Below are 113113 nucleotides of genomic sequence, written 5' to 3'. Positions count from 1 at the left end.
TGACCTGGACCGCCTGCTGCAAGAAGAAACCGGCCTGCCGGTGGTGGTCGCCGATGATCCCCTGACCTGCGTCGTGCGCGGTTGCGGCGAGGCGCTGGAACACCTTGAGAAACTGGGCGCGATCTTCATCAACGACTAATCCTGCCCGCCAGCCCGGAGCCCCGCTTTTCCACGGCTCCGGCCGCTGCGGGGGCGGCGGGCGCGGGCGCCCGGGCTGAGATTCATGCAACGACAAGGGACTCCCCCCCTATTCAGGCGCGGTCCACCCGCGGAGGTGCGGCTGGTCGTCCTGGTCGCCTTGGCGTTGGCCCTGATCATCATGGATTCGCAATGGCGCATGCTCGAACCGGCACGCCGTGCGGTGTCCGTGGCGCTATACCCCTTCCAGCGCGCCGTCATGGCGCCGCGCGACCTGGTGCAACAGGTCAATGAATGGGTCAACGCGGCCAACCTCATCCGTAGCGAAAACGAAGCGCTGCAACGCCAGCGCATCGAACTGGCCCAGGTGGCCACCCACGCGGCGCAGCTGGCCGCCGAAAACGCGCAATTGCGCCGCCTGCTGGGCGTGACCGACACCGTGGCCCAGTCGGCCGTGGTCGTGGAAGTGCTGTACGAACCCACCAATGCGTTCAACCAGCGGCTGGTCTTCAACAAGGGCAGCAAGGCCGGCCTGGCGCCGGGCATGCCCGTCATCGACGAAGGCGGCGTGGTCGGCCAGATCGTGCGCGTCACCCCCATGACGGCCGAAGCCGCCCTGGTCACCGACGAACAGGTTTCCATCCCCGTGCAACTGCTGCGCAATGGCCTGCGGCTGATTGCATTCGGCGGGAACTCTCCGGGCAAGATGGATGTCCGTTACCTGGCTGCCAATGCCGACATCAAGGAAGGCGATACTATCGTCACCAGTGGCGTCGGCGGCCTGTTTCCCGCCGGCCTGCCGGTGGCCAAGGTAACCTCGGTCGAACGCGACACCGCTTCCGGCTTCGCGCGCGCCGTCTGCGAACCGCTGGCCCACCCTGAACGCTATCGCCACTTCCTGGTCCTGCAGGTGGATGTGGAACGTGCCGAGTCCAACCGTCAGGAGGTCGATTCCGGTGGATCGGACTAATCAATCATCAGGGCAACCCCGGCGCCGCCTGGGTACGCCCAGCAATGTGCAGCCCGAGCGCCTGTCCGGGCCGGCCCACGGCGTGTTCGTCTGGGGCACCATCATTTTGGTCTGGCTGGTGTCGCTGCTGCCGTGGCGGTTGTGGCAGGGCGCGCCCGACGTCCTGATCCTGATCATCGCCTTCTGGTGCGTGCACGAACCGCGCCGCGTGGGTCTGTTCACCGCCTTCTGCTTCGGCCTGCTGATGGACGTGCACGACGCCGGGCTGCTGGGCGAACACGCGCTGTCCTACACCCTGGTCGCCTATGGCGCCGTGGTGCTGCATCGGCGCCTGCAACGCTTCGACCTCTGGAGCCAGGCCATGCACATGCTGCCTGTGTTCCTGATCGCGCGCTTCGTCACCCAGATCATCCATGCCTGGCTGGCCGGCAAGTGGCCGGGCTGGGACTGGGGCATCAGCGTCGCGATCACCGCCGCCCTGTGGCCGCTGGCGGGCTGGGTTCTGCACTTGCCGCAGCGCGGTGCCGACGACGCCGAATCTTCCTCCGCCTGACGGCGGCGCCGCTTCATGTTCGAATTCAAGAAAACCGGCCAGCAGCAGAAGCAGCGTTTCCGCCTGCGCGCCTGGGTGGGCGGCGTGTTCGCGCTGGCCTGCTTCGGTGTGTTGGTGGGCCGGTTCTGGTACCTGCAGGTCGACCGCTACGAAGGCCTGTCCGAGCGCGCCGACCGCAACCGCATCGCGGTGGTGCCGATCCCGCCGCGCCGCGGCGAAATCCTCGACCGCAACGGCGAAGTGCTGGCGCGCAACTACCGCACCTACACACTTGAAGTGGTGCCCGCCCAGGCCGGCAACATGACCGCGCTGTTCGAGCGGCTGACGCAGGTCGTCTACATCAGCCCGGCCGACCAGCGCCGCTTCAAGCGCCGCGCGGCTGAATCCAGCCGCTACGCCAGCCTGCAGCTGCGCAACAACCTGAACGAAACCGAGGCCGCCTGGTTCGCCGCGCATGCCTTCCAGTTCCCGGGGGTCGAGCTGCGCGCCCGCTGGGTCCGCGAATACCCGCAAGGCGTGTCGGCCGCCCACGTGGTGGGCTACATCGGCCGCATCGCCGAAGGCGACAACGAAGAACTCGAACGCGCAGGTCTCCTGGGCAATTACCGTGGCACCGATGTCATTGGTAAGAAAGGTATCGAAAAAACCTGGGAAGAAGCCCTGCACGGCCGCACCGGCCTGGAAGAAGTCGAAGTCACCGCCGGCGGGCGCCCCATGCGCACGCTGCGCCGCATTGACCCCGTGCCCGGCTCAGACATCATGCTGTCCATCGACCTGGGCCTGCAGAAGGTGGCCGAAGAGGCCTTCGAGGGCCAGCGTGGCGCGCTGGTCGCGATCGACCCGGACACCGGCGAAGTGCTGGCCTTCGTGTCGCAGCCGTCGTTCGACCCCAACCTGTTCGTCGACGGCATCGACGTGGACAACTGGCGCATGCTGAACGAATCGCCGGACCACCCGCTGATCAATCGCCCGCTTTACGGCACCTATCCCATCGGTTCGACCTACAAGCCCTTCGTGGGCCTGGCCGCGCTCGAACTGGGCAAGCGTCGCGCCACCGACCGCATCTCCGACCCGGGCTACTACGAATTCGGCGGCCAGAAATTCCGCAATGCCGGCGGCGCGGCCTACGGCATGACCGACATGCACAAGGCGATCGTGGTGTCCTCCGACACCTACTTCTATTCGCTGGGCCCCGAAATCGGCGTGAACGCGCTGCACGATTTCACCAAGCAGTTCGGCTTCGGCCAGATCACCGGCATCGACCTCGAAGGCGAGAAGCGCGGCGTGCTGCCGTCCACCGACTGGAAACGTTCCGCCTACAAGGACAAGGACCGCCAGCGCTGGTACGCCGGCGAAACCATTTCGGTGGCCGTGGGCCAGGGCTACAACGCCTTCACGCTGCTGCAGCTGGCCCAGGGCACGTCCACGCTGGCCAACAACGGCCTGTACCGTCGGCCGCACCTGGTGCACGCGGTACGCGACCCGCGCACCGGCGTGGCCAAGCCCACCGAGTCCGCGCCCGACTACCGCATCCCGCTCAAGCAGGCCAACGTCGATGTCATCAAGAACGCGATGGCCGACGTGGTCCGTGCCGGCACGGCCCGCCGCGCCTTCGCCAACGCGCCGTACCAGGCCGCCGGCAAGACCGGCACCGCCCAGGTGTTCAGCCTGCGCGGCGGCCACTACCGCGCCAGCGCCATCGACGAACGCCTGCGCGACCACGCCTTGTTCATGGGCTTCGCGCCGCTCGAACACCCGCGCATCGCCGTCTCGCTGATCGTCGAGAACGCTGGCTGGGGCGCCAGCGTGGCCGCCCCGGTCGCCCGCAAGGTGTTCGATTACTGGCTGGCCAAGGATCGGCAGGACAAGATCGTGCGGCCGGACCGCAACGCGCCGTTGGCCACCGTTGAAACCATTACTTCCGACGTGGTGCGCCGACCATGAAGCGTCTCGGCCTGATCCTGTTGCGCGTCTTCACGGCTTTCGACTGGCCGCTGCTGGCCATCCTGATGATGTTCGCCGCGCTGGGCCTGACCGTCATGCATTCGGCGGTGGGCGGCACCGATTGGCGCTTCGCCGAACAGTCGCGCAACTTCATCATCGCGTTCTTTGCCATGTGGATCATGGCGCTGATCCCGCCCAAATGGCTGATGAAGCTGGCGCTGCCGTTCTATGTGGTGGGCGTGGTGCTGCTGCTGGGCGTGGAATTCTTCGGCGAGACCAGCAAGGGCGCGACGCGCTGGCTGAACCTGGGCGTGACCCGCATCCAGCCCTCTGAAATGATGAAGATCGCCGTGCCCATGATGCTGGCCTGGTACTTCCAGCGGCACGAGGGCGCCGTGCGCATCCGCGACTTCCTGGCCGCCGCCGCCATGCTGGCCGCGCCGTTCGGCCTGATCGTGCTGCAACCCGACCTGGGCACCGCGCTGCTGGTGTTCGGCGCCGGCTTCTTCGTCATCTACTTCGCCGGCCTGTCATTCAAGCTGCTGGTCCCGGTGATGCTGGCCGGCATCATCGGCATCGGCACGCTGGTCTACTACGAAGACCAGCTCTGCGAACCCGACGTCAACTGGGTCGTGCTGCACGACTACCAGAAGCACCGCGTCTGCACGCTGCTCAATCCCAGCTCCGACCCGCTGGGCAAGGGCTTCCACACGATCCAGTCGATGATCGCGGTGGGCTCGGGCGGCGTGTACGGCAAGGGCTACATGAAGGGCACGCAGACGCACCTGGACTTCATCCCCGAACGCACGACCGACTTCATCTTCGCGGTCTACGCCGAGGAATTCGGCCTGTATGGCGGCATCGCAATTTTGGTGCTGTACGGCCTGATGATGGCCCGCGGCCTGACGATCGCCTCCCGCGCCTCGTCCCAATTCGGCCGCCTGCTATCCGGCGCGCTGACGATGATGCTATTCATCTACGTGTTCGTGAACGTCGGCATGGTGACAGGCATCCTGCCCGTGGTGGGCGTGCCACTCCCCTTCATGAGCTACGGTGGCACAGCCCTATTCACCATGGGCATCGCATTCGGGATCATGATGAGTATTAGTCGGCATAGGTCGGTTAAGACTTAAAGGCGTTGTCTTCGTAGGTCGCCGAGGGCGAGGGGCTTCGTGGTGGCGGGCGCCCACGATTGCGGTCCGGAGCCTTCGCTCCGGACTTGCCTAGGCGGCCCCCCCCTTCGTCATCTTCGTCCAGGCCTTCGGCCTTCCCTCTCAAGAAACTCCCGTCAAGCTGCTGATTTGTTTGGGGTTTTTTCACGGAGTCTCGGGAAGTGGCGTGAGGCTATAGCCCATCGCCTGGGCGCGCTTGGTCAAGTGATGCATGACGCGCTGCTTGTAGCGTTCCTCGTAATACAGCTCTCCCTGGTCGACATATTCGGTGCCTTTGGTGAGCATGGCGTAGATCAGACGAGCCAACTTGTGGGCCGCAGCGGTGATGGCGCGAGGCTTGTCCAGGCGTGCGCACAGCCGTCGGTAATAGGCACCCAAGGCCGACTGGCTTGTTCGCAACGCAGCGGCGGCCAGGCGCAGGGCTTGGGCGGCGCGGTTTGGCGAGCGCTTGGTGGCGCTGCTCAGGACCTTGCCCCCGGAGATCCGTGTCCCCGGGCACAACCCGAGCCAAGAGGCGAAGTGCTTGGATGTGGGGAAGCGGGTCATATCAGGCCCGACCTCGGCCAGGACTTTGAAGGCGGTCATTTCATCGACCCCATTGATGCGGGTCAGGTCCACGCCGCACAGGGCGAACAGGTGCGTGCGCAGGTCGAAGGCCATGGCCTTCTTGGGCCAGCGACGCTGGGACTTGCCTGGGTCGCCGTCATGGCGCTGTAGCTTATGCAGCTCAGTCTGGATGAGCTGATCGCACTCATCGAGCTGGCTCTGATACGCGTCGTACAGGGCAAGTGCCTGGCGTAGCGCAAACAGGTGCTCATGGCGCCAGGTCCCTTGCAGGGCTGCGGCGATATCGTCTTCGCTGGCCTTGACCTGGCGCTTTTTAAGGCGGGCCAGGACGTGGGGATCACGCTCGCCGGCCACGATGGCGCGGATGATGGCCTGGCCGGTGACCCCGACGACGTCCGAGAGCACTTGGGTCAACTGGATGTTCATCTGCGTGAGCGCCTTCTGCATGTGCTGCACGTGGCGCACCTGTGAGGCCAGCAGCATCTGGCGTTGGCGCGAGAACTCGCGCAAGACGCAGATCTGGTCCGAAGGCCGGAAGGCGCTGGCCAGCAGGCCGTAGCTCATGAGCTGTTGCAACCACTGGCAGTCCAGGACGTCGGACTTGCGGCCGCAGACGTTCTTGACGTGCCGGGCGTTGACCAGATAGACAGTAAAGCCCTGGCTGTCGAGCAACTCGTACAAGGGGATCCAGTAGACGCCGGTGGACTCCATGGCGACCGCGGTAATGCCGCAGTCCTTGAGCCACTGCGCCAGGCGATAGAGATCGGCAGTAAAGCTCTTGAACTCACGAACGGGCTGCTCATCGCGGTCGGCAGGCACGGCGACAAAGTGACTGGCCGAGCCGATGTCGATGCCTGCGGCATCGGGGTGGGCCAGGGTTAAGGGTGCAACAGACTTGCGCAGGGACATGGCTTGCTCCATGATCACAAACGGAATGCCGCCAGGCATGGGTACGTCGTTGTACTCACTCTCTCAAACGGGATGTACGCGCTATGCGTGTGCTCACCAATGTCGGTGACGTCACCCGGGGCCATGCTTCAGAACGGGCGTGCGCTAACACGCACCACTGGAAGGTCGGTCTTTACTTGGCGGCATTCCACCTTGCCACAGCCGATGCCACGGAGAAAGTTTCTTCGTCACGGGTGTCGTGCATGACGACTATTGGGCTTCAGATTCCCTCGGGCGCATCGAGGTTGCCCGCCACCACGAAGCCCCTCGCCCTCGGCTACGAGTGTGCAGAAATGGCATGCCGCTAGAGCGGGGTGGGGCGGTGGGGTTTGCGTCGCTCGCCCCAGGCCGGCCGCGCGGGCGGCCTTTTGGGGCTTTCGCATTGCGGTGCGTCGTGACGGTGTTCGCTGCGCGCTGATGGTGGTGGTGCTCGATGCTGCTTGCGCGTCAGGCGCATAGCCCGCAGTGCTACGACGCAAGACGGCGTGTAAGCCCCAAAAGGCCGCCCGCGCGGCCGGCCTGGGGCGAGCCCCGCAAGATCTCTCTCTTCCCCCCGCCGCTGGCAAAAACGCCAAGCACACTGACCGTCCCGGCATCCGGCAAATTGCAACTGCTGTGAGCCTGTTGCGTTGGGGGCTTGGGAGGGCGGGGCGTGTAGATGCGCCCGAGGGAATCCGTAGGAGTCGCCGAAGGCGAGGACGAGGATGACGAAGGGGCAGTCCGGAGCGAAGGCTCCGGACCGCAATCGTAGCCCCGCCCTCCCAAGCCCCCAACGCAACAGGCGGCTCAAGAACCCCTGAGCCGCCTGTACACAACAACCACAAAACAAAAAACCTACGGCAACGCATCCCCCACACCCAGATCCGACGCCAGCGTCTTCAACCCGTCCCAGATGCGGGAGTCGAATTCCAGGGAGTCTGCGTTCAGGGCGCGGTTGCGGGCTTCGTATTCGCCGGGGTATTGGACGCCGTCCACGCCTGGTTGCGGCGGGCAGGCGTGCAGGTAGTCGATGAACGCGCCCACTTCCATCGAGCGCCAGTCCGTATTGAAGTCCACCTGCGGGTCCAGCAGCAGCGCGAACATATTGTTCGTCGCCACCCCGTTGCGCGGATGTTCCGGCTGGATCGTGCCGCCGCCCGACAGCACGCCGGCCAGCAGTTCCGCTACCAGGCCCATCGCGTAACCCTTGTGGCCGCCGAACGGCAGCAGTGCACCCGGCGGGTCCGCGAACAGCGCGTTCGGGTCCGTCGTCGGGTTGCCCTGGGCGTCGATCAGCGATCCCGGCGGGGCTTGCTCGCCCTTGGCGGCCAGCACCCGGGCCTTGTTCACCGCGATCGAACTTGTCGCCATGTCCACGATGAACGGCGGCCGGCCGCCAGGCAGCGGGCCGGCGAAGCACAGCGGATTCGTCGTCAGGCAGGCGCGGGCGCCGCCGAACGGCGCGACTGTGGGGGCGCGGTTGATCACGTTGGTGAAGGCCAGCAGGATCAGGCCCTTGGCCGCCACCATCTCGCCATAGTGGCCCATGCGGCCCAGGTGGTGGCTGCGGCGCAGCGTCAGGATGCACTGGCCGTGTTCCTGCGTGCGTTCGATCGCCTTTTCGATCACGACCTTGCCCACGTGCTGGCCCAGGCCGTTGTGGCCGTCGTACGCCAGCATCGCGCCGCGGTCGTTCAGCAGCTCGGGGCGGCCGTCGGCTTGCGCCAGGCCGTCGCCCAGCACGCGCCGGTAGTTCGTCAGGATCGACAGGCCGTGGCTGGTGTAGCCGACCCGGTCGGACTCCACCAGATGCTCGGCCACGTCGCGGGCGATGTCTTCCGGCACGCCTTGCGCGACCAGCACGCGGCGTCCGAATTCATTGGCTTGGGCGATAGAGATTTTCATGATGCGGCCTCCTTACAGCCAGCCCAACCAGCGCCAGTAGGTCATGCCCATCAGGATCATCAGCGCGTAGCCGATGAGGGTGACCAGGATGCCCACCTTGGCGAACTGCTTGGCATTGAAGGTTTCCGTGCCCAGGCACACCATGTTTTGCGGGGCGTTGATCGGCAGGATGAAGCCGTAGCTCACCACGAAGCCCAGCAGCATGGTCATGCCCAGCCGGCTGAAGTCGCCCGGCAGAGTGGCCAGCACCGAGATCAGGATCGGCAGCATGGCCGAGGTCAGCGCCGTGGCGCTGGCGAAACCCAGGTGGATGATGATCAGGAACGCGGCCAGGATCGCGAAGATCGCCAGCGGTCCCAGGTGATCCAGGCCCGTGTGTTGCACGACCTGGTTACCCAGCCATTGGCCGGCCTGCGTGGTCAGCAACGCGGTGCCCAGACTGATGCCCACGCCGAACACGATCACCGTGCCCCATGGGATACGCGATTGCACGTCTTTCCAGGTCATCACGCCAAAGCGCGGCAGCATCAGCAGCACCAGGCCGAAATAGGTGGTCGACGTCGTGTCGAAGCTGTGCAGCTTGCCTTCGGTGGACCAGAACAGCAGCAGCATCACCGACACCGCCATCAGGCGCTTTTGCGCGCCGGTCATGGGGCCCAGTTCAAGCAGCGATTTTTCGACGGCTTCCTTGCCCCCCGCGATGCTGTCGCTTTCCGGCGGCAGCAGCTTGAGCACAATGATGATCAGCACGGCCGACATGATCAGCGACCACGGTGCGCCGGCGATCAGCCAGTCCGACCAGGCCACGCGCTGGCCCAGCATCTTTTCCATGAAGCCGACCGTCAGCAGGTTCTGTGCGGCGGCGGTCTGGATGCCGACGTTCCAGATGCTGGTGGCCTGCGCCACGATGATCATGATGCCGGCGGCGATGTTCGAGCGCTTGTCCACGCCGAATGCGGCGATGACACCCATCATGATGGGCACCACGGCGGCGCTGCGGGCGGTGGCGCTGGGCACCACCAGGCTCAGCACGATCGTCACCGCGATACATCCGATCAGGATGCGGCGCGTGCTCGTGCCGACCTTGGACAAGGTCACCAGCGCGATGCGCCGGTCCAGCCCGGTGAACGTCATGGCCGCGGCGATGAACAGCGCGCCGGTGACCAGCGCCAGCGCCGAGTTGGCAAAGCCCGTCAGCGCCATGCTGATGGCGGCGGACGTGCCGTACAGCACGCCGGGGTCTTTGATTGTCGGAGCCGTACCCAGCAGGAAGGCCATCAGCGTCGTGATCATGATCGCGCTGGCTTCGTAGGACACGGCTTCGGTAATCCAGACCACCACCGCGAATGCCAGGATGGCCAACATGCGGTGGCCGGCAACCGGCAGGTCGGCCGGCAAGGGCAGCATCAGCACGCCGATCATCACGATGAAACCGGCGATGAGTCCGATTGGGATTTTTGCTTTCTTTGGGGCTTGCGAGGCAGGGACAGCGGCTGGCGCAGTCATATCCATCTCCGGTTGAGGTCAAACTGACGGCACGTCGCAACCAGGCCAGGGGCGTGATCAAAGCGAAGTGCCGACGCTACAGAATGATCGTGACGGCATTAAGGAAAACCCGTATTGATATGGGTCAATCCGGTGGAGATTCGTGCTTGTGGAAAACCCATCCCGCGCATTATGCTCGTCGCCCCGCGGTGGTCGCAACCGTGTAATTGTTGCGTAAATGCGAACAGCTGCCTCGGGCGGGGGCGATAACGAACGTCTAATTCGTTCGTGTTATGAAATGAATGGAATCAGCCCAATGCCAGGCGCAACTGTTCGTCCAGGTGCAGCGTGGGGGCAACGCGCCAGCCGCTCTGGGCGTAGCGCAGCCAGCGGCCCAGCACCAGATGCGTCAGCAGGCTCGCGTGCGCGGCGACGTTGGCTTCGGGCGGCAGGCCGCCATCGGTGACCGCGATGCGCAGCGATTGCTTCAGCGATGCTTCGATGCGATCGTTGATGTGGTTGATGCGTTCCTGCAGGCGATTGTCTTCGGTGACCAGCGCGTCGCCGGTCAGCACCCGCGTCATGCCCTTGTTGCGTTCCGAGAACGTCAGCAGCATCGACACGGTTTTGTGGGCTTGCGACAGGCCATAGGGCTCGGCGGTCGCGATCTGGTTCACCAGCGTGAAAATGCTGGTTTCGATGAATTCGATCAACCCTTCGAACATCTGCGCCTTGCTGGCGAAGTGTCGGTACAGCGCGGCTTCAGAGACCTGTAGCCTGGCAGCCAGCGCGGCGGTGGTGATGCGCGACGCGTGCGGCTGCTCCAGCATCTCGGCCAGGGTCTGCAGAATCTGGGTCTTGCGCTCGCCGGGTTTGCTCGCCATGGACGGGTCTGGTCTTACGCAGGCTGACGGTGGATGAAAAGAGGGCGCCGGGCGCTATCCCCGCAAGGGACGCCGGCGCAACAGCAAATCACTGACGGAGTTTACCCGCAAGTCGACGTAGGCCGGCCGCTGCGAACGGCCGCGCGTGAACGGCGTGCCGGGGTGGAAAACGTGCACCGTGCGCAGCCCCGCCTGACGGGCGCCGCGCAGGTTGGCCAGCGTGTCTTCCACCAGCACGGCCTGGCGCGCCGGCACGCCTTCGCGCGCCAGCACGTAGCGCAGCAGCGCGGGCGAGGGTTTGGGGCGGAACTCGCCGTGCAGCCGCATGTGCTCGATCGCCCACAGACTGTCGAACTGGCGCAGGATGCCCAGCCGCCGCAACACCGCACGGGCGTAATGAAGCGGCGCGTTGGTCAGCAGCACCTTGCGTCCGGGCAGTTGGCGCAGCTTGTAGGCCAGCGCTTTTTCGGCGCGCACCAGTGGATTGACGTCGAAGTCGTGGCTGCGATGCAGGAAGTCGTGGGGGTCCACGCCGTGGTGGCGCACCATGCCGATCATGGTGGCCCCGTAGCGTTTCCAGTATTGCTTGCGCACCTGGTTGGCCGTGTCGACATCGACGCCCAACGCCTCGACCACCGCCATGGTCATGCCATGGTCGATGCGCGGGAAGATCGCGTGCGAGGTGTCGTGGAGCGTGTTGTCCAGATCGAACAACCACAGGCGCCCGGGGGCGCCTGTGGCCATGCGGCGCGAGCGGCGCTGGCGCACCGCCGGCCGCAGCAGGGTGCGCTGCGCTCGCATCAATGCGAGCTGATCATCGTGCCAACGCCTTGGTCGGTCAGGATTTCCAGCAGCAGGCAGTGCGGCACGCGGCCGTCGACGATGTGCACCGAGTTGACGCCGTTCTTGGCGGCGTCCAGCGCGGACGAGATCTTGGGCAGCATGCCGCCCGAGATCGTGCCGTCGGCGAACAGTTCGTCGATGGTCTGGGCCGACAGGCTGCGCAAGAGCTTGCCCGCCTTGTCGAGCACGCCCGGGGTGTTGGTCAGCATCAGCAGCTTTTCGGCGCCCAGCACTTCAGCCATCTTGCCGGCGACGACGTCGGCGTTGATGTTGTAGGCCGTGCCGTCTTCACCGTAACCGATGGGCGAGATGACGGGGATGAACTGGTCGTCCTGCAAGGCCTTGACCACCGCCGGCTCGACCAGGGTGATGTCGCCCACGAAGCCGATGTCGATCGGTTCGGAGGGGTTTTCCTTGTTGGCCATCAGCTTTTTCTGCGCCTGGATCAGGCCGCCGTCCTTGCCGGTCAGGCCCACGGCCTTGCCGCCGACCTCGTTGATCATCATGACGATGTCCTGCTGGACCTGGCCGCCCAGCACCCACTCGACCACTTCCATGGTTTCGGCGTCGGTGACGCGCATGCCCTGGATGAAGGTGCCTTGCTTGCCGATGCGGCGCAGCGCGTCGTCGATCTGCGGACCGCCGCCGTGCACCACCACCGGATTCAGACCCACCAGCTTGAGCAGCACCACGTCATGCGCAAAACTGCGCTGCAATCGCTCTTCCGTCATGGCGTTGCCGCCGTACTTGACCACGATGGTTTTGCCGTGGAATCGTCGGATGTAAGGCAGCGCTTCGGAAAGCACCGCGGCTTTGACAGCAGGAGACGAGACGGCAGCAGGGTCGGGGGTGTCGGTCATGGCAGCTAAGTCGGCAATAAGTAGAGTATGAAAGTTAGAGGTTGGAAGCCCGCGCGCCGCTGACGGCGCGATGGCGTTGCCCCCCGAGGGGGCGTGGGGTCCCGCAGTAAAAAATGCCTGCACAGGAACGCGTCGGGGACGCGGTAGCGCAAGCATACGACGGATTGTAGACCCCACAGGTTTCTTATGCTTTAAACCCATGTTTATATGCCCGACAAATAACCGGCATTCGGGTAAATTGGGGGCGTTTTCACAACGGAGCGCCCCTCACAAGGGGGCATCTCCCCACCGGCTGGGCATATGCCCCCAATTTCTACCTATAAAAGAGGCAACTCATGCGTTTGAACTTCGTCCGCTCTGCCCTGGTGGCGTCGGCCCTCCTGGTGTCGGTCACCGCCGCCCACGCTGAAAAGATCGTCGTGGGAGCCACCCAGGTCCCGCACGCCGAGATCCTGGAAGTGGTCAAGCCCCAGCTCGCCAAGGAAGGCGTGGATCTGGACATCAAGGTCTTCAGCGACTACGTGCAGCCCAACCTGCAACTGGTGGACAAGCAGCTGGACGCGAACTTCTTCCAGCACAAGCCCTACCTGGACAGCTTCAACAAGGACCGCAAGGCCACGCTGGTGCCCGTGGCCCTGGTGCACGTCGAGCCCTTCGGCGGTTACTCCAAGAAGATCAAGAGCCTGGCCGAGCTGAAGGACGGCGCCACCGTCGCCATCCCGAACGATCCGTCCAACGCCGGCCGCGCGCTGGTGTTGCTGCAAAAGCAGGGCGTCATCAAGCTGAAGGACCCGTCCAACATCCTGGCGACCGCCGCCGATGTGGTCGAGAACCCCAAGAAGCTGAAGTTCCGCGAACTCGAAGCCGCCATGCTGCCGCGCTCGCTCGATGACGTCGACCTGGCCCTGATCAACACCAATTACGCGCTGGAAGCCGGCCTGGTGCCGACCAAGGACGCGCTGTTCATCGAAGGCGCCGATTCGCCCTACGCCAACGTCCTGGTGACGCGCTCGGACAACAAGGACGCGCCCGGCATCAAGAAGCTGGTCAACGCGCTGCACTCGGCCGAAGTGAAGAAATTCATCCAGGACAAGTACAAGGGCGCCGTGGTCCCGGCGTTCTGATACGACGCGAGGACAGACCCTGTTGCGCAAACCGCCCGCCTGTCGGGCGGTTTTCTTTTGAGGCTCAGGCAATGCGCCATGGCCGCTGGGCGGGGAGCGGCTGCCAGCTACGCACGGACGAAAAAAAACCGCCCGGTGGCCGAGCGGCTGCGATGGGAGCCGGGTTCAGCCGGCCGCCAGGGCCTTTTCGACAGTGGCGTGGAATTCGGCTACGTCGTATTCGCCCAGATAACGCTTGATGACGCGTCCCTGTTTGTCGATCAGGAATGCCGTGGGCGTCAGGCGGATATCGCCGAAGGCGCGAGCGATGTCGCCCTTGCTGTCCAGCGCCACCGGGAACGGCAGCTTGCGGCTTTCGGCGAAGTTCAAGACAAAATTGGGCGGGTCGTAGTTCATGGCGACCGCGATGGCCTCGTAGCCCTTGCCGGCGTACTCGTTATAGGCCGAGATGGTTTCCGGCATCTGCTTGACACAGGTGACGCAGCTGGTGGCCCAGAACTTCACCAGCACCACCTTGCCGCGCAGGTCCTGCATGGAGAAGGTCTTGCCTTCCAGGGTGGTGAAAGTGACGTCCGGCGCGGTCTGCGCAGGGCGCACGGCGAACCAGGCGCCAATGCCGACCGCCACGAGGACGGCCAGGGCTACGATGGCTTTTTTCATTTGATGGGCATGGCTTCAACGGCGCTGCCACCGCTGGGGGCAGGGGCGGCGCTGCTGCTGCCGGCTGCGCCCGAGCTGTTCTCGATGGGGGCCTTGGTTTCAGGGGAATTCGACTTGCTGCTGTTCGACAGGCGAATGGCTTCTTCGCGGCTGATGGTTTCGAACAGTTTTACCACCTTTGCGACGCCGCCGACATCGGCCGCGGCATTGGCGGCGTAATCGCCTTCGGCCTGGGTCAGCTTGCCCATCAGGTACACGACGCTGTGGTCGGTGGTCAGGGCGATGGTGCCGGACGGCACGTACTTGGTGTTGATCAGGGTGGTCTTGACCTTGGAGGTCAGCCAGGTGTCGTTCGAGCGCACGCCGAACGAGGCGATCGGGCCGACGTTGAGCTGGTTGACCACCTGCTTGACGTTTTCGACGCCCTGGGCGATGGCGGTGGCTTGCGACTTGGCTTCTTCGGTGGGCACGTCGCCGGTCAGCAACAGGTGGCCGCCGTAGGCCATGGCGTTGACGCGGGCCGTGTCGCCCAGCTTCTGCGAGATCTGGCTCTGGGCCTTGAAGGCCATGTTCTGGTCTTCGAGCTGGATGCCCGAGGTACGCCGGTCGGTCACGACCACCGCGGTGGTGGCGGCGGCACCGCCCACGATCAGGGGTGCGCAAGCCGACAGCGACAGGGCGGCGCCGGACAGGGCAGCGGCCAGCAGCAGGGGGCGGGCGGCGGTTCGGACGTCAGGAATCATTCGGTGTCTCCAAGCAGAAGAGCGTCTATGCCGTCGCAAAGCGCGTGCAGCAGCAGTATATGGACTTCCTGGATGCGCATCGTGCGATCGCTGGGAACACATAGATGGACGTCCATCGGCGTAATGAGTTCCCCCATGACGCCGCCGCCCTTGCCGGTCAGGGCCAGCACATGCATCTCCCGGCTGGCCGCGGCTTCCATGGCCCGGACCACGTTGGGCGAATTGCCGCTGGTGGAAATGGCCACGAGCACGTCGCCGGCCTGGCCGAAGGCATTCACCTGGCGCTCGAAGACTTCGTCGAAACCGTAGTCGTTGCCCACCGCGGTCAGGATGGAGGTATCGGTATTCAGGGCGATGCCGGCCAGGGGCAGGCGTTCGCGTTCGAAGCGGCCCACCAGTTCGGCGATGAAATGCTGGGCGTCAGCCGCCGAGCCGCCATTGCCGCACGCCAGAATCTTGCCGTTGTTGGCCAAGGCGCCGAATAGCACGTCCACCGCCACTGCCAGCGGTTCGGCCAGGACGTTCATACTTTGTTCGCACGCAGCCATGGCGTCGCGAAAGTGCGACGTCATACGAGAGGTCATATCCATGGGCGCGATTATCTCACGCGCCAGCCGAAATCAGCCCAGCTCGAACGCCGCGCGCAGCCATTGAACCTGGCCGCCGTCGAAGAGCACGGCATCGAAGCGGGCGGCCGGCACCGCGCCCTGCCAATGGCGCCTGGCCAGTTCCGGCAGCCAATGGGCCGCGGCGCGCGCCAGCCGCCCCTGCTTGGCGCGGTCGATGCTGGCCGCGGCACCGCCGAAGGCGTCGGCCCGCCGCGACCGCACCTCGACAAACACCAGGATGTCGCCATCACGCATGGCCAGGTCGATTTCTCCCGCACGACACGCCAGGTTGCGGGCCAGCAGTACCAGGCCGCCGGCCTGCAGCAGGCGCAGGGCCGCGTCTTCGTGGCCGTCGCCGGTGCGTTGGCGGGGTGAGCGGCGGGCCGGCGGCCGGTCGGATGGATCGGGCCGCCGCGCGGCGCGGCGACGTCGCTTGTCGGCGCGCCGGCGGGCGGCCAGGGCCAGTTCGAAGGCAAGGGTGTCATCCATCAGGCGGGTTCCGGAAGCGGGCGGCGATGGCGGCTACACTGGCATGGTTTTCCGTGTAAGCAGGCAGCAATGAATCAAAATGTCTCACCCCCGGTGGCCGGCGATGCCTGGACCCGCGTCGCTGAACGCGTGGCAGGCCAGCATTGGCCTGCGCAGGCGCTGTATGTGGTGGCCACACCGATCGGCAATCTGGGCGACCTGGGGCTGCGCGCCTGGCACGCGCTGCAACGCGCCGACGTGATCGCGGCCGAAGACACCCGCGCCAGCCGCACGTTGCTGGACGCCTGGGGGGTGACCACTCCCTTGATGGCCGCCCATCGCCACAATGAAGCCGCGGCCGCGCAGGCCATCTGCGAACGCCTGGCCCAGGGGCAGCGCGTGGCGCTGGTCTCCGATGCCGGTGCGCCCGCCGTCAGCGATCCCGGCGCCCGCGTGGTGCGCGCGGTGCGCGAGGCCGGTTTCACCGTGGTGCCGGTGCCGGGCCCCAGCGCCGTGATCACGGCCTTGATGGGCAGCGGGGTCACCACCGATGAAAACCCTGCCTATGCCTTTGCCGGCTTCCCGCCGTCCAAGGCCGTCGCCCGCCAGCGTTGGCTGCGCAACTGGTGTGCGCTGCCCGCGCCGGTCGTGATGTTCGAATCGCCGCATCGCCTGGCGGCCACGCTGGCCGACCTGCTCGAAGTCTGTGGCCCGGACCGCCACCTGACCGTGGCGCGCGAGCTGACCAAGCGCTTCGAGGAAATCGCCACCTTCACGCTGGGCGAGGCCGCGGCCTGGCTGGCGGCGGACTCGCACCGCGAACAAGGCGAGTTCGTCCTGATCGCGCACGCCCGGCCCGGCCAAGAGGCCGACGACGAAGCCGACCCGCGCACCGACGCGCTGCTGGATGCCTTGCTGGAAACGCTGTCCTTGCGCGATGCGTCCAAAGTGGCGGCCAAGGTCACCGGGCTGCCGCGGGACGTTCTGTACAACCGGGCCCTGGCCCGCAAGAATTCGTAAGACATGGTTTACACAGCTGTCGCTCCCAAGCGTTCCGGCCAACCCGACGAACGCATCGTCTACCGTGATATCCCCACCCCGCTGGGCGAAATGCGCCTGGTCGCCAGTTCCAAGGGCCTGCGCGGCGCCTGGTTCACGGACCAGACGCTGCTGCCCTCGGCCGAAGGCTGGACCCGCGCGGACGCCGATCCCATCCTGGAACAGGCGCGCCGTGAGCTGGACGAGTGGTTTGCCGGCCAACGCCGCGACTTCGACGTGGCGCTGGATCCGGTCGGCACGTCCTTCCAGCACGAAGTCTGGCGCGCGTTGTGCGCCCTGGATTTCGGCCAGCTTGCCAGCTACGGCGAGCTGGCGCGCATCGTGGGCCGCCCCAAGGGCGCGCAGGCCATCGGCGGCGCGGTGGGGCGCAATCCCATCATCATCATCATTCCGTGCCACCGCGTGATCGGCGCCGATACCTCGCTCACGGGCTTTGGCGGCGGTTTGCCGCGCAAGCAGGCGTTGCTGGAACACGAGGGCAGCCGTTATCGCAGCCGCAACCCGCGCGCACGCCGGGTGTGCGATGGCCAGGTCGAACTGCCGTTCGAACCGCCGGCCTTCGACTGGCCGCGGGCGCAGTAGGCCCGCGATGGCAAACGGGCTTATTGCGACGCGATGCTCGGCGTGATGCCGATGCGATCAGACACAAGCTGCACGGCATTCATGGCGCTCTGGCGATCGGGGTAGGGTCCGATCTTGACGCGGTACAGGTTGTTGGATTGCTCGACGCTGGCGGGCGGTGCGCCCGCGGTGCCCAACTGCGTATTGATGCGGCTGACCAGCGATTGCGCATTGGCCGGCTGGCTGAAAGCCCCCACTTGCAGGTAGACGCTGCCGATGCCCCCCGCAACCGGCTGGCGCACGGGCGCGCTGCCCGGTGCGGGCGCAGGTTGCTGCACCAGCGGTTGGGGCTCCAGCGAGGTCGGCGCTGCGGCCACGGGCGTGGCGACCGGCGTGGCGCCAATGGCCGACGCGGGCGTTGCGGCGGGGGCGCCTGATGAGGCCAGTCGGCGGATCTCGTCCTGCGGAATGCTCTCGACCACGACCTGGCCGCTGCCCGGCCCGATGATGCCCAGCTTGTAGGCCGCCACGTATGACAGATCCATGATGCGATCGCTGTGGAAGGGCCCCCGGTCATTGACCCGCACGATGATCGTCTTGCCGTTGACCAGGCTGGTGACGCGCGCGTAGCTGGGAATCGGCAGCGTGGTGTGCGCGGCCGTCATGGCGTACATGTCGTAGGGTTCACCGATCGACGTCGAGTTGCCGTGGAATTTCTTGCCGTACCAGGACGCGATGCCTTGCCGCTTGTAGGGCTGGCCGGTCGTGTCGGGCACGTAGCGCTGGCCGAACACCACATAGGGCCGGTTGGCGCCGCTGGCGTAGGGTTCGATGCGCGGCACCGCGTCCGGCACCTGGTCCAGGTTGGACGGCGGGTTGGCGTCCGGGCCGTCGTCCTTGTAGTACCCGCCGCCTTTCTTGCGGCCTCCGGTGGAAGAGCAGCCGGCCACGGCAATGGCCAGCAACAACATCATCAGGAAGGTCAGCGGGCGGTGCAGGGTCATGCGGACTCGTCGGGCAGTTGGGTGCGATGGCGCACCAGCAGCGGGTCATGGTCGGCAAAGCGCTTGGCGAGCTGTTCGACCACATAGACCGAACGGTGCTGCCCGCCGGTGCAGCCGATGGCCACCGTGAGGTAATTGCGGGTGTCTTGCGTGTATTGCGGCAACCAGCGATTCAGGAAACCGGCGATGTCGTCGATCATCTGTCCCACCTGGTCGTAGCCGGCCAGCCAGGTCGCGACGGGCTCGTCGCGGCCGGTCAGCGGGCGCAGGTTGCGGTCGTAGTAGGGATTGGGCAGGCAGCGCACGTCGAAAACGAGGTCTGCGTCGCGCGGCACGCCGCGCTTGTAGGCGAACGATTCGAAGGTCAGCACCAGCGGGGCGCGATCCGCCTGGATCAGGTCGCGGATCCAGGCGCGCAATTGGCCCGGCGTGAGTTCCGACGTGTCGATGACGTGTTCCTGCTCGCGCAGCGGCGCCAGCAGCTCGCGTTCCAGGGCGATGCAGTCGGTCAGCGACGGGGCGGTGCCGCCGCGTTGCAGACGATCGGTCAGGGGATGGCGGCGGCGCGATTCGGAATAGCGCTGCACCAGGGTGTCGGTGCTGGCATCCAGGAAGACCACGCGCAGGCTGGTGCCCATGGCGCGCAGCGCGGTGACCACATCGGGCAGTTCGGCCAGTTCGCCGGGGGAGCGCACGTCAATGGCGACGGCCACGCGTTCCAGGCCGTCGTCACGGGCGTTGGCGATGAATTCGGTCAGGAACCGGACGGGCAGGTTGTCGACGCAGGTATAGCTGGCGTCCTCGAGCATGCGCAGGGCGACGGATTTGCCTGAGCCTGAGATGCCGGTTACGAGGACGACTTTCAACATGGACATGATTGTGGCACGCTTTTCCGGGACGATGCCGGCGGGTTGGCATCTGATATGGCCGTAAACTGCAAATCTGCGCCTGTACCGATCAGTACGCCCTGACGTAAGCTCGGGCATCCGCACAAGAGAGAGATTCACCTACGTGCCCCGCCGTCATGCGCCTTGGGGGGTTGGAATTCGACTTTTGTTAACTGGTCCTAGATGTTAGCCCTCATTTCCTTTTGTAGTGTTTCACTGCCGCGGTTTTGGGCCAAATGTCGTCTGTTGGCCGCCACGCTGATCGCGTTTGCAGCGGCGCCCGCGATGGCGCAGGACACGCCGCAGGTCTTGCAGCCGGGCACCATGGAGGCCCGTGTGGCGGCCTGTACGGCCTGTCATGGCGTGCAGGGCCGTGCGGGCGCCGACGGCTACTACCCCCGCCTGGCGGGCAAGCCGCAGGAATACCTGTATCACCAGCTGTTGAATTTCCGCGACGACCGGCGTCAGTACCGGCCCATGTCGCACCTGCTGGCGGGCCTGCCGGACGCCTACCTGCATGACATGGCGGCGTACTTCGCCGCGCAGCACGCGCCGTATCCGCCGCCCGTGCGTGCCGAGGTCTCCAGTGCCACGCTCGAGGCAGGGCGCACCCTGGCACTGACGGGTGACGCTACCCGCGGGCTGCCGGCCTGTGCGGCCTGCCATGGGGCGGCCCTGGGCGGCCTGCTGCCTGCCGTGCCCGGCCTGCTGGGATTGCCGCGCGACTACATCGGTTCGCAGATCGGCAGCTGGAAGAATGGTCTGCGCCGCGCCGTCGCGCCCGACTGCATGGCCGACATTGCCAACAAGCTCACGCCAGAAGACATCGGCGCGCTGGCGGCATGGCTGTCGTCGCAGCCGGTGCCTGACACCTATGGCCCCGAGCCCGCCGGCTCCTTGCGTCTGCCCGCCGAGTGCGGCAGCCAGGCGCAACGGTAACGGGGGCGAACGATGACGCTGATGAAAAAAATCCTGGGGTTCCTGCTGGCGCTGGCCGTGATCGGCGTGGGCGCCGTGTATTGGCTGGGCACGCGCGATGATGCCAGTACTGGCCCCACCGCCGCGCCATCCGATCCGCAGCAGCGGATCGAGCGCGGTCGCTACCTGGCGCTGGCCGGCAATTGCATGGCCTGCCATACCGCGCGGGGCGGGCAGGCCTATGCGGGCGGCACCCCCATTCCCACGCCGTTCGGCACGATCTACGGCCCCAACATCACGCCGGACGAAAAGACCGGCATCGGCGCCTGGAGCGCCGACGACTTCTGGCAGGCCCTGCACAACGGCAAGTCGCGCGATGGCACTTTGCTGTACCCGGCCTTTCCGTACACGGAGTACACCCGAATCAGCCGGGCCGACGCTGATTCGCTGTATGCGTTCTTGCGCACCGTGACGCCGGTCAGCCAGCCCAGCCGGCCGCCCGAACTGGATTTTCCCTACGACCAGCGCGTGTTGCTGGCAGCCTGGCGAACGCTGTATTTCAAACCCGGCGTGCAGGAAGCGGATCCCGGCCAATCGGCCCAATGGAATCGCGGCCGCTACCTGGTCGAAGGCCTGGGCCATTGCGCCGCCTGTCACGCGCCGCGCAACAGCCTGGGCGCGACCCGCGCGGCTGACGGTCTGACCGGCGGCGTCATCCCGGGATTGGAGTGGTATGCGCCGCCCTTGACCAACGACCCGCGGGCCGGCCTGGGGCGCTGGTCGGCCCAGGATATTGCCGACCTGCTGCAAACCGGTATGGCAGCGCACTCCAGCGCCAGCGGCCCGATGGCCGAAGTGGTGCTGGGCAGCACGCAGCACCTGACGGGCGAGGACGCGCTGGCGATGGGCGTGTATCTCAAGTCATTGCCCGATACGCCGGCTTCGACCGACCGGCCCACCGCCGCCGTATCGCCGGCCGCGATGGAGCTGGGTGGCAAGATCTATCGCCAGCAGTGTGTGCAGTGCCACCAGGCGGCAGGCGAGGGCAGCCCGGGCGCGTGGCCCGCGTTGGCCGGCAACCCCACCGTAACCGCGCCATCGCCCCTCAATGCCATCCGCATGGTGCTGGACGGCGGCTTTGCGCCGGCCACCGCGACCAATCCGCGGCCGCATGGCATGCCGCCCTACGGCCAATTGCTCAACGACAACGATGTCGCCATGCTGGTGTCCTACATCCGCAACAGCTGGGGCAATGAAGCGGGCGGGGTGACGCCGCTGGAGGTCAAGCGCGCCCGCGCTGCCTCGACCCGCAACTGATCAGCGGCGCCGCGCGGCCTGGCTGCAGGCTGCGCGCGCCATCTCGCCCAATACGCGGATGGCATCGGCCTGGCCTTCGTCCCACAGATGGCCGTAGTTCAGGCGCAGCGCATTGCCGAACTGGCCGCTGGCCGAGAAGATCGGGCCCGGCGCCACGCTGATGCCGCGCGCCAATGCTTGCCGATGCAGGGCCAGCGCATCCACCGCGGCCGGCATTTCCAACCATAGGAAGAAGCCGCCTTGTGGCCGCGTCACGCGGGTGCCTGCGGGAAATTCACGGGCAATCGCATTGGCCATCAAGTCCTGCTGGGTCTGCAAGGTTTCCCGCAGCCGTCGCAGGTGGCGGTCGTAACCGCCTTGCTCCAGGTATTCGGCAATGGCGCCTTGCGCGGGGCTGGATGCCGATAGCGTCGATGACAGCTTCAAGCGCTGCACGCGCTGCGTGTAGCGCCCCGCGCTGGCCCAGCCGATGCGGTAGCCCGGCGCCAGGCATTTCGAAAACGACGAGCAGTGCAGCACCAGGCCCTGCGTGTCGAAGGCCTTGGCGGGCACGGGGCGCGTCGCGCCAAAGTAGAGCTCGCCGTAGACGTCGTCCTCGATCAGCGCAACGTCATGGCGCGTCAGCAGCTCGACCAGTTGGCGCTTCTTTTCCTCGGGCATCAGGCTGCCCAGCGGATTCTGGAACTGCGTCATCAACCAGCAGGCCTTGGGTGCATGACGCTGGATGGCGGCTTCTATCGCGCCCAGGTCCACGCCAGTGCGCGGGTGGGTCGGCACTTCCAGGGCTTTCAACCCCAGGCGTTCCAGGGCCTGCAAGGCGCCGTAGAAGGTCGGCGCCTCGACGATGACGGTGTCGCCAGGCTGCGTGACCGCTTGCAGGCAAAGATTCAATGCTTCGAGCGCGCCGTTGGTGATCACGATGTCGCTGGCCGGCACATTGATGCCCGCGATCAGGTAGCGCAGCGCGATCTGCCTGCGCAGGCCGGGATTGCCGGGCGACAGGTCTTCTATCGTGGCCAGCGGGTCCTGGCGTTTCAGATGCGTGGCCATGGCTTGCGCCAGCCGTGGCAAGGGAAACAGCAGCGGCGACGGAAACGCCGAGCCCAGCGGCGTGACCTCGCGATTGCGCACCGAATCCAGGATGTCGAAGATGCGTTCGCTGATTGCGAGTTCGGTGGATTCGCCATCGGGGCAGGACGTGTCCGGCTCGGGCGGCAGGCTGTCGCTGCGCGTATTGACGTAGTAGCCGGAGCGGGGGCGCGCCCGGACCAGGCCGCGCGCTTCGAGCAGGTAATAGGCCTGGAACACCGTCGACGGGCTGACGCCGCGGCTGGCGCAGGCATCGCGCACCGATGGCAGCTTGTCGCCTACGCGCAATACGCCATCGCGGATCGACTGGGCGATGTCGTTGGCGAGTTTTTCGTACAGGCTCACGAGCCGCGGGGCGACGCGCCGTTACTTGCTGCTTTGCAGGATCGCCATGGCCTGGCGTTCCATGAACTCGCCCAGGGTGTCGATGCCGCGCAGCTTCAGGATGGTATTGCGCACGGCGGCTTCGACCAGCACCGCCAGGTTGCGGCCCGCCGCCACTTGCAGCATGACCTTGCGCACCGGCAGGCCCAGCATGTCCTGGGTGATGTCCTGCAGTGGCAGGCGCTCGAACTTGTCCTGTGCCGTGGCGCGCACCAGGTGCACGATCAGCTTCAGGCGCATTTTGCGGCGCACCGAGGTCTCGCCGAAGATGGTGCGGATGTCGAGCAGGCCCAGGCCGCGCACTTCCAGCAGGTTCTGCAGCAGTTGCGGACAGTGGCCTTCGATCATGTTGGGCGCGGTGCGCGAGAATTCCACCGCATCATCGGCCACCAGGCCGTGGCCGCGCGAAATCAGTTCCAGCGCCAGTTCGCTCTTGCCCAGGCCCGATTCACCGGTGATCAGCACGCCCAGGCCCAGCACGTCCAGGAATACGCCGTGCACCGTGGTGGTGGGCGCCAGCTTCTTGCCCAGGTAGATGCGCAAGAGGTCGATCAGTTGCGCGGCCGCGACCGGCGTGGACAGCAGCGGCACCTGATGCTGGTCGCATTGGTCCACCAGGTCTTGGGGCGGCGTCAGGCCGTCGGCCAGCAGGATGGCCGGCACGCCGCCGATCAGCAGCTCGTCCATGTGGTGCATGCGGCGGCGCAGGTCGAAGCGGGTGTAGTACGCCAGTTCTTCCTGGCCGAACACCTGGATGCGCGACGGGTGGATCAGGTTCAAGTGCCCCACCAGGTCCGCGGCTGCCATGCCGTCGTCGGGAATTGCGCGGTCTGCGGCCCCTTGTCCGGAAATCCAGTTGAAGGGGATTTTGTCGGCGTTGTCGTCGACGAGTTCCTGCACCGTAAGCATGGCAGCGTTTCCGCGAGGGGTCAGAGTTGGCCGGTGGTAAGCATCTTGTGGACGATGGCCGGATCGGCCTCCGTGGCCAGGGCTTCACGCAATGCCTTGTTCGACATCAGTTGCGCCAGTTCAGCCAGGATATCCAGGTGTTGTTGCGTGGCGGTTTCCGGCACCAGCAGGCAGAGCAGCATCGAGACGGGTTGGCCATCGGGGGCGTCGAACGTGATGGGTTGCGCCAGGCGGATGAACGCGGCCAGCGCCTGCTCCAGGCCCTTTACGCGGCCATGGGGCACTGCCACGCCTTGGCCCAGGGCGGTCGAACCCAGGCGCTCACGTGCGAACAGACTGTCGAACACGAGCGCGCGTGCCAAGCCATGGTTGTTTTCAAAGAGAAGGCCAGCCTGTTCGAACGCGCGCTTCTTGCTCGTGGCGAGCATATCGAGGACGACGTTGCCGGCGGGAAGGATGCGCGACAAATGATTCATCGGACCATTATAGGGTTATATGACGCACTGCAAAAAATGCCGGACCAGGGTGCCTTGCGCGGCGGGCTTCGAGTGGCCCGGCTCGGCGCTTGCCAGGGCGGATGGGCCCCGGGGCGAGAGCGACAGCATAGACCGATCGCGGCGCGTTGTGGGCATTCTCGTGCACGAGGGTGTCGTTCGGGTGCCGGAGCAAGGCGATGTCGCGCGTCAGGGATGGGCGATGCGGAGTCGTCGACACACGTCGAGAATCGGGGACAAAAGATGGGGGCCAAGCGGGGAGGGGGACAGCGGGAGGGGAGTTTGCCGATGCCCCGGCTGGACGATTCGTCTAGCGGGACACCGGGACTTAGGCAGGATTCAAGAATCGCTGTTTAGCTTGGTTCTTACGTCGAGCGGATCATGAAGCGCGTTACTGCTGGGGTGGCGAGAGGCTCGCCGCTTGCCGCTTCACGGACTCGGCCGTGTGACTTCGTACCTTGTCCTTGTGCTTGATGACCTGACGGTCGACTTTGTCAGCAAGAAGGTCTATGGCCGCGTAGAGATTTTCATCGGTTGCTTCACAATGAATATCCTTGCCGCTAAGACGCATGGTGATTTCGGCTCTGTGCCGCAGGGGCTCTACTGAGAGCATGACCTGGGTATCGATGACGTGATCGAAATGCCGCAGCACTCGCGCCAATTTGTTCATGACATATTCCCGGATGGCCGGGGTGACGTCGAGGTGACGACCGCAGATGCTCAGGTTCATAGTGTGCTCTCCTTCTAAAAGAGGAAAAAATGGTGCGCAAAATGCGCGGTGGGGTCGTTAGGCGTTCTCCTTGTTTGAGAGGGTTCGTTTGGTACTAGTGTATAGACTCGGGCCGATAAAACAAGCTGACCTAGCGCAAGTTCATGGCATTTTTATGGCTGAGTCTCAGGGGGAGCTCCCAGGGGCCGGGATGGGCCTCTAGGGGCTTTCCCCAAGGCCTGTTACATGCGGAAGTGCTCGCCCAGGTAGACACGCCGCACGGCCGGATCGCCGACGATTTCGTCGGGGTGGCCGTCGGTCAGGACCTTGCCTTCGCTGATGATGTAGGCGCGGTCGCAGATGCCTAGCGTTTCGCGCACGTTGTGGTCGGTGATCAGCACGCCGATGCCGCGGCCCTTCAAGAAGCGCACGATGCGCTGGATTTCGATCACCGCGATGGGATCCACGCCGGCAAAGGGTTCGTCCAGCAGGATGAAGCGCGGGCTGGTGGCCAGCGCACGCGCGATTTCCACGCGGCGCCGTTCGCCGCCCGACAGCGAGATGGCGGCGTTGCTGCGGATATGGCCGATCTGCAGCTCTTCGAGCAGCAGTTCCATCTGCTCGTTGATCTTGGGCGTGGACAGCGGACGACCATCAGGCCCCAATTGCAATTCAAGCACCGCACGGATGTTCTGCTCGACCGTCAGGCGCCGGAACACCGAGGCGTCCTGGGGCAGGTAGGACAGCCCCATGCGGGCCCGCTTGTGGATCGGCATGGCGGTGATGACCGAGCCGTCGATCTCGATGCGGCCGGCGTCGGCCGGCACCAGGCCCACGATCATGTAGAAGCTGGTGGTCTTGCCGGCGCCGTTGGGGCCGAGCAAGCCGACCACTTCGCCGCTGACGACGGACAGGGACACGTCCTGCACCACGGTGCGGCCGTTGTAGGTCTTGCGCAAGCCGGTTGCGCGCAGGCTGCCCTGCTTGACGCCCGAAGGGGCGGAGGTCACAGGGGTCTGCACAGAGGGTTGGTTCATCGTGGCTGCGTATGGTGGGGCATGGGAGGCGCTTTAACGCCCTTTCTTCGATTCTTGCTGCTTGCGGCATTCCGCCACGGCGGCATCGGACTTGGCGCGCGGTTCGGCCACCGAGCGGACCCGTCCGCCCGCGGCGGCCGAATTCGGGCCGCCCTGGGCTTCGTAGGTGCCGCTCTTTTCGTTGTAGCGTACCCGTTCCCCGCGGATGGTGTCGAAAGGTTTGCCACAGACGTAACGCACGACCACGGCCTGGCCGATCAGGTCGAAGGTGCTCTTGGTGCCGTCGTATTCGGCGCGCAGGCCCTTGCCTTCGATCAGTTCGAAGGTTTCGGGGCGTTCCTGGCGGATGGTGACGACCTTGCCCTTGTTGGCCGTTGCGGTGCCGTACTGGTTGCCCGCGGCGTCTTCGCGCATTTCCAGCACGTCGGAGGTCAGCGTCATCAGGCCGCGCGTCATGTTGACGTTGCCGGTGAAGACGCTCTGCTTCTTGACGTCGTCGTAGTGCAGGGTGTCCGACAGGATCGTGGTGGTGGGTTCCTCGGCGGGCGCGGCCTTGGCCGCGCCGGCGGCCGGCTTGGGGTCGGCCGCGAGCGCCGGCGCAACCGCCGATGCCATCAGCAGCACCGCGCCCAGCAGGCGCGTGGTGGGGGCAATGCGAATCCGAAGGTCGGTCATGGTTTCTTCTGGTCAGAGGTGTTGGCAGGGATCTCGGTCTGGCGGCGCGACTTGTTTTCCGTGCCGGCGATTTCCACGTCGGTGGAGGCCGATACCTGCAGTTGGCGTGTCTTGTTGTTGTAGTGCATGCCCTTGCCGTTCATGCGCGAGCGTCCCTTGATGACCTCGGCCGGCAGGTCGGTGTAGACCACGTCGTCGTCGGGCAGCAGGATGAGCTGCTGGCTGCGCACGTCCAGCACGTCGTTGTTGGGATCAGGCTGGCGGTGCACGTGGGCGTCGCCATTCATGACGATGCGCTTGCCGCCCTGTTCCATGACGGCGGTCTTGGACACGCCCACGGTGATGGGGTTGGCTTCGCGTTGGCCGATGGCGCGCGGCTGGGTGATGTGATACGAATCGTCGTCCGGGAAATGCTCGGCGTATTCGCCTTCCAGGCGATTGATCGGACGGCCGGTGGGGTCGGTACGCAGCATCACGAAATTGCGCGACCAGGCGTCCATTTCGTGCGTGACGCGGCGCGGCGGATCCGTCTGGATGGCGCGCTGCGCGTAGTCGGCCGCCCAGTACGTGCTGGCGACGAGCACCAGCAGCAGGAACAGCGCGATCAGGGAAGGAAAACGATCTTTCATCAGGTCTGCCGGTGAGGGCGTGGTTAAGGACGCTTACTGGATGGCGCCCGGGCCGAGCAGGCCCGGCGAGGCCAGGAAGCCGCCCAGGCGGCCTTGCGAGGCCAGCAGCAGGTCGCAGCATTCGCGCACCGCCCCGCTGCCGCCGGGCTGGGTGGCGATCCAGTGGGCTGCCTGGCTGACGTAGCCCGGCGCGTTCGGCACGCTGGCGGCAAAGCCCGCGCGTTGCATGGCCGGCAGGTCGATGATGTCATCGCCCATGTAGCCGGTCTGGTTCAGTTGGACCGCGCTGCGCTGCGCAAGTTCGGCCAGCGCGGCGCCTTTGTCGCGCACGCCTTGCATGACCTCGGAAATGCCGAGTTCGGCCGCGCGGCGCGCCACGATGGGGCCGGAACGGCCGGTCATCAGGGCGATCTGCAGGCCGCCTTCCATCAGCAGACGCAGCCCATGGCCGTCCAGCACGTGGAAACGCTTGAGGGCTTCGCCGGTTTCACCGTAGTACAGGCTGCCATCGGTCAGCACGCCATCCACGTCGAAAACCATCAGGCGCACGGCGGCGGCGCGTTCGCGCACGGCCGGGGTGATACGGGCCAGGACCAGCGCTTCGGCCGGGTGGGTGATCGAAGGGGGAAGGGTCATAGTCATACCACTTTGGCGGCCATCAGGTCGTGCATATGCAGGGCGCCGAGCAGGGCGCCGTGGGCGTCCAGCACCAGCATGTGATTGAGTCGCTGGTCGTCCATCTGGCGGGCGGCCTCGACGGCCAGCGCGTCCGGATTGACGCTGCGGGGGGAGCGGGTCATGCCTTCGTCGACCGTCAGGCTGCGGATGTCGCCGTAGCGTGCGATCAGGCGGCGCAGGTCGCCATCGGTGAAGATGCCCAGCGGGCGGTGCCGGGCGTCGGTGACCACGGTCATGCCCATGCCCTTGGCGGACATGACCTCGAGGGCCTGCGACACCGGCGTGCCCGCCGCCACGATGGGCAGGGCGTCGCCCTGGCGCATGACGTCGCGCACGTGGGTCAGCAGGCGGCGGCCCAGCGCGCCGCCGGGGTGCGAGCGGGCGAAATCCTGCGGGCCAAAGCCGCGGGCCTCCAGGCAGGCCACGGCCAGGGCGTCGCCCAGGGCCAGGGCCGCAGTGGTGCTGGCGGTGGGGGCCAGGTTCAGCGGGCAGGCTTCCTGCGCCACGCTGGCGTCCAGATGGACGTCGGCCAGGCGGGCCAGCTCGGATTGCGGGTTGCCGGTGATGGCGACCAGACCCGCGCCCATGCGGCGCGCCACCGGCAGGATGGTCAGCAGTTCCTGGCCGGAGCCGGAATAAGAAATGGCGATCAGCACGTCGTCGCGGGTGATCATGCCCAGGTCGCCATGCACGGCCTCGGCGGCATGCACGAAGAAGGCAGGCGTACCCGTGGAGGCCAGGGTCGCGGCGATCTTGCGGGCGACATGGCCGGTCTTGCCGATGCCGCTGACGACCACGCGGCCGCGGCAGGCCAGCAGCATGGCGACCACCTGCGCGAAACTGTCGTCCAGGCGGGCGGCCAGGTCGAGGATGCCCTGGCTTTCGATTTGCAGCGTCCTGCGCGCAGATGCCAGCGCGGTGTCGGACGATGTAGTGGGATGGTCGGTCATCAGGGGATTTTAATATCAGGTTGCGGGTTTGCCCCGGGCAGGGGGGTATGGCATCCTGGCGGCTCTTTTATCCGGCTATCAATCTTTCCTTTCCAGGCCCGCTCCATGTCCAGCATTCCCAGCCCCGTCCTTGGCACGCCCCTGTCCCCCTTGGCCACCCGAGTCATGCTGCTCGGATCGGGCGAATTGGGCAAAGAGGTCATCATCGCCCTGCAAAGGCTGGGCGTGGAAGTCATTGCGGTGGACCGGTATGCGGACGCGCCAGGCCACCAGGTGGCGCACCGCGCCCATGTGGTGTCGATGACGGACCCGGAAGCCCTGAAACGGGTCATCCAGCAAGAGCAGCCGCACGTTATTGTCCCCGAAATCGAGGCCATTGCCACCAGTTTGCTGGTGGAACTGGAATCGGCGGGCGTGGCCCGGGTCACCCCGACCGCCCGGGCGGCCCAGCTGACCATGAACCGCGAAGGCATCCGCCGCCTGGCGGCCGAGACCCTGGGCCTGCCGACCTCGCCCTACCGTTTCGTGGATACCGAGGACGAACTGCGCCAGGCCATCGACGGCGGCATCGGCTATCCGTGCGTCATCAAGCCGGTCATGTCCTCGTCGGGCAAGGGCCAGTCGGTCATCAAGAGCGTGGACGACGTCGCGACCGCCTGGCGCTATGCCCAGGAAGGCGGCCGGGTGGGCGGGGGCCGTGCCATCGTCGAAGGCTTCATCCGCTTCGACTACGAAATCACCCTGCTGACCGTGCGCGCCCGTGGCGCGGACGGCCAGGTCGAGACCCGCTACTGCGAGCCCATCGGCCACAAGCAGGTCGACGGCGACTACGTCGAAAGCTGGCAGCCGCACCCGATGTCGCCCGCCGCGCTGGCGCGTTCGCGCGAGATCGCGCTGGCCGTCACGTCCGAACTGGGCGGCCTGGGCATTTTCGGCGTCGAGCTGTTCGTGGCCGGCGACCAGGTCTGGTTCTCGGAAGTCAGCCCGCGGCCGCACGACACCGGCATGGTCACCATGATCACCCAGGCCCAGAACGAATTCGAGCTGCACGCCCGCGCCCTGCTGGGGCTGCCGGTGGACACCTCGCTGCGCCAGCCCGGCGCCAGCAGCGTCATCTACGGCGGCGTCGATGCGCAGGCCGTGACGTTCCTCAACGTGGCGCAGGCGCTGGCCGAGCCGGGTACCGACATCCGCCTGTTCGGCAAGCCGGAGTCCTTCGTCAAGCGGCGCATGGGCGTGGGCCTGGCCGTGGCCGAGGACGTCGCCGCCGCGCGTGCCAAGGCCAAGCGCGTGTCGGCTGCCGTGACCGTCAAGGCCAGCTGACCGTTCCCTGGCCGGGCGCCGCAATGGCGCCCGGCAGTGCCTTATCTCGCCACCCGCCTGACCGGCCGGTGGCTTTTTTTCGTCGCGAGATTGCAACAAGCAGGCTCTACCTTGCAGGGCGGAACGCCAGATTTGCCTGCGCTTGCGGCAATACCCCTGAGACCAGTGTGGTTTGCGCTTTCGCACAGTTTGTTCGATAATTTCAGGAATTTCTGAAAACGGCGTAACTAGTTATATCCGACCATTCAGGTCGGGATTCGGCGCCGTGGTTGCTGACTGGCCGGGACTGCTCATGGTGCTTACCCCTCAAAACGAACGTTTCGTCCTGCATTTCGGCGAAATGGGCAGCCGTTGGGGCGTGAACCGCACCGTCGGCCAGATCTACGCCTTGCTGTTCCTGTCGCCCGAGCCCCTGCACGCCGACGACATTGCCGAAACGCTGGGCTTTTCGCGTTCCAACGTCAGCCTGGGCCTCAAAGAGTTGCAGTCCTGGCGCCTGGTCAAGCTGGTGCACCAGGTGGGCGACCGCCGCGACTACTTCGAGACCCCCAAGGATGTCTGGGAGATCTTCCGCATCCTCATGGAAGAAAAGCGCAAGCGCGAAATCGATCCCACCCTGACCCTGCTGCGCGACACCCTGCTCGAGCCCCCGTCGGGGCCCAACGAAGCCTATGCGCAGCAGCGCATGACCGAAATGCTGGAGCTCATCGAACTGTCCACCGGATGGTTCGATGAGGTTCAACGCCTGCCGCCCGAGACGCTGCAGAACCTGATGAAGCTGGGTTCTAAGGTGCAGAAAGTACTTGGATTCGCCGGCAAATTGCGGGGCAAGAGCTGATTTCGATCCGCCCCGATTTTTTCAGGAAACCTCTATGAAGTTGTATACATCGCCCGTATCATGGCGCGAGAGACGGCCTGGGAACCACGCCGGTTGCTGTGGCTACTCACCTGCCTGGGAGCGCCCCAATGATTGATCTCGACGTAGTGAACCTGTCGCGATTCCAGTTTGCCGCGACCGCGCTTTACCACTTCCTTTTCGTCCCTCTCACGCTTGGCCTGTCGTTCATCCTGGCCATCATGGAAAGCGTGTACGTCATGACTGGCCGCCCCATCTGGAAGCGGATGACCATGTTCTGGGGCACGCTGTTCGGCATCAACTTCGCGCTGGGCGTGGCCACGGGCGTGGTCATGGAGTTCCAGTTCGGCATGAACTGGTCTTACTACAGCCACTACGTGGGCGATATCTTCGGTGCGCCGCTGGCGCTCGAAGGGTTGATGGCCTTCTTCCTGGAAGCCACCTTCGTCGGCCTGTTCTTCTTCGGCTGGAACCGCATGTCCAAGGTCAGCCACCTGGTGGTGACCTGGCTGGTGGCGTTCGGTACCAACTTCTCGGCGCTGTGGATCCTGATCGCCAACGGCTGGATGCAGAACCCGGTCGGGTCCGTGTTCAATCCGGACACGATGCGCATGGAAATGACCGACTTCGCCGCGGTGATCTTCAACCCGGTGGCCCAGGCCAAGTTCGTGCACACGGTCAGCGCGGGCTACGTGGCCGGCGCCATGTTCGTCATGTCGATCAGCGCCTGGTACCTGCTCAAGGGCCGTCACACCGACCTGGCCAAGCGCTCGATGGCGGTGGCGGCCAGTTTCGGCCTGGCGTCCGCGCTGTCGGTGGTCGTGCTGGGCGACGAAAGTGGCTATCTCACGACCGAACACCAGAAGATGAAGATCGCGGCCATGGAGTCCATGTGGCACACCGAGCCTGCGCCGGCATCCTTCAACCTGATCGCGATCCCCAACCAGGCCGAGCGCAAGAACGACTTCGCCATCGAGATCCCGTACGTCATGGGCATCATCGGCACGCGTTCGCTCACGACGCCGCTGCTGGGTATCGACGACCTGATCCTGCGTGCCGAAAACCGCATCCGCGACGGCATGGTGGCGTACGACGCCCTGCAGAAGATCCGCGCCAATCCCAAGGATACCGATGCGCGCATGGTGTTCGACCGCACCTGGCCGGACCTGGGCTACGCGCTGCTGGTCAAGCGGCACCAGCCCGACATGAGCAAGGTCACCGAAGACGACATCAAGAAGGCGGCCATCGACACCGTGCCGAACGTGGCGCCGCTGTTCTGGGCGTTCCGCATCATGGTGGCCGTGGGCATGTACCTGATCCTGTTCTTCGGCGTGGCGTTCTGGCTGGCCTCGCGCGGTCGGCTCGACAGCCGGCGTGGCCTGCTGAAGGTGGCGCTGTGGAGCCTGCCGCTGCCGTGGGTGGCGATCGAAAGCGGCTGGTTCGTGGCCGAATACGGCCGCCAACCCTGGGTGATCGAAGGCGTGCTGCCGACGTACTACGCGGCATCGGGCCTGACCATCGCCGACCTGGCCATCAGCCTGGCGATCTTCCTGGTGTTGTACACGGTGCTGCTCATCATCGGCGTGAAGGTGATGCTGCACGCGATCAAGGCCGGACCGAAATCCGACGCGCCTGCGCCCGCCGGCGCCGCCGCCGATCCTGTCCGCGCCGCCGTGCGCGCTTAAGGGGAGAGAAGCAATGGATACCCTTATTCCTTTCGACTACGCCACCTTGCGGGTGGTCTGGTGGGCCCTGCTGGGTGCGCTGTTGATCGGCTTTGCCGTCATGGATGGTTTTGACCTGGGCGTGGCGGCGCTGCTGCCCGTCGTGGCCAAGACCGACGCCGAGCGCCGGGTCGTCATCAACGTTGTCGGCCCCGTCTGGGAAGGCAACCAGGTGTGGCTGATCACCGCCGGCGGTGCCATTTTCGCCGCCTGGCCCTTGCTGTACGCCGCGTCGTTCTCGGGCTTCTACCTGGCGATGATGCTGGCGCTGATCGCGCTGATCCTGCGTCCGGTGGGCTTCAAGTACCGCAGCAAGATGGAAGGTACCCGCTGGCGCAATACCTGGGACGGCGTGCTGTGCTTTTCTGGCGTCGTGGCTTCGCTGGTGTTCGGCGTGGCGGTCGGCAACATCATCCTGGGCGTGCCCTTCACGTTCGACGGCAACGCGCTGCGCATGGTCTACCAGGGCCATTTCTACCAGCTGTTCACGCCGTTTGCGCTGTTGTGCGGCGTGCTGAGCGTGGTGATGCTGGCCATGCACGGCGCCGTGCTGCTGGCATGGCGTACCGAAGACCCGATCTCGTCGCGGGCCCGCAACTGGGGCCGTCTGGGTGCGCTGCTGACGCTGGCGCTGTTCATCGCGGGCGGCTTCTGGGTGGCCGGCGGCATTGGCGGCCATGCCATCACCAGCGCGGTCGACATGCAAGGTCCGTCGGACCCGATGCTCAAGACGGTAGCCGTGCAGACGGGCGCCTGGATGGCCAACTACGCCACCTGGCCGCTGATGTGGATCGCGCCCATCCTGGGCGTGGCCGGCGCGGTGCTGGTGCTGCTGTTCCTGACGCTGCGCGCCAACGTGCTGTCGTTCCTGGCGTCGTCGGTGTCGATTGCGGGTGTCATCCTGACCGTGGGCTTTTCGCTGTTCCCGTTCCTGATGCCGTCGTCGACCAACCCCAAGGCCGGCCTGACGGTCTGGGACGCATCGTCCAGCCACATGACGCTGTGGATCATGGTGATCGCCGTTGTCATCTTCCTGCCGATCGTGACGCTCTACACCGCCTGGGTGTACCGCGTCATGCGCGGCAAGGTGACCCATGCATCCGTGGGCGACACGCCCAACTCATACTGACAAGGAGCCTGCCCCATGTGGTATTTCTCGTGGATACTCGGCCTGGGATTGGCGTGTGCGTTCGCCATTCTCAACGCAATGTGGTTCGAGCTGCGCGAAGGTCACTCGCATGACCCGCGCGCCAGCCGTGAAGACGAGTGAGCGGCGGCGCTAGCAGCCTCGAGCACGACCCTTCGGCAAGCCTGCGCAAGCCGCCGCGCGAGCAATCGCGCTGGCTGATGTCCCTGGCCCGGGCGGCCCGGTTTCCGCTGCTGTTGGCGGGAGCCGCGCCGCTGGTGTCGGGCGTGTTGCTGGTGGTGCAGGCCTGGCTGCTGGCCAATGTGCTCGATGCGGCCATTACCCGGCAGGTGCCGCGCCAGGAACTGCTCTTCGGCATCCTGGCCATTGCGGTCCTGATGGGCGTGCGCGCCTGCATCACCTGGCTGGGCGAGCGCGCGGGGGCCGATGCTTCCGAACGCATCAAGCGCCACGTGCGCCAGGCCTTGTTCACCCGCTTGCTGGACAAAGGCCCCGACTGGAGCCGCAGAAAGGCCTCGGGCGAAATCGCCAGCGCGCTCGTCGACCAGGTCGAGGCCCTGGACGGATTCTTCGCCAAATACCTGCCGGCCATGGCCGCGGCCGCACTGCTGCCCGTGGCTTTTGCCGTGGTGCTCTTGCCCGTGGACGTGGTGGCAGGCCTGGTGCTGCTGATCACGGCCCCCTTGATTCCGCTGTTCATGGCCCTGGTGGGGTGGGGGGCGCAGGGTGCCAGCCGCCGGCACCTGCGGGCGTTTGCGCGCCTGTCGGGTTTTTTCGCCGACCGGTTGCGCGGCCTGTCCACCTTGAAGCTCTACGGCCGCGCCGAAGCCGAGGCGGCCTCGGTCGCCGCGGCCAGCGACGCGCTGCGCCAGCGCACGATGTCGGTGCTGCGCATCGCCTTCCTGTCGTCCGCGGTGCTGGAATTCTTCGCCGCGCTGGGTGTGGCGGGCGTGGCCGTCTATATCGGCCTGACCTACCTGGGCTTCCTGGACGTGCGCTGGTCGCCGCTGACGCTGCAGGCCGGGCTGTTCTGCCTGCTGATGGCGCCGGAGGTCTATGCGCCGCTGCGCCAGTTCGCGGCCCATTACCATGATCGCGCCGCGGCGCTGGCCGCGGTGACGCAGATCGCCACGCTCTTTGACGGGTTGCCGCAAGACGACGCGGTCAAGGCCGAACACGCGGCTGCCGCGCTTGTGGCATCCGGCGGCGCCCCATTGATGGTGGCCGGCTTGTCCGTGGCCGCGCCCGGCCGGCCGCAACGGGTGCTAGCGAATGCGGATCTGTCGCTCAACGCAGGTGAGCACGTGGCGCTGATGGGCGAAAGCGGCATCGGCAAGTCGACGCTGATCGAAGCCATTGCCCGCCTGCGGCCCTGTACCGGCGACGTGCGGATCGACGGCACGACCCTGGCCGAATGGCGCGAAGCCGACCTGCGCGCGCGCGTGGCGCTGATCGGCCAGAAGCCGCAGTTGCTGGCAGGGTCCATCGCCGACAACATCCGGCTGGGTCGTCCGGCCGCGTCCGACGCCGAGGTGCTCGAGGCCGCCCGCCGAGCCTGTGTGCTGGAATTCGCGGACAGTCTGCCGCAAGGCCTGGCGACGCCGCTGGGCAGCCGGGGGCACGGTCTGTCGGGCGGCCAGGCGCAACGCGTGGCGCTGGCGCGGCTGTTCCTGCGCGACCCGGGCCTGATCCTGCTGGACGAGCCCACGGCTCATCTGGACGAGGCGACGCAAGCGCGCGTGCTCGATGAAATCCTGGCGTTCGCCGCTGGCCGCACATTGCTGCTGGCCACGCATTCTCCCGCCGTCGCGGGGCGGTTCGCGCGCGTGCTGCGCATTGCCGACGCGAAAGTGAAAGACGCATGAAGAACCTGTTGTTGCTCCTGCCCTTGTATGTACGCCGCAAGAGCGGGCTGCTGCTTGCCTTGTTCTGTGCCCTGGCGACCGTAGCCGCCGGCGTGGGGCTGCTGGGCGTGTCGGGCTGGTTCCTGACCGGCGCGGCGCTGGCCGGCGCTGGCGGCGCATTCAACCTGTTCGCGCCCTCCGCGCTGGTGCGCGGGCTGTCATTCCTGCGCATCGTGTCGCGCTATGCGGATCGGGTGGTGGGGCATTCGGCCACGCTGCGCCTTCTGGCAGACCTGCGCGGAACGGTATTCAACGCCTTGATCCGGCTGACGCCGCGCCAACTGGCCCGTTACCGCAGCGGTGACCTGGTGGCCCGCATGACGGGTGACGTCGATGCGCTCGATACGGTGTTCCTGTTCGTGCTGGCGCCGTTGGCCACGGCCATCCTGGCCGGCGCGATCCTGACCGCAGTGCTGGGCTACTGGGTGCCGGCGGCGGCGCTGACGTTCGCGCTGGCCCTGCTGACGGCCTGCCTGCTGGTGCCGCTGTGGCTGGTGCGCGCGGCCCGCAAGCCCGGTGCGGCTGCGCAGGAAAGCGCGGCAGGGCTGCGCGCGGCCACGCTGGATGCGGTGGATGGTCACGCCGACATGGTTGCATTGCACGCGCAGGCCCAGACCTGCACGCATTTCGAACGGCTGTGCGCCGCCAGCGCGAAGGCGCGCGCCAGCCAGGCGCGGGTGGCGGCGCGCGGTCAGTGGTTCCTGCAGATCGCGGCCGGGCTGTCGGTGCTGGCGTTGTTGTGGTTCGGCCTGGATACGTATGCCGCGGGCAGGATCGAGGGGCCGCTGCTGGTCGGTTTGCTGCTGGCGGTCATCGGTATCTTCGAAGTCGCCGGCCCCATCATGCGTGGCGCCTCGCGCATGGGATCGGCGCTGTCGGCCGCCGCGCGCATCCGTGACGTGACGCAGCGCGAGCCGGACATGGCGGACCCGGCTGTGCCCCACCCGCTGCCGCTGCGCGGCGCGCTGGAACTGGAAGGCGTCGATTTTTCCTATCCGGCTCGCACGCATGGTCAACCCGTACCCGTGCTGCGTGATCTGCGCCTGGCGGTGGCGCCCGGCGAACGCGTGGCGATCGTGGGCGAGAGCGGCGCGGGAAAATCCACGCTGCTGAACCTGTTGTTGCGCCTGGAAGATCCTCAGCGGGGCCAGGTGCGTTTTGCCGGCGTGGACGCGCGGGCGTGCGCCCAGGCGGATTGGCATCGACGCATCGCGCTGCTGTCGCAGGACGCGCCGGTATTCCTGGGCACGCTGCGCACCAACCTGCTGATCGGCGATCCCCAGGCGGACGACGCGGCGTTGTGGCGCGCACTCGATGCCGCGCGCCTCGGCGAGTTCGTGCGCGGCCTGCCCGACGGCCTGGACACCTGGGCGGGCGAAACCGGCTCGCAGCTGTCGGCGGGCCAGGCGCGGCGCCTGTGCCTGGCCCGTGCGCTGCTGTCACCGGCCGCGGTCATTGTGCTGGACGAACCGACGGCGGGACTGGACGCGGCCGTCGAGGCGCAATTCCTGACTGACCTGGGCCAGGCGGTGCAGGGACGCACCGTGGTGCTGGCGACGCATGCGGCCCTGCCGCCCGGCGCCGTCGACCGCCGCTATGCGTTACGCGACGGGCGGCTTCATGAATTGTCATCCCTGGCGGCAATCCTGGCTTAAGCGCGGTGGCAAGGTTATAGTTCGCCTTGCTTCAATTCTTCAGGGCCGTCTTACCATGCAGACCGACAACGCCGAGTACATCCGGCGCACTATCCGCAGCGTTCCAGACTGGCCCCAACCTGGTGTCATTTTTCGCGACATCACGCCCGTGCTGCAGGATCCTCGCGCATTCCGGGTGCTGATCGATCTCTTCGTCTACCGTTACATGCGCCAGCGCCTGGATCTGGTCGCGGGTGTGGATGCGCGCGGCTTCATCATCGGCAGCGTGCTGGCCTATGAACTGAACCTGGGTTTCGTGCCGGTACGCAAGAAGGGCAAGCTGCCTTACCGCACGGTGGCCGAGGAATACTCACTGGAATACGGCAATGCGTCGGTCGAGATGCACACCGATTCGGTGCGCACCGGCCAACGCGTCCTGCTGGTCGACGACCTGATCGCCACGGGGGGCACCATGCTGGCGGCCATCAAGCTGCTGCAGCGCCTGGGCGCCAACGTGGTCGAGGCCGCCGCCATCATCGACTTGCCTGACCTGGGTGGATCTGCCAAGGTCGCGGCGACCGGCACGCCGCTCTACACCGTCTGTAAGTACGACAGCCAGACGGCGTAGTTCATTCGGCACGTCCGGGGCGTCAGTGCTCAGCCGTCCGACAGCCGCGGCTGGATGAAGTCCAGGAACGCCTTGGTCTTGGCCGGCAGCATGCGCGACGGCAGCAAGGCAAACAAGGGCAGGGGGGTCAGGCTCCATTCGGGCAGCACCCGCACCAGGCCTGCCTGGTTGATCGCCCGTTCCATCGCTTCGAACACCAACAGCGGCGTGATGCCCAGGCCTTGCCCGGCCAATCGCCCCAGCATGCCGACGTTGTTGGCCGACAGTCGGCCGGACACCTGCACGCGTTCGACCTTCTCGCCCGAATGCAGCATCCAGAAGGATGACTCGTCACGCATGGTGGGGCGCAGGCATTCGTGGTGGGTGAGGTCGGCGGGTACCCGCGGTTCGCCGTGGCGGGCCAGGTAGTCGGGCGAGGCGTACAGCTGGTGGGCCATCAACACGATCTTGCGCGAGATCAGGCTGGAATCGGGCTGCTGGCCAAAGCGCAGGATCAGGTCGAACGGGTTGCTGATCGGATCGATCGGCCGCATGCTCAAGTCGAAATCGCACTCGATGTCGGGATGCTGTTCGCGAAACTCTCGGATCACCGCAGGCAGGAATAGCTGCGCCAGGCTGGTCGGCAGTGAAATGCGCAGGCGGCCCTTGGGCTGTACCGCCATGTCCAGCAACTGGTCGTGTGCGATGCGGGCTTCTTCGACGATGTGGCGGCAGCGCTCGAAATAGATGGCGCCCGCCTCGGTCAGGTCGATTTTGCGGGTGCTGCGGTTGAGCAGGCGCATTCCGACGCTGCGTTCCAGCTCGCTGACACGGCGTGACAGCGTAGAGGTCGGAATATTCAAGGCCTCGGCGGCATGGCTGAAGTTCTTGCGCTTGGCGACTTCGACAAACAACGCGATGTCGTTAAGCTGGATATCCATGAGGCCCTCGAAAGTCAAAATTCCATTTCTGGCAGGTTTGTATCATAAATGGAATTATTATCCCGGCAGTGGAAATGTCTATTTAGCCACGCTGAATGCGCCTTGCGCAGCGGGGCAAGTTCATTTTTCGTTACCTGGCTGGCATCTTGCTGAATGCCGACGCGCCTCGACCCGAACCGCTGCCTCGGGGCAATTGCGCAATTGATGAGCAGGATGCGTCGGATACAGCGTGCAATTGTCCCATCAGTGCAAATATGTTCACCAAAATAAGGGTTTTTACTGAGGCCTAATAACCAGATACTTCATCCCAGCAATCAAATTGTCATATCGCAGCAGCCGTCCCGGCCGCCGACGGTATGCAAGGTTTAGGATGGAGTCATCACAATGAAAGCCCTAGCTACCGCACTCATGGTTACCGCAACGCTGGTGGGCATGTCCGCCGCCCACGCCGACGGCAAGACCCGCGAACAGGTCCAGCAGGAACTGCAGGCCGCCAAGGCCGCAGGCCAGGTCACGTCCGGCGAACTGGATTACCCGCCCGCCACGGTGCAGCGCACCAGCCTGTCGCGCGAACAAGTCCAGCAGGAACTGCAAAGCGCCAAGGTTGCCGGCCAGGTCACCAGCGCCGAGCTGGATTACCCGCCTCGCGCCGCCGCGCCGGAATCGGTGGGCAAGACCCGCGAACAAGTCCGCGACGAACTGGCCCGCGCCAAGGCCAGCGGCGAATACACCTTTGGCGAACTCGACTATCCGCCCAAGGGCCGTTGAGTCGACGCTGCCGAGGCAGATCGGATAGAACCCCTGGCGTGACCAGGGGTTTTTTGTCCCGGCAGTGCAGGACGATACGGCGCAGGATGTCGCGTTTATGCCGCAAAAACTGTGCGGCCGGCGCAACAAGTGATGTCGTGGCACGCGCCGCCATGCGCGCGTCCGACACGGTGGGCGCCTCAATTGCGAGTAAGAATTCACATTTGATATCAAGGCGTTATCGCGGATTCTCGGCAGCCTTGTGGCGCTGTGCGGCGGGCATTATCCCACCCATGGAAAGTTGTTCGTCGAAATCCGGGTTACTTCAAATTGTTCCAAGATCGAAACTAGATTCAGTGCACAGGCCGCTCGCTTTTTCGTAGCGGCCCGCCACCCCGGCGGCTTTCGCCGTGCGGTGGCGGATTGCCTTTTATCTTGCCATTTTGGGGACTTTTATGAAGAAGACGCTATTGGCCGTCGCGTTGCTGGCCGGCTCTGCCGGTGCTGCGCAAGCCGCCGACTCCGTGACGCTGTACGGCTTGATCGACGCCGGTGTCGGCTACGAGCAGGTGAAGTTCGACGGCGCCAAGCAAAGCCGTTTTGGTGGCACGCAGGGCGTGAGCAGCGGCTCGCGTTTCGGCCTGCGCGGCTCGGAAGACCTGGGCGACGGCTTGCGCGCCGTGTTCAACCTGGAAGCCGGTTTTGGCCCGATGAATGGCCAATCGCTGCAGAATGGCCGCCTGTGGGGCCGCCAAGCCACCGTGGGCCTGGACAGCGACAGCTGGGGCCGCCTGGAATTCGGCCGCCAGACCAACCTGGCCTCGAAGTACTTCGGTTCGATCGACCCGTTCTCGATCAGCTACAACACCGCCAACCTGGGTACCACGTTCGGCAGCGCCAACACGATGCGCCTGGACAACATGGTCCTGTACCAAACCCCCAGCATGGGCGGTTTCAAGGCCGGTGTGGGCTACTCGTTCAGCGCCGACGACAGCGTCAATGATTCGAAGCAGACCGGCTTTGCCACGGGCAACAACAACCGTGTCATCACCGCAGGCGTGCAATACCTGAATGGCCCGCTGAACCTGGCGGCCGCGTATGACCGTTTCGATCCGTCCAACGATCGCGCTGGCGGCCAGTCGAATGCCCGCATCCAGGAATACATCATCGGCGGTTCGTACGACTTTGAAGTGGTGAAGCTGGCTGCCGCCTTTGGCCAGACCCGCGACGGCTGGTTCATCGGTCAGAACATGGGCACCACGCCGGACGGCATGCAGAAGCTGGGTTCGTTCAAGCTGGCTGATGGTTTCCGCGCCAACTCGTACATGATCGGCGCTACCGTGCCGCTGGGTCGCCACGCGGTGTTCGGTTCGTGGCAGCGCGCCACGGCCAGCAACGACAAGCTGACCGGCGACGATGCGACGTTCAACGTCTACAGCCTGGGCTACACCTACGACTTCACCAAGCGCACCAACCTGTACGCGTACGCCTCGTATGGCGACAACTACGCGTTCCAGAAGGATGCGCGCGACACCGCCTTCGCGGTGGGTGTGCGTCACCGGTTCTAAGCCAAAGCCGGTCCGGCTGCACCTTGCTGAATGCGCGGCACATCTCCGTGAGCCGCCGAGTGACAGCGAGCCCCCCCTTCAGGTTGCAGCCGGGCGGGTCTTGAGCAAAGAAGGGAAGGGCCTCCATCGGGAGGCCCTCTCGTTTTCCCTGTGCGAAAAAGGCGCTACAGGAACAGTTTGTAGGCCGGGTTGTCGGTCTCGTTCCAGTGCGGATAGCCCAGTTCGGCTACGAAGTGGCGGAACTGTTTCTTGTCGGCCGCCGGCACCTGGATGCCGATCAGGATGCGGCCATAGTCGGCACCCTGGTTGCGGTAGTGGAACAGGCTGATGTTCCAGTCGGGATTCATCGCGTTCAGGAAACGCATCAGCGCGCCCGGGCGTTCCGGGAATTCGAAGCGGTACAGAAGCTCGTCGCGCGCCTGCGCCGAACGGCCGCCGACCATGTGGCGCAAGTGCGTCTTGGCCATTTCGTCATGCGTCAGGTCCAGCGTGTCGAAACCGTGGCGGCGAAAGTGGCTGGCGATCTTGTCGGGTTCGGCCGGCGACGAGACTTGCAGGCCGACGAACACATGGGCGCGGTCGGAATCGGAAATGCGGTAGTTGAATTCGGTCACGCTGCGCTCGCCCACCAGTTCGCAGAAGCGGCGGAAGCTGCCGCGCTGCTCGGGCATGGTGACGGCGAAGACGGCTTCGCGCATCTCGCCGACCTCGGCGCGCTCGGCCACGAAGCGCAGGCGGTCGAAGTTCATGTTGGCGCCGCAGGCGATGGCGACCAGGGTCTTGCCCTTCAGGTTGTGCTCGGCGGCGTACTGCTTGGCGCCGGCCACGGCCATGGCGCCGGCCGGTTCCAGCACGCTGCGGGTGTCCTGGAATACGTCCTTGATGGCGGCGCAGATCGAATCGGTGTCCACCACCACGAAATCGTCGACGTACTTGCGCGTGAGCTTGAAGGTTTCGGCGCCGACCATCTTGACTGCCGTGCCGTCGGAAAACAGCCCCACGTCGTTCAACTGTACCCGGCGGCCGGCGCGCACGCTGCGCAGCATGGCGTCGGAGTCTTCGGTCTGCACGCCGATGATCTTGATCTCAGGGCGCAGCTGCTTGATGTACGCCGCCACGCCCGCGATCAGGCCACCGCCGCCGATAGCCACGAAGATGGCGTCGATGGGACCGGGGTGCTGGCGCAGGATTTCCATGCCCACCGTGCCCTGGCCGGCGATCACGTCGGGATCGTCGAAGGGGTGCACGAAGGTCAGTTTTTCTTTCTTTTCCAGCACTTGCGCATGGGCGTAGGCGTCGGAAAAGCTCTCGCCGGCCAGCACCACTTCGCCGCCCAGGCGTCGCACCGCGTCGACCTTGACCTGCGGGCTGGTGGTGGGCATGACGATGACGGCGCGGCATCCCAGGCGGGTGGCGGCCAGCGCCACGCCCTGTGCATGGTTGCCGGCCGAGGCCGCGATGACGCCGCGGTTGCGCGCCGCGGGCGTCAGGTTGGCCATCTTGTTGTAGGCCCCGCGCAGCTTGAAGCTGAAGACCGCCTGGGTATCTTCGCGCTTGAGCAGAATCGTGTTCGACATACGCTGCGACAGCAGCGGCGCGGCTTCGAGCGGCGATTCGACCGCGACGTCGTAGACCTTCGAGGTCAGGATGCGTTTCAGGTAATCAGTGGACATGGACTGCGCTTGGGGTAGGGGCCAGAAAGGAGGGCCGCGAGGGCGTGGGGCTGATTATTGCAGGGAAAGCCGGGCCGGCCCGCGATTTCGCGGCGGATCGCCACGCATCGGACACGCTTGGCAGGCCGGCCAGGGCCGCGCCGCGGCTACACTCATAGCCCTATGGAAGAAAGCCTTCTCTTTGCCGTTCACTGGCTGCTGGACCTGTTGGCCTTGCCCTCGGTGGGCCTGTCCGCCATTTTTGCCGTCTCGTTGATCTCGGCCACCTTGCTGCCGCTGGGGTCCGAACCGGCGGTGTTCGGCTACATCAAGCTGTCGCCGGACATGTTCTGGGCGGCGATCCTGGTGGCGACGGTGGGCAACACCATCGGCGGGGCGATCAGCTACGCGATGGGGTTAGGGGCTGAAAAGGCGGTCCACCGCTGGAAGGACAAGCATCCGTCTGGAAAGGACCCCCACCCGAATGCCACCGCAGATGGCCGCATGCGTGGCCGCTGGAACGAACGGGCCCACGCCTGGATCCACCGCATGGGGCCGCCGGCTTTGCTGCTGTCGTGGCTGCCGGTGGTGGGCGATCCGCTGTGCGCCGTGGCCGGCTGGCTGCGGCTGCCGTTCTGGCCGTGCGTGGCCTTCATGGCGATCGGCAAGTTCCTGCGCTACCTGGCCATGACCGCCAGCCTGTTGTGGCTGTTTCCGGGGCAGGTCTAGGGCTGACGGCCTCCTTAATTGGGGACGTATTTTGTCCGAATATTCCTGTTTTCGAGCGCTTCCCTGGGGGTATTCGGGGGCAGTTCCGGCCAATGGCATAAAATAATTTTTTAAGGGCCCCCTCTTGCCGCCATGAACGCCCCACTCGCTAGCCACATCTTGAACGGGGCGATGCCGCCCGCCGCTCCCGCGCGACTGCGCGAAATTCCCTACAACTACACGTCGTTTTCCGATCGCGAGATCGTCGGCCGGCTGCTGGGCGAAGACGCCTGGAGCCTCCTGGGCGACCTGCGCGGCGAACGCCGCACGGGGCGTTCCGCGCGGATGCTGTACGAGGTGCTGGGCGACATCTGGGTGGTACGCCGCAATCCGTACCTGCAGGACGACCTGCTCGACAACCCCAAGCGCCGCAAGCAGCTGATCGATGCGCTGCACCACCGGCTGGGCGAAATCGACCGCCGCCGCGAACCCGGTGCACCCGCCGAAGCCGGCCACGACCCGCACCGCGACGAAAAGGTCGTGGGCCTGTTGGCCCGGGCGCGTTCGGCCATTGCCGCGTTCGAAGGGGAATTCGACCAGACCGCCATGTTGCGCAAGCAGGCGCAAAAGGTGCTGGGCCGCATCACGGCGCGCGACAACATCAAGTTCGACGGCCTGTCGCGCGTGTCGCACGTCACCGACGCCACCGACTGGCGGGTCGAGTACCCGTTCGTGGTGCTGACGCCGGACACCGAAGACGAGATCGCCGCGCTGGTGACGGCCTGTATCGAATTGGGCCTGACCATCGTGCCGCGCGGCGGTGGCACCGGCTATACCGGCGGTGCGATTCCGCTGACCTGGAAGTCGGCAGTCATCAATACCGAGAAATTCGACAAGCTGGGCAAGGTCGAGTCCTGTATCTTGCCCGGGCTGACCGAACCCGTGGCGGTCATCCACGCCGGCGCCGGCGTGGTCACCAAGCGCGTGTCCGAAGCCGCCGAGGCGGCCGGCTTCGTGTTCGCCGTGGACCCGACCTCGGCCGAAGCCTCGTGCGTGGGCGGCAACATCGCCATGAACGCCGGCGGCAAGAAGGCCGTGCTGTGGGGCACCGCGCTGGACAACCTGGCCTGGTGGCGCATGGTCGACCCGGACGGCAACTGGCTGGAAGTCACGCGCCTGGCGCACAACATGGGCAAGATCCACGACGTGGACGTGGCCCGCTTCGAACTCAAGTGGTTCGACGGCCGCGGCAAGCCTGGCGAGCGCCTGCTCAAGACCGAGACCCTGGACATCGCGGGCCGCGTGTTCCGCAAAGAAGGCCTGGGCAAGGACGTCACCGACAAGTTCCTGGCCGGCCTGCCGGGCATCCAGAAAGAAGGCTGCGATGGGCTGATCACGTCGGCGCGCTGGGTGCTGCACCGCATGCCCAAGCACACCCGCACCGTCTGCATGGAATTCTTCGGCCAGGCGCGCGACGCCATCCCGTCGATCGTCGAGGTCAAGGGCTACCTGGACGGCGAAGGCCGCGCCCGCGGCGCCATCCTGGCCGGCCTGGAACACCTGGACGAACGCTATCTGCGCGCGGTGGGCTACGCCACCAAGAGCAAGCGCGGCTCGCTGCCCAAGATGGTCCTGATCGGCGACATCGTCGGTGACGACGAAGATGCCGTGGCGGCCGCCGCCAGCGAAGTGGTGCGCCTGGCCAACACGCGCCATGGCGAAGGTTTCGTGGCGGTCAGCGCCGAGGCCCGCAAGAAATTCTGGCTCGATCGTTCGCGCACCGCCGCCATCGCCCGCCACACCAACGCCTTCAAGATCAACGAAGACGTCGTGATTCCGCTGCCCCGCATGGGCGAGTACACGGATCACATCGAACGCATCAACATCGAACTGTCGACCCGCAACAAGCTGCGGCTGCTCGACGCGCTGGACGACTACCTCTGTACGCCGCTGCCGGTGGGCAAGGCGGAAGACGCGTCCGACGATGACGAAACCCGTGCCCAGGTGCTGGCCGAGCGCACCCGCCAGGCCATCGACCTGCTGGCCGCGGCGCGCCAGCGCTGGCAGTGGCTGCTGGACAACCTGGACCTGCCGCTGGCGCAAGCCATGCCGCAACTGGACGGCCTGGGCCTGTCGCCCCTGGCCGCCACGCTGGCCGAGCGCCTGACGACCCAGCCGCAGGCGCGCGTCTTCGACGTGGTGCAAGACCGCACGATCCGCGTGTCCTGGAAGACCGAGGTGCTGGCCGGCCTGCAGGCCGCGTTCTCGGGCGCGGCGCGCAAGCCCATCCTGGACGAACTGATCGCCATCCACGGCCGGGTGCTCAAGAGCCGCGTGTTCGTGGCGCTGCACATGCACGCGGGCGACGGCAACGTGCACACCAACATCCCGGTCAACTCCGACGACTACGGCATGCTGCAAGAGGCCCACCAGGCCGTCGAGCGCATCATGCAGATCGCGCGCGACCTGGACGGCGTGATCTCGGGCGAACACGGCATCGGCCTGACCAAGTACGAATTCCTGACCGAAGCCGAACTGAAGCCGTTCCAGGACTACAAGCGCCGCGTCGACCCCAACGGCCACTTCAACGCCGGCAAGCTGATGCCGGGCGCCGACCTGCGCCATGCCTGGACGCCCAGCTTCAACCTGATGGGCCACGAGTCGCTGATCATGCAGCAAAGCGACATCGGCGCCATCTCGGATTCCATCAAGGACTGCCTGCGCTGCGGCAAGTGCAAGCCGGTGTGCGCGACCCACGTGCCGCGCGCCAACCTGCTGTATTCGCCTCGCAACAAGATCCTGGCGACTTCGCTGCTGGTCGAAGCCTTCCTTTACGAAGAGCAGACCCGCCGCGGCGTCAGCCTGAAGCACTGGGAAGAATTCGAAGACGTGGCCGACCACTGCACGGTCTGCCACAAGTGCTACAACCCCTGTCCGGTCGACATCGACTTCGGCGACGTGTCGATGAACATGCGCGCCGTGCTGCGCCGCATGGGCCGCAAGTCGTTCAACCCGGGCACGGCCAGCGCCATGTTCTTCCTGAACGCCAAGGACCCGGCCACCATCAACGCCACGCGCAAAGCCATGGTGGGGGTGGGGTACAAGGTGCAGCGCGCCGCGCATGACCTGCTGTCGGGCCTGGTCAAGAAGCAGACGGCCGCGCCGCCCGCCACCGTGGGCAAGCCGCCGCTGCGCGAGCAGGTGGTGCACTTCGTCAACAAGAAGATGCCGGGCGGGCTGCCCAAGCAGGCCGCGCGCAAGCTGCTGGACATCGAAGACGCCAACTACGTGCCGATCATCCGCGACCCCAAGGCCACGACGGCCGATACGGAAGCGGTGTTCTATTTCCCGGGTTGCGGGTCCGAGCGCCTGTTCTCGCAGGTGGGCCTGGCAACGCAGGCCATGCTGTGGCATGCCGGCGTGCAGACCGTGCTGCCGCCGGGCTACCTGTGCTGCGGCTATCCGCAGCGCGGCAACGGCATGACCGACAAGGCCGAGCAGATCATCACCGACAACCGGGTGCTGTTCCACCGGGTTGCCAACACGCTGAACTACCTGGACATCAAGACGGTGGTGGTCAGCTGCGGCACCTGCTATGACCAGCTCTCGGGTTACGAGTTCGACAAGATCTTCCCGGGCTGCCGCCTGATCGACATCCACGAGTACCTGCTCGAAAAGGGCATCAAGCTTGAAGGGGCCAAGGGCGTGCGCTACATGTACCACGACCCCTGCCACACGCCCATGAAGCTGCAGGACCCGATGAAGACCGTGCGGTCGCTGGTGGGCGACGGCGCGGTCAAGAGCGACCGCTGCTGCGGCGAATCGGGCACGCTGGCGGTCAGCCGGCCCGACATCTCCACGCAGGTGCGCTTTCGCAAGCAGGAAGAGCTCTTGAAGGGCGATGCCGCGCTGCGCAGCGACGGCTTCACCGGCGACATCAAGGTCCTGACTTCGTGCCCGTCGTGCCTGCAAGGCCTGTCGCGCTATGAAGGCGACACCGGCATGGACGCCGACTACATCGTGGTCGAAATGGCGCGCCACATCCTGGGCGAAGGCTGGATGGAAGACTACGTGCGCCGCGCCAATGCGGGCGGCATCGAGCGCGTGCTGGTGTAGTGACTGGGTGTCGCCTGGCCATCGGCCGGGCGGCCCGCCTGCAAGATCGCCTGGCTTATCCGCCAGGCGTTTTTTTTGGCCGGATCAAAGACTGACACTCGCCGCCAACGGCGGCGTCGGACAGGGGGGTGGGACGGGCTGGCTTGTGCTGATATTTTATAACAAATAATATCGAGTCTCAGTTGTATTAAAGAGATTGCATCGCCTCCCATGTCTTTTCCTTCCAGAGTCCAGATTTTGGTCGCCATCGTGGCGGCCATCGCCAGTCAGTCCGTTCAGGCGGCCCTGCAACCCATCGCCGAGGCGCCCCTGGCAGGCGAAACCGAGTTCCATTGCCGCTTCGACAAGGACAACAGCAGCGAGTGCGTCAGCACCTACCGCTACACCATCCTGACGCTGGCGGGGCGCGAGCTGGTGTCCCGCATCGACCGCAGCTATGCAGAAAGCGACAGCCTGAAGGTGGAGCGCGCGGAACTGATCCAGCCCGGCCAGAAGCCCGTGCCCTTGACGGCGGCGCAGATCGACACGCGCATGGCGCCCAATCCCGACAAGGGGTTCCTGCGGCAGAAGCAAACCTCGCTGGCGTTTCCCAATCTGCGGGTCGGCAGCACCATCGTCTACACGCTGCGTGAGCGCTTTGCCGGCGTGCCGTCGGCCACGCAGTTCCACTACCTGTTGGACCTGTCGCCGCGGGCGGTGCGCCAGGACCGCTTCCGGGCCGAATTCAGCGCTGACCGGCCCATGGCCTGGCGCGCCCAGGGCATGGATGCTTACCGCTTCGTGGTTGCGCCAGACGGCAAGCGGATCACGGTCGAATTGGCGGCGGCGCCCCGTTACTACGCGTACGTCGACGAGTCGGACAAGGGCTATCTGCGCCGCTATCCGCGCCTGGAGATCGGCAGTTCCACGGAATTGCAGGATTACTTCGGCCCGCTCGCGGCGCGCTACAACAGCATCCTGGCGGCCCAGTTGCCCGCCGAGGCGGCGCAGGCCGTCGCGGCGCAACAGGGCAAGCCGCCCCGGGAAGCCGTGGCCGGCTTGATGCGCCACATCAACGAACACTACCGCTATCTGGGCGACTGGCGCGCCAGCGAGCGTGGCCACATTCCGTTTGCGCTGGATGAGATCGAGCACCGCGGCTACGGCGACTGCAAGGACCTGGCGGTGTTGCTGGCCGCCATGTTGCGCGCCGCAGGCATCGAGGCCGAGCCCGCGCTGGTGGCGCGCGGCACGGTCGCACCCGACGTGTTGCTGCCGGGGCTGTCGGCGCCCAATCACGCCATCGTGCGGGCCCGCGTGCAAGGCGAGACCTGGTGGCTGGACCCGACCAATCCTGTGTTCATTCCTGGTTTCTCCATGCCGGATATCCAGCAGCGCTGGGCTTTCGTCATGGATGCCAAGGGGCAGGTGCGGCGCGAGGACATCGCACTGGAAAGCCCGGTGAGCGGTGTCGCGGTCACCCGCCACGAGCGTTTCGGCCAGGCCGGGCAAGCCGAGGTCCGCGCCTCGGTGGACGTGCGCGCCATGGTCGCCGCCGAGATCAGCGTGGGCGACCGCGAGGGCGGCGCGACGGCCATGGACCAGGCGCTGTGCCGCAGCTTCGCCGCCGAGAATCGTGATTGCGTGCTGCAACGCGCCGCCAGCGGCTTCGTGGTGCCGGCCGTCTACCGCATCGATGCGACGCTGGTGGATCTGCGGGCGCTGGAGCGCGTGGGCAAGGAGTACGTGCGATCGCCGGCAGGCCTTGCCGACGATTGGGAATTCTTTGCCCGCTATCGCCAAGCCGGTCAACTGGCCGACATCTACCTGGGTACGCCGGAAACCTCGTCCTATGACGTGACGCTGGCCGGCGCGAAGCTGGAGGCACCGGCACTGCATTGCCAGGTGCGTTCGCCCTGGATAGACGTGGACCTGGACGGCGCGCCCGCGGCGTCAGGCTACCAGTATCGCTACCGCAGCGTGCGCAAGGTCAGCTGGTTCGGCCACGACGAGATCAACTCAGACGCGTTCGGCCAGGCGATCGAGCAGGGCAGGCAATGCGTGGAGCGCCTGCGCATGGCGGTGACGTTGCCAGGCGCCTGAGAGGCGTCCGCTGAGACGCGCGGCTGCGGCAAGCCGTCACGGACTGCCGAGGCGGTCCGGCGTTCGCCAAAGCACAAACGCGGCCCGAGGGCCGCGTTTGTGCAGGGTCAGGCATCGCGTATCAGGCGCCGCCTATTCCAGCTTGATGTTCGCCTTCTTGATCACCTCTGCCCAGGTGGTGCGTTCCTGTTCGGCGTAGGCCTTGAAGTCCTTGGCCGACAGCGGCATGGGGATCACACCCATGTCCAGCATCTTCTGCGACACGGCAGGCGACTTGAGCGCGGCGTCGAGTTCAGCCGACAGCTTCTTGACCACGGGTTCGGGCAGGCCGCCGGGGGCGACCAGGCCTTGCCAGGCGTAGGCAGTGAAGTCAGGCACGCCTTGTTCGGCCATGGTGGGGGCGTCGGGCAGCACGGCGACGCGCTCGGGCGTGGCCGAGGCCAGCACGCGCAGCTTGCCGGCCTTGACGTTGGGCAGGCCGGCGGCCAGGTCGATGAACATCACGTCCACCTGTCCACCCAGCAGGTCCTGGATGGCCGGCGCGGCGCCCTTGTAGGGCACGTGCAGCAGGTTGGCGCCCGTGCGCTGCTTGAACAGTTCCAGCGCCAGATGGTGCGGCGAGCCCGCACCGGCCGACGCGGCGGTCAGCTTGCCCGGCTCTTTCCTGGCGGCCTGGATCACGTCGTCCACCGTCTTGTAGGGCGAATTGACGTTCACGGCCAGGAGCAGCGGGAACTTGGCGATGCCGCCGATATAGGTGAACTTGGACGGATCGTAGGACAGCTTGGCGTACAGCGACGGATTGAACGCCAGGGTGCCCGAGTCGGCCGTGCCGATCACGTAGCCGGTGGGTTCGGCCTGCGAGATGGCGGTGGCGCCGATGATGGTGGCGGCGCCGGGGCGGTTTTCGACCACGATGGTCTGGCCCAGCGGCTTTTCGATGCCGCTGGCGACGGTGCGCGCGACCACGTCGGCACCGCCGCCGGCCGGGTAGGGCACGATCCAGCGGATGGGCTGGGTGGGCCAGGATTGGGCGGCGGCCGCGGTGGCGGCCAGCGACAGGGCGGCAAGCGCCAAAAGGCGCCGTGCGTGTTTGTGCATGGGGTGTCTCCTCGTTTTTTGCGACGTCATTATGCCCCGCGCCCGGGGCAATATGCGTCTGTTTCGAGGCCCGGAATCAGCGGCTTATTGCGGATCGGGGTAGCTGCGGACACCAAAAATGGCGGTACCGATGCGGACCTCGGTGGAACCTTCTTCGATCGCCAGCTCGAAATCGCCGCTCATGCCCATCGACAGGCGGTCCAGCGACACGCCGGCGATGGCTTCCTGGCGCAACTGGTCGCGCAGTTCGCGCAGGGCACGGAAGCAGGCGCGCACCTGGGCCGGATCGGGTGAGTTGACCGCCATGGTCATCAGGCCCTGCACGCGCAGGGTGGGGAATTCGGTTGCGATGCGGCGCAGGAAGTCGGGCACGTCGGCGGGGTCCATGCCGAACTTGCTGGGTTCGGATGAGGTCTTGACCTGCACCAGCACGTCCAGGGTCCGGCCCTCATTGAGCAGGCGGCGGTGCAGGGCCTCGGCCAGATCCACGCGGTCCAGCGATTGCAGCTCGGTGGCGTCGCGGGCCGCGTCCTTGGCCTTGTTGGTCTGCAAGTGACCGATCAGCACCCACTGCACGCCCTGGCCCGCCAGCGCGGCGGCCTTCTGGCGCAGTTCCTGCGTCTTGTTTTCGCCGAAACGGGTCAGGCCCAGCGCCATGGCCTCGCGCACGGCGTCCACCTCGAACGTCTTGCTGACCGGCAGCAGCGTCACGCTGTCCGGCGCTCGGCCGGCGCGTTCGCAGGCCTGCGCAATGCGTTGCTGGATTCGGGCAAGGCGCCCGGCCATGGTGTCTACGACGGTCATGCGGTTCTCTTTGGGTCGGAATGTCCCATAGTGTAGGACCTGGGCAGCCGGTTTCACCACACTCGGTCAAATGGGACCGTATCTTCGTTGACCCTGTTTGATCGGCAGGCTTAGAATTTGTAGATATTTGTTTAGATTTCAATGTTTTAACCCCCGGCGCGGTCCCCAGGGCAGCGCGGTCCATCCCTTTTCCTCGTTCCCTCCGCCATGTCCAGTGTCGCGCCCGACTACGCTTTCGCCACGCCTTTCCTGAATCCCCCCGCTTCCCCGATCCGCTCGCTCATGCCTTACGCGATGCGTCCCGGCACCATTTCGCTGGCGGGCGGCTATCCCGCCCAGGAACTGTTCGACGTGGACGGCCTGTCGATCGCCTCCACCCAGGTCATGGCGCGCCTGGGCGCATGCCTGCAGTATTCCAACATCGATGGCCAGGCCAGCCTGCGCAACGAGCTGGCTCGCCTGTCGGCGGTGCGCGGCCTGCACTGCAACCCGGATACCGAACTGGCCGTCACCGGCGGCTCGCAGCAGGCCATGGCGCTGTTGACCCGCGTGATGTTGCAGCCCGGCGACCACGCCATCATCGAATCGCCCGCCTTCCCCAATTCCGTGCAGGCGCTGCGCTATACCGGCGCCACGGTGCACACCGTGCCGTCGGGTCCGGACGGCGTCGATATCGAGGCGCTCGACGAACTGGCCGCGCGCATCAAGCCCAAGATGGTCTGCGTCGTGGCGTCGTTCTCGAACCCGTGCGGCGCCACCATTTCGCGCCAGCGCCGCCTGCGCTTGCTGGAACTGGCCGTCAAGCACCGCTTCCTGATCGTCGAAGACGATCCCTACAGCGAACTGCGCTTTGCCGGCGAAGCCGTGCCGCCCATCATGGCACTGGCCGAAGGCGAAGCCCGTCACTGGGCCGTGTACCTGGCCAGCATGTCCAAGACCATGGCGCCGGCCCTGCGCATCGGCTGGCTGGTGGCTCCGCCCGAAATCCGTCGCCGTTGCGTCGGCGCCAAGGCTGCCGACGACATGGCCTCGTCCGCCTGGATCCAGGAAGTCGTGGCCCGGTATCTGGCCAATGGCCGCTACGAAGAACATGTACCCCGCATCCGCGCGGCCTATGGCTTGCGTTGCGACGCCATGGCCGATGCGCTGGCGCGTGAATTGAACGGCCGCATCGTCTTTCGCAAGCCAGAAGGCGGCATGTTCTTCTGGGCCCGCCTGACCGGCGAGGTCGATGCCACGCGCCTGTTGCCCTATGCGATCGAGCACGAAGTGGTCTACGTGCCCGGCAAGGCTTTCTATGCCGATGCGGCGCAGGCCGACATGCACGCCATGCGCATGTCCTTCGCCACTATGAACGAAAGCCAGATCGCGCTGGGCATGCAGCGCCTGAGCCGGGCGCTGGACGCCTGCGAGGCCAACCAGCCCGTGTCGATTTCGCTGGCGGCCTGATATACCTAAATAAGCGCTTGTTATTTGGCGCGGGCGCTTCATGTCTATAAGCTTCACGCCTTGGCGCGCTTGCGCGCCCCGCTACAACAGGGCGCTGGCGCGTCCGGGTACTACAGGAATCCAGGTCATGAATATTGCTAAAGGGTTGGTGGGCGCGGCGCTGCTGTTCGCAGCGGCACAGGGTGCACAGGCGGCGACGCTGGATGTGGTGCGCCAGCGCGGGGCGGTTGCCTGCGGCACCACCACGGGTTTTGCGGGTTTTTCCGCGCCCGACGCGCAAGGCAAGTGGCAAGGACTTGATGTGGACCTGTGCCGGGCCATCGCGGCGGCCGTGTTCGGCGATGCCGACAAGATCAAGGTAGTGCCGCTCAATTCGCAGCAGCGCTTCACCGCGCTGCAGTCCGGCGAAGTCGACGTCCTGACACGCAACACCACCGTGACGCAGCAGCGTGACACCGCGCTGGGCATCATCCATGCCGGCATCAACTTCTACGACGGCCAGGGTTTCCTGGTGCCCAAGTCGCTGGGCGTCAAGAGCGCCAAGGAAATCAACGGCGCCACGATCTGCCTGCAAACCGGCACGTCCAACGAAAACACGCTGGCCGACTGGGCGCGCGCCAACAACGTGACGTACAAGCCGGTCGTGATCGAGACCTTCAACGAAGTGGTCAACGCGTTCGCCGCGGGTCGTTGCGACGTGTTCTCGACCGACGCCTCGGGCCTGGCGTCCATCCGCATTTCCAAGCTGCAGAACCCCGACGACTACGTCGTGCTGCCCGAGATCATCTCCAAAGAGCCGCTGGGCCCGTTCGTGCGCCAGGGCGACGACGCCTGGCTGAACATCGTGCGCTGGTCGCTGTCGGCCATGATCGAAGCCGAGGAATACGGCGTCACGTCCAAGAACGTCGACGAACAGACCAAGAGCGCCAACCCCAACATCAAGCGCATCCTGGGCGTCACGCCCGGTGGCGGCGCCAACCTGGGGCTGGACGAAAAGTGGGCCTACAACATCGTCAAGCAAGTGGGCAACTACGGCGAAAGCTTCGAGCGCAACGTCGGCCAGGGCAGCCCGCTCAAGATCAAGCGCGGCCTGAATGCGCAATGGACGCAGGGTGGCCTGATGTACGCGCTGCCGATCCGCTGATCAACGGCTAATAGATCCCGTAGGGCACCTCGACCGCCAAGGGCTTGCCGCCCTGGGCGGGTCGCAGGGCGTAGGTGTGCACCATGCCGTCTCCGCTGGCGAGCGGCTCTTCCTTGCGCGCCACGGTGTAACGCTTGCCGTCGAACTGCAGCGTGTGTGGCGCGACCGCCTGGGCCTGGGCGGGCAGCAGCAGGCCGCCCAGCGCATCGGCCATTTCAGAAAATTCGTAGTCGACCAGCGCGCCTTCCGCGCGCAGCAGCTGCACGCGGGGTCGATACGGCGCGGCGTCCAGACTCCAGCCGTTCACCAGATCCGTGATCCACGGGCCCGGGATGCCATAGGTGCTGTCCAGCTCGGCCTCGCTGATCTCCGGTCCGACCACCGCGAGGCAACACACGGTCTTGCCGGCCGTGTAATCGTAGGCGGCCCACTTGCTGCCCGCGGCGACCACGTCAGGCAGCATGGAATAACGGTACTGCTGATCGAGCTGGGCGTCGGACACCTTGCGCCAGGCGCCGACGACGGGCGGCTGCGCCGCAGTCGATGCCGGCGCGGGTGCCTGCTCGGGCTGCTGTGCCTGGCTGGCCAGGGTCGTCACGATGCCCGCGATCAGGGCGGCGGTCTTGAGCGGTAAGCGGATCATTGCCTGTCTTGGGTCGATTGATGGGATTCGATGGCGTTGGGTGAAGCGGGGGAGTTACCAGGCATGCTACCCCGGCAGCTTGCCTGGCTTGCGCGCCGCGCGTTCGGCCAGTCGCTGCGCCATGTCTTGCTGGCGCTGCATCAGGTCGGCGATCTGCTCGGCGTAGAGATCGGTAAAGTCACCGTCCAGGGGCTGCGGATCGGTCAAGTCATCGATCACCACGACGGTTCCTGCCTGATCCAGGCCCCAGATCCGGCCGCCATCGCCCACGATTTTCAGCAGGGGCAGGATGCCGGGCAGACCGGCCTCGGCCAGCTGGCGCTGCTGCGCCGAGATGCTGGCCCAGTCGGGCAAGTCCGGGGTGTCGATGCCCAATAGCACCAGGCCGCGCCAGAACGTCCAGGCGGGGCCGACCTCGAACGCCTTCGCATGCGGCCAGACAGCTTCGCGCGCCATCACGCACAAGCCGTTGGTGCGCTGACAGAAGGCGGCAAACGCTGCCGGCAGCGGAAAGCCGACCGCGGCTTCAAGCGCCCCGATCGCTTCTGCGTCGGGGGCGGGCGCGGCGACGACCTCGAAGAACTCGGTGTCCACGGGCTCCAGGATTTCCCACATGCGTTGGTGAAACTGTTCGGCGGTCAGGGTCATGCAAGTTTCCTTGATCGATTTACAACGCCAATAGCGCCTTGGCGGCTTTGGCGGCGGCGGACGTGCCAGTAAAGCTCGCCAGCCAGCCGCGCAGGTCCGCGGCCTGGACGGGGTGCGCGTGGCGCAGCGACTCATCCAGCAGCACGGTAAGCAAGGAGCCGATACCGCGCGTCTTGGGGTCCAGGCGCGGCAACAGACCGCCCAGCATGGCGATGACGGCGGCGGGCGCCAGTGTCGCCGCGTCCGTGAAGGACGCTGCCCAGCGGGTCAGGACGATCGCGGGCACGCAGGCGGCGTAGGCCTGCGCGGCAGCGGTTGCGTCCAAGCGGTGCGGAATCGCAGCGGCAAACGCTTCCACGGCTTGCGCGCGCACCTCGGCCTGCTTGGCCGCCATGCCCAGGGCAAGCAGTTGGACGGTTTCCGCGTGCCACGCGCCCGGATGCCCGGCAAGAACGCGCAGCACGGCGGCCGCGCGATGCTCGGCTTCGTCGCCCGCTGCCGTGTTCATGATCGCCATGCTGGCCGCGGCCAGCGGCAAGGTCGACGCGGGGTTGGCCAGACCGAGTTCGGCGCAGACCAGCGCATGGGCGTCGCCCCAGTCGTTGTATTGCAGCGGACCCGACGGAATCAGCGCTGGCTGCGTGGCGCAAGGCGTTTCGTCGGGCGCGGCATGGATGACGGGGCTCCACCACACCCATTGCGGCGAGCCGTCGGCCTTCAAGGTGCTCGATCCGCGGCTGCACCATTCGATCTGCACGGTGTCGGTGATCTGCGGCCACGCGCCGCCGGTAGCCTCGACCGCCCGGGCCCGATGCTCGGGATGTACGCGCAGCAAGGCCTGGGTGAGATCCACCGGCATCGGCGGGCCACTTTCCCGGCCCGCCTCGAATCGGGCCAGCAGGGCATCGGCATCGACCCAGCCTTGCGTGTCGGTAGGCGTGGCGAGCAACGGGCGGCGCGGCGTCTTGCCCTGCACGATCGCGGCGACCTCGCGAAGGCGGGTGATGAAGCTGGGCAGCAGGGTGGATTGCTCGGCGCTCGGCAGCGCCTGGGGTTTGCCCTCGCGTTCCTGCACCCATTCGCCGTTGACCAGGCTGGTGCTGGTTTGCTGCCAATACTGCCGTGGCAGGAACGGGGCTTCAGGTTCGTGCGCCGCCAGCAGCAGCGCCGCCGCGTAGTGCTGTCTTTCGCGCTCGGCCAGGCGGCGTGCCCGCTTGGCCAGGGGCGCGACCGTGGCAGCCACTTGCCCGGACGTCGCCAGCCATGCCAGCGCCAGCTCGAATTCCAGGGCGTCGGCGGGCGCTTCCAGCAGTGCGGCATAGCGTTCCTGGGCGTCGTCGTCCGTCCAGGGGCGCAGCGGTTCGGGTGGCGGCAAGTGGGATGGCATGCCCGATACACCCTGCGCATTGGCGTCTGGCGCAAGACCGTCCCCCGCGTTGTCATCGACCTCGGCGGCGCTGGCGTGCGGCAGCAGGACGGCCACCGCCGGCGCCAGGGCGTCGCGCTGCTGTTGCGCCAGATCCACCCGGCCCATCTTCACCAGCGCCTTCACCGCCGCCCGTTGCACGTCGGCATGCGGATGCCCCAGACCCAGGGCCAGCGCCTGCGCCAGGGCCTGCGAATCGCCCCGTGCCTGTGCGCCCAGTGCTTCCAGAATGCGCAGCACCGACAGCGCCGCGGCCTTCGGCCCCGAGAATGCGCCGCCGCAAGCGTCCACGAAAGGCGTGGCGTCGAGCAGGCCATGCTTGTGCAGCGTCTCGAACTGCTTCACGGCCAGCGACACGGTGGCCGTGATCGACGAGCCCAGGCACCGCCGCAGCAACTGCTGGTCGGCCGCCACCTCGTCGGGCGTGGGGGCCAGCGTCGCATACAGGCGCGAGTACCAGCCGGCGCGATAGGCGGAGAAATCCCGGTTCAGCGCCTGCAGGCAGCTGCGCAGTACACGGCCCCGGTCCAGCGTGCCTTCATTGGTCAGCAGCACGACCGTGTTGTGCCAGTTCAATTCCTCGCGCGAGAACTTGTCGATGTTCGCCAGCGAGATCTCGCCGCCGCCTTCCACTTCGAAGATCCGCCAGAACACCTCGTCGCGCAGCGCGTGGTCGTGGCGCAGCATGAAGAGGCGCACTTCCTGTTCGTGCCGCCCGCCCAGCCCGGCGACCATGGCCAGCACGTAGTCATCCGTATGGTCGACCTGTAGCCCGTTGAAACGCTCGTTCAGGCGGATCGGCACGAAGTTCGGGCGCTGGGACCAGCGCTGCGTCATTTCGCGCAGCCGCTTGGGCGACGCGTCCACCGCGCGCATATCGTCCGACTGCACCTGAAGCAGGGCGTCATACAGGGTGCGCAGGGTCGCGCCATCCTGGATCAGCCGCGCCGTATCGCGGTAGTAGTCCCAGAGATTTGCGTAGTTAGTCATGCGAGTGGTTATCTCTCGTGAGTCCGCTGCGCGGCGGCAGCGGCGGTTTCGGCCAAAGGCGTCACACGCGGTACGACGGCTTCCAGGCTGCGCAAGGTCACCGCCAGCACCGACGCGCCCTTGCGTCGCGCCGCCAGCGCGGCAGACAGCGCCACCGGCATGCCATAGTCATTGGACAGGCGTGCGGCCAGTTCGATGAGCTTGACGGCCTGGGCCAGCGGCTTGCCCTCGGCATCGAACAGCTGCGGCAGCAGCGCCGCCAGCGTCTGCAGCACGCGGCCGCCGGAGAGGGCGCTGATAGATGCGGCGTCGGCCAGCGTCTGCGCGAGTCGTCCGGCCAGGACGAAGCCCTGCGCCAGGTGCGCCGCGATCTGCGCGGCAAACGGCGCGGGGGCGAGCAGGCCAACGTCGGCCAGCCGCGCGATCGCCTCGGCGGCCTGGGCGCGTTGCTCGGCCATCTTCGCCGATGCCGCCAGCGCCAAGGCCGAGTACACGGGCGCACCAGGCACCTGCCGGGACGCGCCCAGCGCCGTCAGCAATGGTGCAAGGCCGCGCACGTTGATCACCTGCACCGCCGCGCACAGCATCGGATGGAAATGCGCGGCCAATGTGTCAGGGTTGGACCGCAGCAGCCAGGCCGTCCATTGCACGACCTGGTCGTAGCCGTCCTGCTGCCGAGCCTCCTGGACGCGGAAGGTGAATTCGGCCGGTACGTCGGCGACATCCAGGGCCGGCGAGGCGGGCGTGTTGGTCACTGCGGCGGTGTCCGTCGGTATCCAGAACGGCTTGGGGCCCTCTCCCAATACTTCCAGATCACGCGAGAAAGTACCTTCTCCCGGCGCGGCAACCATTCGTTGCCAGGCGAAGCGATGCGCCGGCACGGGCGCCGGGGCTACGAAGGGTTCACCCCGCGCCCGACTCGACCGCAGGTCGTGGAAGGCCCCCGCCAGCAGGGCCAGCGGCGAATGCGTCGGCAGGTATTGGTAGCCCGAGCGCGAGGTCCAGGTTTCGTTGACCCTCCAATCTCCGGTCTCGACGTCGTAGCCGCTGCTGGTGAAGGTGTTTTCCTGCAACACCACGCCCACGGGGTCCGGCTTGCCTGCGCTGGCCACGACATACCGGGCATAGCCCTGGAAACTGACCTCGTCCCGGCCCAGCAGCGCGGCGGCCAGAAGGCGTCGCGGCGAGGCATTGTGTTCATCCCACACTGACGCGATGATTTCGGCGGCGCGATGTTGCAGCGCCTCGGGCAGCGCAATCTGCGGACGGTCGGCCAGGTAGTCGAAGATGCGGGGTAACTCGGCGCCGTGTCCGACGCCCTCGAACTGCGCCCCGATCAAGGCGTGCAGTGCCTCGTCGTCGCTGATGTCGGGCGCAGGCTCGGGAAGGTCCGGCAGCGACGTGCTGCGTGGTGCCGGTATCGTGATTGTGCGGCTGACGTCGTCCTCTTTCGTGCAGGCCTCGCCATTCGCATCGGCAGGCCGCATCTCGTCTGTCGCAACCATGAGCTTGCGCGCCAGCGGCGCCAGGTCCAACGGCATGCCTTCCAGCGCTTCGCCGACGATCTGCGAGATGCGATCGCTTTGCCCGGCATCCGTCTTGAGCGCGGCAAGCAGCGCGAGCTGGGCCTTGACCAGCTTCTTCTCCGTACGGGTCAGGACGGCGGGCGCGGCCTCGATCATCGCGTCCACATCCAGTTGTGCGGCGGCGCGCTTGAGCATGTCCTGGGCCAGGCCGACCGCCGTGCTGGGCGCCGTGGCGAGCACCGAGAAATACGTGTGTTGCCTGGCCGCGACTTCGTGCGCGGTCGGATCGGCCAATCGATGCACGCGCAAGTACCAGGCAATGACTTTCGCGGAGAAGTCTCGCAGCAAGGCTTCCAGTGACTCGGCCAGCAGGCGTTCCCGGAATGCCGGGCTGGCCTGGCAAAGCGCCAGGATGGCGGCGTCCCATGCGGGGCCGGTACGTTCGATGAGCGGGTAATCGGCGCCCATTCCGTCGACTCGGAACAAGGCCCAGAACTCGCGTTCGACCCAATCGGGGTGCGCCTGCAGATGCGCGGCCATGCGCTTGCCGTGGTCTTCGTCCAGTTGCCCGTCCGCGCCGATGGCGCTGACCTGTCGCACGAAACACCGGAGATAGGCCATGGACGGGGGCGTGGCGTCATCCAGCCGAACCAGCGCGTTGCACACCGGCCAGACCAGGTCCTCGCCCCACCAGTGCGGCTCGGCCAACAGTTCGATCAATGCAGCGCGCCACGGCGCGTCCCGTTCGCTCGCCGCGGCGATGACGGCTGGCGTCATCGCGGCATGGCGGGGGGCATAGTCGCGCTTGCGCGTCATATCTGCCGGCGCCAGGGTCTCGGCCACGAGCTTGGGCTTGCCCAGCGCGGTCAACACGAAACATGCCCTGGGCGTCGGCCCCTCTGCGCTGAACAGGCGCGATGGCGGCAAGGTCTTGGCCAGCGCGGCGCGGTCTTCCTCGCTCGCACCGGTCAGTGCGCAGGCAAAGGCGGTGACGTCCGTCGCGTCGCCGCCAGCGGCCTCGCGCAGCGCCGCGCGGCGTTCGGTCAGGCTCAAGGTCATGCGTCGGCTCCAGGCGCATTGAGGGGATCGAGCACCATGCGCACGGCCAGCGTGTGCTTGCAAGGGCCGCGCGTGCCCTGGTATTTGGCGTTCCAGGGGCAGGTACAGCGGTCCTGCGCGGGCTCGGCACCCAGCGCCACCCGGTAGCGCTGCGGCCCCGACTGCACCGTATACCGCCCCTCGCCCTCGGGCAGCACCGCGCCGTCCGCCACCAGCTTGCGCGCGTCGGCCAGCCGCGGATGCAGCGTATCGAGCAGCCCCGCCTGCACCGGCAGCGGGCGATGGAAATACGCGCCCGCCGCCAGGTCGAACCCTACCTGGCCGGACGACGCCAGCACGGCCAGCGCGGATGCGATCTGCGCGGGCGGCAACAGGGCTCGCGCGGCCAGTTGGGCAACATCGATGCGGGGCTCGAAGGCCAGCAACGTCGAGACGAAAGCTGCGTCCTCGTTCGCATCGCCGCCCGCGATCAGATGCAGCACCGAGCCTTCGCCCGAGAAGCCGCGCGATTTTTCCGGGCTCAGCCCCAGCGTGACCCGCGCGCCGGGTAGTTCCAGCACCCAGGCGCTGGCCTGCGGCGGCGCGCCGGCCGCCACATCGGCGCCATAGGCGCGCAGCGCCGTGGCGTAGCGCAGCAGCGGCTCCAGCACCCGCAACCGTTCCGGTCCTGCCACGCACCCCGCGCCGGGCGTTGCCTGCGTGGCCAGCCGCAGCGAACGGGCGGCCTGGGTCGCCCACATCACCGTCTTGGTCGCCGACGAACGCGGCAGCGCCTGCACGAACTGGCGCAGCGCCGCGCCCGTGAGTTCGTGACGCAGCGTCATGCCCGCCGACAGCATCTGCGTCTCGGCAAGCCCTTTGAGCCAGCGCGTAGGCAGCGGGACTTTCTCTTCGACGATCTCGCCCGCCTGCGTCGCCACCCGCAATGCATCACTGCCCACGGTCAGGTGCAAGGGCTCCGCTGCGCGCAGCCCCGCCAGCGCCTGGCGCAGCGGGGGATTCACGTCCACGTTGGTGACGCCGGGCGCCGAATGCGTGGCGTCCAGCGCCGCCGCGTCCACGTCCAGGCGCGCATACACGCCGCAGCACACGCTGAAGGACTCGAAGCGCAAGCCTTCGGGTGTGCAGGTCACGACCGGGTCCGCCGCCCGCAGCACCGCCGCCAGCGTGTTCGGCGGCACATAGAAGCGCGTGCGTGCCACCCGCGCCAGCATCAGCAGCGCTTGCGCCACCACGGCGGGCTGCGCCACGAATCCGGAAAAGAAAAAGGGATGCGCCACCGCGCCCGACGGTGCAAGACCGCCGCTGGTGGCCAGGTTCAGGTCGGCCTGGCCCTGCCGTTGGGCGAATTCCGAAGGGGCGAGATAGGCATAGGCCAGCTCGGTCATGCGTCAGGGCTCCTGGACAGGGGCGCGACGATGCTCTGCCGTCGCGGGGGCTGGCGCGTCAACTGCGCCGGTAGAGTTCGGCAATCCTGGTGAATGCGTTGCGCAGTTCGCGCGTGCCGCCCTGGAAAATCACGGGCCGCCCACTGTGCGTGAACACCACCAGCCGCTTGGAAAACAGCATCGGCACGAATCGCGCGCCGCGCACGTCTTCCCAGGCGACCTCGCGGCGCGCGAACCAGCTTTGGCGCAGGCCGCGTTCGTCGATGGTGGTGATGGATGTCTGCATGTGCCAGGAGATGAACAACAGGCCGATGAAGCACAGTCCCACGCCCACGGCCAGCGCAGCGTCGAAAGGCTGCGCGGGGGCGCGGATGGCGGTCGTGACGACCTGCACGCCCAGCACGGCCAGGATGACCCAGGTCAGGATGCGGACCCAGTCCGGCCATGCCTGTCCCGACAGGGGCAGGGGGCCGATGGCGCGCAGCAGGGCGGCAAGTTCCTCGGGCGGAGGGGCGGAGACGGGGGACGTCATGCGGCTGCGGAATTCCGATAGCGTTGCGAGAAGATGCGCGCCAGGCGGTCCTGGCGCTCACGCGAAACGCGCGCAGCCATTCTACGAGGTTTCGCGTCAGGCGGCCCGCTTGGCGGCAATGGCGTTGCCGGCCCGGCTGGAGCCCTTGCGGTTCAGGTTGGCCGACATCCATTGGCCGATGTCGACCACGGCGTCGAAGTCCACGCCCGTATCGATATCCAGGCCGCGCAGCATGTACAGCACGTCTTCGGTGGCCACGTTGCCGGTGGCTCCCTTGGCATAGGGGCAGCCGCCCAGGCCCGCCACCGAGGCGTGGAAGATCGAAATGCCGGTTTCCAGAGATGCCAGGATGTTGGCCAGCGCCTGGCCGTAGGTGTCATGGAAATGGCCCGACACGCGCGCCGGGTCCACCACGCGGGTGACCGCCGCCATCACATCGCGCACGCGTTGCGGCGTGCCGACGCCGATGGTGTCGGCGACGTCGATTTCATCGACCTGCATGGCCAGGTAGCGCCGGGCCACGTCGACCACCGCGTCGATCGGCACGTCGCCCTGGTAGGGACAGCCCAGCGCGCAGCTGATGCTGCCGCGCACGCGGATGCCGGCGTCGCGGGCGGCCTGCACCACGGGTTCGAAGCGCGCGATGGATTCGGCGATGGAGCAATTGATGTTCTTTTGCGAGAAGGCCTCGCTGGCCGCGCCGAAAATGACGATTTCGTCCGCGCCGGCGGCCAGCGCGCCTTCGAAGCCCTTCATATTGGGCGTCAGCACCGAGTAGATCGTGCCGGGGCGGCGTTCGATGCGCGCCATGACGTCGGCGCCGTCGGCCATTTGTGGCACCCACTTGGGCGACACGAACGAGGCCGCCTCGACGTTGGGAAATCCGGCAGCGGCCAGGCGGTTGACCAGTTCCACCTTGATGTCGGTGGACACGAATTCTTTTTCATTCTGCAGGCCGTCGCGGGGGGAAACCTCGACGATCTTGACGCGGGAGGGCAAAGCCATGTCTCTTCCTGTATCGGTATCGGGTGGCGGCCGCGGCAACACGACGGCGCCTTCGCCAATAGTAGCGCCAACGCCTATTTCAGGCGCTGGAAGCGGCCGTCGTCCAGTCGGGCCACGCGGGCGGCCAGTTCCAGTTCCAGCAATTGGGCCTGCAGCGTGGGCGTGTCCAGGCCGCAGCGCGCCTGGATGGCATCCAGGTGCAGGGGGTCGAACCCCAGGGCATCCAGCACGGGGTGGTCGGGCAAGGCGGCGGGCGCTTGCGCCTTGGCGCGCGGGGCGCCGGGCGTGGGGCCGCCGCCCAGTTCGTCGGTAATGTCGGCCGCGGTTTCCACCAGCTTGGCGCCTTGGCGAATCAAGGCATGGCAGCCGCGTGACAGCGGCGAATGGATGGAACCGGGAATGGCGAAGACCTCGCGCCCGCTTTCGCCCGCCAGGCGGGCGGTGATGAGGGACCCGCTCTGCTTGGCCGCCTCGACCACCAGCACGCCGCGCGCCAACCCCGCCACGATGCGGTTGCGCTTGGGAAAGTGCTGCGGCAGGGCACCCGTGCCCAGCGGCAATTCGGATACCAGTGCGCCTTGAGCGGCGATGCGGTGGGCCAGGTCGCGATGTTTGGCGGGATAGATGCGGTCGATGCCGGTGCCCATGACCGCGACCGTGCCCGCGCCGCCGGGGCCGGCATCCAGCGCGCCTTCATGGGCCGCGGCGTCAATGCCCAGGGCCAGCCCGCTGATGACCCGCCAGCCGCTGCCCGCCAGGTGGCGGGCGAAGGCGCGCGCGTTTTCCTGGCCGCCCGGCGTGGCGTTGCGCGCGCCCACCACGGCCAGCGCCTGGCCTTGCAGATAGGCCGGATCGCCGGTCACGTAGAGCAGGATGGGCGGGTCGGCGATGGTGAGCAGGCTTTGCGGATAGGCGGGGTCGGCCAGGGTCAGGATGTGGTGATCGGGGGCGTCGACCCATTGCAGGGCGCTGTCGACCTGCGCGGCCATGTCGGCGGGCATGGGGGCGGCCAGCTGGCGCGCCAGCGCGTCGGGCACCTGGCGCATCAGGGCGCTGGCACGCTGCGCATAGATCTGTTCCGGCAGGCCCAGCGCGCCCAGCAACGTGCAGGCGGTAGCGGACCCGACCCCGGGCTCCAGGGACAGGCGCAGCCAGGCGGACAATTCGGCAACAGTGTGGGTCAACGGCATGAAGAAGGGCGCCGGCGGGCCGGCTGCATCGGTGGGCAAAGGGCTGGGCGCTCGCAGCGCGGGTCGTCCGAGAGTGTCGCATGGCTGCGACGTGGGCCGGGCGAGGGGCGGACCGAATCGTCCCGGATAGGGGGTCAAAAATGGGGGCAGGTTGATCCGTGCAATCTTCCGTTTAGCCGAAAACTATTAGAAATCAAGACTCTAATGAATTAAACTCTTATCCAGGCACTTATCACTGACGACCCCTTTCAATGGCTTTACTACCTATTCTTCGCTACCCGGACCCGCGCTTGCACAAAGTGGCCAAGCCGGTCGCCGAGGTCGATGACCGCATCCGCCAACTGGTGCGTGACATGGCCGACACCATGTACGACGCGCCGGGCGTGGGCCTGGCCGCCACCCAGGTCGACGTGCACGAGCGCGTGGTCGTCATCGACGTGTCTGAAGAAGGCAACCAGTTGCTGGTGCTGATCAACCCCGAGATCACCTGGCACAGCGACGACCACAAGGTCTACGAAGAAGGCTGCCTGTCCGTGCCGGGCGTGTACGACGAAGTCGAGCGCGCCTCGCGCATTCGCTGCAAGGCGCTGGACATCGCCGGCAAGCCGTTCGAGTTCGACGCCGATGGCCTCTTGGCCGTGTGCGTGCAGCACGAACTGGATCACCTTGAAGGCAAGGTGTTCGTCGAGTACCTGTCTTCGCTGAAGCAGAACCGCATCAAGACCAAGCTGAAAAAGGCCGAGCGCGAAGCGCTGCGCGCCTGATGCCTGTTTCCTTTCTTCGGGTCCGATCCCCATGCGCCTAGTTTTTGCCGGCACGCCGGAATTCGCCCGTATCGCCTTCGACGCCTTGCGGGCGGCAGGCCACGATATTCCCCTGGTCATGACGCAGCCCGACCGTCCCGCGGGGCGGGGGCTCAAGCTCACGCCCAGCCCGGTCAAGCAGGCCGCGCTGGATGCCGGCATTGAAGTCGCCCAGCCGCGCAGCCTGCGCCTGGACGGCCGCTATCCCGACGAGGCCGCCCAGGCTCGCGAACTGCTCGAACGCGTGGCGCCCGACGTCATGGTGGTGGCGGCGTACGGCCTGATCCTGCCGCAATGGGTGCTGGACCTGCCGCGCCTGGGCTGCCTGAACATCCACGCCAGCCTGTTGCCGCGCTGGCGCGGCGCCGCGCCCATCCAGCGCGCCATCGAGGCGGGCGATGCCCGTACCGGCGTCACCATCATGCAGATGGATGCGGGCCTGGATACCGGCGATATGCTGCTGGAACGGGTGGTGCCCATCGCCGACGACACCACGGCGGCGCAATTGCACGACGCGCTGGCCCTGGCCGGCGGCGAGGCCATCGTCGCCACGCTGGCTGCGCTGGAACAAGGCGGCCTGAGGCCGGTGCGCCAGCCCGAAGACGGCGTCACCTATGCCGCCAAGCTGGACAAGGCCGAAGCCGCGCTCGATTGCAGCCTGCCCGCCGCCCTGTTGGCGCGCCGGGTGCGCGCCTTCAACCCCGTGCCGGGCGCCAGCATCCGCTTGCCCGGCCTGGACGATCCGGTGAAGGTGTGGCGCGCCCAGGCATTGGACCAGCCCGCGTCGGCCGCGCCCGGCAGCGTGCTGCGCGCGGATGCCCAGGGCATCGATATCGCGACCGGCGACGGCGTGCTGCGTTTGCTGGAATTGCAGAAGGCGGGCGGCAAGCGCCAGCCCGTGGACGTGTTCGTGCGCGGCTGGCAGCCGGCCTGAGGCGCCTGCCTGGCTCCGCGGCGCCGCAAGCAGGCGGGTCCCCACGGGGCCGACGGCTTTCAGCCTTTTCAGCCTTGTGCGGCCAGCAGATCCAGGTACGCGCCCGACAGCAACTGTTCGGGCTTGACCTGCAGGCTGGCCAGCAATTCGTGGGCTTCGGCCATGCCGGTCTCGACGCTTTCGCCGTCGCGCAGCACCACTTCCAGTTCCAGGAAATCCCCCAGCCCTTCGACCCGGTCCAGATGGATGCGGGTGCGCCCCGTCATATGCAGCAGGCGTGTCTTGCGCACGCGGCCCACCAGGCCATAGGCCAGCGCCAGGGCTTCCCGCAGCGTGTCCGGCGATGACGTCGGCGAAATGACGTAGAAACTCTCTTTCGGTCCGGTGTCGTCCGCGCGGCGATAGAAGATCAGTTCGCCGGTGCCGTCGGCAAAGACGCGCAGCTTGAGCCGACCGTTGGGGCAGGCAAAGAACGTGTCGTCCTGCGCGATGGTGACCGGCGGCTTGCCGGACAGGGCCGCAGCCAGGGGCTCGACGGCGTCCACGCTGGCTATCCGGGCTTTGATTTCGACATTGCGTGCCATGGGTGCTTCCTTGGGGAGAGCCCGCCGTCAGCTCGCCAGGGCCGGCAGGTCGGCGACGTGCAGGAACAGTTCGTCGGGGCCGCGTTCGCGCAGCGCATCGACATGGTTGTACCCCCAGGCCACCGATGCCACCCGCACGCCCGCCTTGCGTGCGGCGTCGATGTCGCGCATTTCGTCGCCCACCAGCAGGAAGCGTTCGGGCGCGGTGTCGTGGCGCTTGAGCAGGCGGTCGATCTTGGCCGGCTTGCCGAACAGGTCCGTGCCGCATTCATAGTCGTCGAACAGGCCGACGGTGTCCGGGCCCAGCACCCGCTGCACGTTCTCGAGCGAATTCGAACTGACGACCGCCAGCCGCATGCCGGCGGCCTTCAGGCGCGCCAGGGCGTCGGGAATGCCATCGAACAGGTGCACGCTGGGGTCGATTTCCTGCATGAGCGTGCGCACATGCGCCATGATCGCAGGCAGCTTCCAGAGCGGAATGCCCAGGAATTTCAGGATTTCCGAGGCTTCGCGGTGACGCAGCTGGTCGCGTTCAGCCGCGTCGATCTTGCGAAAGCCGTATTTGTCGGCGACCGTGTTCAGGATGGAATTGAACCAGGGCATGGTGTCTGCCAGGGTTCCGTCAAAGTCGAAAGCTGCGATGTCGTATTTCAAGTAAGCAATCCGTTGCCGGTCTACATGGGGTGAAGCAGATACTGCACCACGGGGGCCAGGTCTTCAAGCGGAGGAGCGCCGGCGACCACGCGCTGCGCGTTGGTCCAGGGATACTCCAGCGCCAGCAGCCAGCCGAACACCGCCTCGGCATCGCCGGGCGGCAGCGTCACCATGGTCTCGATGGTGATGGTCAGATGATGGGCGCGGTAAGGGTCGGGCTGGAAGGCCCAGTCGTATCGGCCACAGCCTACGCGTACATTGCCAGTGGCCTTTTCCGTCATGCCGACGATCCAGTCGCAGCGGTATTCCGGCAGGCATGCGCCGGCTTCGGGCCGGGCCAGGTAGAACGTGTAGACGTTCTCGTAGGTCTGGCCGAACTTGCGCACCAGCGTGTCGGTGATGGCGGCCAGGCCGTGCGATTCAGGGGGAAACGCGATGGCCTGCGTGCGCAGGGCCATCTTCAGCACGGCCTGCGGGGCGAAGGCGCGCGCCATGTAGTGCGGGCGGTTTTCGTCCTTGGCGTGGAAGTAGTCACGCAATACGGACTCGGTGCAGGCGGGAGACAACGGGCCGGTGGACATTGCGGGGCGTTCCTTGGGGGCGGGGGTTGAGGAGGGCGTCAGGCCTTCACCGGCTCGAACCACTTCGAGACGTTGGGCGGCTCATAGATCGCGTAGCGGTCAAGCAGCGTGGCGGGGTCGCTTTCCACCACCAGCATGTCGCGGTGCTGGGGGCGCATGAAGGCTTCGTCGACCGCATGGTCGACGAACTGCATCAGGGCGTCGTAGTAGCCGGCGATGTTCAGCAGGCCGCAGGGCTTCTGGTGCATGTTCAACTGAGCCCAGGTCCAGACCTCGAAGAATTCTTCCAGCGTGCCGGCGCCGCCGGGCAATGCGATGAAGCCGTCGGCCTTTTCCATCATCATGGCCTTGCGCTCGTGCATGTTCTGCACCAGATGCAGCTCGGTCAGGCCGCGGTGGGCCTGTTCTTTCTTTTGCAGCAGTTCCGGGATCACGCCGATCACGCGGCCACCGCCGGCCAGCACTTCGTTGGCGATCACGCCCATGATGCCGACCACCGAGCCGCCGTATACCAGGCCCAGGTCGCGCTTGACCAGTTCACGGGCCAGCACGCGGGCCTGTTCCAGGTATTCGGGGCGGGCGCCGGGGTTGGAGCCGCAATACACGCAGATGTTCTTCAGTGTCATATGACGCTATTTATAGCCTAGCCCGTTACAGATTGCGTCACGGGTCTTACGGGAAGCCGATAGTTTACGAGAAGCGCTGCCAGTGACTTCCGACGAGGGCGCAGCGCCCGGAAACAGGGTCGCGGGCAATGTTTGGACACAGCATCTTTTCGAGCGGTAGGTAGACTGGATCGTTCGGAACGACTGGAAGTCCAGCGTCGTAGAACCCACTAAAAAGGAGCTAACGATATGGAAAACACGACCCGTAACCGCGAACAGGACCGCCGCCCGTTCGATATGGATGTGAAGGCCATCCGCGCCAAGGCGCGCCAGGACATCGAATCGGGCGCCGTCACCGACAGCTATCGCGCCGACCGAGAGCAGGTACTCAAGCTGTTGAACGAAGCACTGGCCACCGAAATCGTCTGTGTGCTGCGCTACAAGCGCCACTTCTTCATGGCGCGCGGCCTGAACGCCGAACCGGTGGCCGCCGAATTCGCCGAACACGCCGCCCAGGAGCAGGAACACGCCGACAAGCTGGCAGAGCGCATCGTGCAGCTGGGTGGCGAACCCAACCTGTCGCCCAAGGGACTGCTCGAGCGCAGCCACTCCGAATATGTCGAAGGCAACACGCTCGAAGAAATGATCAAGGAAAACCTGATCGCCGAGCGTATCGCCATCGATAGCTACCGCCAGATGATCGACTACATCGGCGAACAGGATTCCACCACGCGCCGCATGCTGGAAGAGATCCTGGCCGTCGAGGAAGAGCACGCCGACGACCTGTCGGATTTCCTGGCCAAGCACTGATACCCGGCTGGCACCACGCGGCGCCGCGGCCAGGCGTTCATGCGGCGGGCAGCCCATCGGGGTTGCCCGCCGTTGACGCTTCTGGGCGTGGGTGCCCGTCAGGCTTGCAGGGTGGCCGCGTCGTGACGGCGCGCGGCGGCATTCAACTGCGCATGATGCGCTTCGGCCCATCGGTCCAACGCCACCAGCGCCACGTTCAATGATTGGCCCAGTCCGGTCAGGTGATAGCGCACGTGCGGCGGCACCGTGCGCATGTCTTCGCGCCGCACCAGCCCGTGGCGTTCCAGGTCGCGCAGCGTCTGCGTCATGATCTTCTGCGAGATGCCGTCCAGCTTGCGCAGCAGTTCGCCGTTGCGCAGCGGGCCTTGCGCCAGCGCCGGCAAGAGCAGCGGCACCCACTTTCCCGAGATCAATTCAAGCGCGCGACGCGAGGGGCAGGCGGCGTTGAAGACGTCTGCGGCGGGTGCGCGATGCGGGGAGGTTGCCATGGGGACTTCCTATCGTTACCAAAAGGTGCGTACTTGTGCCTGGGTAACTATAGGCCCTAATCTGGCCGCCTGTTGATTCGTGGGGAGGCCCTGATGGCCTGGTGGATCTTGCTGGCCGCGAGCGCGGTCGAAATCGTGATGGCGCTGGCATTGAAGTATGCGGACGGGTGGACGCGGTTCTGGCCCAGCGCCATCGGCATAGCCGCGGCCCTGGGCAGTATCTTCCTGCTGACGCTGGCGATGCGGCACCTGCCCGCGGGTACGGCCTATGCGGTCTGGACCGGCATCGGCTCGGTGGGCATCACGGTGTTGGGGATCGTGCTGTTCGGCGATTCGCCGTCCGCGGCGCGCCTGGCGTGCATCGCGCTGATCGTGGGCGGCGTGGCGGGTTTGAAGCTGCTGGAGGCGTAAGCCGGCGGCCATGGCCGCCGGCTTGGGGGGCGCGCTTAGATCGTATCGGCCCAGAGGTCGTATTCGTCCGAGTCGGTGACGCGGGCGCGCACCATGTCGCCGGGCTTGAGCACGCGGTCCGAGCTGACGTAGACACAGCCGTCGATTTCCGGCGCATCGGCGCTGCTGCGGCCCACGGCGCCGTCTTCGTCCACTTCGTCGATCAGCACGTCGATCTCGCGGCCGACCTTGCGGGCCAGGCGCGCGGTCGAGATGGACTGCTGCAGTTCCATGAAGCGCTCCCAGCGGTCCTGCTTGACGTCGTCGGGCACCGGGTTGTCCAGCAGGTTTGCGGGCGCGCCTTCCACCGGCGAATACTGGAAACAGCCGACGCGGTCGAGCTGGGCCTCTTGCATCCAGTCCAGCAGGTACTGGAAGTCTTCCTCGGTTTCGCCGGGAAAGCCGACGATGAAGGTCGAGCGGATGGTCAGGTCTGGACAGATCTCGCGCCACTTCTTGATGCGGGCCAGGGTCTTGTCTTCAAAGGCCGGACGCTTCATGGCCTTCAGGATGCGCGGGCTGGCGTGCTGGAAGGGGATGTCCAGGTAGGGCAGGATCTTGCCCTCGGCCATCAGCGGAATCACTTCGTCCACGTGCGGGTACGGATACACGTAGTGCAGGCGCGTCCAGACGCCCATGTCGGACAAGGCCATACAGAGCTCGGTCATGCGGGTGCGCACGGGCCGGCCGTTCCAGAAACCGCTGCGGAACTTCACGTCCACGCCGTAGGCGCTGGTGTCCTGCGAGATCACCAGCAGTTCCTTGACGCCGGCCTTGACCAGGCGCTCGGCTTCGCTGAGCACGTCGCCCACGGGCCGGCTGACCAGGTCGCCGCGCATCGACGGGATGATGCAGAAGCTGCAGCGGTGGTTGCAGCCTTCGGAAATCTTCAGGTAGGCGTAGTGGCGCGGCGTGAGCTTGATGCCCTGCGGCGGCACCAAGTCCAGATAGGGGTTGTGGTCTTTCTTGGGCGGGGCGGCATCGTGCACGGCCCGCACCACTTCTTCGTATTGCTGCGGACCGGTCACGGACAGCACGCTGGGGTGCACCTTGCGGATCACCGATTCCTCGACGCCCATGCAGCCGGTGACGATGACCTTGCCGTTCTCGGCCAGCGCTTCGCCAATGGCTTCGAGCGATTCGGCCTTGGCGCTGTCGATGAAGCCACAGGTGTTGACCACGACGACGTCGGCGTCGTTGTACTCGGGCGTGACTTCGTACCCTTCGGTGCGCAGTTGGGTCAGGATGCGTTCGGAGTCGACCAGGGCTTTAGGACAGCCCAGGCTGACAAAGCCGACTTTGGGGGAAGACATGGAATACCTCGGTGGGCGCTAGCCGGTGCCAGTGATCAAATAGTGCGCAATTTTAGCGCGGCAGGGCGGGGGGCCGTTATTTTAGCGGGTTGTCGGCAGGGGCGTCGGATTTAATGCGTCCCTGAATAAGGGTGGCGGGTCGCCAGCCGGGGGGCCGAGGCTTGCGGTGGCCCCTGCCCTTGAGGCGCGTTGCCGCGGTCTCAGCGGCGCTTCTTGTCGCTGCCCGCCTGCAGTTCGAGTTCGTGGATGCGTTGCTGCAATGCGTCCACTTGCTGGCGGTAGTCGCTGACATCGTTGTAGACGCACAGGATACGCCCTTGTGCGTCATCGTCCTGATCGCGCTGCAGCGCCGCGTGCACGCGCACCCAGGTAAAGCTGCCATCCTTGCGGCGTAGCCGCTTTTCCATGACGCTTTCGAAAATCTCGCCTTTGAGCAGGCGCGACAGGGTCTGCAGGTTGGCGGGCAGGTCGTCGGGATGCGTGAGGGCCTGGAAAGTCTGCCCGGACAGTTCCGCCGCGTCGTAGCCCAGCAGGGCGCACAAGGGCGGGTTGACCCGCAGCCAGCGGCCGTCCAGGTCCAGCCAGGCCATCGCCACGCCAGCTTGCTCGAAGAAGGTGCGAAAGCGCTCTTCGCTACGGCGCAGTTTTTCTTCCGCCAGCTTGCGGTCGGTGCTTTCCATGCTGATGCCGATCATCTTCACCAGCCGGCCCGCGCTGTCGCGCAGCGAGGCGCCGCGCGAGGTGATCCAGCGCACCGCGCCGTCGCGCTGGATGATACGGAAGTCATATTCGTAGCTGCTGCCGTCTTCCATGCATTGGCGGTAGATGCGTTGCAGCGCTTCGACGTCTTCCGGCACCACATGGATCCAGAAGTCTTCGTTGCGGCGCACCGGCCAGCCGTAGACGTCTTCCACGTTTGCGGAATACGACACCGCGTCCGTCAGCCAATTCCATTCCCACGTGACGATACGGGCGTTTTCCTGCGCCAGTTTCATGCGGGCTTCGTTTTCCATGATTTCGGCCGTGTAGCGACGGCGCACTTCTGTCATGGGCAGTTCGACGACTTCGGTCTGCTGCACATCGCGCAGCGCTTGTTCGCCGTAGCGCAGCCAGATCCAGTTGACGTCCAGCAGTTGCGCCAGCTTGCGCAGGTTGCCGTAATCGATTTCGCCGCCGCGCGTCCATTTATGTACGGCCGTGCGCGAGACGTCCAACGCGTTGGCCACGGACTGCAAGGAGAGTTTGCGGTGTTCCAGTAATTCTTTGAGGTGAAGTGAAAAGCTGTTTTCCGTCATGACGCTGCTGTCCCCGGCCAACAGTCAGTATAGCTGAGGGTCCCATAATGCAGCGCCTTCTATTGACAGTGAAAATGCAATGCGGTAGCGGTTCTTTGTGGGCTTCTGCGCGGCCATGTTTCACGCATCCTGGCCGCGCTTGCCTGCACTCAGAGTATCGACAATGGGTATTCGAAAATCAGGCGGAACTGGTTGGATGATGCGCCTGATGTGCCCTGGGTCATGCGGTGCACGGCATAGCGCAGCCGCATCGACAGGTTACGTGCGCTGCCGGACTGCACGACATAGCGCAGGTCCACGTCGCTTTCCCAGTGCTTTTCGCCGTTGGCATAGTAGGCATAGGGGCTGGTTCGATCGAGGTGGTTGCCGTCCGCACCGGAACCCCGCACGTAGCGCAGTTGCATGCTGGCGCCGGGAATGCGGGCAAGGTCCAGCTTGCCCAGGTCCAGTACGTAGAAGAAGCCCCACGATTTTTCATGCGGACCATTGAAGTCGGCCAGCTGCGATGAGTTTGGCAGGTATATCGAGTCGTGATAGGTGCCCGGTCCCATGCCCAGGTAATCCAGCGGCTGGTCGCCATGCACCTGCTGGCGTGCCACCTTGAAGGTGTGGGCGTCTGCGACGTAGGACAGCGTCAGTCCCCAGGCCGTGACGTCGATGTCACCGGCGCGCTTGGCGCCGCTATCAAGGGACCGGTAAGCGGACAGGTCCAGGTTCAAGGTATCGTCGCCGGGCATTTTCCAGCCGTGGCCCGCGGCGAGATAGAGCTGTTTCCAGATATCCCGGAATTCACTGCCATACGCGCTGAAGCGGGTGGACGCGTCCAGGTCATGGCGGCCGCCCAGGAACAGTACCTGGTCGGTGCTGACGCCGGCATACGAGGCGTAGAAGCGGCCGTCGTGGCTGACCTGGTTGAAGTCGCGGGCTTTTGTCATGCGGCCCGCTTCCAGGAACAGATCCTGCCGCGGCTGGCTGGTCAGCCACAGGCCGGTGGCCGACGCGGGCAACAGCCGCGTGTCGGCGGGCGCGAAGACCGGGTTGTAGGGGCGCAGATTGTTGCCATAGCGCAGTTCACTGGCAAACCCCTTCAGCTTGAATGCGCCTTCGGCGGTGCTGGATTCGTCGTGTACCCCGCCATGACCGTCCGGCACCAGGACGCCGGCGCGGCCGACATGTGCGCTGTCACCGCCCAGGCGCACCACGCCGTAGGCGTTCAGATCCACGCCCACGCCCACCGGACCGGGCGTGTAGCCGGACTGGAACGCCAGCCGCAATGCCTGGCCCCATTCGCGGTTGTCCGGCAGGCCATTTTTGCGATCGTGGTTCCAGTAGAGGTTGCGCAGCAGCAGGTTCAGTTGCGAGTCCTGGACAAAGCCCGGGGGGTGAGCCGGCGCTTGCGGCGGGGTCTGCGCGGTCTGCGCACTAGCCGGCGCAGCGAGGATTGCGGAACCGAGGAACGAACTGCAAATCAGCTTTCTCACGATTGTTCTCATTGGCGGGGCAAAAAGGGGGCCACGCCGCTTGCCGGTCGGCAAGCGGACGGGGGATGACGGGGGAGGGAGATTGGCCGGGCGGGGCCAGGCTTACAGGTCGAGCACGAGACGATCTCCGTGCGCGCGCGACACGCAGATCATCATGGTCTGCTGTGCCGCTTTTTCCTCGTCGCTGAGGTATTGGTCGAAGTGTTCGGCCTGGCCTTCCAGAATGCGGGTCTCGCAGGTGCCGCACACGCCTTCGCGGCACAGGCATTCCACCTGGGCCGCGTTGGATTTTTCGATCGCCTGCAAGATGCTGCAACCCGCGTCGACGCGCAGCTCGGTGCCGGAACGGGCCAGTACGACCGTGAATGCCCCGCCCGTGGCGGGCGCTGCGGCGAACTGTTCCCAGTGCACGCGGGCAGGCGGAATGCCGGCCGCGTCGGCCGCGGCGATGACTGCGTCGATCAGCGGCCTGGGGCCGCATACATAGAGGTGGTCAGTGTCTTGCAGGCCCTGCGCCAGGCCGGCCAGATCCAGTTTTTCCCCCTGGCTGTCGACATGGAAGCGGACGTGGTCGGCGTACGGACTGGCGAGCAGGTCGTCGCGGAACGCGGCATGTTCCGGCGCCCGGTAGGCGTAATGCAGCTGGTAGCGGGCCGCGCGTCGGTGCAGTTCGGGCAGGTGGGCGAGAAACGGCGTGATGCCGATACCCCCGGCCACCATCACGTGGCGTCCCGGGCTGTTGTCCAGCGCGAACAGGTTGTCGGGTGCGGTGATGACCAGCTCGCTGCCGGGCCGCACCTGTTCATGCATGAACGCCGAGCCGCCTCGCGATTGCTCTTCGAGCCGCACGCCGATCTGGTAGCAGCGGGTATCGGCCGGGTCGCTCATCAGCGAATAGGCATTGTTGAACTGCTTGCCGCGCGAATCGCGCATCTGCACGATGACGTGGCTGCCGCCAGTGAACGACGGCAGCGGCTCGCCATCCTGGCGTTCAAGGGTGAAACGCTTGACCCGTTCGCTGGCCTGTTCGACGCGAGTGACACGCACGTCGATGTTTTCGTGGGATTTAGTCATGGAGCATCTCTGCGCAAGCCTTAGACGGCCTGGCACACGTATTTCATTTCCAGGTAGTCTTCGATGCCATGGCGCGAGCCTTCGCGCCCCAGCCCTGATTGCTTCACACCGCCAAATGGCGCGACCTCGTTCGAGATCATGCCGGTGTTGATGCCGACCATGCCGTACTCAAGCTGTTCGGCGACACGCCACACGCGGCTGGCGTCGCGCGTGTAGAAGTACGCGGCCAGGCCGAATTCGGTGTCATTGGCCTGCCGAATGACATCCTGCTCGTCATGAAAGCGCACCAGTGGCGCCACGGGGCCGAAGATTTCCTCGCGCAGCACCCGCATGCCCGGCCGCACGTCCGCCAGCACGGTGGGCGCCATGAACGTGCCGCCCAAGGCATGGGGGTCGCCGCCGGTCAGCAGGCGTGCGCCCTGGGCACGGGCGTCGTCGATCAGGCGTTGCACCTGGGTCAGGGCCTTGGGGGTAATCAGCGGGCCGATCTGGCTGTCGGCCTGCAGGCCGGCACCGACGCGCAACGCGGCCGCCTTGGCGGCAAACCGGCTGGCGAATGCGTCATGGACGGCGTCCTGCACGTAGATGCGGTTGACGCAGACGCAGGTCTGGCCGGCATTGCGGTACTTGGCGGCAATGGCGCCTTCGACGGCCTCGTCAAGATCGGCGTCGTCGAAGACGATGAACGGTGCGTTGCCGCCCAATTCCAGGGACAGCTTCTTGATGGTGGGCGCACATTGCGCCATCAGGCGTCTTCCCACGGCGGTCGAACCGGTAAAACTGAGCTTGCGGACGTCAGGGTGGCGGGTCAGTTCGCCGCCGATGGCCACCGCGTCGCCGGTAACGACGTTCAATACCCCGTCGGGGACGCCGGCCTGCGCGGCCAACTCGGCCAGGGCCAGCGCGGAGAGCGGCGTTTCGTTCGCGGGCTTGAGCACCATGGTGCAGCCGGCAGCGAGGGCCGGCCCGACCTTGCGGGTGATCATTGCGGCCGGAAAGTTCCAGGGGGTAATGGCGGCGCAGACGCCGATGCCCTGACGCATGACCATCAGGCGGCGATCGGCGCGTGGCGCCGGAATCAGTTCGCCATAGACGCGCTTGCCCTCTTCGGCGAACCATTCCAGGAACGATGCGGCGTAGCGGATTTCGCCCAGCGCTTCGGCCAGAGGCTTGCCTTGTTCGCGCGTCATCAGTCGTGCCAGTTCAGCGTCGTGCTGGATCATCAAGTCGAACCAGCGGCGCAGGATCTGTGAGCGTTCTTGGGCGGGCCGGGCGCGCCATGCGGGCAGCGCGTCGCGCGCGGCGATGATGGCGCGGCGGGTTTCGGCTTCGCCCATGTCGGGTACCTGGGCCAGAGCCTGGCCCGTGGCGGGGTCGGTCACCGTGATGGTGGCGTGGTTGTCGGCGTCGCACCAACGGCCGGCAATGAAGGCTTGTTCGCGAAGCAGGGGAGATTCGGTCTTGCGCATGGGAATCCTGGGCGGAAAGGAAAGCGGCGGGCCCGGGCAGGGAAGGCACCGGGTCCGCGGTCAGGTCAAGGGCGGTCTTGGTGTGCTTGCGCGACCAGATGGTGGAAATGCGCGATGCCGTGTTCGCTCTGGCCGCTGCGCTGGCGGTCGACCATGATGCGGCCGCGGCCACGGTAGCCGCGGGATTTCAGCCCTTTTTGCACGCTTTCCACCAGACGCAGGTCCTCGGGGCGGAAGACGTCGCGGTACCACTCGATCAGGGATTGCTGTTCCGCGGTCAGTTCCTTGTTGAGGAAGTAGATGTCGTAGTGCTGCAGGGTGACCCCGGCGCTGGACGGAAACTCATAGATGACCGTCATGAAATTTCCGCCGGGCGGCACGTTGAACATGGTGCACGGCCAGGCCCAGAAGCCCGCGAACGAGGGGTCCTTGACGCTGTCGTCGAATTGGAAAGACTTGGGGGAAGACTTGGCGATGCCGAACTGCAGGCTCCAGTTGCCGTGCATGGTGTGCGTGTATTGGCCGACGTCGACGGAATCGGCAAAGCCCGGATGGGCCGGCGCGCAGTGGTAGCACTCCATGTAGTTGTCGACGATGCTTTTCCAGTTGGCGGGGGTTTCGGTGACGAAGCGGGCCGCCAGGTGCAGGTCGTCGATGACCGGGCAGGCTTGACGCAGGCGCGCCTGCAAGCCGGGCAGCTGGGTCTCGACCGAACCGGCGTCGGGATTCATGTTGATGAAGATGAAGCCGGCGTATTCCTCGACGCGCAGCGCGACCAGGCTGGAATTGGCCTTGTCGAAGTCGACCACGTTGTCGCAGTTGCGGGCGTGGGCCAGGTCGCCATCGAGCTTGAAGGTCCAGGCGTGATACGGGCAGGTGATGACGTTCTTGGCCTTGCCGTCGCCTTGCAGCAGTTGGTGGCCGCGGTGGGGGCAGACGTTGTAGAAGGCGCGCAGCACGCCGTCGCGGCCGCGCACGACGATGATGCTTTCGCCGATGACGTCACGGGTGATGTAGGCGTTGTTTTCCGCGACTTCGCTGCGGTGACCGACGCAGATCCAGCTGTCGGCAAAGATCTTCTCTTTTTCGTATTCGTAGATGGCGTCGCTGGTGTAGTAGCTGGCGGGGATGGTGTGGGCCACGTCGGCGTTGGTGCAAAAGTCGGCGGGCAGGCGTTCGATGGTGTTCGTGTTGGGGTTCATGATGGTCTCCATGGTTCGGGAAAGCGGGGGTCAGGCCCGGGGGACGGGCATGGCGGTGGGGGCGGTGTGCGGGGCAGCGGCTTGGGCGGGCTGGCCGTCGGCGGGGTCGTTCGCGGCCAGAAGGCGCGCCTGTTCTTCGATCTGTTGCGTGGACAGGGCGCCATAGTCTTGCGACAGCCAGCGGAACAGGCCGAACAGCATGATTCCCAGCACCAGCAGGAACGGGATGGTCGTGAGGACCACGGCGGTCTTCATCGTGTTCAGCGACACGTGGGCGAACAGCATGGCCAGCGGCAGCAACGCCAGCATCACGCACCAGAACAGGCGCAGCGTGGGGCTGGGGTCTTGCCCTTCTTTCAGGTTGCGGGTGCTGGTGGCAGCAATGGCGTAGCCCACGGCGTCCATGTGAGAGGCGCAGAACACGGCCATGATGAAGAGGAAGGCCGCCAGGAACACGCCGCCCCAGGGCAGGCTGGTCAGCAGGGTGACCACCGCGGTTTCGCCGCTGTGCTCGGCCAGCAGGCGGGGCACGTCGACCGCCTGGGTCAAGTACTGGTGCATGCTGAAGCTTTCCAGTGCGCCGAAGAAGAACCAGCAGCCGGCGCTGCCGCCCAGCACCAGCGCGGCGATCACTTCCTTCATCTTGCGGCCGCGGGACACGCGAGTGACGAACATGGCCACCCCCGGCGCGTAGGAAATCCACCACAGCCAATAGAACACCGTCCAGCTGCGCGTGAACTCGCCATCGCCGGACGGATCGGTGAACAGGCTCATGCGCACCCAGTTCTGGATCATCAGGCCCAGGCCGTTGGTGATGTTGTTGACGGTGAATTGCGTGGGGCCGACGACCAGCACGATGGCGGAATAGGCCAGGGCGCCGATGCAGACGATTTTGCTCAGGCGCTGCATGCCGCCGTCGATGCCGACGTACGAACTGAGCGAGAACACGACCGAGATGATGGCGATGACGATGAACTGGCTGGTGAAGGTGTCCGGCATGCCGGTCAGGGCGGACAGGCCGCGGGTGAGCGTCGAGGCAGTCAGCGCCAGCGACACCGTCAGGGCGCCGAACATGGTGAAGACGAAGATCAGGTCGACGACGCGCCCGACCCAGCCGTTGGCGCGCAGGCCGGTGACGGCTTCGACGATGGACGCCATGCCCAGGCCGCTTTTCTTGCGGACGTGGAAGTGATACGCCAGGGCCAGCGACGCGATGGCGTAGAGCGCCCAGGCGCTGATGCCCCAGTGGAAGAACGAGTAGCTGATGCTGTACTCAAGCGCGTCGCGCGACCCCGCCGCCAGGTGCAGCCCCGGTGTCTGGTAGTAGTAGGCCCATTCCATGACGCCCCAGTACAGGGTGGATGAGCCCATGCCGGCACAGATGAACATGAACACCCAGGTGGCGGTGGCGTATTCGGGCTTGCCGCTGCCCAGGCGGATGTTGCCGTACTTGCTGAAGGCGAGATACCCGGCGGCCAGCGCGGCGGCGAATACGAACACCAGCACCAGGGTGCCGAAGGCGCGGGTGGAAAAGTCGAACAGCGTGCTGGCGAAGGTCTCGGCCGCGGCGGGGAATGCCGCAAGGCCGATGACGGGAAGGGCGACGGCTACCAGGCTGGCGGCGATCAGGAAAAGGTCTGGCTTTGGGCGGTGCATGGGTTGTCTCCGGCTCCGTTGCTGGCGAAGGGCAGGGCCCTTGCAGCGGCTTTGTTAACCATTAGTTTACGTATAACCATAGATTAACTTGGCGGCCAGTTTTCGCCGAGCTAGGGAAAATCCCAGGCCGTCAGGCGAAGCGAGGGGGCGGAAGGACGGCGGCGCCAGGGCGCACGCGGGTTTCAGGCGCGCGGACGGCGCCAGGGCACCCGGGTCGGGCCGGGGTAAATGTCAGACCAACGCCCGAAGTGGGGGGGGCCTGCGGTTGCCGTGCGGGTCAGGGCCCGCTGCGGCGGTAGAGGGCCAACGTGCCCGCCAGCCCGATCATCAGCGAACCGCAGACGCGGTTCAGCCAGCGCAGGCCGGCCCCCTGGAAAGCCCGCACCAGCTGGGCGCCCAGCGTGGCATAGGCCAGCATGGTCATGAGGTTCATCAAGGCCAGCACGCAGGCGACGGTCAGGTATTGCGGCAGCAGGGGGGCCTGCGTATTGATGAATTGCGGCAGGAAAGCCGACATGAACAGCAGCAGCTTGGGGTTGGTGACGGCCACCACGAAGCTGCGCAGCCCCAGTTTCAGGCCGGTGGGCCGCGCCGCGCCCGAGGGGGCGGTCGGCAGGACCAACGCGGCATCGGACCGCAGCATCTTCCAGCCCAGATAGGCCAGGTAGAGCGCTCCCGCCCACTTCAGGAGTTGGAAGGCGACCTCGGAGGCTGCCAGGACCACGCCCAAGCCGGACGCCACCGCGCCCACCAGGATCAGGTCTGCCAGCACCGCGCCCCCCATGCCCCAGCAGGCGGCTCGCACGCCATGGCGCGAGCCGTTGCTCATGGCGAGCAGGACGGTCGGGCCGGGCGTCACGATGGCGACGGCCGAGGCCAGGATGAACAACAGCAGCGTGGCGGTGGACATGGCGGGCTCCGTGGCAAGCGGCCAGTGTGACGCCGGCAGGGCGGTTCGTCCAGCGGCGGCGGGGCGCAAGCGCGCCCGGCCGCAGGGTTGCCCGGGGCAGGCAGACCGCGCCGGGCTACCATAGCGGTCTTATCCTCTGATTTCCTGCCATGTCCACGCGTTCCGACTCCCCCCATCTCGCCCCGCCGCTGTCCGCCGTTCTGCTTTCCAGCGCGGGGGTGGTCGAGCAAGTCCTGGACGGCCGGTCCCTCACCGACGCGCTGACGGACGTCGAATCGGCCTTGCGGCCGGCCACCCAGGCGGTGTCGTTCCATGCCATGCGTTACCTGGGCTGGGCCGACGCGGTGGGCCGAGAGCTGGTGCAGCGCTATCCCAACGTGCTGTTCGAGTCGCTGCTGCTGGTCTCGCTGACCCTGCTCAAGGCCGAGGGTGATGCCGCAGCCGCCTTGCCGGGCATGCCGGTCTACGCGCCGCACACGGTGGTGGACCAGGCCGTGACGGCCGCGTCCAATACTCGCAGCCTGGCCTCGTTCAAGGGCCTGCTCAATGCCTGCCTGCGCCGCTTCCTGCGCGAACGGGCGGCGCTGGACGCCGCCGTGGCGGACAGCCCTGAAGCCCAATGGAACCACCCGGGCTGGTGGGTCAAGCAGTTGCGCGTGGCCTACCCGCAGCAGTGGCAGGCCATCCTGCAATCGGCCAACGTCCCGGCGCCGCTGACCTTGCGCGTGAACCGCCGCCGCGCCAGCCGCGAGCAGGTGCTGGCGGCTTTCGAGGCCGCTGGCCTGGCCGCCGATCCCGTGGGTGTGGCCGGCGTGGTGCTGGCCTCGCCCAAGCCCGTGACCCAGTTGCCCGGCTTTGCCGAAGGCTGGTGGTCGGTGCAGGACGCCGGCGCGCAGCGGGCTGCGGAACTGCTGGCCCCGACCGACGGCATGCGCGTGCTGGACGCCTGCGCGGCGCCCGGCGGCAAGACCGCCCACCTGCTGGAATTGGCCGACATCGACCTGCTGGCCCTGGACGCCGACGCCGACCGCCTGGTGCGGGTTGGCCAGAATCTGGATCGCCTGGGCCTGTCGGGCGACCGCGTGCGCCTGCAGGCGGCCGACGCCGCCGACCTGGACGCCTGGTGGGACGGCAAGCCGTTCGACGCCGTGCTGGCCGACGTGCCCTGCACGGCATCGGGCATCGTGCGCCGCCACCCGGACATCCGCTGGCTGCGTCGCGAAAACGACGTGCGCCGCACCGCCACGCTGCAAGCCCGGATCCTGGACGCGCTCTGGACCACCGTGGCGCCGGGCGGCCGCCTGCTGTATGTGACGTGCTCGGTGTTTCCGATCGAGGGGGCGCGCCAGGCGCTGGAATTCCTGCAGCGCCATCCCGAAGCCCAGCGGCTGGACGCGCCCGGCCAATTGCTGCCAGTTGCGGTCGATGCAACACCTGCGCAGCAACAGGACGGGTTTTTCTACGCCTTGTTTGCCAAGGCGTCGTGAATCGCCAAGAATAGGGGCATGACGGGGTTTCGGTGTCGTATGTCCATCATTTCACGCTTATTTCTGGGGTTGTTGTTCGTATCTGCCTTGCTTTCGTTTGCGCCGGTCGGCCAGGCGCATGCGGCCGAACCGAAAGTCGTGCGCGTCGAACCCGTGGTGCGCGGCGACAAGCTTGAAATCGACGCCGATATCGAATTCGAACTGAATCAGCAGTTGCGCGACGCGGCCCAGCGCGGCGTGCCGCTGTACTTCACGGCCGATCTCACCATCACGCGCGAGCGGTGGTGGTGGTTCGACAAGTCCCTGGTGGACACCTCGCGCACCTGGCGGGTGCTCTATAACGCGCTGACCCGTCAATGGCGGGCCGGGGTGGGCGAGTTGTCCTTCCCGGTGGCCTCGCTGGACGATGCCATGAGCGTCATCCGCCATGTCCGCAATTGGCAGGTCGCCGACGCGGATGACTTCGACGAAGGCGTGGTCTACGGCGGCCAGCTGCGGCTGCGGCTGGATACCTCGCTGCTGCCGCGGCCGTTCCAGGTCAACGCCCTGAACAGCAGTTCGTGGGCCCAAGGCACGCCGTGGACGGACTTCTCGTTCTCGCTCGGCGACAAGGAGAAAGACCCCTCATGAGGCTGCTGCTTCGGCTGGCCCTGATGGTCGGCGCCGTGAGCGGCCTGGCATTGCTGGGCCTGTTGGCATGGTCCACCGGCAACGCCTCGCGCTTTGCCCGCTATTACGACATCCTGCTGGTGCTGAACGGCATTTTCGCCCTGGCCCTGTTCGTCTGGGTGGTGGCGCTGACCGTCCGTCTGGCCCGGCAGATCCGGCGGCGGCAGTTCGGCGCCCGGCTCACAGCCCGCTTTTCCCTGGCGTTCGCCCTGATCGGGGTGGTGCCCGGCGCGCTGATCTATACCGTTTCGGTGCAGTTCATGTCGCGCTCGATCGAGTCCTGGTTCAACGTGCGGGTCGACACGGCGCTGGAAGCGGGCCTGAACCTGGGCCGCGCGGCACTGGATTCCCTGCTGGCCGACCTGGACGCCCGCGCGCGGTCCATGGCGGCCGAACTGAACCGCAATTCCGATACCGGCGTGACCCTGGCACTGACCCGCCTGCGCGAGGCCAATGGCGTGCAGGAAGCCATGGTGTTCACCGGCAGCGGCCGCATGGTGGCGTTTTCGACCAGCCAGTACGGCCAGCTGCTGCCCGCCATGCCGCCGCCCACCGTCATGAACCAGCTGCGGCTGTCGCGCGGCTATTCGGCCGCCGAGGCCGACGACCCCGTCAAGCCCGGCATGGACAGCGGCCTGCACCTGCGGGTCGTGATTCCCCTGACCGGGCCCGACCGCTACGACAATTTGCTGGGCGCGGCGTCCGAACCCCGCTGGCTGCAACTGCTGCAGCCGGTGCCCGAGCAGATCGCCCACAACGCCAACCTGGTGCAGCAGGGCTTTCGCGACTACCAGGAGCTGGCCTTGTCGCGGCTGGGCCTGCGCAAGCTGTACGGCATCACGCTGACCCTCGCGCTGCTGCTGGCGGCGTTCGGCGCCATCGCCGTGGCCCTGTCGCTGTCCAAGCGGCTGGTGCGCCCCCTGCTCAGCCTGGCCGGCGGCACCCAGGCCGTGGGCGTGGGCGACTACCGCCCGCTGCCCGAGCCGCCCGAGCGCGACGAAGTCGGCCAGCTCACCCGGTCGTTCAACGCCATGACGCGCCAGCTGGACGAAGCCCGCCGCATGGTCGAAAGCAACCGCCAGCAGCTCGAGCGTTCCAACGTCTACCTGGAAAGCGTGCTGTCCAACCTGTCTTCCGGGGTGCTGGTGTTTGACGAGTCGTTCCGCGTCACGACCGTCAACCAGGGCGCGCAGACCATTTTGCAGGCCGATCTGCGGTCCGTGATCGGGCGGCCGCTGGAAACCGTGGATGGCATGCTCGAATTTGCGAACATCGTTCGGCAGGCGTTTTCCACCCACGCCGCGGTGGGGTCGGAGCGCCAGCACTGGCAGCAGCAGTTCGAGATCGCGCCCAAGCAGGGCGATACCCCCAATGGCCCGCAGCCCCTGACGCTGCTGGCGCGCGGTACCCATCTGCGGGTGGATGGCCGGGGCAACGGCTACCTGGTCGTGTTCGACGACATCACCGAGGTCATTTCGGCCAACCGCACCGTCGCCTGGGGCGAGGTCGCGCGCCGTCTGGCCCACGAGATCAAGAATCCCCTGACCCCGATCCAGCTGTCGGCCGAACGCCTGGCCATGAAGCTGGAGGGCAAGCTGCAGCCCGCCGAGGCCCAGATCGTCGAGCGTTCCACCAACACCATCGTCAACCAGGTGGCCTCGCTCAAGCAGATGGTGGACGACTTCCGCGAATACGCCCGCACGCCGCCGGCGGTGATGCAACGTATCGATTTCAATGCCCTGGTGGCCGACGTGCTGTCCTTGTACGGCTGGGATCCCGATGGCGGCGCGCCTGCCCGCGTAGCCGGGAAAGCCCTGAATCTGGACGTCAACCTGGGACCGGACCTGCCAGCCATCGAAGGTGACCCGACCCAGTTGCGCCAGGTGATCCACAACCTGCTGTCCAATGCCCGCGACGCCATTGCCGAGAAGGGCGGCGAGGGTCGCGTCAGCGTCACGACCCAGCTGATGCGCAGCGAACAGCCCGACCGCGCCGACCACCAGGCCCTGCGCTTCACGGTGGCCGACACCGGCCCGGGCTTTCCGCCCCAGGTCATGCAGCGCGCCTTCGAGCCCTACGTAACCACAAAGTCCCACGGGACTGGGTTAGGATTGGCAATCGTACGCAAGATTGTGGAAGAGCACGGTGGGCGAATCGACCTTGCGAACCGCAAGGAAGGGGGCGCGCGGATTTCCATCTTGTTGACCCGGCTTGCAGCCGGGTCCGATACTATGGACGCGACCGCGCAAGAAAAGGATAATGCGGCTACGCAATAGGTGGATGCTTTATGGCCAGAATTCTGGTGGTTGACGACGAAGTCGGTATTCGCGAGCTTTTGTCGGAAATCCTTTACGACGAAGGACACACGGTCGAATTGGCCGAAAACGCGGCGCAAGCGCGCGCCGCGCGCCTTCGCATGCGTCCCGATCTGGTGTTGCTGGACATCTGGATGCCCGACACCGATGGCGTGAGCCTGCTCAAGGAATGGGGCTCGCAGGGTCTGCTGGACATGCCCGTCATCATGATGAGCGGCCATGCCACCATCGATACGGCGGTCGAGGCCACCCGCATCGGTGCGATGGATTTCCTGGAAAAGCCCATTACGTTGCAGCGTCTGCTCAAGACCGTGGCCGCCGGCCTGGCTCGGGGCCGGGCGCCGCATCCGGCACCGGCCGTGGCGCCGGCCGCGGCCAGCGCGACCGTCGCCCTCGAAGACGAACTCGATCCGCCCGTGCTGTCGGCCGCTCCGGCCAACGAAGTCCCGGTCACCGCCAACGGGCAACTGGGCAGCATTTCGCTGGACCAGCCGCTGCGTGAAGCCCGGGACGAATTCGAACGCATCTACTTCGAATACCACCTGGTCCGCGAAAGCCACAGCATGACGCGGGTGTCCGAACGCACCGGCCTCGAGCGTACCCATCTTTACCGCAAGCTCAAGCAATTGGGCATCGAATCCGCCCGCAAGCGGGGCGCATGAAGATCCTCATCATGGGCGCTGGTCGCGTAGGCACCAGCGTGGCCGAGAACCTGGTGTCGGAACAGAACGACATCACGGTCATCGACTCGGACCCGGCCCAGCTCCAGTACCTGCAAGAACACTTCGACCTGCGGGTCGTCCATGGCGACGGCTCGCAGGTGTCGGTGCTGGAAGCCGCCGGCGCCGCCGACACCGACTTGCTGATCGCCTGCGCCGCGTCCGATGCCGCCAACATGGTGGCCTGCAAGATCGCGCGGCAGCTGTTCAACATTCCCCGCCGCATCGCCCGCATCCGCTCGGCCGAATTCCCCGAACACCCAGAACTGATGAGCGAAGAGGGCTTCTGCATCGACGCCATCATCAGCCCCGAGCGCAGCGTCACGACCTATCTGCACAGCCTGATCGAGTTCCCCGAGGCGCTGCAGGTGGTGGAATTCGCCGAGGGCCGCGTCAGCGTGGTGACCGTGCGCGTCGGCCATGGCAGCCCCATGGCCCACCATCCCGTGGACAAGCTGCGCGAGGTCTGGCCCGACGTCACCGCGCGCGTGATCGACGTGCTGCGGGGCGGGCGGCCACTGCGGGCCGGCGCCGGCACCGTCATTGCGCCGGGCGACGAGGTGGTGCTGGTGGTGGACACGCGCCACGCCCGCCGCGCCGTGCGCCAGCTGCGCGAAGCCGAAAAAGCCGTGCGCCGCGTGATGATCGCGGGCGGCGGCAATATCGGCCTGCGGTTGGCGCGCGCGCTGGCCGAAGAAAACTACAGCGTGCGCATCATCGAGCGCGATCTCAAGCGCTGCGAGTACCTGGCCACCCAGTTGCCCGACAGCGTGCTGGTGCTCCATGGCAGCGGCACCGACGAGGCCCTGCTCGAACGCGAAAACATCGAAGACATGGACACCTGGCTGGCGCTGACCAGCGACGACGAGGACAACATCATGTCGTCGCTGCTGGCCAAGCGGCTGGGCGCGCGCAAGGTGATCGCGCTGATCAACCGGCAGGCCTACGGTGAACTGATGCAGGGCAGCCATATCGACATCGCCGTGTCGCCGTCGCAGGCCACCATGAGCGAACTGCTGCGCCACGTGCGCCGGGGCGACGTGGCCGCCGTGCACCGGCTGCGCCAGGGCGTGGCCGAGGCGCTGGAGGCCATCGCCCACGGTGACCGCTCCACTTCCAAGGTGGTGGGCCGCCGGGTCGGCGAGATCAGCCTGCCCAAGGGCGCCAGCATCGGTGCCCTGGTGCGCGAAGACGAAATCATCCTGCCTGATGCCGATACCGTGATCGAAACCGACGACCACGTCATTGTCTTCGTGCCCTCGCGCAAGCAGATGCCGCGCGTGGAAAAGCTGTTCCAAGTCTCGGCGTCGTTCTTCTGATGAGCCCATACGCCTCCCCTTGCCGCGGGCCCGGGGCAGCCGGATAACTGCCATGAAGCGCGTCCTGGCCACTCTGCATATCCTGGGCCTGACCATGGTGATGTTCGCCCTCACCATGCTCATTCCGCTGGTGGTCGCCTATGTGGGCGGCGATGCCGCGCGCGACGCCTTCCTGCACGGATTCCTGATTTCCCTGGGCATCGGCGTGGTGCTGGCCGCCGTGACGCGGCGCTCGCGCAGCGAACTGCGGGCCCGCGACGGCTTTGTGCTGGTGTCGGCGGTATGGGCCGGCCTGCCGCTGTTGGCCGCGATTCCGCTGCTGATCTATTTCCACCGCGCCGGGCTGCCGCTGTCGTTCACCGGGGCCTATTTCGAGGCCATGTCCGGGCTCACTACCACCGGCGCCACCGTGCTGACCAACCTGGATGCGCTGCCGGCTTCGATCAACCTGTGGCGCGCGACGCTGATCTGGATCGGCGGCATGGGCATCCTGGTGCTGGCGGTGGCGATCCTGCCGCTGCTGGGCGTGGGCGGCCACCAGGTGGTGCGGGCCGAGACGCCCGGCCCCATGAAAGACGAGCGGCTGACCCCGCGCATCGCCAGCACGGCCAAGGCCTTGTACGCGGTGTACTTCGCGTTTTCGATCCTGTGCCTGCTGTCGTACCGGGCAGTCGGGCTGTCCTGGTTCGAGGCCTGGTGCCACATGGCCACCACCATGGGCCTGGGCGGGTTTTCCACCTGGGACGATGGTTTCGCGCATTTCGATTCGGTGGCGGTCGAAATGGTGGCCATGGTGTTCATGCTGATCGCCGGCATCAACTTCGCCACCCACTTCAATGCTTTCCGCCAGCGTAGTCCCCGGGCCTATCTGCGTTGTCCCGAGGCCATCCCGTATCTGGTGATCGTACTGGGCGTGGGCTTGGTGATTTCGGTGTTCCTGTACGTCAAGGGCGTGTACCAGGAACCCCTGCAAGCGCTGCGCTACGGCATGTTCAACACCATTTCCATGGCCACCACCACGGGCTATGCCAATACCGATTTCGCCCAGTGGCCGCTGTTCGCGCCGTTGACCATGCTGCTGCTGTCGGGCTTTGCGACGTCGGCGGGGTCGACCGGGGGGGGCATCAAGATGATCCGGGCCATCCTGCTGGTCAAGCAGGCGCGCAACGAGCTGGTAACAATGTTGCATCCGCACGCGGTCAGTCCGGTGCGGATCAACGGCCGGGCGGTGGAATCCCGGACCATGTCGTCGGTGCTGGCGTTCATGCTGTTCTACGGCCTGTCCATCGCCGTCTTCACCAGCCTGCTGCTGCTGTCCGGGCTGGACCCCATCACGGCCTTCTCGGCCGTGTTCGCCAGCGTCAACAACACCGGCCCCGGCCTGGGCCCGGTGGGCCCGATGGGCAATTTCGCGGTGCTGTCCGACTTCCAGATCTGGGTCTGCACCTTCGCGATGCTGATCGGACGGTTGGAACTCTTGACGGTCCTGGTGCTGTTCACGCCCATCTTCTGGCGAAAATAGAGGGACCCCCACGCTGCACACGCTATGCGTGTTTGCTGCCCCACCAGGGCGGCCATTTTTCTTGCGCATTTTGTGCGGGTAAACCCGAATAAGGGTTATCCCACCCCCTTCCAAAAGGCCCGTCCAGACTGCGATTTCGGGCGCCTTGGGCCGGGAAGCCCCATCGTTTCTAGCTTGTGAGTGCTCGCTCACTTTGTTCTAGAGGGCAAAACCGAATGCTTCGCGATGTTGCACACAAATGTCACTATTTTCAATCGTTTTGCCACAAACATGCGGCTATTATGCGTTCACAAGCCGCCGTCTAGCGCCCCCCGGGAAGTTGCCGGGCTTCAAGGTCGAACGGCGCACCCCCTCATCACACATTCGAAGGAGTCCGAGATGGAACAGATCCCGTTCATTTCGTCGGCCCCCAACACCCTGGGCATCGAACTCGAGCTGCAACTGATCGACCCCCGCAGTTTTGACCTTACCGCAGCCTCGGACGAGCTGCTGGCCCAGATGGCCAACCACCCCATCGCCGACCGCGTCAAACCGGAAATCACGCGGTCCATGATTGAATTGAATTCTTCGGTGCACGAGCACCCGATGGGCCTCTTGGCCGAAATGCGCGAAATGCGCGACGCCCTGGTGGAAGCGGCCGACGCCGTCGGCGTTTCCGTGGCAGGCGGTGGCGCTCACCCCTTCATGCGCTGGCAAGAGCGCTCCATTTCCGACACCCCGCGCTTTCAGTACCTGGCAGAAATGTATGGTTACCTGGCGCGTCAATTTACGGTGTTCGGCCAACACATACACCTGGGCGTGAAGAGCGGCGACGACGCCATCAAGCTGCTGCGCCGCCTGTCGCCCTATGTGCCGCACTTTATTGCGCTGTCGGCCTCGTCGCCGTATTGCGAGGGCGTGGATACGCTGTTCTCGTGCTCGCGCCTGAATGCGGTCAACAGCTTCCCGCTGGCCGGGCACATGCCGCCCGAGGTCAAGGACTGGTACCAGTTCGAGGCCCATCTGTCGCAACTGCGCGCCTACGGCCTGGCCGAGAGCATCAAGGACCTGTACTGGGACATTCGCCCCAAGCCTGAATTCGGCACCGTGGAAATCCGCGTCTGCGACACGCCGCTGACGGTCGAGCGCGCCTGCCAGATCGCCGCCTTCGCCCAGGCGCTGTCGGTGCTGCTGATGCGCGAGGACGATCCCAGCGACAAGGCCTGGTTGTCGTACCGTAGCAATCACTTCCAGGCTTGTCGTTTCGGCCTGCAGGGCAGCTACGTGACGCCCGACGGTCAGCGTACCCGCCTGATGGACCATCTGCGCGCGCTGTTCCAGCGGTTGATGCCAGTGGCCGAGGAGCTTGGCACGGGCGACATGATCGCCGCGCTGCGCGACGAAGCCATGCGGAGCGGCAACGATGCGCGCTGGCTGCGCAGCCAATTCCATCGCCTGCGTGATCTGCCGCTGGTGGTGGAATCGATGTCGCAGGCATGGCGTGGCGAGGCGCCCCAGGCCGCGCCGGCTGAGCCGACCGCAGTGTTGCGGCGGCGCATCCGCGCCAATTCCGAGCCCATGCAGCCTCTGTCGGCGGCAGAGCCGGGGGTGACGGCGACCTTGCCGGAACGCCTGCACTAAGCGCAAAGGGCTGGACAGCCGGGTTGACGCAAAGGGCCGCCGCTGGCGGCCCTTTTGCTTGTTGCGGGCTCAGGGCGTGCCGCGCTGGCGGCCGCCGATGGCGCTGACCGACAGCCGGGTTTCCCCCGCGCTGCCGCGATGGGTCGCGGCGCGCCAGGCGTGGCCGTAGGCCACTTCGATGCTCAGGGCGATGACGCCATCGGGTCGGCGCTGGGATTCCAGCGCCGCGCACAGGCGCTGTTGCCAAGCCCGCCCGACCAGCCCGCCGCGGCGGCCTTCTGCCGGGTTGCCGCCCAGGGCGCGCACGTCTTGCAGCAGTTTTTCGGGGGTGCGGTAGGTCAGGGTCAGGATTTCCTGGTCCATTACCGGGTCTGCGAAACCGTTCTCGACCAGCAGGTCGCCAAAGTCATGCATGTCGACGAAGGCCGGCGTGGCGGTGCGCAGGCCGGCGTCGGTCAGCGCCTGCCGCAGCTCGCGTAGCGTGGCAGGCCCCAGACAGGAAAACATGGCCAACCCGCCCACTTTCAGGATGCGGCGCCATTCGGCCAGCACGGCGTGCGGCTCGCGATGCCAGTGCAGCGCCAGGTTGGACCACACCAGTTCCAGGGATTCCGGCGCCACGCCGGTCGCGGCCAGGTCCGCGTTGACGAAGCCGACGGCCGGGCCGCGCCGGGCCAGCTTGCCGATCCAGGCGGTCAGGCCGGCGGGGGCGTGGCGCTTGCGGGCGATGTCCAGCAGCGGTTCACAGTTGTCCAGGCCGGTGTAGGCGGCATCGGCATAGCGTTCGCGCAGCAGGGGCAGGTTGTCGCCCGCGCCGCAGCCGGCGTCCAGCATGGCTTGCGGCTTGACGCGGATGTACTGCAGCCGGCCAAGCATGCGGCGGGCAACCTCGCCATACAGGAATTGGGCTTCGGCCAGGTCGCCACGGCGGGCGAACTGGCGTGGCACGTCGGCGGCAACGAGGGGAAGCGAAGGCGGGGTGGCGGGTGCTGGCAGGGACATTTCGGTCGCGCCCGGGCCTGCGGCGCGGGGCGGATCATGATTTCATGGGGGATGGCAGACATTATTGCGCATCCCGGCGGACACCGCCGATTGTCCCTACTGGCCATGGGGCGGGGCCTGCTTGCCCGCGTGCCCGGCGATTGTCCCTTGTGCGGGGCGCGGGTGCGCGGCGCCAGGCTGTGCGACGGCTGCGAGGCGGACTTGGCAATCGATCCCCGGACGCCCCGTTGTCCGCGCTGCGCATTGCGGCTGGGTCTGGCCGCACCGCATTGCACGGCTTGCCTGGCGATGCCGCGGGCCTTCGGGCGGACGATCGCGGCGTTCGACTACGAGCCGCCGGCGGATGCGCTGGTCAGCCAATTGAAGACCCAGTTGCGCCTCAGTGCGGCGCCAGTGCTGGCGCGGCTGCTGGCGCAGTCGGTGCGGCGGTACGAGGCACTGCCGCGTGGCTTGCTGCTGGTGCCGGTGCCGTCCAGCCGAAAGTCGCTGCGCCGTCGCGGCATGAATCCCGCGGCGGAGATCGCGCGTGGCCTGGCGGCGCAACTGACGCTGCCGCTGGCCTGCACCGCGCTCAAGCGGCGCCGCGAGACGCCTGGGCAGACGGCGCTGGGACGGCAGGCCCGGGTACGCGGGCCAACGGGAGCGTTTGATTGCGTACGGGATCTGTCGGGGCGCCATGTCGGTTTGGTGGACGATGTGATGACGACCGGAAGCACGGTGCACGCGGCGGCGAAGGCATTGCGGGCGGCGGGAGCGGCCAGCGTGACGGTGCTGGTGGTGGCCCGTACCCCGCGGGCCCCCGGGTAAATCGGCGACAATCCGCTACGCGCGGCCCGTGTGGGTCGCCAGTCTTTCAACGTTTTCGGCCCTATCGCGATGTTCCACGTCATCCTCGTCTGCCCCGAGATTCCGCCCAACACGGGCAACGCTATCCGCCTGTGCGCCAATACGGGCGCGCAATTGCACCTGGTGCGCCCGTTGGGGTTCGAGCTGGATGATGCGCGCATGCGCCGGGCAGGGCTGGATTACCACGAGTGGCAGCCGGTGCGGGTGCACGACACGCTGCAGGAGGCGTTGCAGGATACGGGGGCGCAGGCCTCGCATATCTATGCGTTGACGACGCAGGCGCAGCGTAGCGTGGGGGATGTGCGCTTCGAGCCGGGGGACGTGTTTGTGTTCGGGCGGGAGACCGCAGGGTTGTCCGACGAACACCAGGCGATGTTTGCCCCGCAGCAGCGGTTGCGGTTGCCTATGCGGGCGGGGCAGCGGAGCTTGAATCTCTCGAATGCGGTGGCGGTGACGGTGTTTGAGGCTTGGCGGCAGCAGGGGTATGAGGGTGGGGTTTGAGTTTTGGCGGACTTAGGGGGGGGATTGCGTCGGTTTGAGTTCTTGAGCCGCGCGTGACGGGGCAGGCGGGTGAGGGCGGGGCTACGATTGCGGTCCGGAGCCTTCGCTCCGGACTGCCCCGTCCTCATCGTCGTCCAGGCCTTCGGCCTTCCCTTCCGATTCCGTCGGGCGCATCTACACGCCCCGCCCTCACCCGCCTGCCCCGTCACGCGCTCTTGATGTGCTTTAGTCGCGGCCGCTGGGACGGTCAGTGTGCTTGACGTGCTAGCCAACATCGGAGGGGGGGTTGGCGGGGTGGGACGGTGCCCGCCTCGTGCCGGCCGCGCGGGCGGCCTTACGAGGCTTACGCGGTGTCTTGCGGGCGCCGATGCCGCTGCGCGCGGTTGGGGGGGCGGGTGATTGCGCGCAGGGGCGCCGGTTCTTTGCTTAGTCCAGCGACAGGTTCAGCTTTTGGATCACCTGGTCCCAGCGGGCCTTTTCGTCCTGGATGCGGACGGTCAGGGCTTCGGGGGTGGAGGGGGCGGGGGTGAAGTATTGCAGGGCCATCTGCTTGCGGACCGTGTCGCTGTTGATGATGCGGGTCAGTTCGCTGTTCAGGCGGTCGATGATGGGCATCGGGGTTTCGGCGGGAGCCAGGATGGCGTTCCAGGAGATGGCTTCGAAGTCGGGGTAGCCCTGGGCGGCCATGGTGGGGATGCCGGGCAGGGTGTCGCTGGGCTGCAGGCTGGTGACGGCCAGGACTTTGACTTTGCCGTCGCGGGTCTGGGGCATGGCGATGGCGGGGACCATGAAGCCGGCCTGGATGTCGCCGCCGATGATGGCGCTGATGACCTGCGGGAAACCGGCGTAGGGGATGTGCGCCATGTCGATGCCGGCGCGTTCCTTGAACATTTCCATGGCCAGGTGGGCCGAGCTGCCGGGGCCGACGGAGCCGTAGTTCAGCGAGCTGCCGTGTTCCTTGACCATCTTGACGAAGTCCTGGACGTTGTTGACGTTCTTCAGGTTGCCGGGTACGGCCAGGACGTTGGGGCTGGTGCCGACCAGGGTGACGGGTGCCAGGTCATTGAGGGGGTCGTAGCCCAGGGTCTTTTTGTAGAGCGTGGGGGCGGTGACCAGGGGGCCGTTGATGGTGTAGAGCAGGGTGTAGCCGTCGGGCTTGGCCTGGGTGACGATGCGCGTGCCGATGTTGCCGCCGGCGCCGGGCTTGTTGTCGATGACGATGGGCTGCCCCAGCGCCTGGGCCAGGGGTTCCGAGATCGTGCGCGCCAGGATGTCGGGCGATGAGCCGGGCGGGAAGGGCACCACCATATGGATGGGGCGCTCGGGCCAGTCCGCGTGGGCGGCGGCGGGCAGGATGGCCGCCAGGCTCAGGCAAAGGCCGCGCAGCAGGGGGCCGACCCGGAATTTGCGGGTTTGCGTCATGAAGGATGTCTCCTGGGGTGTCGTGCGTCGTGTTGTTCTTGGACGGGAAGGGGCCGGGCGGCGTGCGGGATTCAGCCGCCGCCGTCGCTCTGTTCGTCGCGGGCGTTGCGCGCCAGCAGGGCGGACACTGCGGTCATGGGGGCTACGCCGTCGAACAGCACGGCGCAGACGGCTTCGGTGATCGGCAGTTCGACGTTGATGGCACGGGCGCGATCCAGGGCGGCGCGGGCGCAGCGCACGCCTTCGGCGGTGATGCCGCTGGCGAGGATGTCGGCCAGTTTGCGGCCGGCGCCGATTTCCAGGCCGACGCGGCGATTGCGCGAGAGTTCGCCCGTGGCGGTCAGCACCAGGTCGCCCAGGCCGGTGAGGCCGGCGAAGGTTTCGGCTTGCGCGCCCAGCGCGACGCCGAAGCGGGTCATTTCGGCCAGGCCGCGGGTGATCAGGGCGGCGCGGGCGTTGGTGCCCAGGGCCAGGCCGTCGCCGATGCCGCAGGCGACGGCGATGACGTTCTTGAGGGCGCCGCCGACTTCCACGCCCACGAGGTCGGTGCTGGCGTAGACACGCAGCGCGGCGCCGTGGAAAGCTTGGGTGGTGGCGGCGCGCAGGGCGGCGTTGTCGCTGGCGACGGTCAGGGCCACGGGCAGCCCTTGGGCGACCTCGCGGGCAAAGGACGGGCCGGACAGCGCGCCGCCAATGGCGCCGGGCAGGGCTTCGCGGATGATTTCGTGGGGCAGCCTGGCCGTGTCGGCTTCGAAGCCTTTGCACGTCCAGACGATGGGGGTGTCCTGCAGGCCCAGTTCGGGCAGGCGGCGCGAGAGTTCAGCGCAGGTGGCGGCCAGGCCGGCCACGGGGACGCCCAGCACGATCAAGGGGGTGGCGCCGGCTTGCTGCAGGCTGCGCAGCGTGGCGTCCAGGTCGGAAGAGATCTCGAGCGACTGGGGCAGGGCGATGCCGGGCAGGTAGCGCGCGTTTTCGCGGCGAGCCGCCATGTCGGCGGCTTGCGCGGGGTTGCGTGCCCACAGTACGGTGGGGTGGCGGCGGCTTGCGGCCGCCGCCAGCGCGGTGCCCCAGCTACCCGCGCCCAGGACGGCGACGCGCAGGCTGGGCGGATTGGGCAGGTTCATGGGGTGCCGCGGCGTGCCTTATTGGCGGGTGGCGCTGGCGGGCAGGATGATGCCCGAGTCGCTGCCATTGCCGTTGGCGTTGCTTTGCTGCTGTTGCAGTTCGGCCAGGCGTTGTTCGTACAGGGCCTGGAAGTTGACTTCGGTCAGGTGCAGCGGCGGCATCGAGGTGCGGGTGATCGCGTCGGCGATGTTGGCGCGCAGGTACGGGTACAGCATGGTCGGGCAAACGATGCCCAGCAGCGGGTCGAGTTGCTCTTCGGGGATGTTGGCGGCTTCGAAGATGCCGGCCTGGGTGCCTTCGACCAGGTACACGACCTTGTCGTTGACACGGGTGGTGACGGTGACGGTGACCGTGGTTTCGAACACGGTTTCGGCCAGGCGCTGGCCGCCCACGGTGATGCTCACTTCGACCTGGGGCGCTTCTTGCTCCAGGAAGACGTGAGGCGCGTTCGGCATTTCCAGCGAAAGGTCTTTCAGGTAGACGCGTTGCAGATTGAACGAGGGCGCGTCGTTGCCGCCTTCTTGCTGGGTGTTTTGGTCTTGATCAGCCATGAGTGTTTCCGTTGGTGGAGGGGGCAAAAAGGGGCGATGGGCCAGGGCCGGGGCGCTTAGCCGTTGAGCAAGGGGGCAAGGCCGCCCGAGCGGTCCAGGGCCATCAGGTCGTCGCAACCGCCGACGTGGGTATCGCCGATGAAGATCTGCGGCACGGTGCGCCGGCCGGTGCGTTCGATCATGAGATCGCGCTGGCCGGGTTCCCGGTCGATCTGGATGATTTCCAGGTCGGTCACGCCGCGCTGCTCGAGCAGCGCCTTGGCGCGGGCGCAATAGGGACAATAGTCCTTGCTGTACATGACAACTTTATTCATAGGCGCTCCAGGCGGATTCTATCGGTAAGGTGGGGGCGCGGCGCGCCGGTTCAACCCTTCTGGGTGACCGGCAGGCTGGCGGCCAGCCAGGCGCGCATGCCGCCTTCCAGCGGCACGACGTCGGCAAAGCCCTGCGCGCGCAGCTTGGTGGCGGCACGGGCCGAATCGCGGCCATTGTCGCAAACCACGACCAGCGGCTTGTTCTTGGGCAGCGAAGCGATCTTTTGTTCCAGGTCGGCGACCGGCAGGCTGCGGGCCTGGGCGATGTGGCCGGCCTGGAATTGTTCGGTGGGGCGCACGTCGACCCAGACGGCCTGGCGCTGGTTGACCATCTGGATGGCTTCCGTGGTGCTCACGGCCGAGCCGGTACGGCCCTTGCGCAGGGCTGGGATGGCCAGCATGACGCCCGAAACGAGGGCTACGGCGACAATGAAGATGTTGTTTTTATCGAGCAAGAATTGCAGAAGGTCCACGGGGCATCCTGAAGTGCGGCGTCTAGCCTGGTAAAGGCGAACCCTGAAGCGCCGCGCCGGGGAAATCGACGGGTGCGCCGGGGCAAAATCAAGGGCAAAATCGCTCAATTATAAAATGAGCGCATTCCCTCACTTTAACCCGCGTTACAAGCGTGCCAAACCATGCATAAACTCGTCCTCATGCGCCACGGCGAAAGCCAGTGGAATCTTGAAAATCGTTTCACCGGCTGGACCGACGTCGACCTGACCGACACGGGCCGCGAACAGGCCCGCAAGGCGGGCGAACTGCTCAAGAAAGAAGGCTATACCTTCGATCTGGCCTATTCCTCGGTGCTCAAGCGCGCCATCCGTACCCTGTGGATCGCCCTGGACGCCATGGACGCCATGTACACCCCCGTGGGGGTGACCTGGCGCCTGAACGAACGCCACTACGGCGCCCTGCAAGGCCTGAACAAGGCCGAGACCGCCGCCAAGTACGGCGACGAGCAGGTGCTGATCTGGCGCCGTGCCTACGCCATCGCGCCCAACCCGTTGTCGCTGGACGACGAACGCCACCCCCGTTTCGACAGCCGTTACGCCAAGATTCCGGCCGACCAGCTGCCGGCCACCGAGTGTCTGAAAGACACCGTGGAACGCGTGCTGCCATTCTGGAACGATTCCATCGCGCCTGCCATCCGTGCCGGCCGCAAGGTCCTGATCGCCGCCCACGGCAACAGCCTGCGCGCGCTGATCAAGCACCTGGACAACGTCTCGGACGACGACATCGTCAACCTGAACATCCCCACCGGGCAACCGCTGGTGTATGAATTGGATGATGACCTGCGCCCGATCCGCCACTATTATCTGGGCGACGCCGCCGAGATCGAGGCGGCCATGGCCGCGGTCGCGGCCCAAGGCAAGGCTAAGAAGGACTGATATCCATGGTGCGCATGGCGGGGTTGTTGTTGGCGGTCATGCTGGCCGGCGGAGCGCTGTCGACGCACGCCGCGCCCAACGACCTCGCCGGTCGCCAGTCCGAGGCTGAGAAGCAGCAAGCCCAGCTGCGCGACCGCATCGAGAACCTGCAAAAGGATATCGACACGCGCGAGGCGGCCCGCAAGGAAGCCGCCGACGCGCTGAAGCAGTCCGAATCCGCGATTTCCAAGATCAATTTGCGCCTGAAAGAGCTGGCGGACGCCAACCGCCAGGCCACGGCGGACCTGGCCAGCCTGGAAAAGCAGATCACCGCGCAACAGACCGTGCTGGCCAAGCGCCGCGTGGAACTGGCCGACCAGTTGCGCACCCAGTACACCAGCGGCCTGTCGCCCTGGACGGCGCTGCTGTCGGGCGACGATCCCCAGGTACTGGGCCGCAACCTCGGCTATCTCGACTATGTGTCGCAGGCCCGTGCCCGCGCCGTCGACGCGCTGCGGGCCGATATCGACCGGCTGGCGGCCTTGCAGGGCCGGGCTGACGCCCGCCGCGCCGAGATCGAAAAGGGCGTGGCCGAGACCTCCGAACAAAAGGCTGCGCTGGTGGGTCAGCAAAAGGCCCGCGCTACCCTGCTGGCACAACTGGAAGGGCAGATTGCCGCCCAGCGTGCCGAAGCCAACAAGTTGGGGCGCGACGACCAGCGCCTGTCGCGCCTGATCACCGATCTGGACGCGGCCATCGCCAAGCAAATCGAAGAGGCCCGCAAAGCCGAAGAAGCGCGGCGCCGTGCCGAAGAGGTGCGTCGTGCAGAGGAAGCCCGCCGCGCCGAAGAGGCTCGCAAGAAGGCCGAAGCCGACCGCCGCGCGGACGAAGCCCGCAAGAAGGCCGAGGCTGACCGCAAGCTGGCTGCCGACAAGGCCGCGGCGGACAATGCCCGCCGCGACCGTACCGCCCGCGAGGCTCGGGAAGCCGCCGAGGCGCGCGAACAGGTCGAAGCCGCGTCGCGGCAGGCGCGCGGCCCGGTCGCCGTGGCCGACCCCGATGCCGCCGGCTTGCGCCCAGCTGAACAGCGTCAGACGCGCCTGACCGGGCCGGCCGAAGCGCCGCCTCCGGTAAAACCCGCGGAACCACCCAAGAAAGCGGAACCTGTTGAAGAAGAAGCCGCTCCAACCCGTAGTGCATCTACCCAGCCGACTCAGCGCGCCGCGCCGCCGGTGGGCGGTGGCAATGGCTTGCGCCATGGCCTGGCCGCGCCGGTGCGGGGGCAGGTGCAGGGTCGTTTCGGGGTCGATCGCCCGGACGGCGGCGTCTGGCGGGGCGTGGTGCTGCGCGCGCCCGAAGGCACGCCCGTCAAGGTGGTGGCCCCCGGCACGGTGGTCTACGCCGAATGGCTGCGGGGTTTCGGCAACCTCATCATTGTGGATCATGGGCAGCAATACCTGACCGTCTATGCTTACAACCAAAGCCTGCTCAAACGGGTGGGCGATTCCGTCGCGGCAGGGGATACTATTGCTACGGTCGGCGCAACCGGCGGCCAAGTGGAATCCGGCCTATACTTTGAAATTCGCCATCGTGGCGCTCCTGTGGATCCGGCCCAGTGGCTGGCGCAGTAAAGCAGTAAAGGGGCTGGTACAGCCAAACCCTCGCCAAACCCTCCTCGGCGAAAACAAATTCGGGAAGTGTGCATGAGCACTCGCAAGTTTCGCGGTTTCGGTCTGATTGCCATCGGTGCGGTGGCAGGTGTCTTGCTCAGCGTGGGCGTGACGGCTGTCGCCCAGCGCGGTAGCCCCCTGCCATTGGACGAACTCAGGCAACTGAGCAACGTTTTCGCCGCGATCAAGAACAACTACGTCGAATCCGTTGACGACAAGACCCTGATCGACAACGCCATTTCCGGCATGGTGTCGAACCTGGATCCGCACTCCGCCTACCTGGACGCCGACGCATTCCGTGAAATGCAGACGGCCACGCAGGGCGAATTCGGCGGGCTGGGGATCGAGGTCGGCGCCGAAGACGGTTTCGTCAAGGTCATCTCGCCCATCGAAGACACGCCTGCCGCGCGCGCGGGCGTCATGGCCGGCGACCTGATCATCAAGATCGACGACACGCCCACCAAGGGCATGTCGCTGAACGACGCCGTCAAGCTCATGCGCGGCGCGCCCAAGTCGCCCATCACGCTGACCATCATGCGTGCCGACCGGCCCCAGCCGATCGTGCTCAAGATCGTTCGCGACATCATCAAGGTGCGCAGCGTGCGCAGCAAGATGCTGGACAACAACGTCGCCTATGTGCGCATCGCCCAGTTCCAGGAAAAGACCGGTGTCGACCTGGCCAAGCAGCTCAAGGACCTCGGCGCCAAGGAAGCCCCCAAGGGCCTGGTGCTCGACCTGCGCAATGACCCGGGCGGCCTCTTGACCAGCGCCATCGGTGTGTCCGGCGCCTTCCTGCCGTCCGATGCCCTGGTGGTCTCCACCGACGGCCGTACGCCGGATGCCCGCCACAAGTACCTGGCGACGCCGTCGGAATACGCCCGCGGCGAAAGCAACTACCTGTCGGGCCTGCCGGCCTGGACCAAGACCGTGCCGATGGTGGTGCTGGTCAACGTGGGTTCGGCCTCGGCCTCGGAAATCGTGGCCGGTGCGCTGCAAGACCACAAGCGCGCCAAGGTGCTGGGCAACCGTACCTTCGGCAAGGGCTCGGTGCAGGTGATCCTGCCGCTGTCGGAAACGACCGCGGTCAAGCTCACCACGTCGCGCTACTTCACGCCCAGCGGCCGTTCGATCCAGGCGACCGGCATCGAACCCGACTACGTCGTGGCCGATACCGCCGACGGCGATCTGTTCCGCCTGCCGCGCGAAGCCGACCTGCAACGCCACCTGTCCAACCCGGGCACGTCCAACGAAGTGAAGTCCAACGCCGACCAGGACAATGTCGACGTTCCGACCAAGGTGTTCGAGTTCGGCGGCAAGGACGACTTCCAATTGCAGCAGGCGCTGAACCTGCTGGCCGGCAAGCCGGTGCAGAAGGGCACCGCCCGCGCGCAGGCCAAGGCTGATGCCAAGCCCGGCACGGCCGGCGCCCAGCGCATGAAGATCACGCCGACCGGAGTCGAGCCCAGCAAGGACAAATGAACGACGAGCAACTGCTGCGCTACGCCCGCCACATCCTGCTCGACGAGCTGGGTATCGAAGGGCAGGAAAAGCTGCTGGCGGCGCGTGTGCTTATCGTAGGGGCGGGCGGACTGGGTTCGCCTGCCGCGCTCTACCTGGCCACGGCAGGCGTCGGCGACATCACGCTGGCTGACGACGACGTCGTCGAACTCAGCAACCTGCAACGCCAGATTCTTCACACCACGACCAGTGTCGGCCGGCCCAAAGCCGAGTCGGGGCGCGATATGCTGGCCGCGTTCAATCCCCAGGCCCGTGTGCATGCCCGCGTCGAACGCCTGCAAGGCCAGGCTTTGTCCGACGCCGTGGCGCAGGCCGACCTGGTGCTGGACTGCACCGACAACTTCACCACGCGCCACGCCATCAACCGCGCCTGCGTGCAGCATCGCAAGCCGCTGGTGTCGGGCGCGGCCATCCGTTTCGACGGCCAGGTCAGCGTCTACGACCTGCGCGACGACCACGCGCCGTGCTATCACTGCCTGTTTCCCGAGGCCGACGACGTCGAAGAAGCCAATTGCGCCACCATGGGTGTGTTCGCGCCGGTGGTGGGCATCATCGGCAGCATGCAGGCCGCCGAGGCCCTGAAGCTGCTGTCCGGGGTGGGCGAGAGCCTGTCCGGGCGCCTGTTGTGGCTGGACGTGCGCACGATGCAGTGGCGCAGCGTGAATGTGCAGCGCGATCCGGAATGTGCCGTCTGCGGTCACCGCGGGCACTGAACAGGGCGGAAGCGGGGCACTCCGTCCCCCTAAAATCCGGAAGGCATTGCCCTTGCGGACAATATTAAAGGTTTGAAATACCTGCTATAACGCCAGCCAGCCTATCGCATAAGGACAGGCAGCTTTGGACGTGACGGTGTGGAAACAGCAGGATTGAGCTTCAGCCTGCCCAAGTGGCGGTTGACCCGTTGGTTGACGCATTCCGGGCAAGATACTCCCGCGGATATCCGCGTCGCCTTGATCGCCAGCCTGTTCGGCACCTTGCCCATCTTTGCCGGCGGCGTCATCAACACCCTGATGATTTCCGGCGTCGTGACCTGGCGGCGCCCCGAGCCGATCTACATTTCGTGGCTGGTGCTGGAAATCGTGCTGGCCCTGGTGCGCGTCACCATTCTGCGGTCGGCCCTGCGCAACGCGGCGCGCGGCGGCAATACCCACACCGACATCTACATCCTGCTGGCCCTGTTGTGGGCGTTCAGCGTGGGCTACGGGGTGTTCATCACCTTCCTGAACCACGACTGGCTGGCGGCCACGCTGGCGGGCGTGTCCTGCGGCGCCATGGCCGGCGGCATCTGCTTTCGCAACTATGGCGCGCCGCGGCTGGTGGCCGCGATGATCTTCCTGAGCCTGGGCCCGATGTGCCTGGGAGCGCTGTTCGCCGGTGAAATCGTCACGGCGATCGTCTTCATCCAGATCCCGTTCTACCTGGTCAGCATGAGCATCGCGTCGCAGCGGTTGCGGCGCATCCTGGTGTCCACCATGCTGGCCGAGCGCGAGAACGAGCGCCGGGCGAGCCTGGATGCGTTGACCGGCCTGGCCAACCGTGCCGGGCTGGAAGCCGCGCTTGAACGCATCTGCACCAGCGCGCGCGAGCATGACAGCGCCGCCGCCCTGTTCTATATGGACATGGACGATTTCAAGATCATCAACGATACCCACGGCCACGCCGCGGGTGACCATGTGCTGAAAACGATCGCCGAACGCATGCGCGCCATGCTGCGGGTGGACGACGTGGCCGCCCGCATCGGCGGCGACGAATTCATCGTGCTGGCCACCGGCATCGACGCCACCGCCGCCCTGCGGCTGGGCAACCATCTGCTGCGCGACGCCACGCAGCCCATCACGCTTGCCGATGGCACGCGCGTCTGCGTCGGGCTGTCCATCGGCATATCCCTCATTTCCGGCGCCAACCGCAAAGCCCAATCGGTGCTGGATTCCGCGGATGCGGCGCTGTATCGCGCCAAGGCCAGGGGCGGCCGCCGCTGCGCCGTGGCGGGCGCACCGGAGCTGGAAGAGGCCGAGGCCGGCGGAGCCGCCGTCGCTTGAGCAAGCGGGCTTGCGCCCGCCCGGGTACGGCGCGATTCCGCTGCCGATGCCGATCAAGCCCGGGGACTGACAAGCCAGGGTCCCGGTTTTCCAAAAGTTATCAGATAACCTGAGAAGTCTGCGCTATACTGGCGGCGCCATGCTGACCAAGACCCTTACCCTGACCGAACAGGTCGCCCGCCAGATTGCCGACGACATTGCCCAGGGCGCCTGCCCCGTGGGCACCAAGCTGCCGCCGGGGCGGGTGCTGGCCGAGCAATACGGCGTCAGCGCCGCGGTCATTCGCGAGGCCACCGAACGCCTGCGGGCCCAGGGCCTGATCCAGAGCCGCCAAGGCTCGGGCAGTGTCGTGGTGTCGCGCACCGGCTCGCAAGGCTTCCTGGTGCCGGCCGACATCGCGGTCAGCCGAGAGCAGTTGGCCAACGTCTACGAATTGCGGATGGAACTGGAAGGGGGGGCTGCGGCCCTGGCGGCCCAGCGGCGCACCCCCGTCGATCTGGATGCCATGGCCCGCGCGCTGGCCGACCTGGAACGCCACCTGGATCATCCCGAGCTCAGCGTGGAGCACGACATCGCGTTCCACCTGGCCATTGCCACGGCAACGCACAACCCGTTCTACCAAGACCTGTTGCAATACCTGAACCTGCAATTGCGCCTGGCCGTCAGCACGGCGCGTTCGAACACTCGCCGCCAGGAAGGCATGACGCACGCGGTGCACCAGGAGCACGTGGCGGTGTTCGACGCGATCCGCGCGGGCGACGCCGACAGCGCTCGCGCGATGGCGGTGCGCCACTTGCGCCAGGCCGCAGGCCGCCTGCAACTGGATTCCCTCTTTCCCGTTTCCCCATAGACATCATGAGCTCAACCGATATTGCACAGCGCCTGGTCCAGGCCCTGGGTCCCGATACCGTCTACACCGCCGACGCCGACATCGCGCCGTGGCTGTCGGATTGGCGAGGCCTGTACAACGGCCACGCGCAAGCGGTGGTGCGTCCGCGCACGACCGCCGAAGTCTCGACCTGCCTGGCGATCTGCAACGAGGCCGGCGTGCCGGTGGTGCCGCGCGGCGGCAATACGGGCCTGTGCGGCGGTGCCACGCCGGACGCCGCGCCGGTGAATGTGGTGCTCAGCCTGGACCGCATGAATGCCGTGCGTTCGATCGACACCGTGGCCAATACGATGGTGGCCGAAGCCGGCTGCATCCTGGGCAACCTGCGCCGCGCAGCGCAGGACGCCAGCCGCCTGCTGCCGCTGAGCCTGGCCGCGGAAGACTCGAGCCAGATCGGCGGCAACGTCGCCACCAATGCCGGCGGCGTGAATGTGGTGCGCTACGGCATGGCGCGCGAGCTGGTGCTGGGCCTGGAAGCGGTGCTGCCCAATGGCGAGATCTTCAACGGCCTGCGCACGCTGCGCAAGGACAACACGGGCTACGACCTGAAGCAGCTGCTGATCGGCTCGGAAGGCACGCTGGGCGTGATTACGGCGGTGGCGCTGCGCCTGTTCCCGCGCACGGACGTGCGTTCGGTGGTGCTGGCGGCAGTCGAGTCGCCGGCCCAGGCGTTGCAACTGTTCGAGATACTGTTCGAGCAATGCGGCGCGCGCCTGCAAGCCTTCGAGTATTTTTCGGGCGACTGCCTGGACCTGGTGCTGACGCACGCAGCGGGCGTACAGGAACCGTTCGATCAACGCTACCCGGCGTACGTGCTGGTGGAGCTGGCGGACACGGCAGACGAGGCCGCGCTGACGGCGTTGCTGGAAAACGTGATCGGCACGGCGCTGGAACGCGGCCTGTGCCTGGACGCGGCGGTATCGGCGTCGCTGGCGCAGCTGCAAGCCCTGTGGAAACTGCGCGAGGAAATCTCGGAAGCCCAACGCGCAGACGGCCCCCACCTGAAGCACGATGTGTCGCTGCCGATCGAAAGCATCCCGGACTTCATGGCGTCGGCCGAAGCCCGCATCCGCGCGCTCTACCCGGACCTGCGCCCGTTCATCTTCGGCCATTTCGGCGACGGCAACCTGCACTACAACCTGTCCAGGCCGGCGGGTGCAGACCGCAGCTGGGTGGCGGAACATGGGGCGGCGATTACGGATGCTGTGCTGGATGAGGTGAACCGGTATGGGGGGAGCATCAGTGCTGAGCATGGGATCGGGCAGTTGAAGCGGGATCACTTCTTGCATAGCAAGGATGCGTTGGAGTTGCGGGTGATGCGGGAGATCAAGCGGGTGTTGGATCCTAAGGGGATCATGAATCCTGGGAAGCTGCTTTAACGCTTGGTGTTGTAGGCTGGTTGTTGCTTCGTGGGTCGTTCGGTGCTTCGTAGGTCGCTCTGGGCTTCATAGGGCGTTCGGTACTTCGTAGGTCGTCCCTCGCGGCGGTGGCATGCGGGGCGGGCGCCCACGATTGCGGTCCGGAGCGTTCGCTCCGGACTGCCCCGTCGTCATCGTCGTCCAGGCCTTCGGCCTTCCCTTCCGATTCCCTCGGGCGCATCGAGGTTGCCCGCCCCGCATGCCACCGCCGCGAGGGACTACGCGCGTCTCGAATTGTTGCGCTGCTAGACCTGTGTGCAGGGAATGGAATCTACGGGGTCGCCAAGCCGCGGCCGCGCGGGCGGCCACGTTTGGCATTCGTGTTGCTGACAGTGTTGCGGGTGCGCTTCGTGCTGTTGGAGATGGGTTTTCTATTGGGTCGCACATCGTGGGGGTGGGGCGGTGATGGGCGGCGCGGCAGGCGCTTGATTGCGCATGCTGACCGTCTCGCGCGCCGCCCATCAGGCGTTGCACACGGGTGTGGAACGCCACGGCATCCGCGCCGCTAGAAGACCGGTGGCAGGTGGGGGGCAATTCAACAGGTGATCAAAATGCGCGCGATCCCCGCAAGCGCGAGAGCGGCATCGGTGCACGCAAGACGCCGCGTAAGCCTCGTAAGGCCGCCCGCGCGGCCGGCACGAGGCGGGCACCGTCCCACCCCGCCAACCCCTCCCTCCGATGTTGGCTAGCACGTCAAGCACACTGACCGTCCCAGCGGCCGCGACTAAAGCACATCAAGAGCGCGTGACGGGGCAGGCGGGTGAGGGCGGGGCGTGTAGATGCGCCCGACGGAATCGGAAGGGAAGGCCGAAGGCCTGGACGACGATGAGGACGGGGCAGTCCGGAGCGAAGGCTCCGGACCGCAATCGTAGCCCCGCCCTCACCCGCCTGCCCCGTCACGCGCGGCTCAAGAACTCAACCGCACGCACTTCCAAGACCAATCAATTCAGAAAAGAAACCGAATCAGCAATCACTGCCGATGATAAACCTCGGCCCCTTTCTTAACGAACTCGATTGATTTTTCCTGCATTCCCTTTTGCAGCGCATCCTTCTCGCTGACACCCTGGGCAGCCGCATAATCACGGACGTCTTGCGTGATCTTCATGCTGCAGAAGTGCGGGCCGCACATCGAGCAGAAGTGGGCCACCTTCATCGAGTCCTTGGGCAGCGTCTCGTCGTGGAATTCCTTGGCCGTGTCCGGGTCCAGGCCCAGGTTGAACTGGTCGTCCCAGCGGAATTCGAAGCGTGCCTTGGACAGGGCGTTGTCGCGGATGGCCGCGCCGGGGTGGCCCTTGGCCAGGTCGGCGGCGTGGGCGGCGATCTTGTACGTGATGATGCCGTCCTTCACGTCCTTCTTGTTCGGCAGGCCCAGGTGTTCCTTGGGCGTCACATAACAGAGCATGGCCGTGCCGTACCAGCCGATCAGTGCCGCGCCGATCCCCGAGGTGATGTGGTCGTAGCCCGGGGCGATGTCCGTCGTCAGGGGGCCCAGCGTGTAGAACGGCGCCTCGTGGCAGTGTTCCAGCTGCAGCTCCATGTTTTCCTTGATCATCTGCATCGGCACGTGGCCGGGGCCTTCGATCATCACCTGCACGTCGTGCTTCCAGGCCACTTGCGTCAGTTCGCCCAGGGTCTTCAGTTCAGCGAACTGGGCTTCGTCGTTTGCGTCGTAGCCCGAACCCGGGCGCAGGCCGTCGCCGAGCGAGAAGCTGACGTCGTAGGCCTTCATGATTTCGCAGATTTCCTCGAAACGTTCGTAGAGGAAGCTTTCCTTGTGGTGCGCCAGACACCACTTGGCCATGATCGAACCGCCGCGCGAGACGATGCCGGTCATGCGGTCGGCCGTCATGGGGATGAAAGGCAGGCGCACGCCCGCGTGGATCGTGAAGTAGTCCACGCCTTGCTCGGCTTGTTCGATCAGCGTGTCGCGGAAGATTTCCCAAGTGAGTTCTTCGGCCTTGCCGTCGACCTTTTCCAGCGCCTGGTAGATCGGCACCGTGCCGATCGGCACCGGCGAGTTGCGGATGATCCATTCGCGGGTTTCGTGGATGTGCTTGCCCGTGGACAGGTCCATCACGGTGTCGCCGCCCCAGCGGATCGCCCAGGTCATCTTTTCGACTTCTTCGCCGATGCCGGAGCTGACGGCCGAGTTGCCGATGTTGGCGTTGATCTTCACCAGGAAGTTGCGGCCGATGGCCATCGGCTCGACTTCGGGATGGTTGATGTTCGCCGGGATGATCGCGCGGCCGCGGGCGATCTCGTCGCGCACGAATTCCGGGGTGATCGCGGCGGGGATGGCGGCGCCGAACGATTGGCCGGGATGCTGGCGCAGCAGGCGCTTGACCATCTTTTCGCCGTCCGGGCCGCTGTCGCGCAGCGTTTGCAGATAGTGTTCGCGGCGCAGGCTTTCGCGGATCGCCACGTATTCCATTTCCGGCGTGATGATGCCGCGGCGGGCGTAGTGCATCTGCGAGACGTTGGCGCCGGCCACCGCGCGGCGGGGCGGGCGTTGCAGGTCAAAGCGCATGGCCGTCAGCTTGGGATCGGTCAGGCGTTCCTTGCCGTAGTCGCTGGTGGGGCCGGACAGCACTTCCGTGTCGCCGCGCTCCTCGATCCAGGCGCGGCGCAGTTCGGGCAGGCCGCGGCGGATGTCGATCTTGACGTCGGGGTCGGTGTAGGGGCCGCTGCAATCGTAGACCGTCAGCGGCGGGTTCTTTTCACCGCCGAACATGGTGGGGGTGTCGTCTTGCTCGATCTCGCGAAAGGGCACGCGGATGTCGGGGCGGGAACCGACTTCGTAGACCCGGCGGGATTTGGGCAAGGGGGCGACCGCGGCCGCGTCGACTTCGGCGGTGGCGGCCAGGAATTTGGGATTGGCGTTCATGGAAAGCTCCAAGCGAATGGTTTGGAGCCGATCGGGAATGGACTCCCGCCATGCGGGCATGGCGGGAATACGGCTCCCAGCATCGGCATTATCCGTACTGGTACGAAGGGACTCTCTCAACACGTCGGACCATCAAGGCGCGACGAGTACCCCTGCGCGAAAGCGAAGTATAGAGCCTGCCAGGGCCGCAGGCGAATGGAGAGCGATGCTGCATCGCGGTAAGGCGGGCGTGGCCGGCAGGCGCCAAGCGCCGGGCCTTCCGGCGCAGGCCCGAGTACAGGCGCAGGACGCGAAGCAGGTGCGTGTCATGGCGCTGGCCGTAGTACCGGTTTACATTTGGAATCAGTCTGCGGAGACACTGCCATACATGTTCTGTACACTTTTTCCCGTCAGCCGGGGGTCAGTCCTTCGGCTCCAGTCCACTTAAGAAGGAATCGAGCATGCAACTGACCCTACGCAAATTGGCGCCTGCACTGGTCGTCATGACCCTTGCGCTTGCAGGTTGCAAGACCGCCCCGACCAAATCCGGCGCCGCCGCCACGCCCGACACGGCGGGCCAGCAGCAGCCTTCCGCCCAGCAACCGGCGACCGCGTCGATCGTCGAGTTCTACGTGGCGCAGAGCCAGCCGGGCGCCGGCCTGGTTGAACTGAACCTGCCTGACGGCAAGATCTATCTGCAACAGCAACCGGTGTTGACCCGCGCTGACCTGACCGAAGCCGCGGCCCTGGTCGACCGTCAAGGCGCCAACTTCGTCGGCCTGCGCTTCTCGGACGCCGGCACCCGTAAGCTCACCGAAGTCAGCACCCAGAACGTCGGCAACATGCTGGCGCTGGTGATCGATCGCGAGCTGATCGCTGCGCCCCGTATCGGCGAGCCCCTGAACCGCGGCGTGCTGGCCTTTGGCGTGCCTTCGGCGCAGGCCGCGTCCGACATCGCCGCGAAGATCCGTGGCGAGAGCGCGCCGGCTGCTGGCGCTGCGCCGGCACCCGCACCCGCCAAGCCCTGATCCCAGGCGCGCGCAAACAAGAAGCCCGGCAATGCCGGGCTTTTTTCATGCGGCCGGGTATTCGCCCGAGGGCATCAACTGATCTTGCGGCCGCGCGGCTTGATGCCACGGCGCGCTTGCACCGTTTCAATGAAGGTCTGCGTCAGGGCTTCGAGCATGGCCCTGTCGTCCGGGGTCAGTGTGTCGAACTGCGCGGGAGCGATGTTGGGGAAAGGCCAGGGCGCCTGCGGACGAGGGCGACGGGCGGCCGGGCGCGGCAACGATTCGGACACGCCGGTGGACGGCGGCAGCGTATCGCTGAGATCGTAGCCTTCCATGGGCAGCTCCATGGGGCCTTTGCCGGTTTCAAGCCATTCGAGCTCGACCTTGAGAACCTGGGCCAGCTTGCGCAGTGAACGGCTGGAATGACGCAGCCCGCTTTCATAGCTGCCAATCGCGCTTTGCGAGAGGCGCGCCAGGCGTGCGACGGTCTTTTGCGTGTGGCCACGCAAAAGACGGGCGTGCTTCAGTCGGTCTGAAAATGTTTTCACGCGTCGATTGAAGCTTGCGCCTTCGGCACTTTGGTAGCTATAAATATTACTTACGTGATACGTTGGGGGAGACGATCGCATGCAGGAAGTAGGTCACGTCCTCGTCGTGCAACTTGATGGAATAGCGTGCAATAAGTTCGTGCTTACCTTACGCCAATTCCGCTGGCGGGTCAGCCTGTGCGAGTCGCCGGATCATCTGTTGGCGCGTCTGGACGACGAGTCGGCTGACGCGATTGTGCTGTTTGGCGCAGGGCAGGGCCTGTCGGCACTGATCCTTTCGCTGCGCCTTGCGGCGCCTGCCACGCGGGTGGTCTGGCAGCCGTCTTCGGACTGTCCGCGGGCGCGGATTGCCGCGCTGGACGCCGGCGCGCACGCGTGCGTGCCGCCCAATGCGACGGACGAAGAATGGGATGCGGTGCTGCGCAACTTGATTCGCGGCGGTCGTCCAGCGCTTGCCTTGCGGCCGCGGTGGCGTGTCGATGCACGAGGCCGCATGCTCGCGGGGCCGGGCGGCGAACGCCTGCCACTGACACACACCGAGCGTGCTTTTTTTGTCAGCCTGTTGAGCGCACCGGGGCAGTGCTTGCCGCGCGAAGGGTTTTTTCCCGATGCGGCGCGGGATCCCCAGGACGGTGCGCGGCGGGTGGACGTGCTGGTGTCACGCTTGCGCACCAAGGCGCGGCGGCGCAATTTCGAATTGCCGGTGCTGGCGGTGCGCGGGTGGGGCTACATGCTGCTGCCGCACGCTGCGGCAGGGCCGGGGTAGCAGAGGCCCGCAGGCCGGCGCAAGCCAGCCTGCGCGGCGGCTGGCTACAGTACGACCAGGTTGTCGCGGTGCATGAGCTCGGGGTCGGTCATGCTGCCCAGGATGCGGGCGATCTGCGATGAAGGCTGACGCAGGATGCGGCGGGTGTCGGCCGACGAATAGTTGATCAGGCCGCGGGCACATTCGCGGCCCTGGCTGTCGACGCAGGCGACGACGTCGCCGCGGCCGAATTCGCCTTCGACCTCGACGACGCCGATCGGCAGCAAGCTCTTGCCTTCGCGCAGCAGCGCTTGCACGGCGCCGTCGTCCAGCACCACGCGGCCCCGCAAGCGCAGGTGATCGGCCAGCCATTGCTTGCGGGCTGACCACACGGGCAGCACGGCACGCAATTCGCTGCCGATGCATTCGCCTTGCGCCAGACGGGTCAACACATTGGGTTCGCGGCCCGAGGCAATGATGGTGTGCGCGCCGCTGTGCGCGGCGCGCTTGGCGGCCAGCACCTTGGTCAGCATGCCGCCGGTGCCGATGCCGCTGCCGGCGCCGCCCGCCATGGCTTCCAGCGACGCATCGCCGGCCTGGGCGTGCGCCATGAACTTGGCGTCGGGATTCTTGCGGGGGTCCGAGTCGTACAGGCCGCGCTGGTCCGTCAGGATGATCAGCGTGTCGGCTTCGATCAGGTTGGTGACCAGGGCGCCCAGCGTGTCGTTGTCGCCCAGGCGGATTTCATCGGTGACGACCGTGTCGTTCTCGTTGACGATGGGCACTACGCCCAGGCGCAGCAGCGCGAAGATGGTGCTGCGCGCGTTCAGGTAGCGGTGGCGGTCGGCCAGGTCTTCGTGGGTCAGCAGGATCTGCGCGGTGCGCAGGCCGTATTCGGCGAAGGCGGCTTCATAGGCCTGGCACAGGCCCATCTGGCCGACCGCCGCGGCGGCCTGCAGCTCGTGCATGACCGACGGGCGCTTGCGCCAGCCCAGCCGCGCCATGCCTTCGGCAATGGCGCCGCTGGAAACCAGCACGATCTGCTTGCCCTGCTTGTGCAGGGAAGCGATCTGCGCGGCCCAGTGGGCGACGGCGGCGCGGTCCAGGCCGCGGCCTTCGTTGGTGACCAGCGACGAGCCGACTTTGGCGACCAGGCGCTGGGCGTGGGTGACGACGGAAACGGCGGGTGATTCAGCAGACATGTTGGGGCCCGGCTGCGGCGAGAAAAGACGTAATCGGAAGGACTGCGATTATGGCTTATTCGTCACCGCCACGCGGCGCCGCGGGCTTGTCGGCATCGGAACGCTTGTCGTCGAAGCGGGGGTCCGGCGCCACGTAGGTGCCGTCGGCCTGGTCTTGCGACACGTGTTCCTTTTCGCGCTCGGCGTCCAGGTAGTCTTGCAGTGCGTACAGCATGTCCTGCGTCCCTTCGCCCGTCAGGCCCGAAATGGCGAACACGGGGCCCTTCCAGTCGTAGAGTTCGAGGAAGCGGCGCTTGGTGTCTTCGGGGTCCGGCACCATGTCCAGCTTGTTCAGGACCAGCCAGCGGGGCTTTTCGGCCAGTTCCGGATCGTAGCGGCGCAGCTCTTCGACGATGGCGCGCGCGTCCTTGACCGCTTGCTCGACCGGATCGGCGTCCGGGTCGGGGGTGGATACGTCCACCAGGTGCAGCAGCACACGGGTACGCGCCAGGTGGCGCAGGAACAGGTGGCCCAGGCCCGCGCCTTCGGAGGCGCCTTCGATCAGGCCGGGAATGTCGGCCACGACGAAGCTGCGCGACGGCGACGTGCGCACGACGCCCAGGTTGGGGTGCAGCGTGGTGAAGGGGTAGTCCGCGATCTTCGGCTTGGCATTCGAGATGCGCGTGATCAGCGTGGACTTGCCAGCGTTGGGCAGGCCCAGCAGGCCCACGTCCGCCAGCACCTTCAGTTCCATGCGCAGGTAGCGATGTTCGCCTTCCTTGCCGGGCGTCCATTGGCGGGGCGCACGGTTCAGGCTGGACTTGAAGTGGATGTTGCCCATGCCGCCCTGGCCGCCGGCGGCCAGCACGACTTTCTGGTCGTGCGTGTTCAGGTCGAACAGGACTTCGCCGGTTTCGGCGTCGTGGATGACGGTACCGACGGGCACGCGCAGCGTGATGTCCGGGGCGGCGGCGCCATATTGGTCCGAGCCGCGGCCGTTTTCACCGCCCTTGGCGCGGTGCAGGCGCGCGTAGCGGAAGTCGATCAGCGTGTTGATGTTGCGGTCGGCGACCGCGTAA

103 protein-coding genes (2 of these 103 only partly in view) are annotated in these 113113 nt (G+C 66.3%); 47 read left to right on the top strand and 56 right to left on the bottom strand.

Features of this window, described 5'->3' with window-relative positions; translation table 11 throughout:
• The 5 genes from ACUDP5_RS27950 to rodA form a co-directional block, all read left to right on the top strand.
• Window positions 1-139 carry the 3' end of a rod shape-determining protein gene (locus tag ACUDP5_RS27950; RefSeq protein ID WP_006216320.1) on the top strand. The gene continues 905 nt to the left of window position 1, outside the view, so the window shows 139 of its 1044 coding nt (coding positions 906-1044); its start codon lies off the left edge, out of view; its stop codon occupies window positions 137-139.
• A gap of 84 nt (window positions 140-223) precedes the next feature.
• A complete protein-coding gene (gene mreC, locus ACUDP5_RS27945; protein WP_445657777.1) occupies window positions 224-1108 on the top strand; it encodes a rod shape-determining protein MreC in 885 nt (294 codons plus the stop codon).
• A complete protein-coding gene (gene mreD, locus ACUDP5_RS27940; protein ID WP_263914837.1) occupies window positions 1095-1661 on the top strand; it encodes a rod shape-determining protein MreD in 567 nt (188 codons plus the stop codon). Before mreC ends, mreD begins: the two co-directional genes overlap by 14 nt.
• Window positions 1662-1676: 15 nt before the next feature.
• Complete coding sequence (gene mrdA / locus ACUDP5_RS27935; protein WP_445657776.1) at window positions 1677-3605, top strand: penicillin-binding protein 2; 1929 nt, start codon at window positions 1677-1679, stop codon at window positions 3603-3605.
• The gene (gene rodA / locus ACUDP5_RS27930; protein ID WP_025136560.1) at window positions 3602-4738 is read left to right on the top strand and encodes a rod shape-determining protein RodA; all 1137 of its coding nucleotides are present in this window, start codon (window positions 3602-3604) and stop codon (window positions 4736-4738) included. Before mrdA ends, rodA begins: the two co-directional genes overlap by 4 nt.
• A gap of 183 nt (window positions 4739-4921) precedes the next feature.
• Here rodA and ACUDP5_RS27925 read toward each other — a convergent pair whose 3' ends face one another.
• The 6 genes from ACUDP5_RS27925 to argB form a co-directional block, all read right to left on the bottom strand.
• Complete coding sequence (locus ACUDP5_RS27925) at window positions 4922-6253, bottom strand: IS110 family transposase (RefSeq protein ID WP_445657682.1); 1332 nt, start codon at window positions 6251-6253, stop codon at window positions 4922-4924.
• A gap of 873 nt (window positions 6254-7126) precedes the next feature.
• The gene (locus ACUDP5_RS27920; RefSeq protein WP_263914839.1) at window positions 7127-8176 is read right to left on the bottom strand and encodes an Ldh family oxidoreductase; all 1050 of its coding nucleotides are present in this window, start codon (window positions 8174-8176) and stop codon (window positions 7127-7129) included.
• 12 nt (window positions 8177-8188) lie between these two features.
• Window positions 8189-9682, bottom strand: a complete 1494-nt coding sequence (locus ACUDP5_RS27915) for an anion permease (protein ID WP_263914840.1) — start codon at window positions 9680-9682, stop codon at window positions 8189-8191.
• A 287-nt stretch (window positions 9683-9969) separates the two neighbouring features.
• Complete coding sequence (slmA, locus tag ACUDP5_RS27910; protein ID WP_025141016.1) at window positions 9970-10545, bottom strand: nucleoid occlusion factor SlmA; 576 nt, start codon at window positions 10543-10545, stop codon at window positions 9970-9972.
• A gap of 54 nt (window positions 10546-10599) precedes the next feature.
• A complete protein-coding gene (locus tag ACUDP5_RS27905; protein ID WP_263914841.1) occupies window positions 10600-11346 on the bottom strand; it encodes a pyrimidine 5'-nucleotidase in 747 nt (248 codons plus the stop codon).
• Entirely contained in the window at window positions 11346-12248 is a 903-nt protein-coding gene (gene argB / locus ACUDP5_RS27900; RefSeq protein WP_199168706.1) for an acetylglutamate kinase, read from the bottom strand. The genes ACUDP5_RS27905 and argB overlap by 1 nt, the downstream gene beginning before the upstream one ends.
• Before the next feature lie 335 nt (window positions 12249-12583).
• On the opposite strand from argB, the gene ACUDP5_RS27895 reads away from it, so the two are divergent.
• The gene (locus ACUDP5_RS27895) at window positions 12584-13372 is read left to right on the top strand and encodes a MetQ/NlpA family ABC transporter substrate-binding protein (protein ID WP_445657775.1); all 789 of its coding nucleotides are present in this window, start codon (window positions 12584-12586) and stop codon (window positions 13370-13372) included.
• A gap of 165 nt (window positions 13373-13537) precedes the next feature.
• Here ACUDP5_RS27895 and ACUDP5_RS27890 read toward each other — a convergent pair whose 3' ends face one another.
• From ACUDP5_RS27890 to ACUDP5_RS27875, 4 genes are read right to left on the bottom strand one after another with little or no spacing between them, the layout of a single operon-like run.
• Window positions 13538-14032: a peroxiredoxin family protein gene (locus tag ACUDP5_RS27890; RefSeq protein ID WP_263914843.1), complete on the bottom strand. Its 495-nt coding sequence runs from the start codon at window positions 14030-14032 to the stop codon at window positions 13538-13540.
• A complete protein-coding gene (locus ACUDP5_RS27885; protein WP_263914844.1) occupies window positions 14029-14775 on the bottom strand; it encodes a BON domain-containing protein in 747 nt (248 codons plus the stop codon). The genes ACUDP5_RS27890 and ACUDP5_RS27885 overlap by 4 nt, the downstream gene beginning before the upstream one ends.
• Window positions 14772-15365, bottom strand: a complete 594-nt coding sequence (locus tag ACUDP5_RS27880) for a phosphoheptose isomerase (protein ID WP_263914845.1) — start codon at window positions 15363-15365, stop codon at window positions 14772-14774. Before ACUDP5_RS27880 ends, ACUDP5_RS27885 begins: the two co-directional genes overlap by 4 nt.
• A gap of 30 nt (window positions 15366-15395) precedes the next feature.
• Window positions 15396-15872, bottom strand: a complete 477-nt coding sequence (locus tag ACUDP5_RS27875) for a YraN family protein (protein ID WP_263914846.1) — start codon at window positions 15870-15872, stop codon at window positions 15396-15398.
• 69 nt (window positions 15873-15941) lie between these two features.
• On the opposite strand from ACUDP5_RS27875, the gene rsmI reads away from it, so the two are divergent.
• Both rsmI and ACUDP5_RS27865 read left to right on the top strand, forming a co-directional pair.
• Window positions 15942-16871 carry a 16S rRNA (cytidine(1402)-2'-O)-methyltransferase gene (gene rsmI / locus ACUDP5_RS27870; RefSeq protein ID WP_263914847.1) on the top strand — a complete coding sequence of 310 codons (930 nt, stop codon included), beginning with the start codon at window positions 15942-15944 and terminating at the stop codon, window positions 16869-16871.
• Window positions 16872-16874: 3 nt separating this feature from the next.
• Window positions 16875-17492 carry a methylated-DNA--[protein]-cysteine S-methyltransferase gene (locus ACUDP5_RS27865; protein ID WP_263914848.1) on the top strand — a complete coding sequence of 206 codons (618 nt, stop codon included), beginning with the start codon at window positions 16875-16877 and terminating at the stop codon, window positions 17490-17492.
• A gap of 20 nt (window positions 17493-17512) precedes the next feature.
• On the opposite strand, the gene ACUDP5_RS27860 is transcribed toward ACUDP5_RS27865, so the two are convergent.
• Both ACUDP5_RS27860 and rapZ read right to left on the bottom strand, forming a co-directional pair.
• Window positions 17513-18475: a septal ring lytic transglycosylase RlpA family protein gene (locus ACUDP5_RS27860; protein WP_263914849.1), complete on the bottom strand. Its 963-nt coding sequence runs from the start codon at window positions 18473-18475 to the stop codon at window positions 17513-17515.
• The gene (gene rapZ / locus ACUDP5_RS27855; RefSeq protein ID WP_263914907.1) at window positions 18472-19344 is read right to left on the bottom strand and encodes an RNase adapter RapZ; all 873 of its coding nucleotides are present in this window, start codon (window positions 19342-19344) and stop codon (window positions 18472-18474) included. Before rapZ ends, ACUDP5_RS27860 begins: the two co-directional genes overlap by 4 nt.
• 201 nt (window positions 19345-19545) lie before the next feature.
• On the opposite strand from rapZ, the gene ACUDP5_RS27850 reads away from it, so the two are divergent.
• Complete coding sequence (locus ACUDP5_RS27850) at window positions 19546-20301, top strand: c-type cytochrome (protein ID WP_263914850.1); 756 nt, start codon at window positions 19546-19548, stop codon at window positions 20299-20301.
• A 12-nt stretch (window positions 20302-20313) separates the two neighbouring features.
• Window positions 20314-21597, top strand: a complete 1284-nt coding sequence (locus ACUDP5_RS27845) for a c-type cytochrome (protein ID WP_445657774.1) — start codon at window positions 20314-20316, stop codon at window positions 21595-21597.
• On the opposite strand, the gene ACUDP5_RS27840 is transcribed toward ACUDP5_RS27845, so the two are convergent.
• The 9 genes from ACUDP5_RS27840 to ACUDP5_RS27800 form a co-directional block, all read right to left on the bottom strand.
• The gene (locus ACUDP5_RS27840) at window positions 21598-23031 is read right to left on the bottom strand and encodes an aminotransferase-like domain-containing protein (protein ID WP_445657773.1); all 1434 of its coding nucleotides are present in this window, start codon (window positions 23029-23031) and stop codon (window positions 21598-21600) included.
• 21 nt (window positions 23032-23052) lie between these two features.
• Window positions 23053-23979, bottom strand: coding sequence for an HPr(Ser) kinase/phosphatase (hprK, locus tag ACUDP5_RS27835; RefSeq protein WP_006216298.1), 927 nt, complete (start codon window positions 23977-23979; stop codon window positions 23053-23055).
• A 20-nt stretch (window positions 23980-23999) separates the two neighbouring features.
• The gene (locus tag ACUDP5_RS27830; protein ID WP_006224727.1) at window positions 24000-24455 is read right to left on the bottom strand and encodes a PTS sugar transporter subunit IIA; all 456 of its coding nucleotides are present in this window, start codon (window positions 24453-24455) and stop codon (window positions 24000-24002) included.
• Between the two features lie 409 nt (window positions 24456-24864).
• Window positions 24865-25203 carry a ribosome hibernation-promoting factor, HPF/YfiA family gene (hpf, locus tag ACUDP5_RS27825; RefSeq protein ID WP_025141030.1) on the bottom strand — a complete coding sequence of 113 codons (339 nt, stop codon included), beginning with the start codon at window positions 25201-25203 and terminating at the stop codon, window positions 24865-24867.
• Between the two features lie 221 nt (window positions 25204-25424).
• The gene (gene lptB, locus ACUDP5_RS27820; RefSeq protein ID WP_025141031.1) at window positions 25425-26219 is read right to left on the bottom strand and encodes an LPS export ABC transporter ATP-binding protein; all 795 of its coding nucleotides are present in this window, start codon (window positions 26217-26219) and stop codon (window positions 25425-25427) included.
• Window positions 26220-26252: 33 nt separating this feature from the next.
• Window positions 26253-26894, bottom strand: coding sequence for a lipopolysaccharide transport periplasmic protein LptA (lptA, locus tag ACUDP5_RS27815; protein ID WP_445657772.1), 642 nt, complete (start codon window positions 26892-26894; stop codon window positions 26253-26255).
• Window positions 26891-27523 carry an LPS export ABC transporter periplasmic protein LptC gene (gene lptC, locus ACUDP5_RS27810; protein ID WP_263914854.1) on the bottom strand — a complete coding sequence of 211 codons (633 nt, stop codon included), beginning with the start codon at window positions 27521-27523 and terminating at the stop codon, window positions 26891-26893. The genes lptA and lptC overlap by 4 nt, the downstream gene beginning before the upstream one ends.
• 33 nt (window positions 27524-27556) lie before the next feature.
• On the bottom strand, window positions 27557-28165 hold the full coding sequence (locus ACUDP5_RS27805; protein ID WP_263914855.1) for an HAD hydrolase family protein: 609 nt from the start codon (window positions 28163-28165) through the stop codon (window positions 27557-27559).
• Window positions 28162-29151 carry a KpsF/GutQ family sugar-phosphate isomerase gene (locus ACUDP5_RS27800; protein WP_263914856.1) on the bottom strand — a complete coding sequence of 330 codons (990 nt, stop codon included), beginning with the start codon at window positions 29149-29151 and terminating at the stop codon, window positions 28162-28164. The genes ACUDP5_RS27805 and ACUDP5_RS27800 overlap by 4 nt, the downstream gene beginning before the upstream one ends.
• Window positions 29152-29256: 105 nt before the next feature.
• On the opposite strand from ACUDP5_RS27800, the gene purT reads away from it, so the two are divergent.
• From purT to ACUDP5_RS27760, 8 genes are all read left to right on the top strand, one after another.
• The gene (gene purT, locus ACUDP5_RS27795) at window positions 29257-30474 is read left to right on the top strand and encodes a formate-dependent phosphoribosylglycinamide formyltransferase (RefSeq protein WP_445657771.1); all 1218 of its coding nucleotides are present in this window, start codon (window positions 29257-29259) and stop codon (window positions 30472-30474) included.
• Window positions 30475-30766: 292 nt separating this feature from the next.
• A complete protein-coding gene (locus tag ACUDP5_RS27790) occupies window positions 30767-31312 on the top strand; it encodes a GbsR/MarR family transcriptional regulator (RefSeq protein ID WP_025141037.1) in 546 nt (181 codons plus the stop codon).
• Window positions 31313-31440: 128 nt separating this feature from the next.
• The gene (locus ACUDP5_RS27785) at window positions 31441-33015 is read left to right on the top strand and encodes a cytochrome ubiquinol oxidase subunit I (RefSeq protein WP_445657770.1); all 1575 of its coding nucleotides are present in this window, start codon (window positions 31441-31443) and stop codon (window positions 33013-33015) included.
• A 13-nt stretch (window positions 33016-33028) separates the two neighbouring features.
• Window positions 33029-34183 (top strand): cytochrome d ubiquinol oxidase subunit II, encoded by a 1155-nt coding sequence (cydB, locus tag ACUDP5_RS27780; RefSeq protein WP_263914859.1) that lies wholly within the window; start codon window positions 33029-33031, stop codon window positions 34181-34183.
• A 15-nt stretch (window positions 34184-34198) separates the two neighbouring features.
• Window positions 34199-34324, top strand: a complete 126-nt coding sequence (gene cydX / locus ACUDP5_RS27775; RefSeq protein WP_025141040.1) for a cytochrome bd-I oxidase subunit CydX — start codon at window positions 34199-34201, stop codon at window positions 34322-34324.
• Complete coding sequence (cydD, locus tag ACUDP5_RS27770; RefSeq protein WP_445657769.1) at window positions 34321-36066, top strand: thiol reductant ABC exporter subunit CydD; 1746 nt, start codon at window positions 34321-34323, stop codon at window positions 36064-36066. The genes cydX and cydD overlap by 4 nt, the downstream gene beginning before the upstream one ends.
• Complete coding sequence (gene cydC / locus ACUDP5_RS27765; protein ID WP_445657768.1) at window positions 36063-37760, top strand: thiol reductant ABC exporter subunit CydC; 1698 nt, start codon at window positions 36063-36065, stop codon at window positions 37758-37760. The genes cydD and cydC overlap by 4 nt, the downstream gene beginning before the upstream one ends.
• A gap of 55 nt (window positions 37761-37815) precedes the next feature.
• Complete coding sequence (locus ACUDP5_RS27760; RefSeq protein WP_263914862.1) at window positions 37816-38367, top strand: adenine phosphoribosyltransferase; 552 nt, start codon at window positions 37816-37818, stop codon at window positions 38365-38367.
• Window positions 38368-38396: 29 nt separating this feature from the next.
• On the opposite strand, the gene ACUDP5_RS27755 is transcribed toward ACUDP5_RS27760, so the two are convergent.
• Window positions 38397-39287: a LysR family transcriptional regulator gene (locus ACUDP5_RS27755; RefSeq protein ID WP_263914863.1), complete on the bottom strand. Its 891-nt coding sequence runs from the start codon at window positions 39285-39287 to the stop codon at window positions 38397-38399.
• Window positions 39288-39671: 384 nt separating this feature from the next.
• Here ACUDP5_RS27755 and ACUDP5_RS27750 point away from each other — a divergent pair, with 384 nt between their 5' ends.
• Both ACUDP5_RS27750 and ACUDP5_RS27745 read left to right on the top strand, forming a co-directional pair.
• Window positions 39672-40055 (top strand): DUF4148 domain-containing protein, encoded by a 384-nt coding sequence (locus ACUDP5_RS27750; protein ID WP_263914864.1) that lies wholly within the window; start codon window positions 39672-39674, stop codon window positions 40053-40055.
• A gap of 434 nt (window positions 40056-40489) precedes the next feature.
• The gene (locus ACUDP5_RS27745; RefSeq protein ID WP_263914865.1) at window positions 40490-41602 is read left to right on the top strand and encodes a porin; all 1113 of its coding nucleotides are present in this window, start codon (window positions 40490-40492) and stop codon (window positions 41600-41602) included.
• A 164-nt stretch (window positions 41603-41766) separates the two neighbouring features.
• On the opposite strand, the gene ilvA is transcribed toward ACUDP5_RS27745, so the two are convergent.
• Window positions 41767-43275 carry a threonine ammonia-lyase, biosynthetic gene (gene ilvA, locus ACUDP5_RS27740; RefSeq protein WP_263914866.1) on the bottom strand — a complete coding sequence of 503 codons (1509 nt, stop codon included), beginning with the start codon at window positions 43273-43275 and terminating at the stop codon, window positions 41767-41769.
• Window positions 43276-43437: 162 nt separating this feature from the next.
• On the opposite strand from ilvA, the gene ACUDP5_RS27735 reads away from it, so the two are divergent.
• From ACUDP5_RS27735 to ACUDP5_RS27725, 3 genes are all read left to right on the top strand, one after another.
• Window positions 43438-43983, top strand: coding sequence for a YqaA family protein (locus tag ACUDP5_RS27735; protein ID WP_263914867.1), 546 nt, complete (start codon window positions 43438-43440; stop codon window positions 43981-43983).
• A 132-nt stretch (window positions 43984-44115) separates the two neighbouring features.
• Window positions 44116-48078, top strand: a complete 3963-nt coding sequence (locus tag ACUDP5_RS27730; protein ID WP_263914868.1) for an FAD/FMN-binding oxidoreductase — start codon at window positions 44116-44118, stop codon at window positions 48076-48078.
• Between the two features lie 210 nt (window positions 48079-48288).
• Window positions 48289-50160, top strand: a complete 1872-nt coding sequence (locus tag ACUDP5_RS27725; protein WP_445657767.1) for a DUF3857 domain-containing transglutaminase family protein — start codon at window positions 48289-48291, stop codon at window positions 50158-50160.
• Window positions 50161-50292: 132 nt separating this feature from the next.
• On the opposite strand, the gene ACUDP5_RS27720 is transcribed toward ACUDP5_RS27725, so the two are convergent.
• Window positions 50293-51261, bottom strand: a complete 969-nt coding sequence (locus ACUDP5_RS27720; RefSeq protein ID WP_263914870.1) for a Bug family tripartite tricarboxylate transporter substrate binding protein — start codon at window positions 51259-51261, stop codon at window positions 50293-50295.
• 84 nt (window positions 51262-51345) lie between these two features.
• A complete protein-coding gene (locus ACUDP5_RS27715; protein WP_263914871.1) occupies window positions 51346-52065 on the bottom strand; it encodes a YggS family pyridoxal phosphate-dependent enzyme in 720 nt (239 codons plus the stop codon).
• Window positions 52066-52272: 207 nt separating this feature from the next.
• On the opposite strand from ACUDP5_RS27715, the gene ACUDP5_RS27710 reads away from it, so the two are divergent.
• Window positions 52273-53514 carry an aminotransferase-like domain-containing protein gene (locus ACUDP5_RS27710; protein WP_445657766.1) on the top strand — a complete coding sequence of 414 codons (1242 nt, stop codon included), beginning with the start codon at window positions 52273-52275 and terminating at the stop codon, window positions 53512-53514.
• Window positions 53515-53641: 127 nt separating this feature from the next.
• The gene (locus ACUDP5_RS27705; protein WP_445657765.1) at window positions 53642-54658 is read left to right on the top strand and encodes an amino acid ABC transporter substrate-binding protein; all 1017 of its coding nucleotides are present in this window, start codon (window positions 53642-53644) and stop codon (window positions 54656-54658) included.
• Window positions 54659-54665: 7 nt separating this feature from the next.
• Here the strand turns inward: ACUDP5_RS27705 and ACUDP5_RS27700 are convergent, their stop codons facing one another.
• The 8 genes from ACUDP5_RS27700 to dprA all read right to left on the bottom strand — a co-directional run bounded on the left by ACUDP5_RS27700 (window position 54666) and on the right by dprA (window position 65065).
• Window positions 54666-55301, bottom strand: coding sequence for a hypothetical protein (locus tag ACUDP5_RS27700; protein ID WP_445657764.1), 636 nt, complete (start codon window positions 55299-55301; stop codon window positions 54666-54668).
• 66 nt (window positions 55302-55367) lie between these two features.
• Window positions 55368-55949, bottom strand: a complete 582-nt coding sequence (locus ACUDP5_RS27695) for an SMI1/KNR4 family protein (RefSeq protein ID WP_445657763.1) — start codon at window positions 55947-55949, stop codon at window positions 55368-55370.
• 19 nt (window positions 55950-55968) lie between these two features.
• On the bottom strand, window positions 55969-58365 hold the full coding sequence (locus tag ACUDP5_RS27690) for a DUF6493 family protein (RefSeq protein ID WP_445657762.1): 2397 nt from the start codon (window positions 58363-58365) through the stop codon (window positions 55969-55971).
• A gap of 8 nt (window positions 58366-58373) precedes the next feature.
• Entirely contained in the window at window positions 58374-60950 is a 2577-nt protein-coding gene (locus tag ACUDP5_RS27685) for a DUF6493 family protein (RefSeq protein ID WP_445657761.1), read from the bottom strand.
• Window positions 60947-62338, bottom strand: a complete 1392-nt coding sequence (locus ACUDP5_RS27680; protein WP_445657760.1) for an SWIM zinc finger family protein — start codon at window positions 62336-62338, stop codon at window positions 60947-60949. The genes ACUDP5_RS27685 and ACUDP5_RS27680 overlap by 4 nt, the downstream gene beginning before the upstream one ends.
• Window positions 62339-62396: 58 nt before the next feature.
• Window positions 62397-62870, bottom strand: a complete 474-nt coding sequence (locus tag ACUDP5_RS27675; protein WP_263914879.1) for a hypothetical protein — start codon at window positions 62868-62870, stop codon at window positions 62397-62399.
• Between the two features lie 96 nt (window positions 62871-62966).
• Window positions 62967-63875, bottom strand: a complete 909-nt coding sequence (locus ACUDP5_RS27670; RefSeq protein WP_445657759.1) for a hydroxymethylglutaryl-CoA lyase — start codon at window positions 63873-63875, stop codon at window positions 62967-62969.
• Window positions 63876-63949: 74 nt separating this feature from the next.
• Window positions 63950-65065, bottom strand: coding sequence for a DNA-processing protein DprA (gene dprA / locus ACUDP5_RS27665; RefSeq protein WP_263914881.1), 1116 nt, complete (start codon window positions 65063-65065; stop codon window positions 63950-63952).
• A gap of 251 nt (window positions 65066-65316) precedes the next feature.
• Between dprA and def the strand changes: the two genes are divergently transcribed.
• Window positions 65317-65829 (top strand): peptide deformylase, encoded by a 513-nt coding sequence (gene def / locus ACUDP5_RS27660; RefSeq protein WP_445657758.1) that lies wholly within the window; start codon window positions 65317-65319, stop codon window positions 65827-65829.
• A gap of 31 nt (window positions 65830-65860) precedes the next feature.
• Complete coding sequence (fmt, locus tag ACUDP5_RS27655; RefSeq protein WP_445657757.1) at window positions 65861-66802, top strand: methionyl-tRNA formyltransferase; 942 nt, start codon at window positions 65861-65863, stop codon at window positions 66800-66802.
• Between the two features lie 68 nt (window positions 66803-66870).
• On the opposite strand, the gene ACUDP5_RS27650 is transcribed toward fmt, so the two are convergent.
• From ACUDP5_RS27650 to ACUDP5_RS27635, 4 genes are read right to left on the bottom strand one after another with little or no spacing between them, the layout of a single operon-like run.
• Window positions 66871-67386 (bottom strand): class IV adenylate cyclase, encoded by a 516-nt coding sequence (locus tag ACUDP5_RS27650; RefSeq protein WP_263914884.1) that lies wholly within the window; start codon window positions 67384-67386, stop codon window positions 66871-66873.
• Between the two features lie 27 nt (window positions 67387-67413).
• Entirely contained in the window at window positions 67414-68040 is a 627-nt protein-coding gene (locus tag ACUDP5_RS27645) for an HAD-IA family hydrolase (protein WP_263914885.1), read from the bottom strand.
• Between the two features lie 20 nt (window positions 68041-68060).
• On the bottom strand, window positions 68061-68621 hold the full coding sequence (locus ACUDP5_RS27640) for a hypothetical protein (protein WP_445657756.1): 561 nt from the start codon (window positions 68619-68621) through the stop codon (window positions 68061-68063).
• A 38-nt stretch (window positions 68622-68659) separates the two neighbouring features.
• Window positions 68660-69247 (bottom strand): LOG family protein, encoded by a 588-nt coding sequence (locus tag ACUDP5_RS27635; RefSeq protein ID WP_445657755.1) that lies wholly within the window; start codon window positions 69245-69247, stop codon window positions 68660-68662.
• A gap of 228 nt (window positions 69248-69475) precedes the next feature.
• On the opposite strand from ACUDP5_RS27635, the gene ACUDP5_RS27630 reads away from it, so the two are divergent.
• Window positions 69476-70036 (top strand): ferritin-like domain-containing protein, encoded by a 561-nt coding sequence (locus ACUDP5_RS27630; protein ID WP_263914888.1) that lies wholly within the window; start codon window positions 69476-69478, stop codon window positions 70034-70036.
• Window positions 70037-70134: 98 nt separating this feature from the next.
• Here ACUDP5_RS27630 and ACUDP5_RS27625 read toward each other — a convergent pair whose 3' ends face one another.
• A complete protein-coding gene (locus tag ACUDP5_RS27625; RefSeq protein ID WP_445657754.1) occupies window positions 70135-70524 on the bottom strand; it encodes a winged helix-turn-helix transcriptional regulator in 390 nt (129 codons plus the stop codon).
• A gap of 93 nt (window positions 70525-70617) precedes the next feature.
• On the opposite strand from ACUDP5_RS27625, the gene ACUDP5_RS27620 reads away from it, so the two are divergent.
• Window positions 70618-70935: a DMT family transporter gene (locus ACUDP5_RS27620; RefSeq protein ID WP_025141070.1), complete on the top strand. Its 318-nt coding sequence runs from the start codon at window positions 70618-70620 to the stop codon at window positions 70933-70935.
• A gap of 35 nt (window positions 70936-70970) precedes the next feature.
• Here the strand turns inward: ACUDP5_RS27620 and rimO are convergent, their stop codons facing one another.
• From rimO to ACUDP5_RS27580, 8 genes are all read right to left on the bottom strand, one after another.
• Window positions 70971-72287: a 30S ribosomal protein S12 methylthiotransferase RimO gene (gene rimO, locus ACUDP5_RS27615; protein ID WP_445657753.1), complete on the bottom strand. Its 1317-nt coding sequence runs from the start codon at window positions 72285-72287 to the stop codon at window positions 70971-70973.
• A gap of 200 nt (window positions 72288-72487) precedes the next feature.
• Window positions 72488-73513 (bottom strand): PAS domain-containing protein, encoded by a 1026-nt coding sequence (locus ACUDP5_RS27610; protein WP_445657752.1) that lies wholly within the window; start codon window positions 73511-73513, stop codon window positions 72488-72490.
• A gap of 218 nt (window positions 73514-73731) precedes the next feature.
• Entirely contained in the window at window positions 73732-75063 is a 1332-nt protein-coding gene (locus ACUDP5_RS27605; protein WP_263914893.1) for an OprD family porin, read from the bottom strand.
• Between the two features lie 102 nt (window positions 75064-75165).
• The gene (locus ACUDP5_RS27600) at window positions 75166-76137 is read right to left on the bottom strand and encodes a PDR/VanB family oxidoreductase (RefSeq protein WP_445657751.1); all 972 of its coding nucleotides are present in this window, start codon (window positions 76135-76137) and stop codon (window positions 75166-75168) included.
• 20 nt (window positions 76138-76157) lie between these two features.
• Window positions 76158-77606, bottom strand: a complete 1449-nt coding sequence (locus ACUDP5_RS27595; RefSeq protein ID WP_263914895.1) for an NAD-dependent succinate-semialdehyde dehydrogenase — start codon at window positions 77604-77606, stop codon at window positions 76158-76160.
• Window positions 77607-77671: 65 nt separating this feature from the next.
• Entirely contained in the window at window positions 77672-78808 is a 1137-nt protein-coding gene (locus ACUDP5_RS27590) for an aromatic ring-hydroxylating oxygenase subunit alpha (protein ID WP_263914896.1), read from the bottom strand.
• Window positions 78809-78838: 30 nt separating this feature from the next.
• Window positions 78839-80464, bottom strand: a complete 1626-nt coding sequence (locus ACUDP5_RS27585) for a BCCT family transporter (protein WP_263914897.1) — start codon at window positions 80462-80464, stop codon at window positions 78839-78841.
• 277 nt (window positions 80465-80741) lie between these two features.
• The gene (locus tag ACUDP5_RS27580; protein WP_263914898.1) at window positions 80742-81374 is read right to left on the bottom strand and encodes a LysE family translocator; all 633 of its coding nucleotides are present in this window, start codon (window positions 81372-81374) and stop codon (window positions 80742-80744) included.
• 149 nt (window positions 81375-81523) lie between these two features.
• Here ACUDP5_RS27580 and rsmB point away from each other — a divergent pair, with 149 nt between their 5' ends.
• The 7 genes from rsmB (at window position 81524) to ACUDP5_RS27545 (ending at window position 91025) form a co-directional block, all read left to right on the top strand.
• Complete coding sequence (rsmB, locus tag ACUDP5_RS27575) at window positions 81524-82861, top strand: 16S rRNA (cytosine(967)-C(5))-methyltransferase RsmB (RefSeq protein ID WP_263914899.1); 1338 nt, start codon at window positions 81524-81526, stop codon at window positions 82859-82861.
• A 39-nt stretch (window positions 82862-82900) separates the two neighbouring features.
• On the top strand, window positions 82901-83491 hold the full coding sequence (locus ACUDP5_RS27570) for a DUF4390 domain-containing protein (protein ID WP_263914900.1): 591 nt from the start codon (window positions 82901-82903) through the stop codon (window positions 83489-83491).
• Complete coding sequence (locus ACUDP5_RS27565; RefSeq protein ID WP_445657750.1) at window positions 83488-85806, top strand: ATP-binding protein; 2319 nt, start codon at window positions 83488-83490, stop codon at window positions 85804-85806. Before ACUDP5_RS27570 ends, ACUDP5_RS27565 begins: the two co-directional genes overlap by 4 nt.
• Before the next feature lie 11 nt (window positions 85807-85817).
• Complete coding sequence (locus ACUDP5_RS27560; protein ID WP_263914902.1) at window positions 85818-86507, top strand: response regulator; 690 nt, start codon at window positions 85818-85820, stop codon at window positions 86505-86507.
• Window positions 86504-87883: a Trk system potassium transporter TrkA gene (gene trkA / locus ACUDP5_RS27555; protein WP_263914903.1), complete on the top strand. Its 1380-nt coding sequence runs from the start codon at window positions 86504-86506 to the stop codon at window positions 87881-87883. Before ACUDP5_RS27560 ends, trkA begins: the two co-directional genes overlap by 4 nt.
• A gap of 52 nt (window positions 87884-87935) precedes the next feature.
• Entirely contained in the window at window positions 87936-89405 is a 1470-nt protein-coding gene (locus ACUDP5_RS27550; RefSeq protein ID WP_263914904.1) for a TrkH family potassium uptake protein, read from the top strand.
• 378 nt (window positions 89406-89783) lie between these two features.
• Window positions 89784-91025 carry a YbdK family carboxylate-amine ligase gene (locus ACUDP5_RS27545; protein WP_263914905.1) on the top strand — a complete coding sequence of 414 codons (1242 nt, stop codon included), beginning with the start codon at window positions 89784-89786 and terminating at the stop codon, window positions 91023-91025.
• Window positions 91026-91094: 69 nt separating this feature from the next.
• Here ACUDP5_RS27545 and ACUDP5_RS27540 read toward each other — a convergent pair whose 3' ends face one another.
• Entirely contained in the window at window positions 91095-92027 is a 933-nt protein-coding gene (locus ACUDP5_RS27540; protein ID WP_445657749.1) for a methyltransferase domain-containing protein, read from the bottom strand.
• 90 nt (window positions 92028-92117) lie between these two features.
• Between ACUDP5_RS27540 and ACUDP5_RS27535 the strand changes: the two genes are divergently transcribed.
• Together ACUDP5_RS27535 and ACUDP5_RS27530 are read left to right on the top strand one after the other, a co-directional pair.
• The gene (locus ACUDP5_RS27535) at window positions 92118-92834 is read left to right on the top strand and encodes a ComF family protein (RefSeq protein ID WP_445657748.1); all 717 of its coding nucleotides are present in this window, start codon (window positions 92118-92120) and stop codon (window positions 92832-92834) included.
• A gap of 69 nt (window positions 92835-92903) precedes the next feature.
• Complete coding sequence (locus ACUDP5_RS27530) at window positions 92904-93374, top strand: tRNA (cytidine(34)-2'-O)-methyltransferase (protein ID WP_025141082.1); 471 nt, start codon at window positions 92904-92906, stop codon at window positions 93372-93374.
• 426 nt (window positions 93375-93800) lie between these two features.
• Here ACUDP5_RS27530 and ACUDP5_RS27525 read toward each other — a convergent pair whose 3' ends face one another.
• The 5 genes from ACUDP5_RS27525 to ACUDP5_RS27505 all read right to left on the bottom strand — a co-directional run bounded on the left by ACUDP5_RS27525 (window position 93801) and on the right by ACUDP5_RS27505 (window position 97259).
• Window positions 93801-94796, bottom strand: a complete 996-nt coding sequence (locus ACUDP5_RS27525) for a Bug family tripartite tricarboxylate transporter substrate binding protein (protein ID WP_263915797.1) — start codon at window positions 94794-94796, stop codon at window positions 93801-93803.
• Window positions 94797-94867: 71 nt separating this feature from the next.
• Entirely contained in the window at window positions 94868-95920 is a 1053-nt protein-coding gene (locus tag ACUDP5_RS27520; RefSeq protein WP_445657747.1) for an NAD(P)H-dependent glycerol-3-phosphate dehydrogenase, read from the bottom strand.
• Window positions 95921-95938: 18 nt separating this feature from the next.
• Window positions 95939-96472, bottom strand: coding sequence for a protein-export chaperone SecB (gene secB / locus ACUDP5_RS27515; RefSeq protein WP_049076759.1), 534 nt, complete (start codon window positions 96470-96472; stop codon window positions 95939-95941).
• 56 nt (window positions 96473-96528) lie between these two features.
• Complete coding sequence (grxC, locus tag ACUDP5_RS27510; RefSeq protein WP_025138386.1) at window positions 96529-96786, bottom strand: glutaredoxin 3; 258 nt, start codon at window positions 96784-96786, stop codon at window positions 96529-96531.
• A gap of 50 nt (window positions 96787-96836) precedes the next feature.
• Window positions 96837-97259: a rhodanese-like domain-containing protein gene (locus tag ACUDP5_RS27505; protein WP_263915794.1), complete on the bottom strand. Its 423-nt coding sequence runs from the start codon at window positions 97257-97259 to the stop codon at window positions 96837-96839.
• A 162-nt stretch (window positions 97260-97421) separates the two neighbouring features.
• On the opposite strand from ACUDP5_RS27505, the gene gpmA reads away from it, so the two are divergent.
• The 7 genes from gpmA to ACUDP5_RS27470 all read left to right on the top strand — a co-directional run bounded on the left by gpmA (window position 97422) and on the right by ACUDP5_RS27470 (window position 105648).
• Window positions 97422-98174: a 2,3-diphosphoglycerate-dependent phosphoglycerate mutase gene (gene gpmA / locus ACUDP5_RS27500; protein WP_199166600.1), complete on the top strand. Its 753-nt coding sequence runs from the start codon at window positions 97422-97424 to the stop codon at window positions 98172-98174.
• A gap of 5 nt (window positions 98175-98179) precedes the next feature.
• Window positions 98180-99784, top strand: coding sequence for a murein hydrolase activator EnvC family protein (locus ACUDP5_RS27495; protein WP_445657746.1), 1605 nt, complete (start codon window positions 98180-98182; stop codon window positions 99782-99784).
• Window positions 99785-99856: 72 nt separating this feature from the next.
• Window positions 99857-101302: a S41 family peptidase gene (locus ACUDP5_RS27490; RefSeq protein ID WP_263915793.1), complete on the top strand. Its 1446-nt coding sequence runs from the start codon at window positions 99857-99859 to the stop codon at window positions 101300-101302.
• Window positions 101299-102054: a HesA/MoeB/ThiF family protein gene (locus ACUDP5_RS27485; RefSeq protein WP_263915792.1), complete on the top strand. Its 756-nt coding sequence runs from the start codon at window positions 101299-101301 to the stop codon at window positions 102052-102054. Before ACUDP5_RS27490 ends, ACUDP5_RS27485 begins: the two co-directional genes overlap by 4 nt.
• Window positions 102055-102207: 153 nt before the next feature.
• A complete protein-coding gene (locus tag ACUDP5_RS27480) occupies window positions 102208-103380 on the top strand; it encodes a GGDEF domain-containing protein (protein WP_263915791.1) in 1173 nt (390 codons plus the stop codon).
• 139 nt (window positions 103381-103519) lie between these two features.
• Window positions 103520-104230, top strand: a complete 711-nt coding sequence (locus ACUDP5_RS27475; RefSeq protein ID WP_445657745.1) for a FadR/GntR family transcriptional regulator — start codon at window positions 103520-103522, stop codon at window positions 104228-104230.
• A gap of 5 nt (window positions 104231-104235) precedes the next feature.
• Window positions 104236-105648 carry an FAD-binding oxidoreductase gene (locus ACUDP5_RS27470; RefSeq protein WP_445657744.1) on the top strand — a complete coding sequence of 471 codons (1413 nt, stop codon included), beginning with the start codon at window positions 104236-104238 and terminating at the stop codon, window positions 105646-105648.
• A 1009-nt stretch (window positions 105649-106657) separates the two neighbouring features.
• On the opposite strand, the gene thiC is transcribed toward ACUDP5_RS27470, so the two are convergent.
• Window positions 106658-108571, bottom strand: coding sequence for a phosphomethylpyrimidine synthase ThiC (gene thiC / locus ACUDP5_RS27465; protein WP_263915133.1), 1914 nt, complete (start codon window positions 108569-108571; stop codon window positions 106658-106660).
• A gap of 440 nt (window positions 108572-109011) precedes the next feature.
• Between thiC and ACUDP5_RS27460 the strand changes: the two genes are divergently transcribed.
• Window positions 109012-109578, top strand: a complete 567-nt coding sequence (locus ACUDP5_RS27460) for a SecDF P1 head subdomain-containing protein (RefSeq protein ID WP_263915134.1) — start codon at window positions 109012-109014, stop codon at window positions 109576-109578.
• Between the two features lie 74 nt (window positions 109579-109652).
• Here the strand turns inward: ACUDP5_RS27460 and ACUDP5_RS27455 are convergent, their stop codons facing one another.
• On the bottom strand, window positions 109653-110108 hold the full coding sequence (locus ACUDP5_RS27455) for a helix-turn-helix domain-containing protein (protein ID WP_263915135.1): 456 nt from the start codon (window positions 110106-110108) through the stop codon (window positions 109653-109655).
• A 79-nt stretch (window positions 110109-110187) separates the two neighbouring features.
• On the opposite strand from ACUDP5_RS27455, the gene ACUDP5_RS27450 reads away from it, so the two are divergent.
• Complete coding sequence (locus tag ACUDP5_RS27450; protein WP_445657743.1) at window positions 110188-110874, top strand: winged helix-turn-helix domain-containing protein; 687 nt, start codon at window positions 110188-110190, stop codon at window positions 110872-110874.
• 44 nt (window positions 110875-110918) lie between these two features.
• On the opposite strand, the gene proB is transcribed toward ACUDP5_RS27450, so the two are convergent.
• Both proB and obgE read right to left on the bottom strand, forming a co-directional pair.
• A complete protein-coding gene (proB, locus tag ACUDP5_RS27445) occupies window positions 110919-112055 on the bottom strand; it encodes a glutamate 5-kinase (protein ID WP_025138399.1) in 1137 nt (378 codons plus the stop codon).
• 55 nt (window positions 112056-112110) lie between these two features.
• A protein-coding gene (gene obgE / locus ACUDP5_RS27440; protein ID WP_263915137.1) for a GTPase ObgE crosses the window boundary here: on the bottom strand, window positions 112111-113113 show its 3' portion. Its footprint extends 134 nt past the window's final position; the window shows 1003 of its 1137 coding nt (coding positions 135-1137); its start codon lies off the right edge, out of view; its stop codon occupies window positions 112111-112113.

It is taken from the genome of Achromobacter sp. NCFB-sbj8-Ac1-l (assembly GCF_052695805.1).
The sequence above is the reverse complement of the archived record's forward strand: the minus strand, read 5'-3'. Positions and strand labels throughout refer to the sequence as shown.

What these genes read in the sequence shown, in the direction of transcription:
- mreC (WP_445657777.1), top strand. Translation starts at nt 224, where the DNA reads ATGCAACGACAAGGGACTCCCCCCCTATTCAGGCGCGGTCCACCCGCG.
- mrdA (WP_445657776.1), top strand. Translation starts at nt 1,677, where the DNA reads ATGTTCGAATTCAAGAAAACCGGCCAGCAGCAGAAGCAGCGTTTCCGC.
- rodA (WP_025136560.1), top strand. Translation starts at nt 3,602, where the DNA reads ATGAAGCGTCTCGGCCTGATCCTGTTGCGCGTCTTCACGGCTTTCGAC.
- ACUDP5_RS27925 (WP_445657682.1), bottom strand. Translation starts at nt 6,253, where the DNA reads ATGTCCCTGCGCAAGTCTGTTGCACCCTTAACCCTGGCCCACCCCGAT.
- ACUDP5_RS27920 (WP_263914839.1), bottom strand. Translation starts at nt 8,176, where the DNA reads ATGAAAATCTCTATCGCCCAAGCCAATGAATTCGGACGCCGCGTGCTG.
- ACUDP5_RS27915 (WP_263914840.1), bottom strand. Translation starts at nt 9,682, where the DNA reads ATGACTGCGCCAGCCGCTGTCCCTGCCTCGCAAGCCCCAAAGAAAGCA.
- slmA (WP_025141016.1), bottom strand. Translation starts at nt 10,545, where the DNA reads ATGGCGAGCAAACCCGGCGAGCGCAAGACCCAGATTCTGCAGACCCTG.
- ACUDP5_RS27905 (WP_263914841.1), bottom strand. Translation starts at nt 11,346, where the DNA reads ATGCGAGCGCAGCGCACCCTGCTGCGGCCGGCGGTGCGCCAGCGCCGC.
- argB (WP_199168706.1), bottom strand. Translation starts at nt 12,248, where the DNA reads ATGACCGACACCCCCGACCCTGCTGCCGTCTCGTCTCCTGCTGTCAAA.
- ACUDP5_RS27895 (WP_445657775.1), top strand. Translation starts at nt 12,584, where the DNA reads ATGCGTTTGAACTTCGTCCGCTCTGCCCTGGTGGCGTCGGCCCTCCTG.
- ACUDP5_RS27890 (WP_263914843.1), bottom strand. Translation starts at nt 14,032, where the DNA reads ATGAAAAAAGCCATCGTAGCCCTGGCCGTCCTCGTGGCGGTCGGCATT.
- ACUDP5_RS27885 (WP_263914844.1), bottom strand. Translation starts at nt 14,775, where the DNA reads ATGATTCCTGACGTCCGAACCGCCGCCCGCCCCCTGCTGCTGGCCGCT.
- ACUDP5_RS27880 (WP_263914845.1), bottom strand. Translation starts at nt 15,365, where the DNA reads ATGGATATGACCTCTCGTATGACGTCGCACTTTCGCGACGCCATGGCT.
- ACUDP5_RS27875 (WP_263914846.1), bottom strand. Translation starts at nt 15,872, where the DNA reads ATGGATGACACCCTTGCCTTCGAACTGGCCCTGGCCGCCCGCCGGCGC.
- rsmI (WP_263914847.1), top strand. Translation starts at nt 15,942, where the DNA reads ATGAATCAAAATGTCTCACCCCCGGTGGCCGGCGATGCCTGGACCCGC.
- ACUDP5_RS27865 (WP_263914848.1), top strand. Translation starts at nt 16,875, where the DNA reads ATGGTTTACACAGCTGTCGCTCCCAAGCGTTCCGGCCAACCCGACGAA.
- ACUDP5_RS27860 (WP_263914849.1), bottom strand. Translation starts at nt 18,475, where the DNA reads ATGACCCTGCACCGCCCGCTGACCTTCCTGATGATGTTGTTGCTGGCC.
- rapZ (WP_263914907.1), bottom strand. Translation starts at nt 19,344, where the DNA reads ATGTTGAAAGTCGTCCTCGTAACCGGCATCTCAGGCTCAGGCAAATCC.
- ACUDP5_RS27850 (WP_263914850.1), top strand. Translation starts at nt 19,546, where the DNA reads ATGTTAGCCCTCATTTCCTTTTGTAGTGTTTCACTGCCGCGGTTTTGG.
- ACUDP5_RS27845 (WP_445657774.1), top strand. Translation starts at nt 20,314, where the DNA reads ATGACGCTGATGAAAAAAATCCTGGGGTTCCTGCTGGCGCTGGCCGTG.
- hprK (WP_006216298.1), bottom strand. Translation starts at nt 23,979, where the DNA reads ATGCTTACGGTGCAGGAACTCGTCGACGACAACGCCGACAAAATCCCC.
- ACUDP5_RS27830 (WP_006224727.1), bottom strand. Translation starts at nt 24,455, where the DNA reads ATGAATCATTTGTCGCGCATCCTTCCCGCCGGCAACGTCGTCCTCGAT.
- hpf (WP_025141030.1), bottom strand. Translation starts at nt 25,203, where the DNA reads ATGAACCTGAGCATCTGCGGTCGTCACCTCGACGTCACCCCGGCCATC.
- lptB (WP_025141031.1), bottom strand. Translation starts at nt 26,219, where the DNA reads ATGAACCAACCCTCTGTGCAGACCCCTGTGACCTCCGCCCCTTCGGGC.
- lptA (WP_445657772.1), bottom strand. Translation starts at nt 26,894, where the DNA reads ATGACCGACCTTCGGATTCGCATTGCCCCCACCACGCGCCTGCTGGGC.
- lptC (WP_263914854.1), bottom strand. Translation starts at nt 27,523, where the DNA reads ATGAAAGATCGTTTTCCTTCCCTGATCGCGCTGTTCCTGCTGCTGGTG.
- ACUDP5_RS27805 (WP_263914855.1), bottom strand. Translation starts at nt 28,165, where the DNA reads ATGACTATGACCCTTCCCCCTTCGATCACCCACCCGGCCGAAGCGCTG.
- ACUDP5_RS27800 (WP_263914856.1), bottom strand. Translation starts at nt 29,151, where the DNA reads ATGACCGACCATCCCACTACATCGTCCGACACCGCGCTGGCATCTGCG.
- purT (WP_445657771.1), top strand. Translation starts at nt 29,257, where the DNA reads ATGTCCAGCATTCCCAGCCCCGTCCTTGGCACGCCCCTGTCCCCCTTG.
- ACUDP5_RS27790 (WP_025141037.1), top strand. Translation starts at nt 30,767, where the DNA reads ATGGTGCTTACCCCTCAAAACGAACGTTTCGTCCTGCATTTCGGCGAA.
- ACUDP5_RS27785 (WP_445657770.1), top strand. Translation starts at nt 31,441, where the DNA reads ATGATTGATCTCGACGTAGTGAACCTGTCGCGATTCCAGTTTGCCGCG.
- cydB (WP_263914859.1), top strand. Translation starts at nt 33,029, where the DNA reads ATGGATACCCTTATTCCTTTCGACTACGCCACCTTGCGGGTGGTCTGG.
- cydX (WP_025141040.1), top strand. Translation starts at nt 34,199, where the DNA reads ATGTGGTATTTCTCGTGGATACTCGGCCTGGGATTGGCGTGTGCGTTC.
- cydC (WP_445657768.1), top strand. Translation starts at nt 36,063, where the DNA reads ATGAAGAACCTGTTGTTGCTCCTGCCCTTGTATGTACGCCGCAAGAGC.
- ACUDP5_RS27760 (WP_263914862.1), top strand. Translation starts at nt 37,816, where the DNA reads ATGCAGACCGACAACGCCGAGTACATCCGGCGCACTATCCGCAGCGTT.
- ACUDP5_RS27755 (WP_263914863.1), bottom strand. Translation starts at nt 39,287, where the DNA reads ATGGATATCCAGCTTAACGACATCGCGTTGTTTGTCGAAGTCGCCAAG.
- ACUDP5_RS27750 (WP_263914864.1), top strand. Translation starts at nt 39,672, where the DNA reads ATGAAAGCCCTAGCTACCGCACTCATGGTTACCGCAACGCTGGTGGGC.
- ACUDP5_RS27745 (WP_263914865.1), top strand. Translation starts at nt 40,490, where the DNA reads ATGAAGAAGACGCTATTGGCCGTCGCGTTGCTGGCCGGCTCTGCCGGT.
- ilvA (WP_263914866.1), bottom strand. Translation starts at nt 43,275, where the DNA reads ATGTCCACTGATTACCTGAAACGCATCCTGACCTCGAAGGTCTACGAC.
- ACUDP5_RS27735 (WP_263914867.1), top strand. Translation starts at nt 43,438, where the DNA reads ATGGAAGAAAGCCTTCTCTTTGCCGTTCACTGGCTGCTGGACCTGTTG.
- ACUDP5_RS27730 (WP_263914868.1), top strand. Translation starts at nt 44,116, where the DNA reads ATGAACGCCCCACTCGCTAGCCACATCTTGAACGGGGCGATGCCGCCC.
- ACUDP5_RS27725 (WP_445657767.1), top strand. Translation starts at nt 48,289, where the DNA reads ATGTCTTTTCCTTCCAGAGTCCAGATTTTGGTCGCCATCGTGGCGGCC.
- ACUDP5_RS27720 (WP_263914870.1), bottom strand. Translation starts at nt 51,261, where the DNA reads ATGCACAAACACGCACGGCGCCTTTTGGCGCTTGCCGCCCTGTCGCTG.
- ACUDP5_RS27715 (WP_263914871.1), bottom strand. Translation starts at nt 52,065, where the DNA reads ATGACCGTCGTAGACACCATGGCCGGGCGCCTTGCCCGAATCCAGCAA.
- ACUDP5_RS27710 (WP_445657766.1), top strand. Translation starts at nt 52,273, where the DNA reads ATGTCCAGTGTCGCGCCCGACTACGCTTTCGCCACGCCTTTCCTGAAT.
- ACUDP5_RS27705 (WP_445657765.1), top strand. Translation starts at nt 53,642, where the DNA reads ATGAATATTGCTAAAGGGTTGGTGGGCGCGGCGCTGCTGTTCGCAGCG.
- ACUDP5_RS27700 (WP_445657764.1), bottom strand. Translation starts at nt 55,301, where the DNA reads ATGATCCGCTTACCGCTCAAGACCGCCGCCCTGATCGCGGGCATCGTG.
- ACUDP5_RS27695 (WP_445657763.1), bottom strand. Translation starts at nt 55,949, where the DNA reads ATGACCCTGACCGCCGAACAGTTTCACCAACGCATGTGGGAAATCCTG.
- ACUDP5_RS27690 (WP_445657762.1), bottom strand. Translation starts at nt 58,365, where the DNA reads ATGACTAACTACGCAAATCTCTGGGACTACTACCGCGATACGGCGCGG.
- ACUDP5_RS27685 (WP_445657761.1), bottom strand. Translation starts at nt 60,950, where the DNA reads ATGACCTTGAGCCTGACCGAACGCCGCGCGGCGCTGCGCGAGGCCGCT.
- ACUDP5_RS27680 (WP_445657760.1), bottom strand. Translation starts at nt 62,338, where the DNA reads ATGACCGAGCTGGCCTATGCCTATCTCGCCCCTTCGGAATTCGCCCAA.
- ACUDP5_RS27675 (WP_263914879.1), bottom strand. Translation starts at nt 62,870, where the DNA reads ATGACGTCCCCCGTCTCCGCCCCTCCGCCCGAGGAACTTGCCGCCCTG.
- ACUDP5_RS27670 (WP_445657759.1), bottom strand. Translation starts at nt 63,875, where the DNA reads ATGGCTTTGCCCTCCCGCGTCAAGATCGTCGAGGTTTCCCCCCGCGAC.
- dprA (WP_263914881.1), bottom strand. Translation starts at nt 65,065, where the DNA reads ATGCCGTTGACCCACACTGTTGCCGAATTGTCCGCCTGGCTGCGCCTG.
- def (WP_445657758.1), top strand. Translation starts at nt 65,317, where the DNA reads ATGGCTTTACTACCTATTCTTCGCTACCCGGACCCGCGCTTGCACAAA.
- fmt (WP_445657757.1), top strand. Translation starts at nt 65,861, where the DNA reads ATGCGCCTAGTTTTTGCCGGCACGCCGGAATTCGCCCGTATCGCCTTC.
- ACUDP5_RS27650 (WP_263914884.1), bottom strand. Translation starts at nt 67,386, where the DNA reads ATGGCACGCAATGTCGAAATCAAAGCCCGGATAGCCAGCGTGGACGCC.
- ACUDP5_RS27640 (WP_445657756.1), bottom strand. Translation starts at nt 68,621, where the DNA reads ATGTCCACCGGCCCGTTGTCTCCCGCCTGCACCGAGTCCGTATTGCGT.
- ACUDP5_RS27635 (WP_445657755.1), bottom strand. Translation starts at nt 69,247, where the DNA reads ATGACACTGAAGAACATCTGCGTGTATTGCGGCTCCAACCCCGGCGCC.
- ACUDP5_RS27630 (WP_263914888.1), top strand. Translation starts at nt 69,476, where the DNA reads ATGGAAAACACGACCCGTAACCGCGAACAGGACCGCCGCCCGTTCGAT.
- ACUDP5_RS27625 (WP_445657754.1), bottom strand. Translation starts at nt 70,524, where the DNA reads ATGGCAACCTCCCCGCATCGCGCACCCGCCGCAGACGTCTTCAACGCC.
- ACUDP5_RS27620 (WP_025141070.1), top strand. Translation starts at nt 70,618, where the DNA reads ATGGCCTGGTGGATCTTGCTGGCCGCGAGCGCGGTCGAAATCGTGATG.
- rimO (WP_445657753.1), bottom strand. Translation starts at nt 72,287, where the DNA reads ATGTCTTCCCCCAAAGTCGGCTTTGTCAGCCTGGGCTGTCCTAAAGCC.
- ACUDP5_RS27600 (WP_445657751.1), bottom strand. Translation starts at nt 76,137, where the DNA reads ATGACTAAATCCCACGAAAACATCGACGTGCGTGTCACTCGCGTCGAA.
- ACUDP5_RS27595 (WP_263914895.1), bottom strand. Translation starts at nt 77,606, where the DNA reads ATGCGCAAGACCGAATCTCCCCTGCTTCGCGAACAAGCCTTCATTGCC.
- ACUDP5_RS27590 (WP_263914896.1), bottom strand. Translation starts at nt 78,808, where the DNA reads ATGAACCCCAACACGAACACCATCGAACGCCTGCCCGCCGACTTTTGC.
- ACUDP5_RS27585 (WP_263914897.1), bottom strand. Translation starts at nt 80,464, where the DNA reads ATGCACCGCCCAAAGCCAGACCTTTTCCTGATCGCCGCCAGCCTGGTA.
- ACUDP5_RS27580 (WP_263914898.1), bottom strand. Translation starts at nt 81,374, where the DNA reads ATGTCCACCGCCACGCTGCTGTTGTTCATCCTGGCCTCGGCCGTCGCC.
- rsmB (WP_263914899.1), top strand. Translation starts at nt 81,524, where the DNA reads ATGTCCACGCGTTCCGACTCCCCCCATCTCGCCCCGCCGCTGTCCGCC.
- ACUDP5_RS27570 (WP_263914900.1), top strand. Translation starts at nt 82,901, where the DNA reads ATGTCCATCATTTCACGCTTATTTCTGGGGTTGTTGTTCGTATCTGCC.
- ACUDP5_RS27565 (WP_445657750.1), top strand. Translation starts at nt 83,488, where the DNA reads ATGAGGCTGCTGCTTCGGCTGGCCCTGATGGTCGGCGCCGTGAGCGGC.
- ACUDP5_RS27560 (WP_263914902.1), top strand. Translation starts at nt 85,818, where the DNA reads ATGGCCAGAATTCTGGTGGTTGACGACGAAGTCGGTATTCGCGAGCTT.
- trkA (WP_263914903.1), top strand. Translation starts at nt 86,504, where the DNA reads ATGAAGATCCTCATCATGGGCGCTGGTCGCGTAGGCACCAGCGTGGCC.
- ACUDP5_RS27550 (WP_263914904.1), top strand. Translation starts at nt 87,936, where the DNA reads ATGAAGCGCGTCCTGGCCACTCTGCATATCCTGGGCCTGACCATGGTG.
- ACUDP5_RS27545 (WP_263914905.1), top strand. Translation starts at nt 89,784, where the DNA reads ATGGAACAGATCCCGTTCATTTCGTCGGCCCCCAACACCCTGGGCATC.
- ACUDP5_RS27540 (WP_445657749.1), bottom strand. Translation starts at nt 92,027, where the DNA reads ATGTCCCTGCCAGCACCCGCCACCCCGCCTTCGCTTCCCCTCGTTGCC.
- ACUDP5_RS27530 (WP_025141082.1), top strand. Translation starts at nt 92,904, where the DNA reads ATGTTCCACGTCATCCTCGTCTGCCCCGAGATTCCGCCCAACACGGGC.
- ACUDP5_RS27525 (WP_263915797.1), bottom strand. Translation starts at nt 94,796, where the DNA reads ATGACGCAAACCCGCAAATTCCGGGTCGGCCCCCTGCTGCGCGGCCTT.
- ACUDP5_RS27520 (WP_445657747.1), bottom strand. Translation starts at nt 95,920, where the DNA reads ATGAACCTGCCCAATCCGCCCAGCCTGCGCGTCGCCGTCCTGGGCGCG.
- secB (WP_049076759.1), bottom strand. Translation starts at nt 96,472, where the DNA reads ATGGCTGATCAAGACCAAAACACCCAGCAAGAAGGCGGCAACGACGCG.
- grxC (WP_025138386.1), bottom strand. Translation starts at nt 96,786, where the DNA reads ATGAATAAAGTTGTCATGTACAGCAAGGACTATTGTCCCTATTGCGCC.
- gpmA (WP_199166600.1), top strand. Translation starts at nt 97,422, where the DNA reads ATGCATAAACTCGTCCTCATGCGCCACGGCGAAAGCCAGTGGAATCTT.
- ACUDP5_RS27495 (WP_445657746.1), top strand. Translation starts at nt 98,180, where the DNA reads ATGGTGCGCATGGCGGGGTTGTTGTTGGCGGTCATGCTGGCCGGCGGA.
- ACUDP5_RS27490 (WP_263915793.1), top strand. Translation starts at nt 99,857, where the DNA reads ATGAGCACTCGCAAGTTTCGCGGTTTCGGTCTGATTGCCATCGGTGCG.
- ACUDP5_RS27485 (WP_263915792.1), top strand. Translation starts at nt 101,299, where the DNA reads ATGAACGACGAGCAACTGCTGCGCTACGCCCGCCACATCCTGCTCGAC.
- ACUDP5_RS27475 (WP_445657745.1), top strand. Translation starts at nt 103,520, where the DNA reads ATGCTGACCAAGACCCTTACCCTGACCGAACAGGTCGCCCGCCAGATT.
- ACUDP5_RS27470 (WP_445657744.1), top strand. Translation starts at nt 104,236, where the DNA reads ATGAGCTCAACCGATATTGCACAGCGCCTGGTCCAGGCCCTGGGTCCC.
- thiC (WP_263915133.1), bottom strand. Translation starts at nt 108,571, where the DNA reads ATGAACGCCAATCCCAAATTCCTGGCCGCCACCGCCGAAGTCGACGCG.
- ACUDP5_RS27460 (WP_263915134.1), top strand. Translation starts at nt 109,012, where the DNA reads ATGCAACTGACCCTACGCAAATTGGCGCCTGCACTGGTCGTCATGACC.
- ACUDP5_RS27450 (WP_445657743.1), top strand. Translation starts at nt 110,188, where the DNA reads ATGCAGGAAGTAGGTCACGTCCTCGTCGTGCAACTTGATGGAATAGCG.
- proB (WP_025138399.1), bottom strand. Translation starts at nt 112,055, where the DNA reads ATGTCTGCTGAATCACCCGCCGTTTCCGTCGTCACCCACGCCCAGCGC.